The organism is Sphingomonas sp. H160509, assembly GCF_024124765.2.
In the GTDB taxonomy this organism is placed as follows: Bacteria; Pseudomonadota; Alphaproteobacteria; order Sphingomonadales; family Sphingomonadaceae; genus Sphingomonas.
In genome coordinates, this window is the sequence record NZ_JAMXSR020000002.1 from 2429044 (window position 1) to 2544386 (window position 115343).

General features: G+C 66.3%; 87 protein-coding genes, 3 tRNA genes and 31 pseudogenes (2 of these 121 only partly in view). 60 read left to right on the top strand and 61 right to left on the bottom strand.

From position 1 onward, the window contains the following. From NHF48_RS13585 to xseA, 3 genes and pseudogenes are all read right to left on the bottom strand, one after another. A pseudogene (locus NHF48_RS13585) lies at positions 1-207 on the bottom strand (M23 family metallopeptidase); it reaches 637 nt to the left of the window's first position. Then, the gene (locus NHF48_RS13590; RefSeq protein WP_253071407.1) at positions 204-404 is read right to left on the bottom strand and encodes a DUF2093 domain-containing protein; all 201 of its coding nucleotides are present in this window, start codon (positions 402-404) and stop codon (positions 204-206) included. The pseudogene NHF48_RS13585 and the gene NHF48_RS13590 overlap by 4 nt, the downstream one beginning before the upstream one ends. Positions 405-417: 13 nt before the next feature. Continuing rightward, on the bottom strand, positions 418-1845 hold the full coding sequence (xseA, locus tag NHF48_RS13595) for an exodeoxyribonuclease VII large subunit (protein ID WP_253071408.1): 1428 nt from the start codon (positions 1843-1845) through the stop codon (positions 418-420). Between xseA and purD the strand changes: the two genes are divergently transcribed. From purD to NHF48_RS13610, 3 genes are all read left to right on the top strand, one after another. After that, positions 1844-3106 carry a phosphoribosylamine--glycine ligase gene (gene purD, locus NHF48_RS13600; RefSeq protein ID WP_253071409.1) on the top strand — a complete coding sequence of 421 codons (1263 nt, stop codon included), beginning with the start codon at positions 1844-1846 and terminating at the stop codon, positions 3104-3106. The genes xseA and purD overlap by 2 nt on opposite strands. A 197-nt stretch (positions 3107-3303) precedes the next feature. Continuing rightward, positions 3304-4071, top strand: coding sequence for a hypothetical protein (locus NHF48_RS13605; RefSeq protein ID WP_253072529.1), 768 nt, complete (start codon positions 3304-3306; stop codon positions 4069-4071). A gap of 170 nt (positions 4072-4241) precedes the next feature. Then, positions 4242-5345, top strand: coding sequence for an MlaA family lipoprotein (locus NHF48_RS13610; RefSeq protein ID WP_253071410.1), 1104 nt, complete (start codon positions 4242-4244; stop codon positions 5343-5345). A gap of 398 nt (positions 5346-5743) precedes the next feature. Here the strand turns inward: NHF48_RS13610 and NHF48_RS13615 are convergent, their stop codons facing one another. Next, the gene (locus NHF48_RS13615) at positions 5744-7045 is read right to left on the bottom strand and encodes a hemolysin family protein (protein ID WP_253071411.1); all 1302 of its coding nucleotides are present in this window, start codon (positions 7043-7045) and stop codon (positions 5744-5746) included. A 195-nt stretch (positions 7046-7240) separates the two neighbouring features. Between NHF48_RS13615 and NHF48_RS13625 the strand changes: the two genes are divergently transcribed. After that, on the top strand, positions 7241-7915 hold the full coding sequence (locus NHF48_RS13625; protein ID WP_120300741.1) for an OmpA family protein: 675 nt from the start codon (positions 7241-7243) through the stop codon (positions 7913-7915). A gap of 138 nt (positions 7916-8053) precedes the next feature. Here the strand turns inward: NHF48_RS13625 and NHF48_RS13630 are convergent, their stop codons facing one another. From NHF48_RS13630 to NHF48_RS13655, 6 genes and pseudogenes are all read right to left on the bottom strand, one after another. Next, a complete protein-coding gene (locus tag NHF48_RS13630) occupies positions 8054-8401 on the bottom strand; it encodes a tRNA-binding protein (protein WP_253071412.1) in 348 nt (115 codons plus the stop codon). Then, positions 8388-9062, bottom strand: a complete 675-nt coding sequence (locus NHF48_RS13635; protein WP_056054264.1) for a glutathione S-transferase family protein — start codon at positions 9060-9062, stop codon at positions 8388-8390. Before NHF48_RS13635 ends, NHF48_RS13630 begins: the two co-directional genes overlap by 14 nt. A gap of 242 nt (positions 9063-9304) precedes the next feature. Next, a pseudogene (gene gltB / locus NHF48_RS13640) lies at positions 9305-13810 on the bottom strand (glutamate synthase large subunit). Between the two features lie 20 nt (positions 13811-13830). After that, positions 13831-15274, bottom strand: a pseudogene (locus NHF48_RS13645) (NAD(P)-dependent oxidoreductase). A 151-nt stretch (positions 15275-15425) separates the two neighbouring features. Next, positions 15426-16235, bottom strand: coding sequence for an undecaprenyl-diphosphate phosphatase (locus NHF48_RS13650; RefSeq protein ID WP_253071413.1), 810 nt, complete (start codon positions 16233-16235; stop codon positions 15426-15428). 59 nt (positions 16236-16294) lie between these two features. Next, positions 16295-17248 (bottom strand): complex I NDUFA9 subunit family protein, encoded by a 954-nt coding sequence (locus tag NHF48_RS13655; RefSeq protein ID WP_253071414.1) that lies wholly within the window; start codon positions 17246-17248, stop codon positions 16295-16297. Between the two features lie 112 nt (positions 17249-17360). Here NHF48_RS13655 and NHF48_RS13660 point away from each other — a divergent pair. From NHF48_RS13660 to NHF48_RS13670, 3 genes are all read left to right on the top strand, one after another. Next, positions 17361-17447 (top strand) — tRNA-Leu (locus tag NHF48_RS13660). Between the two features lie 806 nt (positions 17448-18253). Next, the gene (locus tag NHF48_RS13665) at positions 18254-18658 is read left to right on the top strand and encodes a hypothetical protein (protein ID WP_253071416.1); all 405 of its coding nucleotides are present in this window, start codon (positions 18254-18256) and stop codon (positions 18656-18658) included. Beyond that, positions 18655-18966, top strand: a complete 312-nt coding sequence (locus tag NHF48_RS13670) for a hypothetical protein (protein ID WP_253071417.1) — start codon at positions 18655-18657, stop codon at positions 18964-18966. The genes NHF48_RS13665 and NHF48_RS13670 overlap by 4 nt, the downstream gene beginning before the upstream one ends. Positions 18967-19309: 343 nt before the next feature. On the opposite strand, the gene NHF48_RS13675 is transcribed toward NHF48_RS13670, so the two are convergent. Next, positions 19310-19383, bottom strand: a tRNA-Gln gene (locus tag NHF48_RS13675). 185 nt (positions 19384-19568) lie between these two features. On the opposite strand from NHF48_RS13675, the gene NHF48_RS13680 reads away from it, so the two are divergent. Together NHF48_RS13680 and NHF48_RS13685 are read left to right on the top strand one after the other, a co-directional pair. After that, positions 19569-20612, top strand: a complete 1044-nt coding sequence (locus NHF48_RS13680; RefSeq protein WP_253071418.1) for a Ppx/GppA phosphatase family protein — start codon at positions 19569-19571, stop codon at positions 20610-20612. Beyond that, a pseudogene (locus NHF48_RS13685) lies at positions 20609-21282 on the top strand (RlmE family RNA methyltransferase). Before NHF48_RS13680 ends, NHF48_RS13685 begins: the two are co-directional and overlap by 4 nt. A 408-nt stretch (positions 21283-21690) precedes the next feature. Here NHF48_RS13685 and rpoZ read toward each other — a convergent pair. Beyond that, complete coding sequence (rpoZ, locus tag NHF48_RS13690) at positions 21691-22035, bottom strand: DNA-directed RNA polymerase subunit omega (protein WP_055882033.1); 345 nt, start codon at positions 22033-22035, stop codon at positions 21691-21693. 118 nt (positions 22036-22153) lie between these two features. Here rpoZ and NHF48_RS13695 point away from each other — a divergent pair. After that, a pseudogene (locus NHF48_RS13695) lies at positions 22154-23315 on the top strand (phospholipase D-like domain-containing protein). Between the two features lie 210 nt (positions 23316-23525). Here NHF48_RS13695 and NHF48_RS13700 read toward each other — a convergent pair. Continuing rightward, the gene (locus NHF48_RS13700) at positions 23526-24140 is read right to left on the bottom strand and encodes a class I SAM-dependent methyltransferase (protein WP_136188766.1); all 615 of its coding nucleotides are present in this window, start codon (positions 24138-24140) and stop codon (positions 23526-23528) included. 181 nt (positions 24141-24321) lie between these two features. Between NHF48_RS13700 and NHF48_RS13705 the strand changes: the two genes are divergently transcribed. Beyond that, complete coding sequence (locus NHF48_RS13705; RefSeq protein ID WP_253071419.1) at positions 24322-24645, top strand: antibiotic biosynthesis monooxygenase; 324 nt, start codon at positions 24322-24324, stop codon at positions 24643-24645. Then, positions 24642-25953 (top strand): annotated as a pseudogene (locus NHF48_RS13710) (MFS transporter). Before NHF48_RS13705 ends, NHF48_RS13710 begins: the two are co-directional and overlap by 4 nt. A 100-nt stretch (positions 25954-26053) precedes the next feature. Here the strand turns inward: NHF48_RS13710 and NHF48_RS13715 are convergent. The 3 genes and pseudogenes from NHF48_RS13715 to NHF48_RS13725 all read right to left on the bottom strand — a co-directional run bounded on the left by NHF48_RS13715 (position 26054) and on the right by NHF48_RS13725 (position 29424). Next, positions 26054-26617 (bottom strand): TetR/AcrR family transcriptional regulator, encoded by a 564-nt coding sequence (locus tag NHF48_RS13715; protein WP_253071420.1) that lies wholly within the window; start codon positions 26615-26617, stop codon positions 26054-26056. Next, positions 26560-27024 (bottom strand): nuclear transport factor 2 family protein, encoded by a 465-nt coding sequence (locus NHF48_RS13720; RefSeq protein WP_253071421.1) that lies wholly within the window; start codon positions 27022-27024, stop codon positions 26560-26562. The genes NHF48_RS13715 and NHF48_RS13720 overlap by 58 nt, the downstream gene beginning before the upstream one ends. Positions 27025-27151: 127 nt before the next feature. Beyond that, a pseudogene (locus NHF48_RS13725) lies at positions 27152-29424 on the bottom strand (CDC48 family AAA ATPase). A 266-nt stretch (positions 29425-29690) separates the two neighbouring features. Between NHF48_RS13725 and NHF48_RS13730 the strand changes: the two are divergent. Further along, the gene (locus tag NHF48_RS13730; protein WP_253071422.1) at positions 29691-30575 is read left to right on the top strand and encodes a LysR substrate-binding domain-containing protein; all 885 of its coding nucleotides are present in this window, start codon (positions 29691-29693) and stop codon (positions 30573-30575) included. Positions 30576-30695: 120 nt separating this feature from the next. Here NHF48_RS13730 and NHF48_RS13735 read toward each other — a convergent pair whose 3' ends face one another. Beyond that, positions 30696-31154 (bottom strand): peptidylprolyl isomerase, encoded by a 459-nt coding sequence (locus NHF48_RS13735; protein WP_253071423.1) that lies wholly within the window; start codon positions 31152-31154, stop codon positions 30696-30698. A gap of 109 nt (positions 31155-31263) precedes the next feature. Here NHF48_RS13735 and mgtE point away from each other — a divergent pair, with 109 nt between their 5' ends. After that, entirely contained in the window at positions 31264-32673 is a 1410-nt protein-coding gene (gene mgtE, locus NHF48_RS13740; RefSeq protein ID WP_253071424.1) for a magnesium transporter, read from the top strand. Between the two features lie 31 nt (positions 32674-32704). Next, positions 32705-33109, top strand: a complete 405-nt coding sequence (locus NHF48_RS13745) for a DUF1489 family protein (protein WP_253071425.1) — start codon at positions 32705-32707, stop codon at positions 33107-33109. A gap of 264 nt (positions 33110-33373) precedes the next feature. Here the strand turns inward: NHF48_RS13745 and NHF48_RS13750 are convergent, their stop codons facing one another. From NHF48_RS13750 to NHF48_RS13775, 6 genes and pseudogenes are all read right to left on the bottom strand, one after another. Then, positions 33374-33913, bottom strand: coding sequence for a GIN domain-containing protein (locus NHF48_RS13750; RefSeq protein WP_253071426.1), 540 nt, complete (start codon positions 33911-33913; stop codon positions 33374-33376). A gap of 304 nt (positions 33914-34217) precedes the next feature. Continuing rightward, positions 34218-34877, bottom strand: coding sequence for a head GIN domain-containing protein (locus tag NHF48_RS13755; RefSeq protein WP_253071427.1), 660 nt, complete (start codon positions 34875-34877; stop codon positions 34218-34220). 170 nt (positions 34878-35047) lie between these two features. Then, positions 35048-35581, bottom strand: coding sequence for a CarD family transcriptional regulator (locus NHF48_RS13760; RefSeq protein WP_056053923.1), 534 nt, complete (start codon positions 35579-35581; stop codon positions 35048-35050). Positions 35582-35784: 203 nt separating this feature from the next. Then, on the bottom strand, positions 35785-36126 hold the full coding sequence (fdxA, locus tag NHF48_RS13765) for a ferredoxin FdxA (RefSeq protein WP_031393648.1): 342 nt from the start codon (positions 36124-36126) through the stop codon (positions 35785-35787). Between the two features lie 144 nt (positions 36127-36270). Continuing rightward, complete coding sequence (locus NHF48_RS13770; RefSeq protein ID WP_253072432.1) at positions 36271-36579, bottom strand: RNA-binding S4 domain-containing protein; 309 nt, start codon at positions 36577-36579, stop codon at positions 36271-36273. Beyond that, positions 36572-39072: pseudogene (locus NHF48_RS13775) on the bottom strand (helicase-related protein). Before NHF48_RS13775 ends, NHF48_RS13770 begins: the two are co-directional and overlap by 8 nt. A gap of 451 nt (positions 39073-39523) precedes the next feature. On the opposite strand from NHF48_RS13775, the gene NHF48_RS13780 reads away from it, so the two are divergent. Continuing rightward, positions 39524-41011: a M23 family metallopeptidase gene (locus tag NHF48_RS13780; protein ID WP_253071428.1), complete on the top strand. Its 1488-nt coding sequence runs from the start codon at positions 39524-39526 to the stop codon at positions 41009-41011. 155 nt (positions 41012-41166) lie between these two features. Beyond that, a complete protein-coding gene (locus tag NHF48_RS13785) occupies positions 41167-41481 on the top strand; it encodes a YdeI/OmpD-associated family protein (protein ID WP_136188774.1) in 315 nt (104 codons plus the stop codon). A gap of 86 nt (positions 41482-41567) precedes the next feature. Here NHF48_RS13785 and NHF48_RS13790 read toward each other — a convergent pair. The 6 genes and pseudogenes from NHF48_RS13790 to NHF48_RS13815 all read right to left on the bottom strand — a co-directional run bounded on the left by NHF48_RS13790 (position 41568) and on the right by NHF48_RS13815 (position 48264). Next, positions 41568-43239: pseudogene (locus tag NHF48_RS13790) on the bottom strand (ATP-binding protein). A 114-nt stretch (positions 43240-43353) separates the two neighbouring features. Further along, on the bottom strand, positions 43354-44073 hold the full coding sequence (locus tag NHF48_RS13795) for a TIGR02186 family protein (protein WP_056064071.1): 720 nt from the start codon (positions 44071-44073) through the stop codon (positions 43354-43356). Positions 44074-44108: 35 nt separating this feature from the next. Next, a complete protein-coding gene (locus tag NHF48_RS13800) occupies positions 44109-45023 on the bottom strand; it encodes a sulfite exporter TauE/SafE family protein (protein WP_253071429.1) in 915 nt (304 codons plus the stop codon). A 48-nt stretch (positions 45024-45071) separates the two neighbouring features. Beyond that, entirely contained in the window at positions 45072-45725 is a 654-nt protein-coding gene (locus NHF48_RS13805; RefSeq protein WP_253071430.1) for a hypothetical protein, read from the bottom strand. A gap of 338 nt (positions 45726-46063) precedes the next feature. Further along, entirely contained in the window at positions 46064-47506 is a 1443-nt protein-coding gene (locus NHF48_RS13810; protein WP_253071431.1) for a glycosyl transferase family protein, read from the bottom strand. A 251-nt stretch (positions 47507-47757) separates the two neighbouring features. Beyond that, entirely contained in the window at positions 47758-48264 is a 507-nt protein-coding gene (locus NHF48_RS13815) for an outer membrane protein assembly factor BamE (RefSeq protein WP_253071432.1), read from the bottom strand. Positions 48265-48398: 134 nt separating this feature from the next. Between NHF48_RS13815 and NHF48_RS13820 the strand changes: the two genes are divergently transcribed. Further along, positions 48399-48905, top strand: coding sequence for a ubiquinol-cytochrome C chaperone family protein (locus NHF48_RS13820; RefSeq protein ID WP_253071433.1), 507 nt, complete (start codon positions 48399-48401; stop codon positions 48903-48905). Next, positions 48902-49426: a YceD family protein gene (locus NHF48_RS13825; protein ID WP_253071434.1), complete on the top strand. Its 525-nt coding sequence runs from the start codon at positions 48902-48904 to the stop codon at positions 49424-49426. The genes NHF48_RS13820 and NHF48_RS13825 overlap by 4 nt, the downstream gene beginning before the upstream one ends. 241 nt (positions 49427-49667) lie before the next feature. Here NHF48_RS13825 and NHF48_RS13830 read toward each other — a convergent pair. Beyond that, positions 49668-50205 (bottom strand): annotated as a pseudogene (locus NHF48_RS13830) (SixA phosphatase family protein). An 8-nt stretch (positions 50206-50213) separates the two neighbouring features. Further along, positions 50214-52915, bottom strand: a pseudogene (locus NHF48_RS13835) (ATP-dependent DNA helicase). Between the two features lie 262 nt (positions 52916-53177). Between NHF48_RS13835 and NHF48_RS13840 the strand changes: the two are divergent. Continuing rightward, on the top strand, positions 53178-53483 hold the full coding sequence (locus NHF48_RS13840; RefSeq protein WP_056053958.1) for a hypothetical protein: 306 nt from the start codon (positions 53178-53180) through the stop codon (positions 53481-53483). A 58-nt stretch (positions 53484-53541) separates the two neighbouring features. Then, positions 53542-55107, top strand: a complete 1566-nt coding sequence (locus NHF48_RS13845) for a lysine--tRNA ligase (protein ID WP_253071435.1) — start codon at positions 53542-53544, stop codon at positions 55105-55107. 172 nt (positions 55108-55279) lie between these two features. Here NHF48_RS13845 and NHF48_RS13850 read toward each other — a convergent pair whose 3' ends face one another. After that, complete coding sequence (locus tag NHF48_RS13850) at positions 55280-55804, bottom strand: hypothetical protein (protein ID WP_253071436.1); 525 nt, start codon at positions 55802-55804, stop codon at positions 55280-55282. 299 nt (positions 55805-56103) lie between these two features. Here NHF48_RS13850 and NHF48_RS25175 point away from each other — a divergent pair. The 4 genes and pseudogenes from NHF48_RS25175 to NHF48_RS13865 form a co-directional block, all read left to right on the top strand. Next, a pseudogene (locus tag NHF48_RS25175) lies at positions 56104-56682 on the top strand (histone deacetylase family protein); the annotation flags it as partial. An 85-nt stretch (positions 56683-56767) separates the two neighbouring features. Then, complete coding sequence (locus NHF48_RS25180; RefSeq protein ID WP_342454751.1) at positions 56768-57025, top strand: hypothetical protein; 258 nt, start codon at positions 56768-56770, stop codon at positions 57023-57025. A 49-nt stretch (positions 57026-57074) separates the two neighbouring features. Continuing rightward, positions 57075-57671: pseudogene (locus tag NHF48_RS13860) on the top strand (MFS transporter); the annotation flags it as partial. Positions 57672-57750: 79 nt separating this feature from the next. Beyond that, positions 57751-58263, top strand: coding sequence for an MFS transporter (locus tag NHF48_RS13865; RefSeq protein ID WP_253072433.1), 513 nt, complete (start codon positions 57751-57753; stop codon positions 58261-58263). 163 nt (positions 58264-58426) lie between these two features. Here the strand turns inward: NHF48_RS13865 and NHF48_RS13870 are convergent, their stop codons facing one another. After that, a complete protein-coding gene (locus tag NHF48_RS13870) occupies positions 58427-59839 on the bottom strand; it encodes a dipeptidase (protein ID WP_342454656.1) in 1413 nt (470 codons plus the stop codon). On the opposite strand from NHF48_RS13870, the pseudogene NHF48_RS13875 reads away from it, so the two are divergent. Together NHF48_RS13875 and NHF48_RS13880 are read left to right on the top strand one after the other, a co-directional pair. Further along, positions 59838-60047 (top strand): annotated as a pseudogene (locus tag NHF48_RS13875) (acyltransferase family protein); the annotation flags it as partial. The gene NHF48_RS13870 and the pseudogene NHF48_RS13875 overlap by 2 nt on opposite strands. A 40-nt stretch (positions 60048-60087) precedes the next feature. Then, entirely contained in the window at positions 60088-60870 is a 783-nt protein-coding gene (locus NHF48_RS13880; protein ID WP_263817051.1) for a hypothetical protein, read from the top strand. Here NHF48_RS13880 and NHF48_RS13885 read toward each other — a convergent pair. From NHF48_RS13885 to sucC, 4 genes and pseudogenes are all read right to left on the bottom strand, one after another. Beyond that, positions 60856-61614 (bottom strand): energy transducer TonB, encoded by a 759-nt coding sequence (locus NHF48_RS13885; RefSeq protein WP_263817039.1) that lies wholly within the window; start codon positions 61612-61614, stop codon positions 60856-60858. The genes NHF48_RS13880 and NHF48_RS13885 overlap by 15 nt on opposite strands. A 429-nt stretch (positions 61615-62043) precedes the next feature. Next, entirely contained in the window at positions 62044-62973 is a 930-nt protein-coding gene (locus NHF48_RS13890; RefSeq protein ID WP_253071438.1) for an electron transfer flavoprotein subunit alpha/FixB family protein, read from the bottom strand. Then, entirely contained in the window at positions 62970-63716 is a 747-nt protein-coding gene (locus NHF48_RS13895; RefSeq protein WP_056064107.1) for an electron transfer flavoprotein subunit beta/FixA family protein, read from the bottom strand. Before NHF48_RS13895 ends, NHF48_RS13890 begins: the two co-directional genes overlap by 4 nt. Positions 63717-63961: 245 nt before the next feature. Beyond that, positions 63962-65165, bottom strand: a pseudogene (sucC, locus tag NHF48_RS13900) (ADP-forming succinate--CoA ligase subunit beta). A gap of 340 nt (positions 65166-65505) precedes the next feature. Between sucC and NHF48_RS13905 the strand changes: the two are divergent. After that, a complete protein-coding gene (locus NHF48_RS13905) occupies positions 65506-65835 on the top strand; it encodes a PilZ domain-containing protein (protein ID WP_056487867.1) in 330 nt (109 codons plus the stop codon). 200 nt (positions 65836-66035) lie between these two features. Here the strand turns inward: NHF48_RS13905 and NHF48_RS13910 are convergent, their stop codons facing one another. Beyond that, on the bottom strand, positions 66036-66974 hold the full coding sequence (locus NHF48_RS13910; protein WP_056064113.1) for a ribose-phosphate pyrophosphokinase: 939 nt from the start codon (positions 66972-66974) through the stop codon (positions 66036-66038). Positions 66975-67071: 97 nt separating this feature from the next. On the opposite strand from NHF48_RS13910, the gene gltX reads away from it, so the two are divergent. The 12 genes and pseudogenes from gltX (at position 67072) to NHF48_RS13965 (ending at position 75754) form a co-directional block, all read left to right on the top strand. Further along, complete coding sequence (gene gltX / locus NHF48_RS13915; RefSeq protein ID WP_253071439.1) at positions 67072-68397, top strand: glutamate--tRNA ligase; 1326 nt, start codon at positions 67072-67074, stop codon at positions 68395-68397. 937 nt (positions 68398-69334) lie between these two features. Beyond that, positions 69335-69592 (top strand): TonB family protein, encoded by a 258-nt coding sequence (locus NHF48_RS13920; RefSeq protein WP_253071440.1) that lies wholly within the window; start codon positions 69335-69337, stop codon positions 69590-69592. 56 nt (positions 69593-69648) lie between these two features. After that, positions 69649-69996, top strand: coding sequence for a hypothetical protein (locus NHF48_RS13925; RefSeq protein WP_253071441.1), 348 nt, complete (start codon positions 69649-69651; stop codon positions 69994-69996). Between the two features lie 20 nt (positions 69997-70016). Further along, positions 70017-70977, top strand: a pseudogene (gene ribD / locus NHF48_RS13930) (bifunctional diaminohydroxyphosphoribosylaminopyrimidine deaminase/5-amino-6-(5-phosphoribosylamino)uracil reductase RibD). Further along, positions 70977-71588, top strand: a complete 612-nt coding sequence (locus NHF48_RS13935) for a riboflavin synthase (RefSeq protein ID WP_253071442.1) — start codon at positions 70977-70979, stop codon at positions 71586-71588. The pseudogene ribD and the gene NHF48_RS13935 overlap by 1 nt, the downstream one beginning before the upstream one ends. Then, entirely contained in the window at positions 71572-72726 is a 1155-nt protein-coding gene (ribB, locus tag NHF48_RS13940; protein ID WP_253071443.1) for a 3,4-dihydroxy-2-butanone-4-phosphate synthase, read from the top strand. The genes NHF48_RS13935 and ribB overlap by 17 nt, the downstream gene beginning before the upstream one ends. Further along, a complete protein-coding gene (gene ribH / locus NHF48_RS13945; protein WP_056064133.1) occupies positions 72726-73148 on the top strand; it encodes a 6,7-dimethyl-8-ribityllumazine synthase in 423 nt (140 codons plus the stop codon). Before ribB ends, ribH begins: the two co-directional genes overlap by 1 nt. Next, a complete protein-coding gene (locus NHF48_RS13950) occupies positions 73145-73690 on the top strand; it encodes a GNAT family N-acetyltransferase (RefSeq protein ID WP_253071444.1) in 546 nt (181 codons plus the stop codon). The genes ribH and NHF48_RS13950 overlap by 4 nt, the downstream gene beginning before the upstream one ends. Then, a complete protein-coding gene (locus NHF48_RS26005) occupies positions 73635-74129 on the top strand; it encodes a DUF4169 family protein (protein WP_446741157.1) in 495 nt (164 codons plus the stop codon). The genes NHF48_RS13950 and NHF48_RS26005 overlap by 56 nt, the downstream gene beginning before the upstream one ends. A gap of 269 nt (positions 74130-74398) precedes the next feature. Then, a pseudogene (locus NHF48_RS26010) lies at positions 74399-74893 on the top strand (DUF1206 domain-containing protein); the annotation flags it as partial. 58 nt (positions 74894-74951) lie between these two features. Further along, positions 74952-75215 (top strand): DUF1206 domain-containing protein, encoded by a 264-nt coding sequence (locus NHF48_RS26015; RefSeq protein ID WP_446741214.1) that lies wholly within the window; start codon positions 74952-74954, stop codon positions 75213-75215. Between the two features lie 164 nt (positions 75216-75379). Then, positions 75380-75754 (top strand): hypothetical protein, encoded by a 375-nt coding sequence (locus NHF48_RS13965; protein ID WP_107954246.1) that lies wholly within the window; start codon positions 75380-75382, stop codon positions 75752-75754. 3 nt (positions 75755-75757) lie between these two features. Here NHF48_RS13965 and NHF48_RS13970 read toward each other — a convergent pair whose 3' ends face one another. After that, positions 75758-76207 carry a hypothetical protein gene (locus tag NHF48_RS13970; protein WP_253071447.1) on the bottom strand — a complete coding sequence of 150 codons (450 nt, stop codon included), beginning with the start codon at positions 76205-76207 and terminating at the stop codon, positions 75758-75760. Between the two features lie 286 nt (positions 76208-76493). Further along, positions 76494-77582 (bottom strand): alkene reductase, encoded by a 1089-nt coding sequence (locus NHF48_RS13975; RefSeq protein ID WP_253071448.1) that lies wholly within the window; start codon positions 77580-77582, stop codon positions 76494-76496. A gap of 51 nt (positions 77583-77633) precedes the next feature. Here NHF48_RS13975 and NHF48_RS13980 point away from each other — a divergent pair. The 6 genes and pseudogenes from NHF48_RS13980 to NHF48_RS14010 all read left to right on the top strand — a co-directional run bounded on the left by NHF48_RS13980 (position 77634) and on the right by NHF48_RS14010 (position 83709). Beyond that, positions 77634-78582 (top strand): annotated as a pseudogene (locus tag NHF48_RS13980) (DMT family transporter). A 42-nt stretch (positions 78583-78624) separates the two neighbouring features. Continuing rightward, positions 78625-79278 carry a COQ9 family protein gene (locus tag NHF48_RS13985; protein WP_253071449.1) on the top strand — a complete coding sequence of 218 codons (654 nt, stop codon included), beginning with the start codon at positions 78625-78627 and terminating at the stop codon, positions 79276-79278. 128 nt (positions 79279-79406) lie between these two features. Beyond that, on the top strand, positions 79407-79682 hold the full coding sequence (locus tag NHF48_RS13990; RefSeq protein ID WP_253071450.1) for a FeoA family protein: 276 nt from the start codon (positions 79407-79409) through the stop codon (positions 79680-79682). A gap of 9 nt (positions 79683-79691) precedes the next feature. Further along, positions 79692-81566 carry a ferrous iron transporter B gene (gene feoB, locus NHF48_RS13995; protein ID WP_253071451.1) on the top strand — a complete coding sequence of 625 codons (1875 nt, stop codon included), beginning with the start codon at positions 79692-79694 and terminating at the stop codon, positions 81564-81566. A gap of 8 nt (positions 81567-81574) precedes the next feature. Beyond that, positions 81575-82170, top strand: a pseudogene (gene ssb, locus NHF48_RS24335) (single-stranded DNA-binding protein). Next, positions 82170-83709: pseudogene (locus NHF48_RS14010) on the top strand (sensor histidine kinase). The pseudogenes ssb and NHF48_RS14010 overlap by 1 nt, the downstream one beginning before the upstream one ends. Here NHF48_RS14010 and NHF48_RS14015 read toward each other — a convergent pair. The 4 genes and pseudogenes from NHF48_RS14015 to metX all read right to left on the bottom strand — a co-directional run bounded on the left by NHF48_RS14015 (position 83699) and on the right by metX (position 86354). After that, a pseudogene (locus NHF48_RS14015) lies at positions 83699-84083 on the bottom strand (response regulator). The pseudogenes NHF48_RS14010 and NHF48_RS14015 overlap by 11 nt on opposite strands. A gap of 103 nt (positions 84084-84186) precedes the next feature. Beyond that, positions 84187-84774, bottom strand: a complete 588-nt coding sequence (gene metW, locus NHF48_RS14020) for a methionine biosynthesis protein MetW (protein ID WP_253071452.1) — start codon at positions 84772-84774, stop codon at positions 84187-84189. Continuing rightward, positions 84771-85206, bottom strand: a pseudogene (locus NHF48_RS14025) (GNAT family N-acetyltransferase). The gene metW and the pseudogene NHF48_RS14025 overlap by 4 nt, the downstream one beginning before the upstream one ends. Next, positions 85203-86354: a homoserine O-acetyltransferase MetX gene (metX, locus tag NHF48_RS14030; protein ID WP_253071453.1), complete on the bottom strand. Its 1152-nt coding sequence runs from the start codon at positions 86352-86354 to the stop codon at positions 85203-85205. The pseudogene NHF48_RS14025 and the gene metX overlap by 4 nt, the downstream one beginning before the upstream one ends. Positions 86355-86598: 244 nt before the next feature. Between metX and hisC the strand changes: the two are divergent. Next, positions 86599-87709 (top strand): annotated as a pseudogene (gene hisC / locus NHF48_RS14035) (histidinol-phosphate transaminase). Beyond that, positions 87709-88617: a prephenate/arogenate dehydrogenase family protein gene (locus NHF48_RS14040; RefSeq protein WP_253071454.1), complete on the top strand. Its 909-nt coding sequence runs from the start codon at positions 87709-87711 to the stop codon at positions 88615-88617. Before hisC ends, NHF48_RS14040 begins: the two are co-directional and overlap by 1 nt. Positions 88618-88765: 148 nt before the next feature. Here NHF48_RS14040 and NHF48_RS14045 read toward each other — a convergent pair. From NHF48_RS14045 to ftsE, 4 genes and pseudogenes are all read right to left on the bottom strand, one after another. Next, a pseudogene (locus NHF48_RS14045) lies at positions 88766-89447 on the bottom strand (lysophospholipid acyltransferase family protein). Further along, a pseudogene (locus tag NHF48_RS14050) lies at positions 89444-89981 on the bottom strand (YdcF family protein). The pseudogenes NHF48_RS14045 and NHF48_RS14050 overlap by 4 nt, the downstream one beginning before the upstream one ends. Further along, on the bottom strand, positions 89978-90871 hold the full coding sequence (locus tag NHF48_RS14055) for a cell division protein FtsX (RefSeq protein ID WP_253071455.1): 894 nt from the start codon (positions 90869-90871) through the stop codon (positions 89978-89980). Before NHF48_RS14055 ends, NHF48_RS14050 begins: the two are co-directional and overlap by 4 nt. Next, positions 90871-91588: pseudogene (gene ftsE / locus NHF48_RS14060) on the bottom strand (cell division ATP-binding protein FtsE). Before ftsE ends, NHF48_RS14055 begins: the two are co-directional and overlap by 1 nt. A 165-nt stretch (positions 91589-91753) precedes the next feature. On the opposite strand from ftsE, the gene NHF48_RS14065 reads away from it, so the two are divergent. The 3 genes from NHF48_RS14065 (at position 91754) to NHF48_RS14075 (ending at position 93006) form a co-directional block, all read left to right on the top strand. After that, positions 91754-92521, top strand: a complete 768-nt coding sequence (locus tag NHF48_RS14065; protein ID WP_253071456.1) for an MJ0042-type zinc finger domain-containing protein — start codon at positions 91754-91756, stop codon at positions 92519-92521. 168 nt (positions 92522-92689) lie between these two features. Continuing rightward, a tRNA-Leu gene (locus NHF48_RS14070) sits at positions 92690-92776 on the top strand. A 77-nt stretch (positions 92777-92853) separates the two neighbouring features. Then, a complete protein-coding gene (locus NHF48_RS14075) occupies positions 92854-93006 on the top strand; it encodes a hypothetical protein (RefSeq protein ID WP_253071457.1) in 153 nt (50 codons plus the stop codon). A 118-nt stretch (positions 93007-93124) separates the two neighbouring features. Here NHF48_RS14075 and NHF48_RS14080 read toward each other — a convergent pair whose 3' ends face one another. The 7 genes from NHF48_RS14080 to NHF48_RS14110 all read right to left on the bottom strand — a co-directional run bounded on the left by NHF48_RS14080 (position 93125) and on the right by NHF48_RS14110 (position 101993). Further along, entirely contained in the window at positions 93125-93376 is a 252-nt protein-coding gene (locus NHF48_RS14080) for a hypothetical protein (protein WP_056064202.1), read from the bottom strand. Positions 93377-93394: 18 nt separating this feature from the next. Continuing rightward, on the bottom strand, positions 93395-96697 hold the full coding sequence (locus NHF48_RS14085) for a hypothetical protein (RefSeq protein ID WP_253071458.1): 3303 nt from the start codon (positions 96695-96697) through the stop codon (positions 93395-93397). Next, the gene (locus NHF48_RS14090) at positions 96616-98427 is read right to left on the bottom strand and encodes a DUF11 domain-containing protein (RefSeq protein ID WP_253071459.1); all 1812 of its coding nucleotides are present in this window, start codon (positions 98425-98427) and stop codon (positions 96616-96618) included. The genes NHF48_RS14085 and NHF48_RS14090 overlap by 82 nt, the downstream gene beginning before the upstream one ends. Before the next feature lie 83 nt (positions 98428-98510). After that, positions 98511-99602: a hypothetical protein gene (locus NHF48_RS14095; protein ID WP_263816897.1), complete on the bottom strand. Its 1092-nt coding sequence runs from the start codon at positions 99600-99602 to the stop codon at positions 98511-98513. A gap of 119 nt (positions 99603-99721) precedes the next feature. After that, positions 99722-100195, bottom strand: a complete 474-nt coding sequence (locus tag NHF48_RS14100; protein WP_253071461.1) for a hypothetical protein — start codon at positions 100193-100195, stop codon at positions 99722-99724. An 11-nt stretch (positions 100196-100206) separates the two neighbouring features. Next, complete coding sequence (locus NHF48_RS14105) at positions 100207-101139, bottom strand: hypothetical protein (protein ID WP_253071462.1); 933 nt, start codon at positions 101137-101139, stop codon at positions 100207-100209. A gap of 392 nt (positions 101140-101531) precedes the next feature. Further along, positions 101532-101993, bottom strand: coding sequence for a hypothetical protein (locus tag NHF48_RS14110; protein ID WP_056488335.1), 462 nt, complete (start codon positions 101991-101993; stop codon positions 101532-101534). 468 nt (positions 101994-102461) lie between these two features. On the opposite strand from NHF48_RS14110, the gene NHF48_RS14115 reads away from it, so the two are divergent. The 6 genes and pseudogenes from NHF48_RS14115 (at position 102462) to NHF48_RS14140 (ending at position 107931) form a co-directional block, all read left to right on the top strand. After that, entirely contained in the window at positions 102462-103526 is a 1065-nt protein-coding gene (locus tag NHF48_RS14115) for a type III polyketide synthase (protein WP_253071463.1), read from the top strand. Beyond that, the gene (locus NHF48_RS14120; protein WP_253071464.1) at positions 103523-104203 is read left to right on the top strand and encodes a methyltransferase domain-containing protein; all 681 of its coding nucleotides are present in this window, start codon (positions 103523-103525) and stop codon (positions 104201-104203) included. The genes NHF48_RS14115 and NHF48_RS14120 overlap by 4 nt, the downstream gene beginning before the upstream one ends. Further along, positions 104182-104325, top strand: coding sequence for an FAD-dependent monooxygenase (locus tag NHF48_RS14125; protein WP_253071465.1), 144 nt, complete (start codon positions 104182-104184; stop codon positions 104323-104325). The genes NHF48_RS14120 and NHF48_RS14125 overlap by 22 nt, the downstream gene beginning before the upstream one ends. Next, a complete protein-coding gene (locus NHF48_RS14130) occupies positions 104300-105271 on the top strand; it encodes an NAD(P)/FAD-dependent oxidoreductase (protein ID WP_253071466.1) in 972 nt (323 codons plus the stop codon). Before NHF48_RS14125 ends, NHF48_RS14130 begins: the two co-directional genes overlap by 26 nt. 31 nt (positions 105272-105302) lie before the next feature. Continuing rightward, positions 105303-105713, top strand: a complete 411-nt coding sequence (gene msrB, locus NHF48_RS14135; RefSeq protein WP_253071467.1) for a peptide-methionine (R)-S-oxide reductase MsrB — start codon at positions 105303-105305, stop codon at positions 105711-105713. 44 nt (positions 105714-105757) lie between these two features. Then, positions 105758-107931 (top strand): annotated as a pseudogene (locus NHF48_RS14140) (PBP1A family penicillin-binding protein). Here the strand turns inward: NHF48_RS14140 and NHF48_RS26020 are convergent. From NHF48_RS26020 to NHF48_RS14155, 3 genes and pseudogenes are all read right to left on the bottom strand, one after another. Further along, positions 107907-108582 (bottom strand): annotated as a pseudogene (locus NHF48_RS26020) (M48 family metallopeptidase). The pseudogenes NHF48_RS14140 and NHF48_RS26020 overlap by 25 nt on opposite strands. 3 nt (positions 108583-108585) lie before the next feature. Continuing rightward, complete coding sequence (locus NHF48_RS14150; RefSeq protein WP_133020171.1) at positions 108586-109020, bottom strand: YcgN family cysteine cluster protein; 435 nt, start codon at positions 109018-109020, stop codon at positions 108586-108588. Beyond that, positions 109017-109568 (bottom strand): SCO family protein, encoded by a 552-nt coding sequence (locus NHF48_RS14155; RefSeq protein WP_253071468.1) that lies wholly within the window; start codon positions 109566-109568, stop codon positions 109017-109019. Before NHF48_RS14155 ends, NHF48_RS14150 begins: the two co-directional genes overlap by 4 nt. 121 nt (positions 109569-109689) lie before the next feature. Here NHF48_RS14155 and NHF48_RS26025 point away from each other — a divergent pair, with 121 nt between their 5' ends. Beyond that, positions 109690-110400, top strand: coding sequence for an ankyrin repeat domain-containing protein (locus NHF48_RS26025; RefSeq protein ID WP_446741158.1), 711 nt, complete (start codon positions 109690-109692; stop codon positions 110398-110400). A gap of 70 nt (positions 110401-110470) precedes the next feature. On the opposite strand, the gene NHF48_RS14165 is transcribed toward NHF48_RS26025, so the two are convergent. From NHF48_RS14165 to tsaD, 3 genes and pseudogenes are all read right to left on the bottom strand, one after another. Further along, positions 110471-110920 carry an MmcB family DNA repair protein gene (locus NHF48_RS14165; RefSeq protein WP_253072435.1) on the bottom strand — a complete coding sequence of 150 codons (450 nt, stop codon included), beginning with the start codon at positions 110918-110920 and terminating at the stop codon, positions 110471-110473. Positions 110921-111038: 118 nt separating this feature from the next. Continuing rightward, positions 111039-112017 (bottom strand): annotated as a pseudogene (locus tag NHF48_RS14170) (NAD(P)H-dependent glycerol-3-phosphate dehydrogenase). Between the two features lie 9 nt (positions 112018-112026). Further along, positions 112027-113042 (bottom strand): annotated as a pseudogene (tsaD, locus tag NHF48_RS14175) (tRNA (adenosine(37)-N6)-threonylcarbamoyltransferase complex transferase subunit TsaD); the annotation flags it as partial. A 64-nt stretch (positions 113043-113106) separates the two neighbouring features. Between tsaD and hemC the strand changes: the two are divergent. Together hemC and NHF48_RS14185 are read left to right on the top strand one after the other, a co-directional pair. Beyond that, positions 113107-114014 (top strand): annotated as a pseudogene (gene hemC, locus NHF48_RS14180) (hydroxymethylbilane synthase). Next, positions 114011-115343, top strand: the 5' portion of a protein-coding gene (locus NHF48_RS14185; RefSeq protein WP_253071469.1) for a uroporphyrinogen-III synthase. It continues 293 nt past the right edge of the window; 1333 of the gene's 1626 nt are visible here — the first part of the coding sequence; the start codon lies at positions 114011-114013; the stop codon falls past the right edge of the window. The pseudogene hemC and the gene NHF48_RS14185 overlap by 4 nt, the downstream one beginning before the upstream one ends.

The window sequence follows — 115343 nt, forward strand, 5'->3', positions numbered from 1 at the left end:
AAGCGGCCATCGGGGGGATAGCGCGACCGGCTTGCCGTCGAGCATGAGCGTGCGCGTACCAGCAGGGGCGGTGCCTAGGATCAGTCCGCCTTGGCTGAGCGTGCCGGTCCAGCGGAAGGCGGACTGGAGCGCGGTATTCGAGGACGGTGTTTGCTGGGCGGCGGCACCGGATCCAGCCAGCAGGACGAGCACCGCCGCGCGGATCATCGTGGCGCCATCGCTTCGCTGGCGCCGGCGGCGGTGGCGTAGGCTTCCTGGCGCGCGACGCTCCAATAGCGCAGGTCTTCGAGCGCGATGCGGTGGCCGGTGGCGGCGCAGGCGACGTGATCGCCGGGGCTGAGCACGCGGAAACCGTTGGCCATATAGTGCAGCCGCGCGGCGCGGTCGGAGTTGGACATCAGCATTGCGGGTCTTCTTTTATAGCAAGGTGGGCTGGCGTGGCGGCGCGTCGGGCGCGGGCTTCGCCTTGGGGGCAGCATAGGTTTTGGCGGCGGGGCGCTCAAGGCCGGTGTCCGTCACCGCGTCGACCACACCGTCGCGGAAGTGGAGCGTGAGCGTCCCCGCGTCGCGCGCCGACTTGGCCGAGGCGAGCGTCTCGCCGCCGGGCCGGGCGGTAACGCGGGCATAGCCGCGGTCGAGGATCGCGTCGGGGTTGAGCGACTGGACCAGACGCCACGTCGCATCGAGCTGCGCGCGCTTGGCTTCGAGTTTGCGCTCCAAAGTGGCAGGTCGGAGCGCTGCGCCCGAACGATCGAGACTGCCGCGCGCTAGCGTCAAGCGGCGCTCAAGGCCGCGGTCGAGCCGCTGGCCGAAGTCGTCGGCGCGCTGGCGTTGAGGTCCAAGCAACTGGTCGCGCTTCGGGAGCAGACGCGCCAGTGCGTCGAGCCGCTCGCGCCCGCGCTCGACATGACGCCGCGCACACCGCTCGGTGCGGTTGCGGTGGCTGTCGATCGTCAGACGCAGGTCGGCGAGTACCGGCACCGCGATTTCGGCGGCGGCGGTCGGCGTCGGCGCGCGCAGGTCGGCGGCGAAATCGCACAAGGTGGTGTCGGTCTCGTGCCCGACCGCGGAGATGATCGGGATCGTGCAGGCGGCGACCGCGCGGACGACGATTTCCTCGTTGAACGACCACAAATCCTCGACCGAACCGCCGCCGCGCGCGACGATGACAAGGTCGGGGCGCGGCACCGGGCCGCCGGGGACTATCGCGTCGAACCTGCGGACGGCGGCGGCGATTTCGGCGGCGGAACCCTCGCCCTGCACCTTCACCGGCCAGACGATCACGTGCGTCGGGCAGCGATCCTCCAGGCGGTGCAGGATGTCGCGGATCACCGCGCCGGTGCCCGAGGTGACGACGCCGATCACCTTCGGCATGAACGGCAGGCGCTTCTTCCGCGTGCCGTCGAACAGCCCCTCGCTGGCGAGCTTCGCCTTCAGTTTCTCGAGCAGCGCCATCAAGGCGCCCGCGCCCGCCAGCTCCATGCGCTCGATGACGATCTGGTATTTCGAGCGGCCGGGATAGGTGGTGAGCTTGCCGGTCGCGATCACCTCGATGCCGTCCTGCGGCACGAAGGCGAGGCTCGACGCATTGCCCTTCCAGATGACGCCGTCGATCACCGCCTGATCGTCCTTGAGCGACATGTAGCAATGCCCGGAGGCGACGCGTTTCCAGCCCGAGATCTCGCCGCGCAGGCGGACATGGCCGAATTCGCCCTCGACCATCCGCTTAAGCTTGAACGCGAGTTCGCCGACCGACATGGCGAGTGCGTTGTCGCCGGCGACCGGCTCGGCTACCAGCCGCCCCATGTCACTGGATACGACGTCATCGGAAAAGGGATCGGGCATGAACGTCCTGCTGCTGGGCTCGGGGGGTCGCGAACATGCGCTCGCGTGGAAGCTGGTGCAATCTCGCGGCCTCGATACGCTGTATGCCGCGCCGGGCAACCCCGGGATCGCGCGCGTTGCGACGCTCGTGCCGCTCGATGCGACGGATCATAGCGCGGTGGTGGCGTTCGTCCGCGAGCATGAGGTCGGGCTGGTCGTGATCGGACCCGAGGCGCCGCTGGTCGACGGACTGGCGGACAGTTGCCGCGCGGCGGACATCCCCGTGTTCGGGCCGTCGAAGGCGGCGGCGCAGTTGGAGGGGTCGAAGGGCTTCACCAAGGATCTGTGCCTGCGCGCCGGCATCCCGACCGCGGGCTATGTCCGCGTGAAGAGCCGCGAAGAGGCGGATATCGCGCTTGCCCGCACCTTCTCGCTGCCGGTGGTCATCAAGGCGGACGGGCTCGCCGCGGGCAAGGGCGTCGTCATCGCGTTCAGCGCGGCCGAAGCCGATGCCGCGCTCGACGCGCTGTTCGCCGACGGGGAAGCCGAGGCGGTGATCGAGGAATTCCTGGAGGGTGAAGAGGCGAGCCTCTTCGTGCTGACCGACGGCGTGTCGCTGATGCCGTTCGGCTCCGCGCAGGATCACAAGCGCGTCGGCGAGGGCGATACCGGGCCGAATACCGGCGGGATGGGCGCGTACAGCCCTGCCCTCGTCCTCACGCCTGCGCTGGAGAAGCGCGCGATCGATGAGATCGTCGCGCCGACCGTGGCGGCCATGGCGGCGGAGGGCATGCCGTTCTCGGGCGTGCTGTACGCCGGACTGATGCTGACGCCGCAGGGGCCGAAGCTGATCGAGTATAATGCGCGGTTCGGCGATCCCGAGACGCAGGTGCTGATGATGCGCTTCCAGGGGGACCTGCTCGCGACGATGCTGGCGACCGCAGAGGGGCGGCTCGGCGAGATGCCTGCGGCGCAGTTCAGCGACGAAACCGCGCTGACAGTGGTAATGGCGGCGGAGGGGTATCCGGGAACGCCCAAGGCTGGCGGCGCGATCGTCGGGCTGGATTCCGCACGGGCCGCGGGCGGCACGGTGTTCCAGGCAGGCACGCGGCTTGAGGACGGTGGGTTAGTCGCGTCCGGCGGGCGCGTTCTTGCGGTGACGGCGACCGGCGATACCGTCGCAACGGCGCAGGCGAACGCGTATCGCGCGGTCGAGGCGATCGATTTCGCGGAAGGCTTTTACCGTCGCGACATCGGCTGGCGGGAAATCGCGCGCGGGTGATGCACGCCTGATCCTCCCCCGCCAGGGGGAGGTGGCTGGCTCTTGCCAGACGGAGGGGGAGGTGGGCGACAACCGCTGTTCCGTGTCCTCCCCCTCCGTCACCTGCGGCGACACCTCCCCTGACGGGGGAGGATCAGACAAGTCAACCTGGCCAATTAGGTCTCGCCGCCTTTCGCGCGCATCGCTACGGTATGGGAATGAACGAAACTTCCGCGACCTCCACTTCCGGCCTGAGCCTGTTGCCCGATGGCATCGCCACGCTGACGGCGATCCACTTCACGATCATCGCCGTCGTCGCGATCCTGGTCCTGATCGGGCTGATCTGGGGTATCAGGGCGAAACGCAGCCGCACGAAGGCGACGCGCGACGTGATCGCACACGCCAAGGAGGCCGGTGTTACCCCTGAGCCTATCGCGGAAGAACGTAACGACGAAAAGCGCCGTAGTGAGCAGTCCCAGTCGCAAACGCGGACCGTTACGCCCGCACCTGCCCCGGTGGCGCCTGCTCCAACACCCGAACCGAAGCCCGTCGCGGCGCCGGTCGAGCCTGCGCCAAACCCGATTGCGTCCCCACCGGCGGTCGCACCGCTCGCCCCCCAGGTCGATAGCGCGAGCACTTCCGACCGGTTGAACGACGAACCGATCGCCGCCGCATCGCCGATGGAGGCGAGCCCGGCGGCCGAGGCGATGGCGCCGGTCGAACCGTCTGCGCCCGCGCCGTCCTATGCCGACGGGCCCGTGACGCAATTGAAGGGGCTCGGGCCGAAGGTCGCGGCGCAGCTTGGCGCGCTCGGCGTCTCGACGGTCGGCGAGATGGCGGCGCTGTCGGATAGCGAGGCGCAGCGCATCGACGCGCAGCTCGGCAACTTCACCGGCCGGATGGGCCGCGATCGCTGGATCGAGCAGGCGCGGTTGCTCGCGGCTGGCGACAAGGCCGGCTTCGAGGCGGTGTTCGGCAAGCTCTGAGCGACGCCTTCGCGCGAGACGTCTCAGGCCGGGATCGCGGTGCGATCGGTTAACCGCGATCCGCACGCGTAGATGACGATTGGCTCTATGCTCCACGCGCGCCGACGGGCATGTCAGGCGCGTCGCATCTCGATGTAGGAGAGCGGCCGATAACAGGGCGATGAGTGCACATGCTGGTAACGATGAGCGCAATGCTGTTGACGGCTGCCCCCGTTCACGTGACGGCCGCGCCGATAGCGTTGCCCGGCGTCAGTGCGAGCGTGGCGCTGCCCGGCGCGGTAGTCTCGCCGTTCGCCGGTGATTTCCAGCCAGTTACGGCGATGGCGGTTTCGCCGATTGCTCTGGCCGCATCGCTTCCGGCGATCGAGATTTTCGCCCAGGGGCTCCCGACGCAGGACATTCCGCCGGTCGGTCCCGCCCCGCTGGGGACTCCGCCCGTCCAGCGGACGCCCAACGACATAATCGTCACTGGCCGCAAGGAAACCGCGGGCGATCCGCTGCGCGCGGTCAACGCCGAATCGTTCGCGGTGACGCAGAAGGTCGACGACGCGGTGATCGGCCCGGTCGCGCGGACCTACAAGAAGACCGTGCCGAGTCCCATTCGACGCGGCATCCACAATTTCCTCTACAATCTGCGCGAGCCGATCGTCTTCCTGAACTTCCTGCTCCAGTTCAAGCCGGGCAAGGCAGCGGAGACGGTCGGACGGTTCGCGATCAACACGACGATCGGCGTGGCGGGCGTGCTCGACGTCGCCAAGAAGAAGCCGTTCCACCTGCCGCGGCGGTCGAACGGCTTCGCCAACACGCTTGGCTATTACGGAGTCAAGAACGGTGCGTTCCTGTTCCTGCCGCTGGTAGGGCCGACGACGATCCGCGATCTGCTCGGCGGTGTGATCGATCGCCTGATCCTGCCGGTCGCCATTGGCCATCCATTCACCAGCACGTCATACACGGTGCCGGCGGGGATCCTCGGGGCGCTCGATCACCGGTCGGAATTCGACCAGACGCTGAAGGACCTGCACGACAACTCGCCGGATCCGTATGCGGCGACGCGATCGTTCTATCTCAACCGGCGGCAGGCGGAGATCGACCACCTCCACGGGCGGGTCGAGGGCGATCCGGCGGGGATGTCGGGGCCACCGCCGAGCGTGGTGCCGTTCGTGCCGAGCGATCTGGAGCCTGGGGCTAGGCCGGTTTCGGATGTGCCGATGGAGGCTCCGGTGGTCGCGACGCCGGCGGTTGATGCGACGCCCGCGGCCGAAACCGGTCAGTAGAAGGGACGGAGCCGAATCCTCGCCCGTCGCCCTCCCCTCCCCGCGACCTCTTCGTTCGTGCTGAGTAGAGACCGAGTAGCTCCGTCAGGAGCGTATCGAGGGCTCGTATCGAAGCATGGGTCCCGCGCGCCACCCTGTCCTTCGATACGCCGCTTCGACAAGCTCAGCAGCTACTCGGGACGAACGGATTGCGGGGTCAGCGGGCCTTCCGTAAGCGAGGCAAGCAAGCAACTTAACCCCGAGTACCACCCCGGCGGAGGCCGGGGCCCAATTGGGGGGACATCGTAAACTAGGGTAGCGCTTCGTTACTGCGGCCTTGCCAATTGGGCCCCGGCCTTCGCCGGGGTGGTGCAGAACGGAGACGCCTTGTTCGACCTTACGCGCGCCACCGCAAGCGCTCAGACTTGGCTCACCAACAACTTGTCGATGCGGCGGCCGTCGAGGTCGACGATCTCGAACTTCCAGCCCTGCTCGACGAAGCTCTCGCCCTCGCCCGGCAGGTGGCGGAACACCGACAGTGCGAGGCCGGCGACCGTCGCGTAATCCCGGTCCTCGGGTAGGTCGATACCGAGGCGATCGGCAAGCGAGTCCGCCGCCATCGTCCCTGCCACGAGCAGTGAACCGTCGTCGCGCACCACGACAGACGGCGCATCGTCCGGATCGGAGTCCGACTTGAACTCGCCGGCAATCGCCGCGAGCAGATCGGCCGGCGTAACGATGCCCTCGAAATGACCGTATTCGTCGTGGATCAGCGCCATCGGCACTTCGGCTTCGCGGAGCGCCAGCAGCGCGTCCATCGCGTCGATCTGGTCGATCACCACCGGCGCTTTCCGCATCAGCGCGCGCAGGTCGATCGGCTCGCCGCGGAACAGGGCCGCGGCGATGTCGCGCGCCTGGACGACGCCCTTGACCGCGTCGATCGAGCCTTCGCCGACCGGCAGGCGAGTGTGCTGCGATGCAAGCAGCGTCTCGCGGATCTCGTCGGGGCCCCAGTCGCAGTCGAGCCAGTCGATCTCGGTACGCGGCGTCATCACTTCGCGCACCGGGCGATCCGCGAGGCGGACGACGCCCGAGATGATCGAGCGCTCATGCTCTTCGATGATCCCCGACTTCGACGCCTCGGCGACGATCATGTGGAGCTCTTCGGCGGTGACGTGCTCTTCCGATTCGCGGTTCAGGCGAAGCGCGCGGAAGATCAGCGCGCTGGTCGAATCGAGCACCCAGACGATCGGTGCGGTGCCGATCGCGAGCCAGCGCATCACCGGCGCCATGAACGACGCGATCGCCTCGGGCGCACGCAGCGCGAACTGCTTGGGGACGAGTTCGCCGATGATCAGCGACGCGTAGGTGGTGAGACCGATGACAATCGCGAACCCGGCGGTTTCCGCGGTCGAGGCGGACAGGCCCCAGGCCTGCAACCGCGCGGCGGTCGGCATGCCGAGGCTGGAGCCCGAATAGGCACCCGCGAGGATGCCGATCAGCGTGATGCCGATCTGGACGGTCGAGAGGAACTTGCCCGGGTCGGCGGCGAGCACGAGTGCGGCGCGCGCGCCCTTCTTGCCCGAGCGCGCCATCGCCTCGAGCCGCGCTTTCCGCGCGGAGACGATCGCGAGTTCGCTCATCGCGAACACGCCGTTCAACGCGACGAGCGCGAGGATGATCGCAACGTCGATCCAGGGGAAGGGGGGAAGCGGTGCCATTGGCTCGGCGTCTCTTTGCAGGACAACGGTCCGTCGCACAACCGTCCTTACGTACTGGCTTGCGCATACTCGACATCGGAACGCGAAGATGGTCAGGCTCGGTTCAGTGCGCAGGCGGAACAATCGTCGCGACACCGGGTTATCGGGCGTATCGGGCACGAAGCCGTCATTCGTCATGCCTCAGGGAGATTATCTATGAAAACCAAGATGTTCGCAGGCGCTGCAATCGCCGCACTGATCGCCACCAGCGGCTGCACCACCGATCCGGAGACAGGTCGCCAGACGATTTCGAAGACCGCATTGGGCGGTATCGGCGGCGCGCTGGGTGGCTATCTGCTCGGCGACGTGGTCGGTGGTCGTCACGACCGGACCGAGAAGCTGCTCGGCGCGGGCATCGGCGGTCTCGCGGGTGCGGGCATCGGCGCGTACATGGACAAGCAGGAGCGCGATCTGCGCGCGCGTACCGCGGGCACTGATGTGCAGGTGATCCGTCAGGGCGACGATCTGGTGCTCAACATCCCGTCGGGCATCACCTTCGCGTATGACAGCGCCAACGTGCAGCCGCAGTTCCAGCGGACCCTGGACCAAGTCGCGGATACGCTGTCGCAGTACAACCAGACGTACATCGACGTGTACGGCCATACAGATTCGACCGGCAGCGATGCGTACAACCAGACGCTGTCGGAGCGTCGTGCGCGGTCGGTCGCGGATTATCTGGCAGGCCACGGCGTGCAGACTGCGCGTATCGGTACGCGCGGCTACGGCGAAACGCAGCCGATCGCGTCAAACGATACCGATGCGGGCCGGGCGGCGAACCGTCGCGTCGAGGTGAAGATCGTGCCGATCACGCAGAACGACCTGCGCCAGTAAGCTGGGCCTATCGAGGGTATTCTCCCCTCGCCTACCGTTCCCCCGCGAAAGCGGGGGTCCAGGAGCCAAGAGCGTTACGACTGGTACCCTGGGCTCCCGCCTTCGCGGGAGAACGGAGTTAGGCGGTGACCGGACGGTTCAAAACAGCCTCCCGCCGTTCGGGACGTGTCCGGTCGGCGAGATCAGCACCACTTTCCCATCCGCATCGGGAAAGCCGAGCGTCAGGACTTCGGACATCATCGGACCGATCTGACGCGGCGGGAAGTTGACGACTGCCGCAACCTGCCGCCCAACGAGCGTCTCCGGCGTATAATGCTCGGTGATCTGCGCGGACGAGCGCTTCACGCCGATCTCCGCACCAAAATCGATCCGCAGCTTGATCGCGGGTTTGCGTGCTTCGAGAAACGGTTCCGCTTCGACGATCGTGCCGACGCGGATGTCGACCTTCTCGAAGTCCGCGAACGTGATCACCTCAGAAATCGACATTGTCGTAGTGCGCCGGAGGTGAGATCAGCTCCATCCGTTCGGACAGCAGCGGGCGGAAGCTCGGGCGGCTCTTGAACCCGCGATACCAGCGTGCGGTCTGGTCGTGGCCCTTCCAGTCGATCCCGCCGAGATAATCGGTCACCGAGATCTGCGCCGCCGCCGCGAGATCGGCGAGGCTCATCGTCGCGCCGCCGAGCCAGTTCCGGTGATCGAGCAGGTAATCCATGTAATCGAGATGCCCGACCGCGGCCTTCATCGCCTCGCGCAGGCCCTTCGCGTCGGGCGCGGTGCGGTGCGCGAGGCGCTTGACCATGCGTTCGTGGAGCAGCGGCCCGGTGACGTCGCGGTAGAAATGGGTGTCGAACCACGTGACCAGCCGGCGGATCTCGGCGCGGTTGGTCGCGGTACCGTTGATCATCGCCGCCTTCTCGACGGTCTCCTCGAAGAATTCGCAGATCGCCATCGAATCGATCAGCGGGGCGACGCCGCGCGACGCGTCGACCATCACCGGCGTCTGGCCGGCGGGGTTCATGTCCATGAACTCGTCGCGGCGATCCCAGGGCGATTCGCGGACCAGTTCGTAGCCGACCCCCTTCTCGCCCAGCAGCAGGCGCACCTTTCGCGAGAAGGGACACAGGGGGAATTGATAAAGCTGCCACATGCCATCCGTTTAGGCGGTGGGGGGCGGCTGTGTCACTAGCGCGGGTTGGCGCCGCGAAGATTTGGTTCACGCGGAGGCGCGGAGACGCGGAGGTGTTGCGTTCGCAGCGAGCGAAGCTCCTCTCTCATCGATCGCAATCGGAGAAAAGCGGAGCGAATTTTAGCTCCGCGTCTCCGCGTCTCCGCGTGAACCCCTCTAACTTGCACCCCCGGCGGGCGCCGGGGTGGTGCGAGGGCTTGGGCTTATTCCGCTGCGACCAGTTCTGCGCTGTCGTCCAGTGGGTGCGACAAGCGCGTCAGCATTTCCTTCGGCACGATCTGCCAGAAATGGGAAGCCACGCGGTCCCAATCTTCCAGCAGTCCCTTCGACCATTTGCTGTCGGTGTGGTCAGCATGATCGCGGACCAGGTCGAGCAGCACGTCGGCCCAGTGGAGCGACTTCACGCGGTCCCAGGTGATGTTCTCCGGGTTCGCGCGCTTCGCGAACACGCCGTCGGGGTCGTAGACGAACGCCATTCCGCCGGTCATGCCCGCGCCGAAGTTCGCGCCGACCGCGCCGAGCACGACTGCGATGCCGTTGGTCATGTACTCGCACCCGTTCGCGCCGCAGCCTTCGACGACGACGATCGCGCCCGAGTTGCGGACCGCGAAACGCTCGCCCGCCTGCCCCGCCGCGAACAGCCGGCCCGAGGTCGCGCCGTAGAGCACGGTGTTGCCGATGATCGTGTTGTCCTGCGACGCCAGTGGCGAACTCACCGCCGGCCGGACGATGATCGTGCCGCCCGAGAGCCCCTTGCCGACGTAATCGTTCAGAATCGCCGAACACTTCGAGCGTGATGCCCTTGCACAGAAATGCGCCGAGCGACTGGCCCGCCGACCCGCGCAGACGGATCGTCACGTGGTTGTCCGCCAGCGTCGACATCCCGAACTTCCGCGTGATCTCGCTCGACAACCGCGTCCCGACCGCGCGGTGCGTGTTGCGCACCGAATAGGTCAGCTGCATCTTCTCGCCGCGCGAGAACACCGCGGACGCATCCTTGATGATCTGCGCGTCGAGGCTGTCGGGGACTTCGTTGCGGAAGGTCGAGAGCGAGAACCGGCGCTGCGAATCGTCAGCATCGACCTTCGCCAGGATCGGGTTGAGATCGAGATCGTCGAGATGCTCCGCGCCGCGGCTGACCTGCCGCAGCAGCTCGGTGCGGCCGATCACGTCGTCGAGGCTCTTCATGCCGAGCCGCGCGAGGATGTCGCGGACTTCCTCGGCGATGAACGTCATCAGGTTGATCACCTTCTCGGGCGTGCCGACGAACTTCTGGCGGAGCGCATCGTTCTGCGTGCAGATGCCGACCGGACACGTGTTCGAATGGCATTGCCGCACCATGATGCAGCCCATCGCGACCAGCGACAGCGTGCCGATCCCGAACTCCTCCGCCCCCCAGGATCGCGGCGATGACGATGTCGCGCCCGGTCTTCAGCCCGCCATCGGTGCGCAACCGCACGCGACCGCGCAGGCCGTTGAGCGTCAGCACTTGGTTGACCTCCGACAGGCCCATTTCCCACGGCGTGCCGGCATATTTGATCGAGGTCTGCGGCGACGCGCCAGTGCCGCCGACATGGCCGGCGATCAGGATCACGTCGGCATGCGCCTTCGCCACACCCGCCGCGACCGTGCCGATACCCGCGGACGAGACGAGCTTCACGCACACGCGGGCGCGCGGATTGATCTGCTTCAGGTCGTAGATAAGCTGCGCCAGATCCTCGATCGAGTAGATGTCGTGATGCGGCGGCGGCGAGATCAGCGTCACGCCGGGCGTCGCATGCCGCAGCTTGGCGATGAACTCGGTGACCTTGAAGCCGGGCAACTGGCCGCCCTCGCCGGGCTTGGCCCCCTGCGCGACCTTGACCTCGATCTCCTCGCACGCGTTCAGATATTCCGCCGTCACGCCGAAGCGCCCGCTCGCGACCTGCTTGATCGACGAGTTGGCATTGTCGCCGTTCGCGTACGGCACGAAGCGAGACTTGTCCTCGCCGCCCTCGCCCGAGACGGCCTTGGCGCCGATCCGGTTCATGGCGATCGCAAGCGTCTCGTGTGCTTCCGGCGACAATGCACCGAGCGACATGCCGGGGGTGACGAAGCGTTTGCGGATCTCGGTGATCGCCTCGACCTGGTCGACCGGAACGCCTTCCGCGGGGAAGTTGAACTGGAGCAGATCGCGCAGATACACCGGCGGCAGGTCGGACACGCCGCGCGAGAATTGCAGGTAGCTCGTATAGCTGTCGGTCGCGACCGCGGTCTGGAGCAGATGCATCAGTTGCGCGGAATAGGCGTGCGTCTCGCCGGTGTGGCGCTGGCGATAGAAGCCGCCGATCGGCAGCGTCGCGACGGCCGGGTCGAATGCGGCTTCGTGTCGGTCGGTCGCGTTGACGTGGAGCGAGGCATAGCCCTCGCCGCTGATCTTGGCGGGCATGCCGGGGAACAGGTCATTCACGAGACTGCGCGACAGGCCGACCGCCTCGAAATTATAGCCGCCGCGGTAGGACGAGATGACCGCGATGCCCATCTTCGACATGATCTTGAGCAGCCCCTCCTCGACCGCGACGCGGTGGCGGCGGAGGCATTCGGCGAGGTCGAGATCACCGAACAACCCGCGCGACTGGCGATCGACGATCGCGGCTTCGGCGAGATAGGCGTTCACGGTGGTCGCGCCGACGCCGATCAGCACGGCGTAATAATGCGTGTCGAGGCATTCGGCGGTGCGGACGTTGATCGACGCGTAGGAGCGAAGCCCACGGCGGACCAGATGCGTGTGGACGGCAGCTACGGCCAAAACGCCAGCGATGCCGACACGGTCTTCGCTGATCGCCTCGTCGGTGAGGAAGATCTCGCTCTTGCCCTGGCGCACCGCCTGTTCGGCTTCGTTGCGGATCCGCTGAATCGCCGCGCGCAGCTTTTCCGGGCCGCCGCCGACGTCGAACGTGCAGTCGATCTCGGCAACCGCATTGCCGAAATGCGCCTTCAACCGCGACCAATGTTCGCCCGTCAGCACCGGCGAGATCGAGCACGAGGACGCGCTCGCGCTGGTCGCGGACGTCGAGGATGTTGGCGAGATTGCCGAACCGCGTCTTCAGCGACATCACGTGCCGCTCGCGCAATGGATCGATCGGCGGGTTCGTCACCTGCGAGAAGTTCTGGCGGAAGAACTGGCTGATCAGCCGCGGCTTGTCCGAGATGACCGCGAGCGGCGTATCGTCTCCCATCGACCCGATCGCTTCCTTCGCGGATTCGACCATCGGCGACAGGATCAGCTCCATGTCCTCCATCGTCTGGCCCGCGGCGACCTGACGGCGCGCCAGTTCGGGACGGTCGTAACGCACTACCGCGTCCTCGACCGAGGGCAGGTCGGCGAGCGTGTGGAATTCGCCGATCATCGCGGCGTAATCCGCCTCGCCCGAGATGCGATCCTTCACTTCGCGGTCCTGGAGCAGGCGACCTTCGTCTAGGTCGACCGCGATCATCTCGCCCGGCCCGAGCCGGCCCTTGGCGACGATCGTCGACTCGGGGACGATGACCATACCGCTCTCGGAGCCGACGATCAGCAGACCGTCCGAGGTCAGCGTATAGCGGAGCGGACGCAGCGCGTTGCGGTCCATGCCCGCGACCGCCCAGCGGCCATCGGTCATCGCCAGCGCGGCGGGGCCGTCCCATGGCTCCATTACGCTCGCGAGATACTGGTACATCGCGGTATGCTCGGGCGGCATGTCCGGACTCGCGGCTTCGGGGACCAGCATCAGCTTAGCGGTCGGGGCGTCGCGGCCCGAGCGGCAGATCGCCTCGAACACGGCGTCGAGCGCGGCGGTGTCGGACGCGCCGGCGGGGATCACCGGCTTGATATCCTCCGAATTGTCGCCGAACGCGAGGCTCGCCATGCGGATCTCGTGTGACAACATCCAGTTCTTGTTGCCGCGGATCGTGTTGATCTCGCCGTTATGCGCGAGGCAGCGGAACGGTTGCGCCAGCCACCATTGTGGGAAGGTGTTGGTCGAATAGCGCTGATGGAAGATCGCGACGCGGCTTTCGAAGCGCTGGTCGCACAGGTCCGGGTAGAAGACCGACAGCGATTCGGCGAGGAACAGCCCCTTGTAGATGATCGAGCGGCACGACAGCGAACAGATGTAGAAGCCCTGGATCTGCGCCGCGATCACCCGCTTCTCGATCCGGCGGCGAACGAGGTACAGCGTCTTCTCGAACTCGGCGGCGTCCTGCTCTTCGGGCAAGGGCCCGGCGATCATGATCTGCTCGATCTCGGGGCGCGTCGCCTGCGCCTTCTGGCCGATCACCGACACGTCGACCGGCACCTGGCGCCAGCCATAGATGGTGTACCCCGCCTCGATGATCGCGCTCTCGACGATTGTCCGGCAATCTTCCTGCGCGCCAAGATCGGTGCGCGGGAGGAAGATCATGCCGACCGCGAGACGGTTCGGCCGGACCTTGTGCCCCGAAGCTGCGACCGCGTCGTCGAAGAAGCGCAGCGGCAGGTCGATGTGAAGACCTGCGCCATCACCGGTCTTGCCGTCCGCGTCGACCGCGCCACGGTGCCACACCGCTTTCAACGCATCGACCGCGGACTGCACGACGCGTCGCGACGCGCGGCCATCGGTGGCGGCGACGAGGCCCACGCCGCACGCATCGCCCTCAAATTCGGGGCGGTACATGCCGTGCTCGGCGAGACGGGCGCGTTGATCGATCATCGGGGAACCCTGTTCGTTGCTCATGCCGCCACCTTCGCGTTGGCCGCCTTGGTCTTCAGCCATTTGTGCATCGTCGCCGCGACGTCACGACCGTCGCGGATCGCCCAGACGACGAGGCTGGCGCCGCGGACGATGTCGCCTGCGGCGAACACGCCGTCGAGCGAGGTCATCAACGTCTTGCCGTCGACCAGCACGGTGCCCCAGCGGCTTACGCCGAGTTCCGGAGTCGCGAACAAGGTCGGCAGGTCCTCGGCGTCGAAGCCGAGCGCCTTGATCACGAGATCGGCGTTCACCGAATAGTCGCCGGCGGGATCGGGTTCGGGTGCACGGCGGCCGCTCGCATCGGGAGCGCCGAGACGCATTTTCCGGACCTTGACGCTCGACACCATTTCACCGCCGTCGAAGCTCTGCGGGCCGGAGAGCCAGACGAACTCGACGCCTTCTTCCTCGGCGTTGGCGACTTCGCGCTGCGATCCGGGCATGTTCGCGCGGTCGCGGCGGTAGAGGCACTTTACCGACTTTGCCCCCTGGCGGATCGCGGTGCGGACGCAGTCCATCGCGGTGTCGCCGCCACCGATCACGACGACGTCCTTGCCCTCGGCATTGAGGCTGCCGTCGTCGAACGCCGGGACCGCGTCGCCGAAGCCCTTACGGTTCGACGCGACGAGGAAGTCGAGTGCCGCGACCACGCCGTTCGATCCGCCACCCGGCAGGTCCATCGCGCGCGCCTTGTAGACGCCGGTCGCGATCAGGATCGCGTCGTGGCGCTGGCGCAGATCGTCGAGGCTCGCGTTGTCGCCGACCGCGAAGCCTTCGTGGAAGACGATGCCGGCGGCCTTGAGCCGCTCTACACGGCGCATGACGATCGGTTTTTCGAGCTTGAAGCCGGGGATGCCGTACGTGAGCAACCCGCCCGCGCGGTCGTAGCGATCATAGACGTGGACGTCATAGCCATGCCCGCGCAGATATTCCGCCGCGGTGAGCCCTGCCGGTCCCGCACCGATCACGCCGACCGACTGGCCGCGCGACTTGCCTGGTACCAGCGGTTCGACCCAGCCATTCTCCCAGGCGGTGTCGGTGATGAACTTCTCGACCGATCCGATCGTGACCGCGCCGTGGCCGGTGAATTCGATGACGCAATTGCCTTCGCACAGCCGGTCCTGCGGGCAGATCCGGCCGCAGATCTCGGGCATGGTCGAGGTCGCGTTGCTCAGCTCGTACGCCTCGCGCAGGCGCCCCCTCCGCGGTCAGCCGGAGCCAGTCGGGGATGTGGTTGTGCAGCGGGCAATGGACCGAGCAATAGGGCACGCCGCACTGCGAGCAGCGTCCGGCCTGTTCCTCGGCGGGCTGGACCGCGTATCGCTGCGCGATCTCACGGAAATCCTCCTGCCGCTCATCCGCGGTGCGCTTTGCCGGATAGGATTGCTCCCGCCCGACAAACTTTAGCATCGAATCGTTCGCCATACATGCCTCCGACAGCCGCGTTATTGCGCCATCGGAAGCTTGTCACGGTGAAATCAACCAGTAAGTCAGCATAGCTGTCGTATTAATCGACCAAATCAACCAAAATACGTAAGAACAATTCTCAACAAGACTTATTGATCCCGAAACGGTCCTATTTGCTAAGCAACCAGACCAGTGCGGCGGAGCCGGCAGCTACCCGGTACCAGGCGAACGGCACGAACCCGTGCTTGGTGACGATGCCGACGAACCACTTCACCACCAGCAGCGCGACGACGAACGACACCGCAGCGCCGATCGCGATCGCGCCAAGCCCGACCCCGCCGCCGCTCGCGATCGCATCGCGGTTCTTCAGCAGTTCGAGCGCGCTTGCCCCCAACATCGTCGGGATGGCGAGAAAGAAGCTGAACTCGGCCGCAGTGCGCCGATCGACGCCCAGCGCCAACGCACCGAGAATCGTCGCACCAGAGCGGCTGACGCCGGGGACCATCGCAAGGCACTGGAGGAAGCCGATGCCGATTACCGTCTTCAGGGGGATGTCCGCCACGCCGCTGATGTCGCTGCGCGGCGCGAACCGCTCGACCGCGAGGATCGCGAAGCCGCCGACGATCAGCGCGATCGCAACGACCTCGGCGTTCCCAAGTAGCGCCTCGATATGCTTGTGCAGCGCAAGACCGATCACCGCCGCAGGAATGAACGCGACCACCAGGTTGCGCAGGAACAGCCACGACTTCGGCTCGCGCTTCAACAGCCCCATGCCGACCGCCCAGAACGTTCGCCAGTACAGCACGACGATCGCGAGGATCGCGCCGAGCTGGATGACAACGTTGAACACCTCCCAGCGCCCCGCGTCATAGCCGAGCAACCGCGTCGCGAGGATCAGATGCCCGGTGGAAGAGACGGGCAGGAATTCGGTGATCCCCTCGACGATGCCGAGGAGGATGACGGTGAGAAGTTCGGTCAAGCGGGAGCTCCGGCGCGGTAGGTCAGGGCAATCTCAAAGAGTAGGTAGCACGCGCAGGATCAGGCGACATGGACTTCCGCATGCGTCTCGGCGCGACGGCCGAACCGTCCGGCCTTGCGAAAGCGCACCAACCAGCCCGGTGCGACCGTCGACAGCGGCGTCGCCTCGATCCCGAACGCGGCGAGGCCATCGGTGCCAGTGACGATATTGTCGGTCTGCAGCATCGTCCACTGGTCCTTGGTGATCGGCGCGCCCGGCAGGAAACCGCCCTTTGCGATCAGCGCCCCGGCAAAGTCCGGCAACTCGACGATCGAAGGGTTGCGACCGATCGTCTTGGCGATCCAGCGGATGAGATTGCCCATCGTGATGATGTCGGGCCCGCCGAGCTCGAAGGTCTTGCCGCCGAACGTCTCGGGATCGGAGGCCGCTGCGACTACGGCGTCCGCCACGTTGCCGACGAACACCGGCTGGAACTTCGCGCCTGCGCGCAGCACCGGCACCACCGGCGCCTTGGCGATCATCCCGGCGAAGCGGTTCACGAACTGGTCTTCCTGGCCGAACACGATCGACGGTCGCAGGATCGTCGCATTGGGGAAGGCCTCGAGCACGGCGACCTCGCCCTGCCCCTTCGACTTGCCGTACGCCGACGCGGACTCCGGATCCGCTCCGATCGCCGAAACATGCACGAGCGCGCCCACGCCGGCCTTCGCCGCAGCCTGTGCCACCGTCTGCGCGCCAAGAGCCTGGACGCGCTGAAAATCGCCCGCGAGCACGCCGACCAGGTTCACCACCACATCCGAGCCGTGCACGGCGTGTGCGATCGTCTCGGGCTTGGTGACGTCGGCACCGACGAACTGCGTCTGGCCGAGCCCGCCGAGCGGCTTCAGGAAGAACGCCTGACGCGGATCGCGCTGCGCGATGCGGACGCGTGCACCCGTCGCCAGCAGCGCCTGTGCGACATAGCGGCCGACGAAACCGCCACCCCCGATCAGTGTCACCAGTTTGTCGTTCATCGCGCGTCCGTCCACTTTGTTTTGCCTGCCAATCACGAATAACCCCTTGCCCCAGCAAGAGGCGTGTTGACAAGCATCGCGACCCTCCCCTAGAGGCGCCCTCCTACCCCGTGCCCGGATGGCGGAATTGGTAGACGCACCAGCTTCAGGTGCTGGCGATCGCAAGGTCGTGGAGGTTCGAGTCCTCTTCCGGGCACCACACTATAAGCATCGCGCCTTATAGACGATCAAGCTGCGCACCACTGTGTGCCGCGCTTGACTTGTAGGACAATGTTGCTCAGATGTTCTCACCGCAAAGACAGCGGGGGATGGTATGGTCCAGGCATCAGGCAGTAGCGAGCGGAACGCGTTCTCGCGGTGGTTGCGGACGGGCAAGGTGCCATCGGCGCTGGGTCCTGACGGTCTCGAACTCAAATATAATCCATGGCATGATTTGGCGGACGGCCAGTTTACCTTCGCAGGCGCGGGACGCCATGATGGATCGAGCAACGGCGATACGACTAACGCCGGGAACGGTCGCACGTCCTCCCATGTCGGTCGCGCTCCAAGAATCGGGTCGCGGACTGCGGCGCACCCGAAAGCCAAAGTGCCGGAGGCGAGACCGCTAGCGGGAGTTGGCCAGAGATCATTAGAGCACGGGTCGGTCGGAATACCGCCCGCGCGCGCTCCGGTAACGCCGCCAAGTAGTCAGTCGAGCCCTGTTGCCGAATTCGTCGGTGGAGTCGGTCAGGGGCTTTACGATGTCAGCGCGGGAACGGTGACTGGCGTGCGCGCTGCGCTGACGACAAATCCGGTCACCACCGTTCGCAACGCCGGCCGCGGGATAGCGGACATGATCGACACTGCGATCGCTGCCGAAGATACGCCAGCTCGTGTCCAGCTTACGCGCGCGGCAGCCGCGGTTGACAACGCCTCGGCCCGCGAGATCGGTCGCGCCACGGGATCAGTCGCTGGAAACATTGCGCTGGCGGTCGCACCTGGGGCGGTGCTCTCAAGGTTTCGGCGATGCGCAGCCTGCGCATGGCGAGGCCGCGCACGATCTACGATCCGCCACAGATTGGCTGGGTGAAGGAGACTCTCAAGCGCGACGAACCTTGGAGAGCGTATAATGATTCGGCGACCGGTGCGCGTACTGGGCAGGCGCCGACGCTGATGCGAACAATGCCGAACGGCTCGAAGCGACCCGTAAAGTTCGATGGCATACAAGCCGAATACGTTATCGATCGAAAGTGGGGCGTAAGGGACGCACCGCATGCGCGAGCCCAAATATTGCGACAATCGCAGGTGTTGGCGCAACATCGACTTATCGGCACGTGGGAGGTTCCCAACCCTGTCCAGAAATCCAAAGCGCTAAAGCTGCTGAAGAAAATGAACGTTACCAACATAAAAGTCAGGGTGGTGAAGCCGTGATAGCCGTACAGGTCGCCCGTATAGTCGCTCGGTTTGTGGTTTTTGCAGATCTCACAGATGGAGAACTGCTCGACGCCGATGTCGCTGTCGAGATGATGGAAGCGCTGGGCTCCGACCTTGAAGCGCTAGAAAAGGGTTTTCTACGCGAACTAGTCGATGCCTTCGCCGTAATTGCCGAGGAATATAGCGGCGAGGCGCGGCGGGTGGTGCGAGATATAGCGCACAGCTTTTATCTCGAAGAGGTGCTAGCAGCCGACGATCCGGTGAGACTGGTTCAGTTGGAAGCGCTGCGCGACGCAAGGGAATGAACGCCAGGATATCAGCGCCCCAAGCATGTGAAAGTAACGACGTCGAACAGTGGATACAGCCCTATCGGTGACGTTGGCTGAGAGCGTTTCAACCGATCTAAGCGCCTAGCTTTGGCCCCCGTGGGCAAATTTCTTATCGCTAAGGCGGCGTGGAGCATCGCGACTGCGTCTTGCATCGTGACCGGCGGATTGATGTCCCGAGGCGAATTCGGGCAAGCGGCTTCCGTGTCGCCTAACTCGACCGAGTGGCCGGTCGACGTACGCAGAGATCATCAAGCGCCAAGGTGCTCGTTGAACTCGTCGTTAGTTTTGGGATTGCCTCGACCGCTCAGGCGGGAAGCGCTGGATGCCCCGTGAGGATTCGAACCTCAATAGGCGGTATCAGAAACCGCAGTCTTACCATTAGACGACGGGGCATCAGCGAGGGCGGGCTCTACGGGTGGCCGCCGAGGCTGTCAACGCCAAGATGATGCCGTTCCGCCACTTCGCTTGCGTAATTGCGCCGCCGCGCTACATTCGTGTCCAAGCACCGGGCGGGTATTTTCCCGCGGCGGCAGACATAGATAGCGAGTTTTACGGCGATGGGGGATGTTTCCGCCCGAATGCCGTTCCGGCAGGATGGTCCTGCCCGTCCGGCGGCGACCCGGCCCTCTCGTGGGCGGTGGGCCGATGCGCAGGCGTTTGCCGCGCTGGATCTCGGCACCAACAATTGCAGATTGCTGATCGCGCGACCGCAGGCTGGCGGCTTCGCGGTGATCGATGCGTTTTCGCGTATCGTCCGGCTGGGCGAGGGATTGGCTTCGACCGGCAAGCTGAGCGATGCGGCGATCGAGCGGACGATCTCGGCTTTGCGCGTCTGTTCAGATAAGTTGCAGCGGCGCAACGTGACCTTGGCGCGGTCGGTCGCGACGGAAGCATGTCGGCAGGCGTCGAACGGCCCCGCCTTCATCGCCCGCGCGCTCGCCGAGACGGGAATCCACCTCGACATTATTTCCGCCGAGGAAGAGGCGCGGCTGGCGGTGCTCGGCTGCCATGCGCTGATCGAGCCCGGGGAGGATCCCGCGCTTGTGTTCGACATCGGCGGCGGATCGACCGAGCTCGTGCTGGTCGATACCTCGACGCCGATCCCGACCGTGCTCGACTGGCATTCGGCGCCGTGGGGCGTGGTGTCGCTGACCGAGCATGCCGGTGGCGGTGAGGGCGAAGGCGGCCGTCGTGCCGCGTATGCGAAGATGCGTCAGGTCGTTGCCGACAGTTTCGCGGGGTTTGCTAGCCGTCTACCCCGGCATATCGAGCGGCCGCGTTTGCTCGGCACCAGCGGCACGGTGACGACGCTGGGCAGCGTGCATCTCGGGCTCAGCCATTACGACCGCTCGGTGGTCGATGGGCTGATCGTGCCCGCCTCGGCGATGCGCAAGATCAGCGCCGACCTTTCCCATATGTCGATCACGGAGCGCGCCAAGCTGCCGTGCATCGGCAACGAGCGCGCCGACCTGGTGGTCGCGGGCTGTGCCATTCTGGAGACGATCATGGATTTGTGGCCCGCCGAACGGCTCGGCATCGCCGACCGCGGTATTCGCGAGGGTATCCTGCGCGGCCTGATGGGTTCGCCGAAGCCCGGCAAAGCCACCGGAGCGGTGGCATGAGCCGCGGCGGCTCCGGCGGGCATGTCCGCGTGCTCACCGCGCGGAAGCGGACCGCGCAGTCGACGCGCTGGCTCGAGCGGCAGCTGAACGATCCGTATGTGAAGCGTGCCAAGGCTGACGGCTATCGCAGCCGGGCGGCCTACAAGCTGATCGAGCTCGACGAGCGGTTCGAGCTGATCCGCGGGTCAAAGCGCGTGGTCGATCTCGGCCTCGCGCCGGGCGGCTGGGCGCAGGTGATCCGGCGGCGGATACCCAAGGCGACTGTCGTCGGGATCGATCTGCTCCCGGTCGATCCGATCGAGGGGCGTGACGATCTTTGAGATGGATTTCCTCGACGATGCGGCGCCTGGCAAGCTGATCGAAGCGCTGGGCGGCGCCCCGGACCTGGTGCTGTCGGACATGGCGGCGAACACGGTCGGGCATCCGCAGACCGACGCGTTGCGAACGATGGCGCTGGTCGAGACCGCGCTGCACTTTGCGTGCGAGGTGCTGGAGCCGGGCGGGACGTTCGTGTCGAAAGTGTTCGCGGGCGGCGCTGATTCCGAGCTGGTCGCGGAGATGAAGCGAAACTTCAAGACGGTGAAGCACGCCAAGCCGCCGGCTAGCCGCAAGGGGGTCGGTGGAGTGGTTCGTGGTGGCGCAGGGGTTTAAGGGTCGGTCAGCGGATTAGCGTGGCTAATCCGCGTCGCGGACCGACCCCGGCCAGCGTTGCGCAGCAACGACTGACGACGCGGCTTTGCCGTGGCGCCCTGTCTTAGGGTGGTCACAAGCAATGCGGCCGGAATGAATCATAAGCGTGCTTCGCCGCGAAGGCGGGGATCCAGACTGGGCTCCCGCCTTCGCGGGAGAACGAGGAGGCGGGGTCACACTACTACGTGCCCTCACCCTTCCCACGGCAAGTGCCGCGGGCCCCTTCCCTCTCCCCTTCAGGGAGAGGGTATAGAAAAAGCCCGCGGACCTCTTGGGTCTGCGGGCTTTTCTATTTCACGCCACGGCAAAGCCGCGGCGTCGGCTGGGCTATGCCCGCCGGCCGGGGTTTCGGCCAAGCCGCGGATTAGCCGTAGCTAATCCTGCTGCCTCAACCCTCGTAATCAGCCCCGAGATTCTGGTTCCGCGGCGGCGCAGCAGCGGTAAGCCGCAACGCCTCAGCCGATGCGGCCAGGCTGCCGACGGCATCGACCTCGTCGTCGTCGTCGACGCGAACCTTCTGCAGGCCCTGGATGACCTGTTCCTTGAGATGCGCCGGCTTGACGTTCTCGTCTGCGATCTCGCGCAGCGCGACGACCGGGTTCTTGTCGCGGTCGCGGTCGAGCGTCAGTTCGGCACCGCCCGAAATCTGGCGCGCACGCTGGGCCGCGAACAACACCAGGTCGAACCGGTTGGGGATCTTGTCGACACAATCCTCGACGGTAACGCGCGCCATGCGGCTTCCTTCGTAACAACGATAGAATGAGAATGCGTCGCCTACGGGCGATGGCCCGCAAAGTCAAGAAATGCGCCTTGGCTTGCCTCCGGTGCCTGCCATGTCCATCAGGCTGCCCATGGAAGATCCAGCAGACCAGCCGACTTTCAGCGTCGACGGCAACCAGATGACGCTGCTCGACACCGGCCCCCGCCGCCTCGACGCGGTGCTCGCGCTGATCGACGGCGCCGAGCGAACCCTGCGCATCCTCTATTACATCTACGCCGACGACGAGTCCGGAAAGCGCGTCAACGCCGCGCTCATCGCCGCCGCCAAGCGCGGGGTCGAGGTCGCGCTGATCGTCGACGGATTCGGTAGCGACGATGCGCCACACACCTTCTTCGAGCCGCTCGAAGCCGCCAACGTGTCGGTATGCCGGTTCTCCGCACGGTTCGGCCGCCGCTATTTGCTCCGCAACCACCAGAAGCTCGCGCTTGCCGACGAGACGCGGATCATCATCGGCGGCTTCAACATCGAGGACGATTATTTCGGCACTGCCGCCGAGCAGGCGTGGCGTGACCTGGGATTGCTGGTCGAGGGTCCGGCGGCGGGACGGCTGGCCGGCTATTTCGATGCGCTGAAGGACTGGATTCATGAACCCAAGGGGAAGCTGCGTCATCTGAACGCTGCGCTATCGCACTGGAGCGAGACCAAGGGCGCGACGCGGTGGCTTATCGGTGGACCGACGCGGAAGCTGTCGCCCTGGGCACGTGCGGTGCGCGACGACATGCGACGCGGGCGGCGGATCGACATCATCGCCGGGTATTTCACGCCTAGTCCCGCGCTGCTGCGTCGGCTCGATAAGGCCGGGCGGCGGCAGGCCGAGGTCCGGGTCGTCACGGCCAGCAAATCGGACAACAATGCGACGATCGCCGCCGCGCGCTTTACCTATGCCGGCCTGTTGCGAAAAGGCGTGCGGCTGTTCGAATACCAGCCGACCAAGCTGCATACGAAGCTCTACGTGATCGACGACGCCGTCCATATCGGCTCGGCGAACTTCGACATGCGCAGCCTGTTCATCAATCTCGAACTGATGCTGCGAATCGAGGATGCGGCGTTCGCAGCGCATGTCCGGGGGGTATATCGATGGCGAAGTGGCGAAGTCGGTCGAGGTGACCAAGGAACTGTACCAGGCGAACACCGGTTGGATGCAGCGGCTCAAGCAGCTTGGCGCGTATTTCGTGGTGGCGGTGGTGGACCCGAGCTTGTCGCGTGGGCTGAACTTCGGGATCGACGAATAGTCCTCCCCATTCGTCCTGAGTAGCCATCGAGTAGGTGCGAAGCACCGTATCGAGCTGGCGTATCGAAGGACAAGTTGGGATGAGTTACACCAGCGCCGACGGCAAAGCCGCCGTCGGACGGGTTCGGCTAGTTCTAGCCGACCCGCCGTCCGGGCCTGAAGCTGCGCGGCGCTTTGCTTGCGCATCGGCGCGGGCGTGGCCGCGCCTGCTTCAGTCCTTCCACGCCCAGTACAACTGCGCCGGCGGGACATTCCACCACTCCATGTCGTGGTCGATCGATTCAAAATGCGGGGTCAGGAAGTCCTTCACCTTGGGCGAGAACTGATAGACCAGAAACGCGCCACCGGTCCGCAGCACCGAGTGCGTCGCGGTCGCGATCGCTGGGCCGACGCCGGGGGGCAGCGTCGAGAACGGCAGGCCCGACAGGACGTAATCGGCCTTTTCGAACCCGTGGTCGGCGACGATCGTCTCAACCTCGTCCGCCGACCCCAATACCGCGAAAAACCGCGGATCAGTGATCGTGTGGCGCAGATACTGGATGAATTCGGGGTTGGTATCGATGACCACCAGCTTGGCGTCGGACGCCATCCGGTCGAGGATCGGGCGGCAGAACGTGCCGACGCCTGGGCCGTATTCGACGAACAGCTTGCAGTTCGCCCAGTCCACCGGACCCAGCATCTTGCGGATCAGCTTGTCCGACGACGGCACGATCGACCCGACCATCACCGGGTGTTTCAGGAACCCTGAAAAGAACATCTGCCACGGGGACGGCACGCCGGCTGGTCGGCTGCGTGCACGCCGGGTGGCGGTGGTCGAACTGGGCATCGCGTTCCTTACGGTCAGGGGTCCCGCACGCTGGCGAGGCTTTGGCCCTCCCGTCGCACGAATTCCGAACGCGTTTCAAGGGCCGCAGGTTGCATCGGGCGACGAACCGAAGCGGAAGTCGTGCTGCGCCAAGTGGTTCTGGCAGCTTTGCCAAGCGTACGGCATCGCTTAAGCACGGATCATGAACGACGATCGGGCAGGACAGATTGCGGTTATTTTCGTGTCGATCCGTAACGACGCGGACGCCGCCGGCTATGGCGAGGCCGCCATGGCTATGGACGCGCTAGCCGCGGCTCAGCCTGGCTATCGCGGCGTCGACAGCGCCCGCGAAGCGGGCGGCATGGGGATCACCGTCAGCTATTGGGCGGACGACGCCGCGGCGATCGCGTGGCGCCACCATCCCGAGCACACCGCGATTCGCGAACGCGGGCGGGCGAACTGGTACGATAGCTATTCGGTCAACGTCGCGCGGATCGAGCGCGCCTATCACTGGACACGAGCATGACCGGTGCATCGACGGACGGCCCGAAGATCGACCGCCGCTTCGCGCTGATGTTCCTCGTGATGCTGACGATCGCCGCGGGGAATACAGCACTGCAATCGGTCCTGCCGGCACTCGGGCGGTCGCTCGGGGTTGCCGACAGCGCGGTCGCGGCGGCGTTCTCGGTGTCGGCGTTGCTGTGGGTGATCGCAGCGCCGTTCTGGGCGAACCGGTCTGACAAGCACGGCCGGCGCGCGATGATCCTGCTCGGCGTCGGCGGGTTCAGCGTTTCGCTGACCTTGTGCGGCGTGTTCCTGCTGGCCGGGATCAACGCCTGGATCGGCGGCACGACCGCGTTCCTGTGCTTCATTGGTGGCCGACTGATCTACGGCACTTTCGGCGCGGCGGCCCCGCCGGCGGTGCAGGCGCTCGTGGCTGGCGAGACGACACGCGAGGAGCGGACCAAAGCGCTGACATTGCTCGCCTCCGCGTTCGGGCTCGGCACCATCCTGGGGCCGGCGATTGCGCCATACCTGATCCTCGGCTCGATCGGCGGGGTCGAGATCGGGCTCGCCGGCCCCGCGTTCCTGTTCGCGGTGTTCGGGGTGGCGGTGTGGATCACGGTGCGGCGAATGCTGCCCGACGACAAGATCGTCGCCCCGCACGAGACGCACGGCGCGAGTTCGGCCTACCCGTCAATCGGCGGTGCGCCGACCGGGGCCTCGGTCGCCGCCGCGACCGGATCGCATGTCGAGCATGTCGGCTACACCGATCCCCGTATCCGCGCGTGGATGATCGCCGGGCTGGTGATGGGCCACGCGCAGGCGATGACGGGGCAGGCGATCGGCTTCCTCGTGATCGACCGCCTTCACCTCGCCCCCTGCCCTCGCGCTCGAGCCGACCGGAATCGTCCTGATGATGGGCGCAGGCGCCGCGCTGCTCGCGCAATGGGGCATCATCCCGCGGCTGAACATGACCCCGCGACAACTCGTGCTGACCGGTCTCGTACTCGCGGCCGTCGGCACAGCGCTAACCGGCATCGCCACGTCGCTCTACACGATCGCCACGGCCTATGCGCTGGCAAGCCTCGGCTTCGGCTTCACCCGACCGGGGTTCACGGCGGGCTCTTCGCTGGCGGTCGGCGCCAACGCGCAAGGCTCGGTCGCGGGCAAGGTGACGTCGATCAACGGCGCGAGCTTTGTGCTCGGGCCATCGATCGGCGTCGGCCTGTACGAAGCGCAACATTCGCTGCCCTATCTGGTTGCGGGCGCGGCCTGCGTCGTGATGATCGCCTATGCCTGGGTTTCGCTGCGTGATGCGAAGGACGTTTAGGCTGGGTCAGGCCGGTTGCGCATCAGATCTGCCATGACATGCCACTGCGTCGAGCAAAATCCCTTCCAACCGACGGACGATGCGCACGAATGCGGTCTCCTCACCCAACGCGCGCGCCAGGACGATCGCGCCCCTGAATTCCGGCGACCGTGTCTTCGGCGAGACGCAGGGCCAGCGGTGACGGGATAGCGCTTGCTTCGAGGCTGTGGGCCAAGGCCGATATCCAGCGGGAGAAATACCCGCTGATCCGGACTGCGAAAACATCGCCCGAGGCGCCCAGACCGAGCCAGCCGACGAGGCAGACCCTGCCCCCGGACTGGAAATACGCCGATACGTCCTCGATCATGTCGGCGATCGCCGAGGCCGGGTCGCTCGCCCGCTCCAGCGGCACAAAGATCGTCGTGACGAACCAATGGTCTATCTCGGCGAGGACGGCGTCCATCATCTCCGCCTTCCCGCCGGGAAAGAAGTTGTAGAGGCTGCCCTTGCCGAGCCCGGTTGCCTTCGAGAGCGTCGACAGGCTGGCGCCCTCGAAGCCATGTTCGCGGAATGCCTCGGCCAGTGCCGGCAGGGCGTCGGCGCGATCGGTCAGGACGCGCTTCGCGGTCAGAGGCCGAGATCGCTTAGCGAGGGATGGTCGTCGGGGCGACGGCCGAGCGGCCAATGGAACTTGCGGTCTTCGTCCGCGATCGCGCAGTCGTTGATCGAGGCGATGCGGCGCGCCATCAGCCCGGCGTCGTCGAACTCCCAATTCTCGTTGCCGTAGGAGCGGAACCAGTCGCCGGCGTCGTTGCGCCATTCATAGGCGAACCGCACCGCGATCCTGTTGCCGTCATGCGCCCAGACTTCCTTGATGAGGCGATAATCGAGTTCCGCTGCCCATTTGCGCGTCAGGATGACGACGATCGCGTCGCGGCCGGTCAGGAATTCGGCCCGGTTCCGCCAGACGCTGTCGGGCGTGTAGGCCAGCGACACCTTGTCGGGATCGCGGCTGTTCCACGCATCCTCCGCCATGCGCGCCTTCTGCGCTGCGGTCTCATGGGTGAATGGAGGCAGTGGCGGTCGGGACATGGCGGCACCTATCGATCAACTTGTACCGAATGGTACAACATGGCCATGCCGCGTGCAACAATGATCCCGGCGGCAAACTCGCTACGCCCATCTTCCCACCCGGCAGGAACCGGGTGGGAAGCGCAGGTCAGTCGTCCGCCTTGCTGGGGAACGCGAAGCCGAGCGGCTGGATGGCCGTCGCGTCCTGCTTCAGGCGGGCGGCCATCTGTTCGTATTCGCGTTCCGTCTCTGGCGTGACGCTGGCGCGCGACTCCTTCAGCGCGCCTTCGAAGTCGGCCATCGTCACGTCGGTCGAGTCGATGGAGCGGCGCAACGCCACCAGGCCCGCGCGGCGGACGACGTCCTCCAGGTCTGCACCTGAGAAACGGTCGGTGCGGTCCGCGAGGCGATCGAGATCGACGTCCGACGCCAGCGGCATCTTCTCGGTCTGGATGCCGAGGATGCGACGACGTCCGGCCTTGTCCGGTACGCCGACATAGACGAGTTCGTCGAACCGGCCGGGACGCAGCAACGCGGGGTCGATCAGGTTGGGCCGGTTGGTCGCGCCGATCACGACGACCGATTGCAACTCCTCCAGCCCGTCCATCTCTGCGAGGATCGTGTTGACGACACGCTCGGTCACCTGCGGCTCGCCGGCGCCGCTGCCCCGTGCGGGCACCAGCGAGTCGAGTTCGTCGATGAAGATCACGCACGGCGCGACCTGGCGTGCACGCTGGAACAGGCGGGCGATCTGCTGCTCGCTTTCGCCGTACCATTTGCTCAACAGGTCGGACGATTTGGTGGCGATGAAGTTCGCCTCCGCCTCGCGCGCGACCGCTTTGGCGAGCAACGTCTTGCCGGTCCCGGGGGGCCGTAGAGCAGGAAGCCCTTGGCCGGGCGGATACCGAGACGGCGGAACGCGTCTGGGTTCTTGAGCGGGAGTTCGACGCCCTCTTTCAGCCGCATCTGCGCATCGTCGAGACCGCCGACATCGGCCCAGCGCACGGTCGGCGCCTGCACCATGACTTCGCGCATCGCCGACGGCTGGACGCGCTTGAGCGCCCCCAGGAAATCCTCGCGCGTGACCGACAATTCGTCGAGCACCTCGGGCGGGATCGTCCGCTCCTCGAGGTTGAGCTTGGGCATGATCCGGCGGACCGCCTCGATCGCCGCCTCGCGGGTCAGCGCGGCAAGATCGGCGCCGACGAAGCCATAGGTGGTACGCGACAGCTCATCGAGATCGACGCGGTCCCCCAGCGGCATGCCGCGCGTATGGATGCCGAGGATCTCGCGACGACCGCGTTCGTCGGGCACGCCGACGACGATCTCGCGGTCGAACCGGCCCGGCCGGCGAAGCGCTTCATCGATCGCCTCCGGCCGGTTGGTAGCGGCGATCACGACGAGGTTGGCGCGCGACTCGATACCGTCCATCAACGTCAGCAACTGCGCGACGAGACGTTTTTCCGCCTCGCCCGAAACCTGTCCACGCTTGGGTGCGATCGAATCGATCTCGTCAATGAAGACGATCGACGGCGCTGCCTTCGCGGCTTCCTCGAAGACCTCGCGGAGGCGCGACTCGGACTCGCCATACGCCGAGCCCATGATCTCGGGGCCGTTGATCAGGAAGAACTGCGCGTCGGATTCGTTGGCGACGGCGCGCGCGAGGCGCGTCTTGCCGGTGCCGGGAGGACCGTGCAGCAATACGCCCTTGGGTGGATCGACGCCGAGCCGCTGGAACAGTTCGGGGTAGCGGAGCGGCAGTTCGACCATCTCGCGCAACTGGTCGATCGTCTGCGCCATGCCGCCGATATCGTCGTAGGTGACGTCGGCGCGGCGTGCGGCCTGCGGCTCCTCGTATTCGGAGCGGAGTTCGATCTCGGTATTCTCGTCGATATGCACCACGCCCTTGGGACTGGCGGCGATCACCGCGAGGCGGATCTCCTGGAGCGCGTACGCCGGCGCATTCATGAACTGCTGGACGCCCGGCGGCATGTTGCCGACGCGCTGATGCCCCGCGGTCGCGACGATATCGCCCTGGCAGATCGGCCGGCCGAGGAAGGTGCGCTTGAGTGCGTTGGTCGAACCCTGGAGGCGAAGGTTCTGCTGCGCTGGCGCGAAGACGACGCGAGTCGCCGGCTTCGACTCGGCCTTGCGCACCTCGACGAAATCGCCCGAACCGACACCGGCGTTCGCCCGCTGGAGGCCATCGAGGCGGAGGATGTCGAGACCCTCGTCCTCCGGATACGGGCCGACGGCGCGCGCAGGCGTGTTCTGCTTGCCGAGAATCTCGATGACGTCGCCTTCGCCGATGCCGAGCGTCGCCATCAATGCACGCGGTAGGTGGGCCAAGCCGCGGCCGCTGTCTTCGGGGCGCGCGTTGGCGACCTGAATTTTGCGCGTGGGGATTTCGCTATCGGCCATGTCGACTCCATTTGATCTCGTAGCGTCCGAGATAGGGGGCCGGTTCCAGCCTTGTCAGGGGGTTGAAAACACAAAAAAAGGGCCGGCCAATGAAGGCCAGCCCGTGAAAGTTTTTAGGAGAGGATGCCTGAAAGGCGAGGTCTTTTTGCGTCGAGACGGTTCGTGTTGCAAGTGCGAAGGGATCAGCTACGATTGCGCTAACTGCAATCGCATGCATGAATGCGTCCAGCGGTCATTGTCACACTCGTAGAGTCGAAAGAGGAATCATGCGCAGGCTGCCGCCATTGGGCGCTATCGAGGCGTTCGTGCAGGTCGCTCGGCTGGGGTCGATCAAGGCCGCCGCCGAGGATCTGGCACTGTCCGCACCTGCGCTCAGCCGGCGTGTGCAAAGCCTTGAGCGGTTCATCGCCAAGCCGCTGTTCGCGCGGCGGCATCAGGCGATGGTGCTGAATGCGGATGGCGAACGGCTGCTCGCGCAGATCGCACCGGTGCTCGACTCGCTGTCGGACGCGGTCGAATCGCTGACCAGCACGACCGAAGTGTTGCGGCTGCGTCTCGGAATCCTGCCGCTCTATGCGTCTCATAAGCTGTTCCCTCGGTTGGGCGAGCTACGGACGTCGCATCCCGAACTGCATCTCGATATCGATACCGCGGCGCATCTGGTGTCGCGGCTCGGCGATGGGCTCGACGCGGTAATCGCCCTGTCGCGCGAGATCGACCCGGCGTTCTACGCGCGGCGACTCGATCGGAACTCGGTATATGTGATTGGCGCGCGGAGCCTGCTTGAGCGCGCGGACCCGGTCACGCGACCCGAACAGCTGTCGACGCTGACAGCGCTGGTGCACCGCGACATGACGGATACGTTCACGGCATGGCGGACGGCGGCGGGGCTGGACGATATCGAGCCGCTGGCGATCGATCATTTCGATTCGGGCGCGCTGATGCTGGAGGCCGCCGCGCAAGGCCTCGGCGTCGCGTTCATGCACGCGAGCCATTTCGAGGACGCGAACGATCCGCGACTGGTGCGCCTGTTCGATATCGAGGTGGAGAGCCCGTACAGCTATTGGTTCGTCTGCCGCCCGCGGGCGCTGCAGACCAAGCCGGTGAAGCTGTTCCACGACTGGCTGATACGGACGGTCGCGGAAGTATGACCGCTACTCCCCTCCCGGTTGCGGGAGGGGTCGGGGAGGGGGCGCGCCTCACGCGCCGGACGCCGGTACGTACGTCGCGCCCTCCCTAGCCCCCTCCCGCAAGCGGGAGGGGAATTGAGCTTACGCAGCGCGTGCCTTGACGATCTTGCCCGGCGCACGCGGGGGCTCGCCCTTGGGCAGCGCGTCGATCAGGTCCATGCCGTCGGTGACTTCGCCCCAGACGGTGTACTGCTTGTCGAGGAAGCGTGCGTCGTCGAACACGATGAAGAACTGCGAGTTCGCCGTGTCGGGCTGGTTGGTGCGCGCCATCGAGCACACGCCGCGAACGTGCGGCTCAACCGAGAATTCCGCCTTGAGGTTGGGCTTGCTCGACCCGCCGGTGCCGTCGCCGCGACCGCCGTCGCCGCCCTGCGCCATGAAGCCCGGGATCACGCGATGGAAGGGAACGCCGTCGTAGAAGCCTTCGTTCGCCAGCTCGACGATCCGCTCGACGTGCTTGGGCGCCAGATCGGGGCGCAACTTGATCGTGACGTCGCCGCCATCGAGGGTCAGCGTCAGCGTTTCGGGGGTGTCAGCCATTCATGTTCTCCTGAATTGATGCGCGGCAGATAGGGAGCCGCACTCCGACTGGCAAATGCGCGCCGGCCGCGTTAGGGGCCCAACCGCGCATCTTTTAAGGGAGGCAGCCATGAGCGAACTCGAGCTTCCCGAGGTCGAAACCGACACCCAGCCCGAAAACCAGCTCGATCGCGACGACCATCTGCGGCCGGAATTCGTGCGGGCGGTGCTCGATGCGGTGGAGGACGGCGACGACGAGGCAGCGCGTACGCTGGTCGAGCCGTTGCACCCCGCCGACATTGCCGATCTGTTCGAGCTGACCCCGCAACAGGATCGCGCCGCGCTGGCGCGGGCTGTCACCGACCTGCTCGACGGCGACGTGTTCGCCGAGATGAACGATTACGTCCGCGAGGACCTGATCGATGCGCTCGAGCCGCACCAGGTCGCCGATCTCGCCTCCGAACTCGATACCGACGATGCCGTCGCGATCATCGAGGACATGGACGAGGACGAGCAGCGCGCGGTGCTGCGCGCACTCGATCCCGACGATCGCGCCGCGATCGAGGAGGCGCTGAGCTACGCCGAGGAATCCGCCGGTCGCCTGATGCAGCGAGAGCTGATCGCGGTGCCCGAGCATTGGACCGTCGGCGACGCGATCGACTATTTGCGCGGGCACGAGGAGCTGACGACCGATTTCTGGGAAATCTTCGTCGTCGATCCGGCGCACAAGCCGATCGGCACGTGCCAGCTCTCGTGGATGCTGCGCACCCCGCGCGGGATCGCGATCGCCGACGTGATGAAGCGCGAGCAGACGCTGATCCCGGTCGACATGGACCAGGAGGAAGTCGCGCTGCGCTTCCAGAAATACGCGCTGATCTCGGCGGCGGTGGTCGATCATGGCGGCCGGTTGGTCGGGATGATCACGGTCGACGACATCGTCCACATCATCTCCGAAGAGGCGGGCGAGGATACGCTGCGTCTGGCAGGCGCCGGCGACGGCGACATCAACGAGCCGATCCGGCTGACGGTACGGACTCGGTTCACCTGGCTGGTGGTCAATCTCGGCACCGCGATGGTCGCGTCGTCGGTCGTCGGGCTGTTCCAGGGGACGATCGCGAGCTTTGCATTGCTCGCGGTGCTGATGCCGATCGTCTCGGGGATGGGCGGCAATGCCGGCACGCAGACGCTGGCGGTGGTGGTGCGCGCGCTGGCGACCAACCAGCTGACGAGTTCGAACACCGCGCGGATGATCGGCCGCGAGTTCCGCATCGCGGCGGCGAATGGCGTCATGCTCGGGGCGTTGATCGGACTCGGGACCTATCTGATCTTCCACAACCAGAATCTGTCGATCGTGATCGCGGCGGCGATGCTGACCAACAACATCGTCGCGGGCTTAAGCGGCGTGCTGGTGCCGGTGACGCTCGACAAGTTCCGGATCGATCCCGCTGTGTCGTCCGCGGTGTTCGTGACCACGATGACCGACACGATGGGGTTCTTCTCGTTCCTCGGGCTCGCGTCTTTGTGGGGCCTGCACGGTTGATCGTCCGGTATTAACGCCCATTTCCAACGCTATGCCGCTCCACCTCACCAAAGTCGCGTTCGGCGCGGAAAGCGTCGATCACCTCGCCGAGCGGCTTCGGCTGCGCGGCGAGGAAGGGCCGGTGTTTCTTACCACGCGCTACCTGCCCAAGCGGCATGAGGAGGTCGCTGGTCAGGGTTCGATGTTCTGGATCCTCAAGCACCAGCTGATCGCCCGCTCGCCGATTTTCGGGTTCGGCGAAGCCGAGGAAGGTCGCGTCGCGATCCACATCGATCCGAAGCTGGTGCTGGTGCAGGCGCGGCCAAAGCGTGCGCATCAGGGGTGGCGGTATCTGGAAGGGGCGGATGCGCCGCTCGATCTCGGCGGCGACGCGACCGGGCTGGACGTGATGCCGCCGGCTTTGATGACGAAACTGGCGGAGTTGGCGCTCATTTAAGGGGCAGGGCCCAGACCTCGTCGAGGTTCATCCCACCCGACGATAAACTCCATCGTCATCCCCGCGCAGGCGGGGATTCATATCCTCAGAGGATAGCGATCTCAGTGTGAGGTCAGCCAGTATGATTTCCCGCCGCCGCGGGAATGACGATACGCGTTCGGAAGGTATGAGGGGCCGATACGGATAGGGTAACTGGCTCGATCCAGATGCGGATTTCGCCGGGGAGAGGTCGCTGTGGATGTGGCAGCAGCACACCATCCTCTTCTACGGAGCAGAGACTCCCGCCCCCGGCTTTCCACACACCACCGGACCACCGGCCGCTGCATCGACGCGGCATTTCGCGTTGCCGGTGATCGTGACCGTTCCCAGCCCGCTGTTCGTCACCTGCGCCGTGTAGCGCGCCGCCGCCTTCGTCTCGCCGACGCCGTCGAGGTGGACGGTCAGGTCATTGACCGCCAGGCCCGATGCGTCAATCGCGCCCGGCCCGCTCGTCACGAGGCGCGCGCGCGCCGCGCGGCCGGCGAGCGTCATCTGACCGGTACCGATCAGCGTCGCGTTCAGCTGATCGGTATCGGCCGCCGCGAGGGCCAAGCTCCCGTTCCCGCTGACCGTCACGTCGACGCGCATCCCGCGCATCTTCGCGATCGTCAGCCGCCCGCCGGCAGCGACGCTGGCCGAGGTCAGCTCGGGTGTCGAGAGCGTCACGACGGTCGGCCCCGCCCCGCCGCCGCCACGCGTCTGCTCGCCCCAGCCGCCGGTGCCCTTGCGCACCGACAGCGTGGTACCATCGACCCGGACGGCCACATCGTCCCCCTGCCCGGGCCGGTGATGGTCGCACGCGGAGAGCCGATCGTGACGCGGACCTCGAACGGCCCCTCGACCCGCACGCGATCGAAGCTGCCGACCGAGACCGTCCGGCTCGTCGCGGAAGACTGGGCGAATGTCGGCGAGGACAGGAGCAGCGACGCGGCGAGCAGATATCTCATGCCCGCGAACGTCGCCGGTTATGTGCCCTCGCGCAAGTGCGGCGGCGGCTTACCGCCCGCAGCGAACCCGCCCCGAGCCCATCTTGGAGATCGTACAGCGGGATTGCGGCCCGAGATCGACGTCAACCCGAGCCCAACATGGCGACCTTGGCAGCGCCGTTCACTACCGCGCGCACGCTTCCCGAACCGGCGATCTCAACCGTCGCCGATTGCGCCTCAAACCGCGTGCCGTCGACATCACCCGAGCCTGCGATGTCCACCTTCAGATCGCGTGCCGTGCCGCTCGCATGCGCGGTACCCGATCCGGCGATCGAGAATTTCGCAACGTCGACCTTGATTGCGGCGATGTCGAGATTGCCCGATCCGGCGATTCCGCCCTCGAACCCACCGCCCTCGACACGGTCCACGGCCATATTGCCCGATCCCGAGACACTCGCGTCGGTCAGCCGTGGCAGGGTGACGTACACCTTCACCTTGGCGCCCTTGCTCCAGCCCAAGCTTGCCCCGTTCTTGCGACCGATATTGAGCGTATCGCCGTCACGCTCGATGCGCAGGCGATCGAGTTGTTCGCTCGGCCCCTCAGCGCGAACCGAAAAGCCGGTGCCGACGCTGACGTCGACATCGTCCGAGCCACGAAGGTCGATCCCGTTGAAACCGGCGACCTGGAAGGTCCGGGTGGTCCCCGAACCGGCCGCCGCAGCCCCCGAGCCTTCAGTGTCGCCGTTCCAGCTGAACGAGCAGGCCGCGAGAGGAATGATCAGTCCGAGCGCAAGAAAGTTCATCGCATCCTCCTGTGTATTATTAATACAATACACCCGCTACGGAACGGCGCAATGAGAAACTTGTCTGGCACTAGCTCGCTGCACGGCCCTCACCTTGAAGAAGGACGCAGCAGAACGAAAAAGGGCGGCCCCGCAGGACCGCCCTTTTCGTCGCGTCAAAGAACCAAGCGTTACGCTGGCACCTTGTCCTTGTTATAGATCGCAGCCGCGGCGCGGAGGATGTCGAGGATCTTCTCCTGCGCCTTGGGCTCGTCCAGCTCTTCCATCGCGGCCAGTTCGCGCGCGAGGCGGCTGGTCGCGCCTTCGAAGATCTGGCGCTCGGAATAGCTCTGCTCGGGCTGGTCGTCGGCACGGAACAGATCGCGGACCACTTCGGCGATCGACACGAGGTCGCCCGAGTTGATCTTCGCTTCATATTCCTGCGCGCGGCGCGACCACATGGTGCGCTTGACCTTGGGCTTGCCCTTGAGCGTGTCCATCGCCTCGCGCATCGTCTTGTCAGACGACAGCTTGCGCATGCCCACGCTTTCGGCCTTGTTGGTCGGCACGCGGAGCGTCATGCGCTCCTTCTCGAACCGGAGGACGTAGAGTTCCAGTGTCATGCCGGCGATTTCCGAGCGCTGGAGCTCGATCACACGGCCGACTCCGTGCTTGGGATAAACGACGAAATCACCGACATCGAAGGACAGTGCCTTGGCAGCCATTTGGGGCCTTTCCGGATCAGGCCTCGCCGCGACGCCTCGACGAAGGACTCGTCGCTGCTGCATCGGGGGAGGGGATAGGTCTGTACGTCAAGCGGATGACGTGAATCATCGCGCCCGTCGCGGACCCATCTAGCAGCTTTGCAACAAAATTACCAGCCGAACGTGGCAGGCGGCTTGCCCTTTTCGGGATTCGCCGCCTCTTCTCAGTCACCTGCGCCGGGTTCGGGCGAGAAATACTTGTCGAACTTGCCCTCGACACCCTTCATCGCGTCGGCATCCGGCGGCGTCTGGTTGTCGTTGCGCGTGACGTTGGGCCATTGCGCCGAGAAGGTGGTGTTCAGCTCGAGCCACTGCTCCAGCCCGCTCTCGGTGTCGGGCAGGATCGCTTCGGCGGGGCATTCGGGCTCGCACACGCCGCAGTCGATGCACTCGCTGGGATTGATCACCAGCATGTTCTCGCCTTCGTAGAAGCAGTCGACCGGGCACACTTCCACGCAGTCCATGTACTTGCAGCGGATGCAGGCATCGGTGACGACGTAGGTCATTGCAGAACTCCTGGGCCGGATTCCTTTCCGGCGACGAACGCGCCAGCGACTATGCGCGCAGGTCGGTCGCGTCAATCATAGCAAGCCTTCTGCGAGACGTTATCAGGCTTTCAGCGCGTGTGATCCTCCCTTGCAGGGGGAGGACTATTCCGAGGCAGGATCGCGGACGGTACCGGCCGGCGTCTTCCCCGCAATCAGGTCCTGGTAGCATCCTTGCGCCTCGGGCGCCGGCCCCCGCCGCGTGGGCAGCGCCTCGATCCGGATGACGCGGACTTGGTCGTTGGCGGCGAAAGTGAGGACGTTGCCAACCCGTACCGGGCAGTGCGCGCGGTCGATCGGGCGGCCGTCGATGCGCAGGTGCCCCTTCTCGGCGATCGCCTGCGCGGCGCTGCGCGTCTTCGCGAGCCGCACGAACCACAGGAACCGATCGATCCGCATCGCGCCTTCAACCATGGCGAACCAGTGCGGCCAGCCCGGCAAAGGCGTTCTGCCGCGACGGATCGATCGGCGTCGGAGCCACAGCCACAGCCCGCGCCGGCGGCCGACCACGCCAAACCCAGCGCGGCGTGTCCCCCGCCAGCGCCTTGAACCCGAGTTCGGCCATCAACCGCTCCAGCGACGCCGCATCGACACCGATCGAGGTCGCCAGCGCCGGATCGGGCGCGAACGGCGTGCGGCCCCTGCCGCGAATCGTGCGCGGCCCGCGCGATGCGCTCGATCAGGTCGATCCGGACCGCCTGGAGTCCGAGCGGGCGGAATCCTGCCTCCAGCACCGCGCCCTCGCTGCCACGCGTAAGCACGGTCGCCCCATCGCGCGGGGCGATAATCGTCGTACCGCGAGCGGCCGCGAGGATGCGCCGCCAGCGCGCCGACTCGGGCTTGAGCAGCCGCGCATCGAACAGGTCGAGCGCGCCTACCGTGATGCCGACCTTGCGCAACCGCTTGCGTTCCTCGGGATCGATCGCGTCGAGCGCGACCCGCATTGGCAACCGCGGCAGGATCCCGCCAGCCTCCTCGATCGCACTCGCGACAGCACGCAACGCCGGCGTGGCATTCGGATCACGGCTCACCTCGGCGAGGTGGACCAGCACGGCGATCCGTCGCTTGAGCATCGCCCCGAGCCACAGCGCCAGCCGCGCCTCGATCCGATCTCGCGCGGGCTTGTCGAGGCAGTCGAGCGAGCGATCGAGGATCAGCTTCGGCCGCGCGAACGACGGCCCTGCGCCCAGCTTGGCGACCGGATGCCCGGCCCAGATGATCTGCGCCGCATCGTCGAGTGCGATATCGGCGTCCGGCGCATCGACCAGCGACTGCCCGCGCCGCGATCGCTCGCCGGTCAGCCGCTTTTCCGCCGCCGCGAGCAGGAGCCGCTTGTCGCTCGCCCGCGCATCCGCCGCGACGGTGAAGCGGAATCCGTCGAGCCGACCGATCTGATGATCCTCGACCATCACCTCGCCCTCGGGCCCGATCACCACCGGTAGCGCGCCCGCATCGGCACCGATCTGGCGCATCAGCGCGGTCGTGCGCTTGTCAACGAACCGCTGCGTCAGGCTCGCATGCAGTGCATCCGACAGGCGCTCTTCGAGCGCGGCGGTACGCGCGGCCCAGAGCGTCGGCTCGGCCAGCCAGTCCGCCCGTTGGGCAATATACGCCCAGATACGCGTCGCCGCGATGCGCCCGGCGATCACCGGGACGTCACCCGCCACCGTATCGAGCCGCGCGATTTCGTCCGCGAACCATTGGTGCGGGATATGCCCCCCGCCCCTCGCTCAGATGCCCGAACACCCGCGACACGAACCGCGCATGCGGATCGAGGCCGACTTTGCGGAAATCGGGCAACCCGCATGCAGCCCACAGTCGCGCGACCATCGCCGGATGCCGCGCCCGCTCGCGGACCCAGCCCTCCTCGGCCAACCGCTTCAATACCCCGAGGTCGAGCGCTTGCGGCGCGGCACGCAAAACGCCGGCAGGCGGGCGCGCCTCCAGACTGGCGATCAGCGCGTCGATACTGGAAAAATCAGGCTCGCCCTGCCGCCAATAAAGGTTTTCGAGACGTGGAAACCGGTGCTCCTCGATCGCCAGCACTTCCTCGGGCAGGAACGCGCCGGGGCCGTCGTCGGACAGCGCGCCGAACGTGCCATCGCGCTGATGCCGCCCAGCGCGACCCGCGATCTGCGCCATCTCGGCCACCGTGAGGCGACGCTGGCGCTTGCCGTCGAACTTATTGAGGCTGGCGAACGCGACGTGCGCGACATCCATGTTGAGCCCCATCCCGATCGCATCGGTCGCGACCAGGTAATCGACTTCGCCCGCCTGGAACATCGCGACCTGCGCGTTGCGGGTGCGCGGCGACAGTGCCCCCATGACGACGGCCGCACCACCGCGAAGGCGCCGAAGCATCTCGGCGACCGCGTACACTTCCTCCGCGGAGAACGCGACGATCGCCGAGCGCTTGGGCAACCGGCTGATCTTATTCGCGCCCGCGTAGGTCAGCGTCGAGAAGCGCGGCCGGTTGACGATCTCCGCACCTGGGACGAGCTTCTTGATCATCGGCCGCAGCGCTTCGGAGCCGAGGATCATCGTCTCCTCGCGCCCCCGCGCGCGCAGCAGCCGGTCGGTGAAGACGTGGCCGCGCTCAGGATCGGCACCGAGTTGCGCTTCGTCGATTCCGACGAAAGCGACGTCGCGGTCGGGCATCGACTCGGCGGTACACAGGAACCAGCGCGCGTCGGGCGGGACGATCTTCTCTTCGCCCGTGACAAGTGCGACTCGGTTCGCACCCTTGATGGCGACGACGCGGTCATAGACCTCGCGCGCGAGCAGACGCAGCGGGAAACCGATCATGCCGCTGGAATGCGCGCACATCCGCTCGATCGCGAGGTGCGTCTTCCCCGTGTTGGTCGGGCCGAGAACCGCGGTCACGCCAGCGGAGACTTCGTCGCTCATGGCGGGCAACATCGGGGGTAAAGTGGGCTGGCGCAATGACCTGGGTGGAATTGCGCGGTGTCGGCGGGGTGAATGTTGGGTTCGCTCGATTGCTGTACCAGCGGGCGGAGAGGACGCGTTCACTTATATCCAACACCACCCCGGCGAGGCCGGGGCCCAGTTGGGCAGGCCAAGGTGACGAAGCGTGGCCCTATGTTAATCCTGTTTCCCAACCGGGCCCCGGCCTTCGCCGGGTTGGTAGAAAGGTTTGGACGGTCTTCGAACCGGACAGTCAAAAGTCAGGGCATCCTTCTCCAAATCTCGTCCGCCCCGACCCGAGCACGCCCCGCCGCCGCCAAAGCCCACAATCACCCCGGTTAATTTGACTTTAGCATGTTCCCGCCACAACCCGACGACTGCGCCGGGGATGAAACGGCGCACGAGAATTCGGACGATTTCGGGGCGGGCACGCGTGTATTTGCAGAAGGATCAGGCGCTGGAACTGGCGGGCGGCGGAGCACGCGGATTTGGTCGTGCGCTCGATCGGCAACCGGATATCGCGCCAGAGGCTGCGCCTTCGCGGATCGACTGGGTGCCCGATCTCGGCGCACGGATCGGTAGTCGCGACTGGTGGCGCGGGCTCGCGACCTGCACCGTGCTGTGTGCCGCGACCGTCATGCTAGCGCCGGGGTTCAAGCCGCTGGTCGGTGTAGTGCCGTCGCCGCTAGCCGGCGCCGAGTGGGAGGAGACGCGGGCGCAAGGCATCGCGCCGCTCGGCCAGGGCGCGACTACCGGGCGGCGGATGGCGGCCAACGATCTCGTTGCCCCGCTCGCCAATGCCCCCGAACGTCCGACGCTCGAACTGTCGGCAACGCTCGGCCAGGGCGATGCGTTCGACCGGGCGCTGATGCGCGCTGGCGTCGGTCGGAACGATGCCGAAGCCGCGGCGGCGCTGGTCGCGCAGTCGGTCGATCCGAAGGCCATCCCGGCGGGCACGCGGATCGCGCTTACGCTCGGGCGGCGGCCGGATCGCACCGTCGCGCGGCCACTGGAGCAGCTCGATTTCCGCGCGCGGTTCGATCTGGCGCTGTCGCTGACGCGTGGTGCGGGCGGGCTGACCGTGAACCGCAAGCCGATCGCAATCGACTCGACCCCGCTGCGGATCCAGGGCCTCGTCGGCTCCAGCCTGTACCGATCCGCGCGTGCCGCCGGTGTTCCTGGAAAGGCCGTGGAGTCGTTCATCAAGGCGATCTCGACGCGACTTTCGATCGGCCGCGACGTGACGGCGGCGGACACCTTCGACGTCATCGTGGAGCGTGAGCGTGCCGCAACCGGTGAGACCCGGATCGGCGAGCTGCTGTTCGCCGGGATCGATCAGGGACGACGCAAGGTGCAGCTCGTGCGGTTCGCACCCGATGCGACGAACGTCGATACCGATGACGAGTCGAGTCGCGGCGGTTGGTTCGATGCGAACGGCCAGACCGAACGCCGCGCCGTTTCTGGCATGCCGGTCACCGGCCGGATCACGTCGAACTACGGCATGCGGTTCCACCCGCTGCTGGGCTTCACGCGCATGCACAAGGGCCTCGACATCGGCGCACCGTACGGATCGCCGATCCACGCGATGACCGACGGCATCGTCGCGTTCGCGGGGCGGACCGGCGGCTATGGCAACTTCGTCAAGCTTGTCCACGGTGGCGGGATGGCGAGCGGATACGGCCATATGAGCCGGATCGCGGTGTCATCGGGTACGCGGGTCCAGCAGGGCCAAGTGATCGGCTATGTCGGATCGACCGGCATGTCGACCGGCCCCCATCTCCATTGGGAAGTGTGGAAGAACGGCGCAGCGATCAACCCGCGCTCGGTCTCGTTTGCGAGCGTGGCGCAGTTGTCGGGGGAGAAACTGCGCGCGTTCAAGGCAAGGGTCGCTCAGCTGCTGGCAATACGGGTCGGCGCCTAACCATCTGATGAACGTCGACGCGGTGTGCGACGGCGGCATCGGCGGAATTTGTTGTTGGTTGCCCACTGTGAACCGTGCGCTCGTCATCAACGTGAGGAACGGCTATTCTTCGTGCGAATGGCCCATTGCATTGGGCGACATTGCTCGGAGGATGCGTGGCGAACTCTTTTCTTCACGGCACTGTCCATACCGCCAGCGACGATCTCCAGTCGGCGATCTGCTCCGATCCAAGCCTGTTCGCACTATGGCAGACGCTGACGCCGCTCGGCCGGAACGAGTTCATCTGCTGGATAGAGGACGCGAAACAGCCGAAAACGCGACAGCGCCGCATAGAGCGTACGGGTCAGGAGCTGTTCGAGGGCAAGAAGCGCCCCTGTTGCTGGGCGGGCTGCATTCACCGTACCGACAAGGCCCCGAGCCGATGGCAGCAGGCCGTCCTGATCGACCGAAAAACAAAGAACGGCATGTGATCACGTCCACGATCAGATCCCCTCTTTTACCGGAATATGGCTAGCGACGGATTATGCTTGCCGATCCCTGCACTGACCGATCGGACCTACTTCCCCTGTGCTCGCCAGCGCTGGATCGTGCGGCCGATGATCTGGTCCTCCCCCGCCGACGTCGCGCCACAGTTCGGAGAACAGCGGATCGCCCGAGGCGGGGCGTTTCTCCTCCTCCAATCCGTCGAAGCTTACACGGATCGGGATCGTCACGCCTTCGCCGCAGATGATGCATTCGCGATTACGTAGTGCGGGGATCGAATCGAGGAAGCCGCGCGCACCCTCGGGCATCGCCGCGCGGACGAAGGCCTGGTCGCGGTCGTTGTTGAGGCGCATTGCTATGATCGTGCCGCATTGCGACAGCACACCCTCCGCGAGATCCGACGGACGCTGCGTGATCAGGCCCAGCGACACGCCATATTTGCGCCCTTCCTTGGCGATTCGGCCGAGGATGCGCCCGACCGAACTGTTCGCCTCCTGCCCCGCCGGGATGTAGCGATGCGCCTCCTCGCAAACGAGCAGGATCGGGCGCTGCGGTTCGTTGCGCGACCAGATCGCGAAGTCGAACGTCATCCGCGCGAGCACTGCAACCACCACCGACGTAATATCCGACGGTACGCCCGACACGTCGATGATCGAGATCGGCTTGCCGTCGCCGGGCAGGCGAAAGATGCGCGCGAGGAAGCTCGCCATCGTGTCCGCCACCAGCATGCCGGAGAACATGAAGCCGTAGCGCGGGTCCGCTTTGATCTCGTCGATCTTGGACTTAAGCCGAAGATGGGGCGCGGTGTCGCCAGCGCGGTCCATCTTGCCCATCTCGGCGCTGATGATCGTCGTCAGGTCGCTGAGCATATAGGGTATCGGCGCGTCGACGGTGAGCTTTGCGATCTCCTGTCCGAGGCGGCTTTTCGCCTTCGCCGCGAGCAGGCATTTGGCGAGGATGTCGGCATCGAACTGCCGCGCGGAGCCGCTGCTGGTCAGGAAGACCTCGCAATGCTCCTCGAAGTTCATCAGCCAATACGGCATCTGCAGGTTCGACACGTCGTAGATCGCCCCGTTCGACTTGAACGCCGCGGCGTATTCGCCATGCGGGTCGATCATCACGATATGACCCTGCGGCGCGAGTTCGCAGATGCGGTGCAAGATCAGCGCGGCACTGGTCGACTTGCCCGTGCCGGTCGATCCGACGAGCGCGAAATGCTTGCCGAGCATCGCGTCGACGTACAGCGCGGCGGGGATGTCTGCTGTCGGATAGACCGTACCGATCGTGATGTTCGCACGGTCGTCGGCGGCATAGACCTGCTGCAAGTCGGCCGTGGTAATCGGGAACACCTCGCAGCCGGGCATCGGGTAGCGCGTGACGCCGCGGCGGAATCGATAGAGCTTGCCGGTAATCTTGTCCTCATCGCCTTCGCCGAGATAGTCGATCTCCGCCGCGACGCAGGTCCCGGCGGCATCCTCCAGCTTGAGCGAGCGGATATTGGCGACCAGCCACGTCGCGCCGACGCGCATCTTGATCTGGCTGCCGACCTGTCCGGCCGCTGCCACGACGGGATCGGAATCGTCGTGCAGCACCGCGATCGCGGCGCGATCGAGCAGGATACGGCTGCTCGATCCGGCGATCGCGAAGACGACGCCGACAGGTGCCGCCGCAGCGCTGGCGCCAGCGAATCCGCCCGTCAGGGGTGCCGCGCGCAAGAATGCGCCAGGTCCCGGCATGTCGCTCATCGCCGCAAAGTCTCCAGTCATTTCGAACCGACCCTGCCGCGATAATTGTAAATATCCGATGACGACGGTGTTGAACTTGCTGAGAAAACCACCGCGTTTAGTCGCCGTGACGCGCTAGACCCTGCGCGCGATCCAGCCTGCCGCCCAGCCGAGGAACACCGACAGCGCGACCGCCACCAGCCCGTAGGTCACCGAAGAACGATCCGCGGCGCGCGCGACGAATCGCTCGAAGCCCGATTTGCGGATGTCGATATCGCGAACCGCGGCCGCCAGGACCCGTCCGTCGCGAATCAGGAACGTCTCCGCGGTGAATCGGCCGACGGGCACGCGGGCGGGGATCGACACGCGCGCACGGTAGAGCACGCCGTCGGTGATCTCGACCGCACGCGGCGCCTCGTAATACAGGCCGGCACGGCGCTTGAGGTCGACGAGCCCCTTCTGGAAACGGTCCTGGATCGGCGCCGGTGCGCTCGACGCCGGCGACAATTGCAGGCTGTCGAGGCCGAGTTCGTAGATCGCGCGCGTCCGGTCGTCGACGAGACGGTCGATCGGTTTGGACGAGGCGATCGCGTAGAAACTGGGGGCGGAGCGGTATCGCAGGCGCGCGGCGTTGACCCAGATGCCGGCGACCTTCTCCTTCTCGCGCATCAGGATCGACTGGGTCGGGCCCTTGACGACGACGACGATGTCGGTGGGTTGCTCACCGGTCGGCAGGCGCCCGCCGGGATAGAGGATCGCACCGAACAGCAGCAGTTCGGCACCGGTGAAGCTGTAGGCGATCTCGATATTGCGCTGCGACACATCAGGGACGAGCACGGGCTTTGCCTGCGCCATCAACAATGGCGCGAGCAGAACTAGCCAGCCCGGCTTCACGACAGCGCGACCGAGAAGATCTCCTCGGGGCGCCAGACCAAGCCCAGCAGGATGCGTGCTCCGACCAGCAGCACCATGACCGCGAGTCCGAGACGGAGATATTCAGGGCGGAACTTGGTCGCGAACCGCGCGCCGACCTGCGCCCCCACCACCGAGCCGAGCAGGAGCAGTGCCGCCAGCACGATGTCGACGGCCTTGGTGGTGGTCGCGTGGACCATCGTTGCCACCGCCGTCACGAACAGCGTCTGGAACAACGACGTGCCCACCACGACCGACGTCGCCATGCCGAGCAGGTAGATCATCGCTGGGACGAGGATGAAGCCACCGCCGATGCCAAGCAGGATCGTGAGGATGCCGGTGAAGAACCCCAGCAACAGCGGCGCGAGCGGCGAGATGTAGAGCCCCGACGCGTAGAAGCGCGTCCTGAGCGGGAGCGCGGCGATGAGCGGGTGATGGCGGCGTTTGCGCGCCTTCGGAGGCCGGCCGGTCCGCGCGCGGCCGATCGTGCCGATCGATTCCTTCGCCATCAGGCCACCGATCGATCCGAGCATGACGACATAGACGATTGCGATCACCGTATCGATCTGGCCGCTCTGCTGGAGCAGACGGAACAGCCACGCACCGAAGAACGAACCCAAGATACCGCCCGCGACAAGAACGCCGCCCATCTTGGTATCGACGCCCTTGCGCCGGAAATGCGCGAACACGCCGGAGACGCTCGCGCCGGTTACCTGGCTCGCGGACGAGGCTGCGGCAACGGTTGGCGGGATGCCGTAAACGATCAGCAGCGGCGTCGTCAGGAAACCGCCGCCGACGCCGAACATCCCCGACAACAGCCCGACGCCCCCGCCGAGCAGGATGATGACGAGCGCGTTGACCGACAGGTTGGCGACGGGGAGATATAGATCCACGGCCGCAGCGTTACACCGGATTGCGCGGGCGGGGCTAGGCTCGACCGCTCAGAAGTCGCTACCGATCGACAGGGCCGGTCCGGAGCCCGGACGCGCGCCGCCGGCGATGCGTTCGCGCCAGTCGAGCGTCAGGCGGATCGTCTTGCGTGCGACCGGTAGCGCGGCGACGATCGAGGGTCCGATATCGAAGCGTTCGGCGTCGCGTTGTGCGCTTGCCCACGCACCGACGCCGATGTCGACGCTGGCCCCAGCAAGCGTCCCAAGCGGATGCGTCAAGCGTGCCGAGACATCGACAAAGCCTTCGATCCCGTCTCGCCCGATTGCGCCGGCTTGCCCGTACGCTTCCAGACGGAGACCGGGTGCGACGTCGGCCGGACCATAGCCGGCAATCACGCCGATCGTCGGTCCGCCACGTCCACCATCGAGCGCGAACCGTTGCTCGGCGACGAGGCGGATCGGCAGCCGCGTCGGTTGCCATTCGATCCCGAACGCCGCCTCCCGTCCGGCGCCTTTGAGCGGCGTGGCGACGCGCGCCACCAGCGCGACCTTACGCTGGCTGCCGAGCGCATAGGCTAGTCGCAAACCGCCCTGCGATGCGCCCAGCTGCCCGCCCGACACCGTACCGGCGGGACCACCACGCGCGAGCAGCCATGCGCTTCCGCTGAGACGACTCGGCGCCTTAGCGACTGAGGGCGGCGCCACCGGCGACGGAATTGCGTATGTCTGGGGCTCTACGACGGCGGCCAGATCAGGATGATCAGGCGATACCGTTAGTGGCGACATAGATGTTTGCGCTTGCCATGGCCGCGGCTTGGCGAACATCGGCGGTGCGACAACGACGCGTGTCATGGTCACCACCCGCGGAGGCACGCGGGGTCGCCCGAGAATCGCTGCGGCGACTTTCGGCACGAGCACTTCGATAACCCTTGGGATTATCTCCGTGGGTGGAAGTGAGGCGACTTCCGGCAACAGCAACGCCACGCGGACCATGACCCATCCGCCTAATGCCAATGCGAGAAAGCGCAGCGGGCGCCCGACACTCATCGTGCGGCGGCGGCGAGGCCTGAATCGTTGGCGGTGACGACATCGTAGGGCGGCAGGTCCGGAAACTCATGCCGCGTCTTGTCCCAGACCGGCGCGGCACCCCGCAGCATGCCGATATAGACGATCACCGCGCGCGGTGCGGCGATCAGCGAGACGAGGTTGCCGACTAGGAATCGCGGCAGCGCCCAGATCGCCTCGCGCATGCCATAACTGCGTCCCGTGAATATCATCCGCACGATCAACCGCCACGCCAGCAACCCGCCATTGGCGACGAGCAGCCAGAACGCGATCGGGTAGGCGCCGTTCGCGTAGGGTGACGCCCCGCCGGCTTGGCCATGCGCCAGCAGCGACAACACCCATATCGGCACCGCCAGATAGCCCACCGCGAGGATCACGACGGCCAGCGGCGCGCGCCGATCGCGCATTCGCATCCAGTGATCGGCGATCGCGCGGGGCTGCCCCCAGCCGGTACGATCCCAGCCCGCGAGTGCAATACCCATCATCCACCGCGTTTTCTGGCGGACCGAGCCGCCGAGCGTGCATGGGAAATACGCGCGTACCGCGACCACCGTCCCAGCGTCGTCCGCCGCAACGCGCGCGAAAATGCCGCGTGCACCTAGCTCTGCAAGTCGCAAGCCCAACTCGTAATCCTCGGTCAGACTGGTGGCGTCGAACGGATCGCCGCCCCGTGCCTGCCCAATCATCGCAAGGACGGCGGGTGCGATCGCACAGCCCGTGCCGGCGAGCGGCATCGCGGCGCCCAAAGCCGTCCGGACGACGATCTGCTTGGCGTGGGATTCGGCGAACTCGTCGGCATAATGCCCCGACACTAGCCGCGCACCGCGGTGGACTAGCGGCAGGACGGGAAGCTGGATGACGTCATACTGCTCGATCAGACTGTCGAAGACGCGCAACTCCTGCGCGTGCACGACGTCTTCGGCATCATGGAGCACGACCGCCTTGGTCGGTCGATCCGTCCCTGCCCCCTCGCGCAGATCGTCGCGACGCAGCGCGTGCCAAAGGGTGTTGAGGCAGTCGGCCTTGGTCGTCGGTCCGTCGCGTGGCCCGATCACGAGCCGGATCCGCAAGTCGCGCTCGGCGACCGCGGCAATCGCATCGATCGTTCCCCGGTCGTTCGGATAGGCGCCGACATAGATGCGGTAATTATCGTGATCGTAGCGATCGAGCGCGGTCGTCAGCATCCCGCCGATCACCGCAACCTCGTCCCACGCCGCGACGAACACAGCGATCCGTCCTGCAATGCGCGGCGACGGCAGAGTGGCGAGAGTCAGGCGAGCCCGGCCGCCGTGCCTGATCCGGTGACCGATATAGACCAGATCGACCAGCAGATCATCGATACCACCGAGTAGCAGTCCGACGCCCGCAAACAGCAGCATCTCGCGCGCGGACGCGTCGATGATCCACAGCGACTCGCCCAAGCCACACCCCCGGACGGAGGGTACCGCAAGTCACCGTCGTAACGGATATAGTCTTATCGAGAACGGATGTTTGTCGTTTTCTCGAATTACGGCGGCACATGGCGAACCATCGCGTCGAACGTGCGTTACGACGATGATCCCTTTCCCCCCTTTCGGGATCGGCGCCGATGATGCCCGGCCCGGCCGCACCGCTGCTCAGGCACGCGGTGCGGCCTAACCGGCCTCCGGACTGTCCAGCGGATGCCTAGCCTTTACGGCTGATTGCGGCCACCGCCACCAGTGTTGCTGCCATTGCCCTGACCGCCGCCAGCCCCAGCCGCGCCGACCGTGCCGATATTGCCGAACAGATCCTGGAAGAATCCGCGCTCGCGACCCAGCGTCGGCGTCTTCTTGCCATAAGGTGCGATCGACGCGACCTGCTCGAGCCCGCCGCGGCGGATCGCGGTGACGGTGCCCTTTTGGTCAAAGCTGATCTGCAACGTGATCTGCGCATTCGCGCGCGGGTTGCGGAAGGCGAGATTGCGGCTGTCGCGCGCGAGATAATACCAGTCGCCCTGGTCGAACTGCCCGGCCAGCGTCGGCTTGCCCAGCGTGGCGAGCACCGACTGGCGGTTGTCGACACCCGGCTGGACCGAGTTCACGAGGTCGGTATCGACGACATAGCCCTGGTGCGACCGCAACTGGGTGCAGCCCCCACTGGCCAATGCAGCGACCGCAAGTGCGACGGCGAGACCCGTACGGGCGGAAAACACGCTCATATAAACTCCCAACCGGGGCACGCGAAAACACGTGACGGGTCCCACGCGATTGCATCGGCCGCCGATCGCCTCGATATGCGAGGATGCGCGGGCAAACAAGCCGAAGCGCGGCTTCGTGGCGAGGACGATAGATTTTGAGCTGGTTGGGAAGACTGCTCGGCGAGAAGCCCGACGAGGCGCTGCCGCTGTACAACGCCGTCATCGGCCGTGCCCGCGCCGAACATTGGTACCGGGAGGGCGCGGTGCCGGACACCGTCGACGGCCGGTTCGACATGATCGCGACCTTGCTGGCGATCGTCATGCTGCGGCTGGAGACGGAGCCCGCTGGCGGCGAACCCGCCGCGCGGCTGGCGGAACGCTTCGTCGACGACATGGACGGGCAGCTCCGCGAGATCGGGATCGGCGACATCATCGTCGGCAAGCATATCGGCAAGATGATGAGCATGCTTGGCGGGCGGCTTGGTGCCTACCGCGACGGGCTGGCGGCGGGCGATATCGCGCCGGCGTTGGTACGAAACCTGTACCGGGGCGCGGCGCCGGATGATGCCGCGCTGACGCATGTACGTGAGGCGGTGATGGCGTTTCATGCGGGGCTGGCTGCGACGCCACTCCCGAATCTGTTATCTGGAGAATTGCCGTGAAGCCCGAGTTCAGCCGTCCCGAACGCCTCGACACGATCGGCGAGCGCGAACGGATCGTCGAGATCGTCGCGACCGAGGACGAGCGCGCAGCGATGGCGAAGCGGTTCGCGCTGCTGTCGATCACGCGACTCGACGCTCGACTCGGGATCAAGCGCACCGACAGCGGCATCGTCGTGAAGGGGCGCGTGACTGGCGCGGCGGTGCAGGCGTGTTCGGTGACCGACGAGCCGCTCGATACGCAGATCGACGAGCCGGTTGCGTTGCTGTTCGTCGATCAGCTCGTTTCGGAGGGCGACGAGGTCGAACTGTCCGACGATGCGCTCGATACGGTCGCGATCGAGGGCGGGACGATCGATCTTGGCGAAGCGGCGGCGGATACGCTGGCACTGGCGATCGACCCGTTTCCAAGGGGCCCGAATGCGGCGGCGGCGCTGGCCGCGGCGGGCGTAATCAGCGAGGACGAGTTCCGGCCGGCGAATGCGTTCTCGGATCTGAAGGCGAGGATGGCTGAGAAGAGCTGAGTATCTTCCGCGTCTTAATCTTGTTGAGAGTGAGCTTACTCCAACCACCTGCACCACCCCGGCGAAGGCCGGGGCCCAGTTGGAAAGGTGGTCGTAACGAAACGTTGCCCTTCGTTAGCGACGTCCCCGACTGGGCCCCGGCCTCCGCCGGGGTGGTAGGCGTTTGGGGAATCTACCGCCCCTTGTTCTCCCGCGAAGGCGGGAGCCCAGTCTGGGTCCCCGCCTTCGCGGGGAAAGAACTTTAGTCAGCGTCGGGCCCTAAAGTCGGATCGAGATCGCGGGGGGCGGATGAAGCGGGTCAGGCGGGCGGTGCCGGTTGCGATGCTCGCCCAGTCCCCCTCGAACTGAAGCTCCGCAATACTGGCCGTCGGATATTTGTCCTCGACAGCATCGCGCAACGGGTCAGCCCCATCCGCGACCAGCATCAGGACGAGATCCTCCAACCCCGGATTGTGCCCGACCAGCAACGCGCTCTCCGCCTCGGCCGGAAACCCGTGGACCACATCGAGCAACGTCGCAGCCGAAGCCAGGTACACCCGCCGATCCAGGTCCGGCGCGATCGTCCGCCCATAGCCCGATTCGATCTGCGCCAAAGTCTCCGAAACCCGCACCGCCGGCGAGGCGATCGCATGATCGAATGCCAATCCCAACGACCGCATGTGCCGACCGACCATCGCCGCGGCGCGCTTGCCCTTGGCATTGAGCGGACGGTCGAAATCGCGCGCGACCGGATCGTCCCAGCCGGACTTGGCGTGGCGCAACAGCGTCAACGTCTTCATGGCAATCCTCAAGCCGGTTCGCGGCGTTCATGCCCTACCGGCGCTCGCGAGGAAAGCCGGCTTGCGACTCGGGCTACCGCTTCTTCGAGCGTCACGCGGGCGATCGGCACGCCCGGCGGGAACGCGCTGAGCAGTCGCGACGGCATCGCGGCGGACAGCATCACAAACACGCCCGGATCGTCGGCGCGGCGGATCAACCGGCCGAATGCCTGCGCGAGCCGAGCCCGAACGAGCCGGTCGTCATACGCCGAACCACCGCCCGCGAGCCTGCGTGCGGCGTGCAGAACCGAGGGTTTGGCCCAGGGTACGCCCTCCATAACAACGAGCCGCAGCGACTCACCAGGTACATCGACGCCGTCTCGGAGCGCATCTGTACCAAGCAGCGACGCCCCCGGATCATCGCGGAAAATGTCTACCAACGTACCGGTGTCGATCGGATCGACGTGCTGCGCGTGGAGCGGCAGGCCTTCGCGCGCGAGTCGATCGGCGATGCGGCCATGCACGCCGCGCAGTCGCCGGATCGCGGTGAACAGCCCGAGCGTTCCGCCGCGACTGGCAACGATCAGCTGCGCATAGGCGTTGGCGAGCGCGCCGATGTCGCCGCGCTTTACGTCAGTGACGATCAGCACTTCGGCTTGGCGCGTATAGTCGAACGGGCTCTTCGCCTCGAACCGTGCGGCGGGGCGCAGAAGATGCGGCGCGCCGGTGCGGGCTTCGGCGACTTCCCAATCGCCGCCGCCGGTTAGCGTCGCCGAGGTGACCAGTGCACCGTGCGCGGGCTTCAGGACAATCTCGGCGAACGGGCGGGTCGGGTCGAGCCAGTGGCGGTGGAGGCCGATATCGAACTCGCGGCCTTCGATCCGGTCGACCGCGAGCCAGTCGACGAAATCGCCATCGACCGGCCCGCCGACGCGCGCGAGCAGCGACAGCCACGACGCCACCGTCTCCGCCCGCCAGCCGATCGAGGCGATCGCGCCTTCGACTCGTGCGCGGGCGGGCGCGTCCATCCAGTCGGGGGCTTCGGCTAGCACGGCTTCGAGGCGACGACCGAGCGTTACGAGCGGGCGGACGAGTGCGTCGAGCGCGGCGGCGGCGGGCGCGGCGGCCTCGATCAGCGTCGCGTCGGGTTCGGCGAGTTCGGTCTCCAGGCCGTATCCCGCGTCGCCCGGCTGTTCGGCCCGCGCGTAGGTGAGCCCACGGACGGCAGCGAGCAGCGTCTCGATCGGCCCGAACGGCGCACCCTCGCCGAGCCGTTGCAGCCAGCCGTCGGACGCCAGCGCCCCCCGCCGCGGTCACCGCATCACTGATCGCCCGCGCACCCTGCTCGTCGTAGCTGGCGAGATCGGACAGGCGTGCGGCGAGCCCCCGCCGCCGCCCGCGACCGCTCGATTCGGGGCCGAGGATCCAGCGGCGCAGTTCGATCGTCTCCGCACCGGTCAGCGCTGTCGCGAACATCGAATCGGCGGCGTCGAAGATGTGATGGCCTTCGTCGAACACGTACCGCGTCGGTCGGGTCGCGAGTTCGCGGCCCCGCGCCGCGTTGACCATCACCAGCGCGTGGTTGGCGATGACGATGTCGGCGTCGGACGAAGCGCGGGCGGCGCGCTCGATGAAGCATTTCCGGTAGTGCGGGCAGCCGGCATACACGCACTCGCCGCGCCGGTCGGTCAGGGCGGTCGAGCCGTTGCGGCGGAACAGCGTCGGCAGCCAGCCGGGCAGGTCGCCGCCGACCATGTCGCCATCTGCGCTATATGCGGCCCAGCGCGCGACGAGGTGCGCGAGAATTGCAGCGCGGCCTGCGAACCCGCCCTGCAACGCGTCCTCCAGGTTTAGCAGGCAGAGGTAGTTCTCGCGCCCCCTTCCGCGTAACGACCTTGGCCTTCCGGATCGCGGCGTCGGGATAGAGCCGCGCGGTTTCCTGGCCGAGCTGGCGTTGCAGCGTCTTGGTGTAGGTCGAGATCCACACCGCACCGCCGGCCTTCTCCGCCCAGAGGGAGGCAGGAGCAAGATAGCCGAGCGTCTTGCCAATCCCGGTGCCGGCCTCGGCGAGGACGAGGTTCGGCGTATCGCGCATCGCCCGTGGCGCGAACGCGGCAGTGGCGGCGCCGGCATAGGCACGCTGGCCGGGACGTTCCTCGGCGCCGTGGCCGGTGAGATCAACGAGCCGCGCCTCGGCATCGCCCGGCTCGATCGTCACGGTACGCGGAGCGGGTCGCGGTGCGTGCTCCTCCCATTCGGGCAGCGACGAGAACAGCCAGCGTTCGTTGACCGCCGGCTTCTTCAGCCGCTCGGCAACGACCGGCGCCCAAGGCCAACGCAGCCGAAACAGCGATTGCGCCGCGGTCCACGCGCCCTCGCGCTCGGGCCAGTCGCCATCGGTGAGCGCCAGCATCGCTTCGGCCGCGCGGAGGAGGAACGGCGCAACTTCCCCGTCCTCGGTCGGCACGTCGAGGCCGGTGACCCGCGCAATCCCCTTCGGCGTCGGCACCGCGAACTGCGCGGGGCGGAGGAACGCGTAGAGTTCGAGCAGGTCGAGCCCCGACAGATCGGGATATCCGAGTCGCTGCCCGACCAGCGGCGCATTGAGCATGATGACCGGCGTATCGGCCGCGATCCGGAACGCCTCGCCCCGCCCGATCGGACGCGCGCCGTCCACATTCGCGATCCAGATGCCGGCGTGGCTGGCGTGGAGGGCAGGATAGCGAAGCACCGAGAGACCTTGCTGCAATGAGAACGAAAGGGCAACCTCTCGCTGCTTGTTCTTCCGCGAAGGCGGGAGCCCAGTCTGGATCCCCGCCTTCGCGGAGAAACACGCTGTCGTCGGTTTCAGCCTGAAGTGCTGCACCCCTCGCGGTTGTGCAAACCTCCACCAACAAACTCACCCATATCGGCCGTTACGCAACCGGCACGGTTCACGTGCGTTGCGCACTCATCGATACCGAACTTTATCTACATCAACAGGGATGATCATCATGCGGAAGTTTCTCATGGCGCTGAGCGCGCTCTCGCTCGCAATCCCGGCCGCCGCCGTCATCCCCACGGGCAAGGCCGAAGCACGCTCGAAGCGCGAATATCGCGGTCATGACCGTCGTTACCGCGCCAAGCGCTGCCGGCATTCGAGCGGCACGACCGGTCTCGTCGCAGGCGGCGTCGGCGGCGCGGTGCTCGGCAATGCGGTAGGCGGCGGGCTGCTCGGCACGCTGGCCGGCGGTGCAGCGGGCGCGCTCGGCGGCCGTGCGGTCGACCGGACGATCACCGCAAAGGATCGTTGCCGCTAAGACGCCTGCGGCGGTGGGGGGTGACGGACACGAATGCACGCGCTAGTCGCGCTGTATCATGACCGACGAACTCCGCACCGCCGCCCTCGAGTCCAAAGCCTGGCCGTACGAGGAGGCGCGCAAACTCCTCAAGCGGTATCCGAACGGCAAGTCGGGCGACCCGGTGCTGTTCGAGACGGGCTATGGACCGTCGGGCCTGCCGCATATCGGCACGTTCAACGAGGTGTTGCGTACGACGATGGTGCGCAACGCCTTCCACGCGCTGAGCGATACGCCGACGCGGCTGATCGCGTTCTCGGACGACATGGACGGCCTGCGCAAGGTTCCGGACAATGTCCCAAATGGCGACATGCTGCGCGAACATCTCGGCAAGCCGCTGACGCAGATCCCCGATCCGTTTGGCACGCATTCGAGCTTCGCTGCGCATAACAACGCGATTCTGCGCGAATTCCTCGACCGCTACGGCTTCGACTACGAGTTCGCCTCGTCGACCGAATATTACACGTCTGGGCGGTTCGACGAGGCGCTGAAGGGCGTGCTTCGTCACTTCCAGGGCATCCAGGACGTGATGCTGCCGACGCTGCGGACAGAGCGTCGCGCGACCTATTCGCCGGTGCTGCCGATCTCGCCGACCAGCGGTATTGTGCTGCAGGTGCCGATCGAGGTGATCGATGCCGAAGCGGGCTTGATTGCGTTCGAGGATGAAGGCCAGCGGATCGAGCAGTCGGTGCTCGGCGGCAAGGCGAAGCTGCAGTGGAAGGTCGACTGGGCGATGCGCTGGGTCGCGCTCGGCGTCGATTACGAGATGGCGGGCAAGGACCTCATCGATTCGGTCACCCAGTCGTCGAAGATCGCACGCGTGCTGGGCGGGCGCCCGCCAGAGGGCTTCAACTACGAGATGTTCCTCGACGAGAACGGCGAGAAGATCTCGAAGTCGAAGGGCAATGGGCTGAGCTTGGAGCAGTGGCTGACCTACGGCCCCGAGGAATCGCTGGCCTTCTACGCGTATCGCGAGCCGAAGAAGGCGAAGTCGTTGCACATGGGCGTGATCCCGCGCGCTGTGGACGAATATTGGCAGTTCCGCGGCAATTACGCGGGCCAGGATCTGAAGCAGCAGCTCGGCAATCCGGTCCATCACATCCATGACGGCAAGCTGCCGACCGGCGAGCTGCCGGTGACATTCGGACTGTTGCTCAATCTCGTCGGCGTGATGGGCGATGCGAGCAAGGAGCAGGTCTGGGGCTATCTTGCCAACTATGTGCCGGATGCGTCGGCGGCCAAATACCCCGAGCTCGACCGGCTGATCGGCTACGCGCTGGCCTATAGCCGCGATTTGGTCGCTCCGACGTTGAAGCGGCGTGCGCCCGAGGGTGTCGAGGTCGCGGCGCTGGAGCGGCTGGATGCGGAACTCGCCGCGTTGCCGGATGGGGCGAGTGCGGAGGATATCCAGAACATCGTCTACGAAATCGGCAAGACCGGCGGGTTCGAGAACCTGCGCGACTGGTTCAAGGCGCTGTACGAGACGTTGCTGGGCTCGGAGCAGGGTCCGCGCATGGGGAGCTTCATCGCGCTGTACGGGGTGGCGAACTCGCGGAAGCTGATCGCGGAAGCGTTGGCGCGATAAGCGACCGGCGTTACCCTTATCCTTCCCTATCCCGTGGGCATGAGGAACAGCCAAACGCGACGAAGGGCTGTCAGGCTGACCGCCCCACGACTACGGGGAGACCATGTTCAAAACCTGTTCCGACGCTGCATTGGCCGCTTACGCTCGGAAGCAGCTATCTCGTGCCTTCGAGCTATCTTCGTGGTTCAGCTCGGACGCTGCCATCGGGGCACCGCACTTTCCACCGCAACGGCATAAGCAAACGCGCAGCACCGTTCGGAGCGCGCTCGATCAGAAGTGTCACGCAGTCTTGCAACGGCTGTATGCGGGCGAAGGTCGCTTCGTCGATACGTAGCGTCACCCGGTGTGCGTCGAACGGGTTGATCACGCGCGCTTCGTAGAACACCCGACCGCTGCGACTGGTCCGTGTGTCCTTTTCCGCAACGAGAACAGTCGTCTCCTCTTCCATACCTCCTCGACCGAAGCTGATGGCCTCTTGGACTCGGTCGCCAAGGGCTACCAGATCAAAGCCAAGGAGTAGCGGCAGCATAATCCACAGCGCGACGCGACTCAGCTTTTTGGTCGACACATAGGTAAGGCCAGTGATACGGTAAGCCGACCACAGGCCCATCGCGACGCCGGCCAGCCCCAACGGCCAATCGAGATCGGGGCTTGGCTCAACCAGAAGCGGGGTGCCGTCGAACAGCAGCCCCGCCAAGACGAATCCAGCTAGCGCGATCACGAATGCACCAGCAGTCTGCAGGGAGTTCGCGCGCTGATTCACAAGGAGACGGTACGACGGAAGTTCGCGTGCAACCAGTTTCAAACGTTCCTTTGCGCGTCGAACTGCGGCATGCGTACCTATCGGTTCGCGGACCCTCAAGGTGACCCGTGGGTTCTGTCATCATGACGCATGCGCAAGGGAAAATAGAGATGCGGCTGTTCTTCGAAGACGGCCAGCGAACCCACGCCCCTGCGCGCGAACTCCATAACGGCGCATTCACCGCCTATGCCGAAATGCCCGCGCGCATCGACGCTATCCTCCGCGCGATCGGTCCGGTCGAGACGCCGCAGGATCGTGGCGAGACGCCGATCCTCGCCGTTCACTCACCCGCCTATGTCGCGTTCCTGAAGGAAGTCGCGCGACTGTGGCGCGAGGCGGGGCGAGAGGGCGATGCGATCCCCTACACCTTCCCGATCCGCGGCCGCCGTCCGCTCGATCTCACCCGGATCGACGCACTGATCGGCGCACACAGCTTCGACGCGACCACGCCGATCACGCCCGAGGCCTGGGCCGCCTCCTATGGCAGCGCGCAGTCCGCGCTCGCCGCGACGCACGCCGTGCTCGACGGCGACCGTGCGGCGTTCGCGCTGTGCCGCCCGCCCGGCCATCATGCCGGCGCGGATTATTGCGGCGGATATTGCCACCTCAACACCGCCGCGATCGCCGCGCAGGCCGCGCGCGACGCCGGTGTCGCCCGCGTTGCGATCCTCGACATCGACTATCACCACGGCAACGGCACGCAGGACATCTTCTACGCCCGCAGCGACGTGTTCTACGCCTCGGTCCACGCGGATCCGAAGACCGACTACCCATTCTACTGGGGCCATGCCGACGAGACGGGCGAAGGTGAAGGGCTCGGCACAACCCTGAACCTGCCCCCTCCCCCATGGCACACGGATCGAGGCTTTCCGCACCGCGCAGACCACCGCGCTCGACGCGATCGCCACGTTCGACCCCGGCCTGCTCGTCGTCAGTTTCGGCGCGGACACGTGGGAGGGCGATCCGATTTCGCACTTCAAGCTGACCACGCCCGACTATACGGTCCTCGCGCGCGATATCGCCGGGCGTGGCTGGCCGACCGCGATCGTCATGGAAGGCGGCTACGCGGTCGACGCACTCGGCCACAACGTCGCGAGCTTCCTGAGTGGCTTCTGAAGCGCCTATCGCTCTCGGCACGCCGGCCTACCGCCGCCTTACGCTGGCGATGCTGTTCGCGGGGTTCTCGACCTTCTCGCTGCTCTATTCGGTGCAGCCGTTGCTGCCACTGTTCGCCGCGCAGTTCGGGCTGACCGCGGAGGGCGCATCGCTGGCGGTGTCGCTGGCGACGGGGCCACTGGCGATCGGCATCCTGTTCGCGGGGTTCGTCTCGGACCGGGTCGGCCGGCGTCCGTTGATGATCGCGGCGATGTTCGCGGCTGGTGCGCTGACCTTGGCGGCGGCGGTCGTGCCGGGGTGGAGCGGCTTGCTCGTGCTGCGATTCCTGACCGGGGTCGCGCTGGCGGGCGTGCCGGCGGTGGCGATGGCCTATGTCGCCGAAGAGGTCGACGCAGGCTCGGTCGGCGCGGCAATGGGGCTGTATATCGCCGGCAGCGCACTCGGCGGCATGGCGGGGCGACTGGTCGTGAGCGTCGTCGCCGATCTTGAAGGCTGGCGCTGGGCACTAGCCGCAGTCGGCGTCGCAGGCCTCGCAATGGCGGAGGCATTCCGTCGGCTCGCGCCGCTCTCGCGCAATTTCACGCCGAGCGTTGGGCGGCCTGGCGCATTGTTACGGAGTGCTGGGTCGTTGTTCACCGACCGCGCGATGCCGCTGCTGTATCTCGAGGCGTTCCTCCTGATGGGCGTGTTCGTCACGATCTATAATTATGCTGGCTTCCGGTTTGATGAGCCCGCCCTACGGCCTCAGCCAGGCGGCGGTCGGCGGGGTGTTCCTGCTGTACGTGCTGGGGTCGGTGAGTTCGGCGAAGTTCGGCACGCTCGCGGGGCGGCTCGGGCGGCGGAAGGTCTTCTGGATACCGGTCGTGCTGCTGATCGCCGGGGTCGCGCTGACCGCAATGACGCCGCTGGTGCTGGTGATCGCCGGGATCGCAGTGGTGACGATTGGATTCTTCGGCGCGCATTCGATCGCCAGCGCCTGGGTTGGCCGCCGCGCGCAGGTTGCAGGCGGCGGCGGCTCGCGCGGGCAGGCAGCGGCGTTCTACCTGTTCTTCTATTACATGGGGTCGAGCGTGCTGGGGTCCGCCGGCGGGTTCGCCTGGACACACGCCGGCTGGCCGGGGGTAACGGCGTTCTGCCTTTTGCTCGGTGTGGCCGCGCTGGTGATCGGGCTGGTGTTGCGCACGGTGCCTCCGCTGGTGGTAGAGCCGCCGGCGGCGCAGCGGATGCCGGATCCTTGAAGGGTAGATTCTCCCCTCCCTGGAAGGGAGGGGTTGGGGTGGGTTGGCCAGTTTGAGCCACCAGCGCGGGAATTTGCGGAACCCGACCCACACCCCGCCCCCTCCCTTCCAGGGAGGGGAGAAGAAGTCCGGCTTCACTCAGACTTGGGAACGGGAACCCGCTCTACCGCGACGCCACATCCGTCGCGTCGAACGGCGGCATACCCGCCATCCCCTTCGCGACGGCTTCGACCCGCTCCATGACGCGGAGGACGTTGCCTCCGGACAGCTTCGCCAGATCGCCATCGCTCCACCCCCGGCGTGCCAGTTCGGCGAACAGCAGCGGATACCCGTCGACCCCCTTTAGGCCGATCGGCCCGGTCCCCTGGATGCCGTCGAAATCGCCGCCGATCCCGACATGATCCCGACCGGCGATCTTCGCGGTATGCTCGACGTGATCGGCGACCGTCGCGGCGGTGACCCGTGGCTCCGGGTGCGCCGCGTCCCACGCCACCAGCGGCGCAGGCGATTTAGCGCCATAGACGTTCGCGGGCACGCCGACGCTCTTCGCATAGGCCGAACGCGCGACGTCCCAGGCGCGCCACTCGCTCGACAGGAACGACGGATAGAAGTTCACCATCACCACGCCGCCGTTCGCGCCGATCGCCCGAAGCAGGTCGTCGGAAATGTTGCGCGGCGCATCGGCGATCGCCCGCGCGCTGGAGTGCGAGGCGATCACCGGTGCCTTGGTCGCAGCCAGCGCAGCGGCCATCGTCGCATCGGAGACATGCGACACGTCGACGATCATGCCGATCCGGTTCATCTCGGCGACCACCTGCCGCCCGAAATCGCTCAGCCCGTTGGTACGTGGTGCGTCGGTCGAGCTGTCCGCCCAGTTCAGGCTCTTGCCGTGCGTCAGGGTCATGTACGCCACGCCGAGCGCGCGATATTGGCGCAACACCGACAGCCGCCCATCGATCTGATGCCCGCCCTCGACGCCGATCAGCGAGGCGATCCGCCCGCTCTTCTCGATCCGCCGGATGTCTGCGGCAGTGGTGGCGAGTTCGAATGCCGCCGGGTTGGCGGCGACTAGGCGCCGAACGATGTCGATCTCTTCCAGCGTCATCTCGACCGCGCGCGGTGCGTCAGCGGGGATGTAGACCGACCAGAACTGGCCGCCGACATGGCCCTTCCGCAGCCGAGGAATGTCGGTCTGCAGCGGGTTCGGCAGCCGCGCGGTGTCGACGGAAAGATCGACCGCCTCGACCTTCGCGTCGTGCAGCTCGCGAATCTCCCAGGCGAGATCGTTATGCCCGTCGATCACCGGACTGCGTTCCAGCACGCGCTCGACACGGCGCGATAGGGCCGCGTCGGGGCTCGCCTGCGCGGCCAGCAGCAGGAATGCGGCGATCATGTCTTGGTCCCCCATGGCGTCCACTCCATCCTGAAGGAGGTGTTCGCGCACGACAAGCCGGGTAAGGCGCTCGCCGAACGTGAGAAGAGGTTCGGAATTGTACACGGGAATGGCCGAACCGGCGCGTGAGGCGGATGGCCGGCTCTCCACCGCGATCGCGATCGCGCGGCTGATCGGGATCATGGGGATCGTCTACGTCCACGCCTGGACCGGACGCACTGCTGAGGAATTGGCGGCGGTGGCGTTCAGTTGGCAGGCGGTGCTGCGAACGGTGCTGAGCGAAGTGTTCGGGCGCAGCGCGGTGCCGGTGCTCGGGATGATATCCGGCTGGCTGGTCGTCTCGACCGCGACGCGCCAGGGCTACGGCCCATTTCTGCTCGGCAAGGCGCGGACGATCCTGCTGCCGATGCTGCTGTGGAATGCGATCGCGATTGTGCTGGTGGGGGGCGGCGGCGACGTTCGGCGACCTGAAAGCGCCGACGCCGTCGAGCATCGGCTGGACGCTCAACGAACTGGCGCCGCTCGTCCGTGCGAACGACGTCAACGTGCAGATGCCGTTCCTGCGCGACCTGTTCGTCTGCATGATGCTCGCCCCGGTTCTGGTCCGTGCGTCGACAGCGTGGCTGGCGCTGATCGTATCGATCGTGGTCGTGTGGAGCGTATCCGGGGTGCACGTCCCGCTGTTGCTGCGACCGCAGATCCTGGTCTTCTTTATCGCTGGAATGGCCGCGCGGCGATTTGGCGTGGCGGAGCGGGTGGCGAGGTGGCCCGTAGTCCTATGCGCGCTGCCATTCGTCGCACTGATCGCGCCGCGGCTGTGGACCGCGTTGCTCGGGAACGCGTTCTTCGACGCACATCCGTATATGATGGCGGCATTCGACATGGTGTTTCGACTGGCCTCGGCGGTGCTGTTCTGGCGGCTGGCCTGGGGCTTGGCGGGGAGCAACGTCGCGGACCGGTTGCGCGGAATCGAGCGCTATGGGTTTCTCGCATTCTGCGATCACTTGGTGCTGCTGTGGCTATTCGGGCCGGTGATCGGATTGGCGACCGGCGCGCTGGGTGCGGCGCTATATCCCGCGTATCTGCTGGTCCAGCCGCTGCTGGTGTTCGGCGTCACGATCGTGCTGGGGCAGGTGCTGATGGCGCTATCGCCGTCAGTCGCGCGGGTGCTCAGTGGCGGCCGGCTGGGGCGGTCGGCTTCAGTTACCGCGTGACGGCGGCCCTAACTGGTTCACCCATTCCTGGTTGTGGACGACGGTCGAGCGGACCGGTCGACCGGCGGCGTCGAGCCAGGGACGATAGCGGAAGCGCAGTTCGATCAGGCGGCAGGTGATCGCGTCGAGCACCGCGTTGCCGCTGGAGCGCGTGATCATGCAGTGCGTGACGCTGCCGTCGGTCTCGACGGTGTAGCGCACGCCGACGATCCCGCCCGCACCGATTACCGCCTCGGCATTGGGGAAATCCTTGTTCTTGAAGCGGCCTTTGATGAGGCGGGGCGGAGTCTCGTCGCCACCGTCGCCGTCGCCATTTCCGGAGCGCCCGCTACCGGTGCCGTTCCCTTCGCCGCCTGCTCCGGTCCCTGGGCCAGGAACGGGCGCGGCGCCGCTAGTGGCGTCGCTACCGGGGCCCGGTTTCAGTGTAGCGATGACCGGGGGCGGTGGAACGATCGGGGGGATGATCGGCTTGGGAACGACGACTTCGGTCGCCTTCGAGCGCAGGTTGGCGGGGGAAGCCGCGCCTTCGGGGCGGTGGCTTTTCGCTGGGCGGGGGATGATCTTTTCAGGCGGCGGTGGAGGGGGATTCGGGCCAACCGAAAAGGTCTTCAGCGCATCGGGGATAGCGGTGGGAATGCTGACGCCAAGCCCGAGGATCAGCGCGTAGCCGATGACGGCGCAGAGTATCGCCGCGCTGGCCGCGGATATCAGGCGGTCGCGCGGGTTCGAGTGGACGCCGTACATGCTGGTCAATTGGGGGAGGCGTGCGGTGGGAGGCAACTGCGCACGAGGAAGCGAGAACGATCTCGTACTCTGGACGTATTCGGTACTTATCCCGCTTCGAAAGATGCACCTCCCCGGCGCAGGCCGAGGTCCAAGTGGAAAGGGCGATGTAACGGAGGCCCGTCCGTCGTCACCTTCGTTTCCCAATCGGGCCCCAGCCTTCGCCGGGGAGGTGGTTACTTTGTCAGATAGACCGCGTTTGTAAGCGTATCGGTTCGACGCCGGCCGACGTGCATGTTCGGCAGACACAATAGCGGGCGGCGTGACCAAAGTCACACCGCCCGTTCGTGGCACGCGACGCGGAGTAAATCCCGCGTCGTCGGTCGGCGCTGAGGCGCCGCCGGCCGGGCTAGCTGTTGCGCTAGGCTTCGCCTTGCGCAGCGGCTTCGCCTACAGCTTCGCCGTCAATTCCGGCACGATCTTGAACAGGTCGCCGACTAGGCCGATGTCCGCGACCTGGAAGATCGGTGCGTCCTCGTCCTTGTTGATCGCGATGATGACCTTCGAGTCCTTCATGCCCGCGAGATGCTGGATCGCCCCCGAGATGCCGACCGCGACATACACTTCCGGCGCGACGATCTTGCCGGTCTGGCCGACCTGATAGTCGTTCGGCGCATAGCCTGCATCGACCGCGGCGCGCGAGGCACCAACGCCGGCACCGAGCTTGTCCGCCAGCGGATCGATCAGCGCGTGGAACTGATCGCTCGAGGCAAGCGCGCGGCCGCCCGAGACGATGATTTTAGCGCTGGTAAGTTCGGGACGCTCGTTCTTGGCGATTTCCGAGCCGGCGAATGTCGACAGACCCTTGTCACCCGTGGACGCGACCGCCTCGATCTCGCCCGAACCACCCTCGGTCGCGGCCTTGGCGAACGCCGTGCCGCGGACTGTGATGACCTTCTTCGCGTCGGTCGACTGCACCGTCGCGATAGCGTTGCCTGCGTAGATCGGCCGCGTGAACGTGTCTTCGCTCTCGACCGACAGGATGTCGCTGATCTGCATGACGTCAAGCAGAGCTGCGACGCGCGGCGCGATGTTCTTGCCGTGCGTCGTTGACGGCGCGACGAACGCATCGTGGCTGCCCATCAGCTCGACGATCAACGGCGCGACGTTCTCGGCCAACGCATGCGCGAACGCTGCATCGTCGGCGACGTGCACCTTGCCGACGCCCGCGATCTTAGCGGCTTCGGCCGCGACGCCGTCGACGCCCTGGCCGACGACCAGCAGATGGACTTCGCCGAGCTGCGATGCGGCCGTGACCGCCGACAGCGTGGCATCCTTGACGGCCTGACCGTCATGTTCGACCCAGACGAGCGTCTTCACTTGGCGACTCCCATTTCCTTGAGCTTGCCGACCAGCGCGTCGACATCGGCGACCTTGATCCCGGCTGAGCGCTTGGCGGGCTCGACGACCTTCAGCGTGGTCAGGCGCGGCGTCACGTCGACGCCGAAATCGGCCGGCGTCTTCTGCGCCATCGGCTTCGACTTCGCCTTCATGATGTTCGGCAACGAGGCGTAGCGCGGCTCGTTGAGGCGAAGATCGGTGGTGATGATCGCGGGCAGCTTCAGCGTGTCGGTCTCGGCACCGCCATCGACCTCGCGCGTCACGTTGACCGAACCGTCGGCTATCTCGACTTTCGACGCGAACGTACCCTGGCCCCAGTTCAGGAGGCCGGCGAGCATCTGCCCGGTCTGGTTGTTGTCGTCGTCGATTGCCTGCTTGCCGAGAATCACGAGGTCGGGCTTTTCCTCCTCGACGATCTTGGCGAGGATCTTGGCGACGCCCAACGGCTCGACCTTGGTCTCGCTGACGACGAGGATCGCGCGGTCGGCGCCCATTGCGAGCGCGGTGCGGAGCGTTTCTTGGCTCTTCTGCTCGCCGATCGAGACGACGACGATCTCGGTCACGCCCTTGTCCTTGAGACGGATCGCTTCTTCGACCGCGATCTCGTCGAACGGGTTCATGCTCATCTTGACGTTCGCCAGATCGACGCCCGTTCCGTCCGCCTTCACGCGGGGCTTCACGTTGTAGTCAAGCACGCGCTTGACCGGCACCAGCACCTTCATCGGGGTTCCTTCCAAGGTGAATCTATTCGTTTCGCCCGCTGGTTACCCGGCGGCGTTGGCCGGACAGATGGCGGTTTCGCGTCGTTTTCGCAAGTCCGGTATGGAAACATCGCTATGCCGTAGCGTCACGGCGAGATGCCGATCGGACCACCTGCCAAACAGTGTGCGACATCAACGAAAAAGGGCCCGGGCGTTTCCGTCCGAGCCCCTCTTTTCGCAGAATCAGTATGCGAGGTCGAAGGCGGTCAGGCCGCGACCTTCTGCACCTCCGCGACGATCTTCTTGGCAGCATCGCCAAGGTCGTTCGCCGGGACGATCGCGAGGCCGGAGTTCGCGAGGATCTCCTTGCCCTTCTCGACATTCGTGCCCTCGAGGCGGACGACGAGCGGCACCGACAGGTTCACTTCCTTCGCAGCGGCGACGATGCCGTCGGCGATGATGTCGCACTTCATGATGCCGCCGAAGATGTTGACGAGAATGCCCTTAACGTTCGGATCCGCGAGGATGATCTTGAACGCCGCGGTCACCTTCTCCTTGTTGGCGCCGCCGCCGACGTCGAGGAAGTTGGCGGGGAACATGCCGTTGAGCTTGATGATGTCCATCGTCGCCATCGCGAGGCCAGCGCCGTTGACCATGCAGCCGATGTCGCCATCGAGCTTGATGTAGGCGAGGTCGTACTTCGACGCCTCGAGCTCGGCGGGATCTTCCTCAGTCTCGTCGCGCAGTTCGAGCAGGTCCTTGTGGCGGAACAGCGCGTTGCCGTCGAACGCGACCTTCGCGTCGAGCACCATCAGCTTGCCGTCGTTGGTGACTGCGAGCGGGTTGATCTCGATCTGCTCGGCATCGGTGCCCATGAACGCGTCATACAGCTTCGATGCGGTGTTCGCGGCCTGCTTGGCGAGATCGCCGGTGAGCTTCAGCGCAGCAGCGACGGCACGGCCATGATGCGGCATGAAGCCGGTTGCCTGGTCGATGTCGATCGACTGGATCTTCTCGGGCGTGTCGTGTGCGACCGCCTCGATGTCCATCCCGCCTTCGGTCGAGACGACCATCATCACCCGGCCGGTGGTGCGGTTGAGCGTCAGCGCGAGGTAGAATTCCTTGTCGATGTCGACGCCGTCGGTGACGTACAGGCGATTGACCTGCTTGCCCGCGTCACCCGTCTGGATGGTGACGAGCGTGTTGCCGAGCATGTCGGTCGCGGCTGCGCGAACCTCGTCCTCGGTCTTGGCGAGGCGGACGCCGCCCTTCGCATCGGGGCCGAGCTCGACGAACTTGCCCTTGCCGCGGCCGCCGGCGTGGATCTGCGCCTTGACGACATAGAGCGGTCCGGGAAGCTTCTTCGAGGCTTCGACGGCCTCCCTCGACAGTCAGTGCCGCGAAACCGGCAGGCACGGGGACGCCGAACTTGGCCAGCAGTTCCTTGGCCTGGTATTCATGGATGTTCATCGGGAAGGCTCCACGCAATTTTTAGGAAACTCGGGAATTGGTTGGCCGTAAAGCACAGGGCGGCCAGCAAATCCACCCTTTAGGCATTTGCGGTTGCGTGTCGTTATCATTAGATCGATTTTACGACCGCGAGTGGCCTGATCTAAGGCAATTCCTTTGCGTCGCGCTCCGCCGCCTCTACAGCAGGACCATGGCGATCCGACTTCGCATCATTGCGTTCCGAACCTACTTTGCCTGTGCCAATGGTGCATTCGCCCAGCCACGCGCGGCCAAACCTCAAGCGGCCGAATCGTAAGGCGTTTGGAGATTAGTAACCACTTGGGGGAGCAGTGTTCCGGACATGACACAGCCCGTCCCCATCCCCCCCGCCGAACCGAAAGGCGAGGAGCTCCGTCAGGCGCTACGCAAGGCCGTCAAGATGCGCGCGCATTTGCGCGATCGGGGCCAGACGCGATTCGAGATCGAGGTGACGGATTTGTCGCTCTCGGGATTTCGTGCGGAGACGAGCTTTACGTTGTGGCCGGGGACGGTGGTGTGGCTGACGTTGCCGGGTCTCGCTGCGCTCGAGGCGGTGGTCGCCTGGCGCGACAAGTTCAAATACGGCTGCGCATTCGCCAAGCCGCTGCATCCGGCGGTGTTCGAGCATATTGTAGCATTAAGCCAGCGATAGGCGCGGCTACGTCCGCGCCGATGCGCGAGCGTAGCGATGCGCAATCGCAGGCTCGGCCGGTGGATCGCCCAAGCGAACCCATCCGACGGCGGCTTTGCCGACCGTAACTTGCCTTAAATGTGTTCTCCGGCGAAGGCGGGAGCCCAGTCTGGGTCCCGCCTTCGCGGGGAAACAAGCCACCTTCGCCCTGAGAAACAGGGTTAGTCGAACAGACTCGACACGCTGGTCTCGTCCGCAATCCGCTTGATCGCTTCACCCAGCAGCGGTGCGATTTGGAGATGGCGGATCTTGCCGTGCGCGTCCTTGATGACTTCGTGATTCCCGATCGAATCGGTGATCACCAGCTCACGCAGTTCCGAGCCCTCGACTCGCGCTACCGCGCCACCCGACAGCACGCCGTGCGTGACATAGGCGACCACGTCTTCGGCGCCGGCTTCCTTCAATGCCGCCGCCGCGTTGCACAGCGTCCCGGCCGAATCGACGATGTCGTCGACCAGGATGCAGAACCGCCCCTCGACTTCGCCGATGATGTTCATCACCTCCGATTCGCCCGCGCGCTCGCGTCGCTTGTCGACGATCGCGAGCGGAGCGTTGTCGAGTCGCTTGGCGAGCACGCGTGCACGGACGACGCCGCCGACGTCCGGCGACACGACCATCAGGTTCTTGCCCTTGAACCGTGCAAGGATGTCCGCCGACATGACAGGCGCCGCATAAAGATTGTCGGTCGGGATATCGAAGAAACCCTGGATCTGGCCGGCATGCAGGTCGACCGACAGAACGCGGTTCGCGCCCGCGACCGTGATCAAATTGGCGACAAGCTTGGCCGAGATCGGCGTGCGCGGGCCCGGCTTCCGGTCCTGCCGAGCGTACCCCATGTACGGGATCACCGCGGTGATGCGGCGCGCCGACGCACGCTTCAGCGCGTCGATCATGATCAGCAATTCCATGAGATTATCGTTGGCGGGATAGCCGGTCGACTGGATCACGAACACGTCCTCGCCGCGGACGTTCTCGTTGATCTCGACGAAGACCTCCTCGTCCGCGAACCGCCGCACGCTGACGTCGGTCAGCGGGATCTCGAGATAGGCGGAGATTTCCTGCGCCAGCGGCAGGTTCGAATTGCCGGTCATCAGTTTCATGAAGCTATTTCCCGCTCGATATTCCGCACCCCTTAGGCGCAGCTTCCCGTTGGTGGAAGGGTTTGCCCGCCGCCGCGCCGCTCCGTACAGCGGCGGGATGACCGTAATCACTCGTTTCGCCCCCTCGCCCACCGGCCGGCTGCATGTCGGCAACATCCGCACCGCGCTCCACAATTGGATGTTCGCGCGCGCGAATGGAGGGAAGTTCGTGCTGCGGATCGACGATACCGATCCAGAACGCAGCGAAGAGCGCTTCGTCGACGCGATCCGTGCCGATCTCGACTGGCTCGGGATGACGCCGGATGCGGAGGAGCGGCAGTCGGCGCGGTTCGCTTTGTACGAGGCGCGGTTCGCAGCCCTGGTCGCGAGCGGGCACGTGTATCCCGCGTATGAGACGACGCAGGAACTCGACCTGAAGCGGAAGATCCAGGCCGGGCGCGGGTTGCCGCCGATCTACGACCGCGCGGCGCTGGCGTTGGACGACGATGCGCGGGCGAAGCTGGAGGCGGACGGCGTGAAGCCGCATTGGCGGTTCAAGCTCGATCACGACTCGGCGATCGCGTGGGACGACCTGATCCGCGGCGTGGCGCATTTCGAGGCGAAGACGATGAGCGATCCTGTGATCCGGCGTGCGGATGGGTCATGGCTTTATATGCTGCCGTCGGCGATCGACGATGCCGAGATGGGCGTGACGCATGTCGTGCGCGGCGAGGATCATGTGTCGAACACCGCGCTGCAATTGCAGATGTTTGCCGCGCTTGGTGTCACGCCGCCGCGGTTTGCGCACGAGGCGTTGCTGACGGGGGCAGAGGGGAAACTGTCGAAGCGACTTGGGTCGCTCGGCGTCGATCATTTCCGCGAGGTCGGGATCGAGCCACAGGCAGTGCGTGCACTCTTGGCGCGGATCGGGACGAGCGATCCGGTCGAGCCGATCGCCGACGCCGCGCCGCTGATCGCGGGGTTCGACTTTGCGCGGTTCGGGCGCGCGCCGGCGCGGTTCGACGAGGCGGAACTGGCGGCGTTGAACGCGCGGATTTTGCATGCGCTGCCGTATGAGGCGGTGGCCGAGCGGTTGCCGGAGGGCATGCATGTGGCGGCGTGGGAGGCGGTGCGGCCGAACCTCGTGACGCTGGCGGATGCGGCGGACTGGTGGGGCGTGATCGCGGGGCCGGTTGTCGTCGCGGGCGATATCGATACGGCGTATCTCGATCAGGCGCTGGCGGCGGCTGGGGAGATCGACTGGTCGAGCGATCCCTGGCACGCGCTGACGGCTCGGTTGAAGGCGGAGACGGGCCGTAAGGGGAAGGCGTTGTTCCTGCCTCTGCGGCTGGCGCTTACGGGGCGCGATCACGGGCCGGACATGGCGGCATTGCTGCCGTTGATCGGGCGGGAGCGGGCGTTGGAGCGGTTGGCGGTGCGGTGATCAAGCGTCCCCCCAAGTGCGGTCTTTCGGAAAGCTTGTTCTCCCGCGAAGGCGGGAGTCCAGTCTGGGCTCCCGCCTTCGCGGGAGAACAAGGAGGGGCGGGCCGGCGGTGGAATTGATCGCAACGGACTATACCTTTGCCGGTGGCCACTTTGCCCGCGGTCGAAGAAGCCCACCCTACCGAATGCCGCCACCCCGGCGAAGGCCGGGGCCCAGTTGGAAAGGTCGCGGTAACTAGCGCCGGCTTTAGTTAGCAATGTCCCCCAACTGGACCCCGGCCTTCGCCGGCGCGGCGGCGTGGGAGGATGGGAATGCTGAAAACTGGTCCGATTGGTGCGTCGAACCATTCCGGCCGGTCGAGCAAATCGCGATCGTATTCGATGCCGACGAAACGTCGATAAATAGCGCCAAAGACATTCCCCCCCCCCCCCTCTCCAAACCCCTTGCCCCCAAAATGTAATGATGTACCATCCCAACCGGCGGCACCTATCTCGCCGCCATCCTCGAGGAGAAGCGAAGGAGACGGTAATGTACGCGGATCGACTGAACCGGACGGGCGGATTCAATCCCGGGAGCCTCGGCGTCGCGCTGGCCATCAACTGCGCGGTGATCGGAGCCTTGTTCTTCGCGGCGCCCAACGTGCTGCCGTTCGTGCCCGACAAGCCGCTCGTGACCTATGTGCCGTACACCCCGCCGCCGCCGCCCGAGCCGGTGCCGCCCGCCGATCCGCTGGTCCGTCAGCAGCCGCGCCCCGCCCCGCGCCCAGATGCTCCGATTCCGTTGGTACCGACGATCACCGACAACGGATTCACGGTTGTCCCCGATCCGGTCCCCTACACGCCGCCGGTCGGAGTCGAAGGCACCGGAACGGGCACCGTCGCGGTCGATCCGCCGAAAGCCGCACCGGTATTCGTCCAGCCCGGCATCGACCCGCGCTATGCCGCCGATTTTCAGCCGAGCTACCCCCTCCCAGGAACGCCGCGCCGAACGCGAAGGTCGCGTCGTGGTCCGCGTGCTGGTCGGGACCGACGGTCGCGTGAAGCAGGTCGAGCGGGTCAGCGCGACCACCGACGCGTTCTACCGCGCGACGCTCGACCGCGCGCTGGCGAAGTGGCGGTTCAAGCCGGCGACGCGCGACGGCGTTCCGGTCGAGGCGTGGCGATCGATGGCGCTGACGTTTGTCCTCCAGAACTAAAGCTTGAGGCGTGCGGGGCTGGCCTAGCCGGCTCCCCCCCCCCTATCTTGGCGCGCATGGGCTTTTTCAGTCGTTTCTCGCCGATCGCGGCATATCAGGACCTGCGGCTCTTCTTCAGCCAGCGCCGGCCATACGAGCTGTTTTTTCTCGTGGCCGCGCTCGGCGTCACCAGCTTCCTGATCTACGCGTTTATGAAGGATTCGTACGTCGAGAAGGAATACCGCCCGAAGATCATCTACGTCGAGCAATGGCCGGCTGATCGCACCGATGCGCAGATCGTCGCGCAGCAGAAGATCGACGCACCGATCAAGGCCAAGGCGGTCGCCGAGCAGAAGGCCCGTGAGGACGCGCAGCGCGAGTCGTTCAAGCGGCTGGACGACAAGCTGAAGGCCATGGGGATCTGACCCAGTCCGACACGCGCTGGATGGGCGCCGCGCTGGCACTCGCCGAGCGCGGCCGAGGGCGTACCGCGCCCAATCCCAACGTCGGCTGCGTGATCGTGCGCGACGGCCGCGTCGTTGGGCGCGGCTGGACGCAGGCGGGCGGGCGACCGCATGCCGAGGCGATGGCGTTGACCGAGGCTGGCACGAACGCTCGGGGGGGCTACGGCTTACGTGACGCTGGAGCCGTGCGCGCATCGGTCTCCGCGCGGGCCCGCGTGTAGCGACCTGCTGATCGAAGCAGGCGTTGCGCGCGTGGTTTCAGCTCTCGAAGATCCCGATAAGCGAACGGCTGGCCAAGGTTTTGCCCGGCTGGAGGCCGCTGGCATCGCCGTGACGCGCGGCGTTCGCGCGAACGAATCCAGGCGTTCGATGGCCGGCTTTCTCACCCGCCAAGCGCTCGATCGCCCGCACGTCACCCTGAAGGTCGCGACCTCACTCGATGGCTGCATCGCGATGCCGGACGGCTCGAGTCGCTGGATCACCGGCCCGCAAGCCCGCGCCCACGCGCATCTCGAGCGGAGTCGGCACGAAGCGATCCTCGTCGGGCGCGGCACGTATGACGCCGATGCGCCGCGACTCGACGTGCGGCTGCCGGGGCTGGAAGCTCGCGGTCCGATGCGGGTGCTTTTATCTTCGACCGCCGAAGACGTGCCCGGTTGGACCGTCATCGCCGCTCCGCGCGACATCGCCACCCTCACCGGTGTCGACCACATCCTCGTCGAAGGCGGCGCGGCCGTAGCGTCGGCGTTCCTCGCGGCAGATCTGGTCGACCGCATCCTTCTCTACCGTGCGCCGATCCTGATCGGTGGCGGCAAGCCCGCACTCCGCGACATCGGCCTCACCGACCTGACCAAAGCACATGGTCGCTGGACGATCGTCGATGCGCGGCAACTTGGCATGGACCGGCTCGAGGTCTACGAGCGCGAACGAAACGAGGCGTAATGTTCACCGGAATCGTCACCGACATCGGCACTGTCGCGAGCGTGGAGTCGCCAGGCGACACGCGCGTCGTCGTCAGCACCGCCTATGATACCGCCACCGTCGATCTCGGCGCGTCGATCTCCTGCTCGGGCGTCTGCCTGACCGTGGTCGACAAGGGCCCGAACTGGTTCGCGGTCGATGTCTCCGGCGAGACGATCAGCCGCACCGCCAAGGACCAGTGGACCGAGGGCCGAAAGTTCAACCTCGAACGCGCGATGAAGCTCGGCGACGAACTCGGCGGCCATATCGTTACGGGCCATGTCGATGGGCTCGGCACCGTCGTCGCGCTCGCGGAGGAAGGCGGATCGCACCGCGTCACCATCCGCGCGGGTTCAGACATCGCGCCGTTCATCGCGGCCAAGGGTTCGGTGACGGTCGACGGCGTCTCACTCACGGTAAACAGCGTTCAAGACGTCGACGGGGAGGTCGAATTCGGCCTCAACATCATCCCGCATACCTGGGCGGTCACCACGCTCGGGACGATCCAGATGGGGCAGTCGGTCAATATCGAGATCGACGTCCTCGCCCGCTATCTCCAACGCATGGAGCATTACCGTGTCAAAGCCAGCTGAATTAGCCCGTCTCAAGCACGGCTATCTGTCGAGCCCGGAAGAGATCATCGATGAGGCGCGCAACGGCCGGATGTTCATCTTGGTCGACGACGAGGATCGCGAGAACGAGGGCGACCTCGTCATCCCCGCGCAGATGGCGACGCCCGAGAAGATCAACTTCATGGCGAAGTTCGGCCGTGGCCTGATCTGCCTCGCGCTGACGAAGGATCGCACCGAGGAGCTCGGGCTCGAGCTGATGAGCCGCAACAACGGGACGCGGCACGAGACCGCGTTCACCGTGTCGATCGAGGCGCTCGAAGGCGTCACCACCGGAATCTCCGCAGCGGATCGCGCGCGCACCATCGCGGTCGCGGTCGATGCGACCAAGGGCAAGCCCGACATCGTCACCCCCGGCCACGTCTTCCCGCTGGTCGCACGCGACGGCGGTGTGCTGATCCGCGCCGGCCATACCGAGGCGGCAGTCGACGTCGCGCGGCTTGCCGGGCTCAATCCTTCGGGCGTGATCTGCGAGATCATGAACGAGGACGGCACGATGGCGCGGATGGACGACCTCGTCACCTTCGCGCAGTTCCACAACGTCAAGATCGGCACGATCCGCGACCTGATCGCGTATCGCCGCCGCCACGATCACCTCGTCGAGAAGCGCGCCGAGGCCAAGTTCACCTCCGAATGGGGCGGCGACTGGAGCGCGCTGACGTTCTGGAACAAGGCGACCGGCACCGAGCAGGTCGCGCTGGTGAAGGGCAAGATCGACCCCGCCAAGCCGACGCTGGTCCGCATGCACGCGCTGTCGCCGTTCGCGGATATCTTCGGCGAATCGGGCGATCGCGGCCGGATCCTCGCGCGCTCGATGCAGATGATCGCGGATGAGGGCGCCGGCGTGATCGTCGTGATCAACCGGCCGCGCAGCAACACCTTCACCTCGGCGGTGATGAAGAAGGCCGGCGCGGAGATCACCCCGGATATGGAGGAACTGCGCGACTACGGCGTCGGCGCGATGATCCTGACCGAACTCGGCGTGCACGACATGGTGCTGATCACCAACACGCATCACACGCTGGTCGGCCTCGACGGCTACGGCCTGTCGATCGTCGGCGAGCGCCCGATCGCGTCCCTGAACACGGAAAAGAGCAACTGATGGCGCATCTCCTCATCGTCGAAGCCCGGTTCTACGATCACCTCAACGACCTCTTGGTCGAGGGTGCAAAGGCCGCGATCGAAGCCGCCGGCCACACCCACGAGACGATCACCGTGCCCGGCGCGCTCGAAGTCCCCGGCGCGATCGCGCTGGCCGCCGAGAGCGAAACGTTCGACGCGTATGTCGCGCTGGGCGTGGTGATCCGCGGCGAGACTTATCATTTCGAGATCGTCGCGGGCGAGAGCGCACGCGGGATCATGCAGCTAACGATGGACGGCCTGCCGATCGGCAACGGCATCCTGACCACCGAGAACGAGGCGCAGGCGCTCACGCGTGCCAAGCCCACCGAGGGCGACAAGGGCGGTGGCGCGGCCAATGCGGCGCTGGCGATGCTGGCGCTCAAGGACCGCTTCATCGCATGACCGCGCCGGTGCTCCTGACGGAGCGCCTGCTGCTCCGGCCCTTGGGACCGGAGGATGCCGAAGATTGGTATGCGTTCCATGCCGATCCCGTCACGATGCGCCATCTCGGCGGCGTGCAATCGCGCAGCGTCGCCTGGCGCGGTCTGTGCGCGATGGCGGGCGCGTGGAGCATCCGCGGCTTCTCGATGTTTGCGGTGACATTGCGCGATACCGGCGCATGGATCGGCCGCGTCGGTCCGTGGCAGCCCGAAGACTGGCCGGGGAGGGAGATCGGCTGGGGACTGGCATCGCGGTTCGCCGGACGCGGGTTCGCGCGCGAGGCGGCGACGGCGACGATCGCCTATGCGGTGGAAATGCTCGGCTGGACCGACATCATTCACACCATCGCACCCGACAACGCCGAGTCGATCGCGCTCGCGGGGCGGCTCGGGTCGACTAATCGCGGCCCAACGAGACTTCCCCCGCCGCTCGAATTGCTGCCGGTGGATGACTGGGGTCAGAGTGCTGCCGACTGGCGGGCGCGGGGAGCAGGGCGTGGGTGACGTGATCAACCTGCGGCTCGTCCGGAAACAGCGGGCTCGTGACGAGGCTTCGTCGAAGGCGGATCGGAACCGGCGGGTATTCGGGACGGACGGTGGCGGAGAAGGCGGCGGACGCTGCTGCGAAGACTCGGATCGAGAAGACGCTGGATGGCGCGAAGCTAGATTCCACGTCCGACACGCTCCAGGAATAATCTTACCCTCAGCCTTTCGACGGTTGGTACGTGTCCCTTCCCCTGCGAGCGCCGGACCGAACCAACGTCCGGCCGTAATCCTCCCCCGCCAGGGGGAGGTGGCAGGCGTTAGCCTGACGGAGGGGGAGGTAAGGGTAACCGCTGCTCCGTGTCCGCCCCCCTCCGTCGCCTATGGCGCCACCTCCCCCTGGCGGGGGAGGATCGATCACGTCTGCTCCCTAAGACGGCTAAAATGGTGGCAGCTCTAGCCGAACCGGATGGCACCTTGGCTCTCAAACCCTTTTCCGCCGCCCCTCGACTGCAACGGTGTTTGTCTCCTTGAGCAAGTACGCGCGGGCAGTTCCACGGCACGACCCCTTGTTCTCCCGCGAATGCGGGAGCCCAGACTGGATCCCCGCCTTCGCGGGGAAACAAATCTTGCTCGGAAGAGATAGCCGCCCCCAACCGTCCTCAACTGCATCACCACAGGAACGTCACGCGCGTCGCGCCGTTATGCCTCCGTAACAAAGGGGCTGTCATGATTTCGGATGCGAATGCGACGTTGCTCGCCAAACTCGGCTTCGCCGCGCGCGGGGTGGTGTATATTCTCGTCGGCTGGTTCGCGGTCGACGCGGCGTTGCGCGGTGGCAAGATAGCAGACAACCAGGGCGCGATCGGGTCGATGGCGGACGAGGCGTTCGGCCCGGTACTGCTCGCGATCGTCGCCGCCGGCCTGCTCGGCTACGCGGTCTGGCGACTGACGGAGGCCGCAGCGAACCCCGAGCAGATCGGCAGCGACGTCAAGGGCAGCCTCAAGCGGATCGGCCACGTCGTCAGCGGCATCGCGCACCTGATCCTCGCCTGGACCGCCGCCAAGCTCGCCATGAGGACGGGATCGCGCGATGCCGCCGTCTCGCCCGGCGACGAGAGCGCGCGCGACTGGACCGCGTTGCTACTCGACCAACCGGCGGGACGGGTTCTGGTCGGCGCCGTCGCAGTCGGCGTGCTCGTCGCTGCGCTCCAGCAGGCGCAGAAGGCTTGGCGCGGCGACTTCATCCACGACCTGCGCGGCGACGCTCCTGCGCCCGGCTATGTCTGCACGATGGGTCGAGATCGGCTACGGCGCGCGGGCGCTCGTGTTCCTGATCGTCGCCGGGCTGTTCGGATTGGCTGCATGGACCGCACATGCCAGCGACGCGGGCGGCGTGGCAGAGGCACTGGAACGGCTGCAATCGCAACCGGGCGGCAAGTGGCTGCTGGCGCTGACCGGGATCGGGCTGGCGCTGTTCGGTGCGTACAGCCTGGTCGAGGCGCGCTTCCGCCGGATCCATGTCGACCTGCCGGGTACCGATTAGAGCTTTCTTCTCTCCCATGTCCCCTCCCCGCTAAGGCGCGGGGTTCAGCGATGGCGTTCGTGACCTTTGCTCCCGCGCTCGTGGAAGAACGAGAATGATAGCCAGCGGCAAAAATCACATGGTCATCAGCGTATCGTTAAGCCGCGGACGTTACGGAGATCGTCATGTACACGATCAGCTTCGACGTCCCGACCAAGACACTCAACATCGTCACCGAGGGGTTCTGGTCGGTCGCGACGACGGCGGCGTTCTCAGCGGAACTGCTCGCCCGGGGATCGGCAGCGCGGCTGTATCACGGCCGGTTCGTCGTGCTCGCCGACCTGCGCAAGGCCGCGATCCAGCCGTTGAAGGTCGTCGATGCGCTCGAAGCGATGATGCCCAAGGCGCTGAAGGTGACGTCGGCACCGATCGCCGCGGTGGTCGCGTCGCATCTGGCGAAGCTCCAGACCGAACGCTATCTGAAGGCCGAGAACTGCCGGACGTTCCTCGATATCGACGAGGCTAAGGCGTGGCTGGCCGGGGATCGTACCGCCACCTAACTCCTAGTCTTGCGGGGCCGTTTCCAGCAAAGCCGCCTCGACCTCTTCGATCGTGATGCCGAACGCGCCGGCAAGCCCTGCCACCGACGCGCCGCGATCGGCGAGCGTGCGAATACGCGCGGTGTCGACGATGGTCTTGTAGCTACGCGTGTCGCGGTCAGTCTTCGATTCTTCGCCGCTGCGCGCGAGCGCGCCCGAACGGCGGCGTTTGGAGATCTTCAACGCCTCGACATCGTTGGTCGGCGGCGCATCGAGCCGCGCCTTGATCCGCTGATCCTCTTCGATACGCCGGCTTTCGCGGGCGCGTTCGCGTTCCTGGGACTGGAGATCGCGTTGTGCGGCACGCAATTCGGATCGCTGTTCGGACGCGGCAAGCCGTTCCTTCGCGCGCTGCTCGCGGCCATTGGCGCGCTCTTCCGCCCGTTTCGCGGCACGGTCGGCGGCGCCGGGCATGAGCGGCCCCGTTCCCCCTGCCGCCGCTCGGCCAGCCGTCGGTCATGTCTAATCCTGTCGTCACCGGCGCGCCGTACGACGCGGAGGCGCGCTGCTAGGCGATGGTGGCACCGGTGGCTAGGGGCAGTCGTCCTTCTTGATCCTCTCCCGCAAGGGGGAGGTGTCGCCGCAGGTGACGGAGGGGGAGGACACGGGGCGCACGTGGCGAGTGCCTCCCCCTCCGTCAGGCTGGCGCCTGCCACCTCCCCCTGGCGGGGGAGGATCGAGCGTCAGCCTCATTCACCACTTACGCGTTCGCAGTCTCGAGCGCGGGGTAGTCGATGTAGCCCTCGGGGCCTTGGCTATACCACGTCTTCGCATCGTCCTTCGCGAGCGGTGCGCCGGTGCGCAGGCGCTCGGGCAGGTCCGGGTTGGCGATGAACGTGCGGCCGAAGGTGATCGCGTCGGCATTGCCCGAATCGAGCTCGGCCTGCGCCTCTTCGACGGTCGTGTAGTCCGAGTTGACGATCAGCACGCCGTTGAACACCTTGCGGATCGCCGGGCTGAGCTTGGGCACGTCGGTCTTGCCGAACGTGCCGTCGGGGCCAGGCTCGCGCAGTTCGAGGAACGCAATGCCGAGGTCGGACAGCGCCTTGGCAGCGGCGGTGAACAGCGCCTCGGGGTTGCTGTCGTCGACACCCTGCGAATCACCGTTGGGCGACAGGCGGACGCTGACGCGGTCGGCGCCGGCGACCGAGATCACGCGCTCGGCGACTTCGCGGAGCAAGCGGACGCGGTTCTCGATTCCGCCGCCATATTCGTCGGTACGGAAATTGGCGTTGTCGCGCAGGAACTGGTCGATCAGATAACCATTGGCCGCGTGAATCTGCACGCCGTCAAAGCCTGCCGCGAGCGCGTTCTTAGTCGCCAGCTCATAGTCGTTCAGCAGGCGCGGAATCTCGTTGGTCTCGAGCGGACGCGCGACCTCGAAATCCTTCTTGCCCTCGAAGGTGTGCGCCTGGCCTTCGGTCGCGGTTGCCGACGACGACACGGGCTGCGTCTCGTACACCGACGAATGGCCCTGGCGGCCCATGTGCCAGAGCTGCGCGACGATCCGGCCACCAGCGGCATGGACCGAGTCGGTGACCGGCTTCCAGGCGGCAACCTGCGCGTCGGTCCACAGACCCGGCGCGAACGGCCAGCCGAGACCTTCGCGGCTGATGCCGGTGGCTTCCGAGATGATCAGGCCGGCACTCGCACGCTGCGTGTAATATTCGACCATGATGTCGGTCGGCACCGCATCCCTGTCGGCACGCCCGCGGGTGAGCGGCGCCATGATGATGCGGTTCGGCGCTTCGACGGCACCAAGGGTAATCGGATCGAAAAGGCTAGGCATGGGGGCTCCTTATTGGCCTGACGGGCGGAAGATAGGAGGCTACAGGGCGGCATGCATCGCCCCGACCCGCAAAGATTATCTAGCGTGCCCGATACGCCGCACAGTTTGACGCCGGTTGCGGAAAGTGTTGCCGCGCCGGGACTTATCGCCTTCGCCGCGCTGGTGGTGGCGAACGTCGCGCTGGCGTTCGGCCCATGGTTCGTCCGCGCGACCGAGGTCGGGCCGGTGGCAGCGGGATTCTGGCGCCTCACGCTGGCGGTGCCGTTCCTGATCGCACTGGCGGTCCAGCAGGGCGCGCGGCCGACCCGGTTGAGCCGCGGCGTATGGATCGGATTGATCGTCGGCGGCGTGTGTTTCGCGGCCGATCTCGGCGCGTGGCATCTCGGCATTCGGCGCACGACGCTCGCCAATGCGACGTTGTTCGGCAACGCGGCGACGCTGATCTTCCCGATCTACGGCTTCCTGGTCGCGAAGACGTGGCCGACGCGTACTCAGGGATGGGCGCTGGTACTCGCGGCAACGGGCGCTGCGCTGTTGCTCGGGCGCTCGTATCAGCTCGATGCGAAGAACCTTGTCGGCGACCTGCTCTGCATCCTCGCGGGGCTGCTTTACACGGTCTATTTCATCCTCATGGCGCGCGCGCGGGCGACGTTGGCGCCGCTCTCCGCACTGACTTTGTCGACGCTGGCGGGGATTGTGCCGCTGCTCGTGTTCGCGCTGGCGATGGGCGAGCGGGTGATGCCGACGCACTGGGGGGCCGCTGATCGGGCTCGCTCTGTGCAGCCAGGTGCTCGGGCAAGGCCTGATGATCTATGCGCTCGGCCGCTTCTCGCCGCTGGTGATCGGGATCGCGTTGCTGATCCAGCCGGTGGTCGCCGGCGTGGTGGGCTGGCTGGTGTATGGCGAGCGGCTCGGCGCGGCGGACCTGGTCGGCGTCGTGATGGTGGCGGTCGCGCTGGTCCTCGTCCGCCGGGGCCCCTCCCCCGGAAGTCCCCCTTGAAGACACGCTTGATACGCCTGATTTTGAACGGCAGGAGACGGTATGACCCAGGACCTTACGCTCGACGAAATTCGCGCCCTGCTGGCGCCCGGCATCGCCGCCAATGCTGCGTTCGACGGCTGGAGCGACGCCGCGCGCGACATGGCCGCGCAGGCCGAGGGGATCGACACCGACATCGCCGCGCTCGCGTTCAAGGACGGTCCAGTCGACATGATCGACGCGTGGTTCGCGCACATCGATGGCGTGATGCTGGCCGCGGTGCCGCCCGAGCGGCTCGCGCTGATGAAGATCCGTGAGAAGATCACCGCGCTGGTCGAGGCGCGGCTCGACGCGACGTCGATCGATCGCGAATCGCTGCGGCGGGCGCTGGCGATCCTCGCGCTCCCGCAGAACCTGGCGAAGGCGACACGGCTTGGCTGGCGGACGGTCGACACGATCTGGCGCGCGGCCGGCGACGTCGCGACCGACTACAACTACTATACCAAGCGGACGATCCTGCTCGGCGTGTACGCGTCGACGATCACGGTCTTCCTCGACGACGAAAGCGAAGGTCTGGCCGAAACGCGCGCGTTCCTTGGTCGCCGGATCAATGGGATCATGCAGTTCGAGAAGGCCAAGGCCGGGTTCCTCAAGCGCACCGAACACGGTTTCAGCCTGTCGCGATTCGTCGGCCGCCTGCGCTATCCGACTGCCTGAAGCCACCAACGCTCGGCTAAGTGTCTCTGTATTCTGACTTTCATCCGGATGGCGAGGCGTCGAGGCGGTCGTAACCAACGACGGTTAGGGCTTCCCTTCCCCGGGCGTTACTGATAATCAGTCGCATCATGGAAACTCGCCCCGATCGTTCCGTCAGCCTCGAAACGCTGCCTCGCAAGCAGCATGGCATCGTTGCCGCGATCGAATGGGCGCGACTTGCCGATCCCGAAGCGCGCCGGTTGCGGGAACTCGGCTTCGACGAGGGTGTCGATGTCGAAGTCCTGCATCGCGCGACGCTCGGCCAAGGCCCGATCGCCTGCCGTATCGGCCGGATGACGGTTGCGCTTCGCCGTGCGGTTGCTGGCACGATCCACGTCTCGCCAATGCCTGCCGCGGCTGAATAATCCTTTAGAATGAACGCAGCACCGCTGGTTGCGCTGGTCGGCAATCCCAATGCCGGCAAGAGCGCGCTGTTCAACGCGCTCACGGGTGCGCGCCAGAAGGTCGGCAATTATCCCGGCGTCACTGTCGAGCGGAAGGTCGGGCGGCTGATGCTCGACGACGGGCGGCCAATCGAGTTGGTGGACCTCCCCGGCGCGTACAGCCTCGAACCCTCCTCCCCCGACGAGCGGGTCACCCGCGACGTCGTCACCGGCACGCAGGACGGCGAGCGCCTGCCCGATGCGCTGGTCGTCGTCGTCGATGCCGCCAATCTCGACAACCATCTCCGCTTCACGCTCCAGCTGATCGCGCTCGGCCTGCCGGTCGTCGTCGCGCTCAACATGGTCGATCTCGCCGAGCGCGACGGCCTGAAGCTCGACCCCAAGGTGCTCGAGCGCGAACTCGGCGTGCCGGTGATCCCGACCGTCGCGGTGCGCAAGCGTGGCCTCGACGAGTTGAAGGCGGCACTGTCCGGCATCGTCGTCAACGGCCCGATGCGCCTCCGTAAGTCCGACGGCAGCGTGCAGGACGACATCGTCACGCTCCAGCGCCGCGCGCGCCAGATCGCCACGTCCGCGACCGTATCCGAGACGCAGGTCCGCCGCTGGACGCACATGCTCGACGCGGTCGCGCTGCACCCGGTCGCCGGCCCGATCCTGCTGCTCGCGATCATGTTCCTGATGTTCCAGGCGGTGTTCAGCTGGGCACAGCCGTTCATGGACGCGATCGATGCGGGCTTCACCGCGTTGCAGGGCTTCCTGACCGCCGAACTGCCCGATTCGCTGCTGCGGTCGCTGCTGGTCGACGGCGTGATCGCTGGCGTCGGCGCGGTGATCGTGTTCCTGCCGCAGATCCTGATCCTGTTCCTCTTCATCCTCGTGCTCGAGGCGAGCGGCTACATGGTCCGCGCGGCGTTCCTGATGGACCGGGTGATGGCGAGCGTCGGGCTGTCCGGCCGTGCGTTCATCCCGCTACTGTCGAGCTTCGCCTGCGCGATCCCCGGCATCATGGCGACGCGGACGATCGACGACGAGAAGGACCGCCTGACGACGATCCTGATCGCGCCGCTGATGACGTGCTCCGCGCGGCTGCCGGTCTACACGCTGATAATCGGCGCGTTCATCCCCAACACGCAGGTGCTGCCGTTCGTCGGGCTTCAGGGCCTCGTCATGCTCGGCCTGTACGTGATGGGCATCGTCGGTGCGTTCGTCGCGGCGCTGGTGCTGCGCCGGACGGTGACCAAGGGCGTGTCGTCGGGCTTCATGATGGAGATGCCGAAATACCAGTGGCCGCAGTGGCGCGACGTCGGCATCGGCCTGTGGAGTCGCGCGCAGATCTTCCTGAAGCGCGCCGGCGGCATCATCCTGACCTCGACGATCATCCTGTGGGTGCTGCTGAGCTTCCCCAAGCCGCCCGAACAGCCCGCCGGCGCGCCGAAGATCTCCGCGGTCGATTATTCTGTCGCCGGCCGCATCGCTAACGGCATCGCGCCGGTGTTCGCGCCGATCGGCTTCAACCGCGACATCGTCCTCGCGCTGATCCCGGCGATGGCCGCGCGCGAAGTCGCAGTGGCGGCGATCGGCACCGTCTATGCGATCGACGATCCCGCCAGCAACCAGGGCGGCAAGGCGATGATCGAGAACCTCCGCGGCCGCTGGAGCCTTCCCACCGCGCTCGCCTTCCTGATGTGGTTCGTGTTCGCACCGCAGTGCATTTCGACGATCGCCGTCACCCGCCGCGAGACCAATGGGTGGAAATGGCCCGCCTTCATGGTTGGCTATTTGTTCGCCGCCGCCTACATCATGGCTGGCATTACATACTGGCTGGCGGTGTTCGCCGGCCTCTGAGGGGCATCATGGCAGGCAGCGTCAACAAGGTCATCATCGTCGGCAATCTGGGTCGCGACCCGGAGAGCAAGGCGTTCCAGAACGGCGGCAAGGTCGTCAATCTGCGCATCGCGACATCCGAGACCTGGAAGGACAAGATGTCGGGCGAGCGCAAGGGAAAAGACCGAATGGCATTCGGTCGCGATCTTCAACGAAGGTCTGGCGAACGTCGCCGAAAAGTATCTCCGCAAAGGCTCGAAGGTCTATATCGAGGGGCGCGCTCCAGACCCGGAAGTGGCAGGACGCGCAGGGCCAGGACAAATATTCGACCGAGATCGTGTTGCAGGGCTTCAACAGCGTCCTGACGATGCTCGACGGTCCTAACGGCGGCTCAGGCGGTGGTGCAGGCGGCGGCGGTGGTAGCCGCGGCGGTGGCGACGACTGGGCCGGCGGTGGCGGCGGCAACGACTTCGGCGGTGGTTCGTCGGGCGGTGGCGGCGGTTACGGCGGCGGCGGCGGTGGTCGTGGCGGCAGCGCGCCTTCCGGTGGTGGCGGCGCACGCGGTGGCAGCTTCGGCCAGACCGGCGGCTTCTCGGACGATCTCGACGACGACGTGCCGTTCTGATTGCCGTGACGACGCTGTATTCCGTTCCCAATACCGCCACGTTCGACGAGGCCGTGCGCTCGCGCGTGATCTCGGCCTACGACGTTGCCGGTGCGCGCGCGAAGGGCCAGCTCGACGACATCGTGGCGTTCGCAGCCGAGCTGTGCGGCGCCCCGGTCGCGTTGCTGAGCCTGGTCGAGGAGGAATATCAGCGTTTCCTGGCGCGGACCGGGTTCGACCTGGAGCAGACGCCGCGCAGCATGTCGTTCTGCGCGCACGCGATGCACCATCACGAGGTGATGGAAGTGCCCGACGCGCAGGCCGATCCGCGCTTCGTCGACAACCCGCTGGTGACGGGCGAGCCCTACGTGCGCTTCTACGCCGGCGCGCCCCCTGGTCTCCAGCGAGGGTGTGCCGCTGGGCGCACTCTGCGTGCTTGCGAACGAGCCTCGCGAAGGCCTGACCCGGTTCCAGCGCGACGGCCTCACGCTGTTGGCCAAGGCGGCAATGGGCCGGCTCGACGACCGCCGCACCGCACGCGAGCAGGCGATGGCCGAGGCCGAAGCCCGCCGCACGCTGGAAGCGAGCGACCTGAAATTCCGCACGCTCGCCGACACCATGCCACAGATGGTGTGGTCGACGCTGCCCGACGGCTTCCACGATTACTTCAACGCGCGCTGGTACGAGTTCACCGGCACGCCCGTCGGGACGACCGATGGCGAAGGCTGGAACGACATGTTCCACCCCGACGATCAGGATCGCGCCTGGGCGATCTGGCGCCAGTCGCTCGACACCGGTGAGCCCTACAACATCGAATACCGGCTGCGGCATTTCGACGGCACGTATCGCTGGGTGCTCGGCCGTGCGTTGCCGGTGCGCGACGAAAACGGCGCAATCACGCGCTGGTTCGGGACGTGCACCGACATCCACGAACAGAAGCTCGCCTACGAAGAGCGCGAGGTCATCAGCCAGGAGCTGAGCCACCGCATCAAGAACATCTTCGCGGTGATCGCCGGACTCATCGCGTTCTCGGCGAGGGGAAAGCCGGAGTTCGCCGGGATCGCGACGGACTTGCGCCACCGGATCAACGCGCTGGGTCGCGCGCATGATTTCGTCCGCCCGCATAGCGCCAACTCACGACCATCGATGGCGCAGAATAGCCTACATGGCTTGCTGCACGAATTGTTCGAGCCGTATCAGCGAATCGATGGCGCCCGTGTCAGCGTCGTGGGCGACGATGTGACGATCGATGATCGTTCCGCGACTCCGCTCGCGCTGATGTTTCACGAACTTGCGACCAACGCGACCAAATACGGTGCGCTCGCGACCGAACTCGGCACGGTGCGAGTCACCGTCGCGGCCAATACCGATACGGTGACATTGCACTGGCGAGAGGTGGGAGGCCCGTCCGTCACCAAGCCTACGACGCTACCGGGTTTTGGCACGCAGTTGATCGAAATGAGCGCGGTGCGTCAGTTAGGCGGTAGCGTTAACCGGACGTGGAACGACGACGGCCTGATCGTCGCCCTGACTATTCCGAAGACCGCGTTCAGCCGCTGACGCGAATGACGTCGTCGTGCGCGCTTGTGTCGTCGTTGCACGCCAAAGCGGCAGCGGCGAGGATGGCCGAGATCGCTGAACGGCTTGCGAATATAGCCTAGGCAATCCGCATCGCCGATCTGGGCGGGGTTTGCAGTCACGAACACGACCTTTACGCCGTAGTCCTGCGCCATCCGCCTGGCGATCTCAGGCCCGGTCGGACCGTCGCGCAGGTTGATGTCGACGAATGCGAAACTGCACCCCGGTGCGGCGGCGATCGCGCTGTCGCGATCGGCCGCAATTCCCGCGACTCCGTAGCCGGCGTCCATCAGGATTCTCTCGAGATCGAGCGCGACGAAGATTTCGTCTTCGACAATGAGGGCGGTCTTGGTCATCGGCGAAGTAACCAGTCGCCCGCTAATCGGTTCCGCCAAATCGGTGATTTAGATCAACCGCTTGTCCCGATCTGGCCAGATCGTCGCCGATTGTCGCAAACGATTACCGTCGCAGCAGGAATACCGCGTGCTCGGCAAGCAGGTTGGCACCGCCCACGCCGGTGCGCTTGTCGCCCGACAGGAACCAAGCGTCCTCGACGGTGATCCCGCGCGCTTTCACGAAGGCGCGGAAATCGTCGATCGTGACGTGGTGGATGTTCGGCGTGTCGTACCAGCTCTCGGGCAATTGCCGCGTCACCGGCATTCGTCCGCCCCAGAGCAGCGACAGCCGCACGCGCCAGTGCGCGAAATTCGGGAAGCTGACGAAGGCGCGCCGGCCGATCCGCAGCAGGTGATCGAGCACGAGATCGGGCGCGCGTGCGGTCTGCAGCGTCTGGCTGAGGATCGCGTAGTCGAAGCTTGCGTCGGGATAGCCGGCGAGGTCGATATCCGCATCGCCCTGGATCACCGACAGGCCGCGCGCGACCGCCGACGCCACGTTGTCCGCGTCGATCTCCAGCCCTCGTGCATCGACGTCTCGGGTATCGCGGAGTGCGGCCATGAGCGCCCCGTCCCCGCAGCCAATGTCGAGCACCCGACTGCCCTGCGCGACGTTCTCGGCGATTACGGCAAGGTCGGTACGTAAGTTCATGGTGCGGTCCGGAGTTGCTCGGCTAAGCCCGGAGCAAGGCGTTCCATGTAGCGATCGGCGCGGACCAGCGGATGGAAACCGAGGTCAGCGTACACGCCGTGCGCGTCGGCGGTGACGAGCCCGAACCTGCGCAACCCGGCAAACGACGGATGCTCTAGGAACCAGGTCACCATCCGCCGCCCGAGCCCCCTGCCCGCGCACGGACTCGTCGATCCAGACGTCCGCCAGCCACGCAAACGTCGCGTGATCCGTAATCATTCGCGCGAACCCGATCTGCTGCTCGTTCTCGTACGCGCCGAGACAATGCGACCCGGCGATCGCCCGTTCGACCAGACCGCGCTCGATCCCTGGCGACCAGTAGCTGCTCGCAAGCCACCTGTGGATGCGGTCGACCTGCAACTTGCTGGCGTCGTCGGACAGGGTGATGGTCATCGGCCGGCCCTCAGGAAGCCGTCGACCACCCGGTTGAGATCTGGCGCCTCCAGCAGGAACGCATCATGGCCATACGGGCTCGACAGCTCGACGAAGCTGACCGGCGCGCCCGCTGCGTTGAGCGCCTGTACGATCGCGCGTGATTCGGCGGTCGGGTAGAGCCAGTCGGTGTCGAAGCTGACGAGGCAGAACCGCGACTTGGTCGCGCGAAACGCGTTGGCGAGCAGTCCGCCATGCTCCTCGGCGAGATCGAAATAATCCATCGCCCGCGTGATGTAGAGGTAGGAGTTCGCATCGAACCGATCGGTGAACGCGAGCCCCTGGTGGCGCAGATAGCTCTCGACCTGAAAATCGGCGTCGAACCCGAACGATTTCGCGTCGCGCGCCTGGAGCCGACGCCCGAACTTCTCGGTCAGCCCGGCTTCGGACAGATACGTGATGTGCGCCGCCATCCGCGCGACCGCGAGCCCGGCAGTCGGTGCCGCATCGTCATGATACTCGCCGCCGCGCCAGTTCGGATCGGCCATCACCGCTTGCCGCCCGACCTCGTGGAACGCGATGTTCTGCGCGGTATGGCGCGCGGTCGAAGCGATCACGACGCACGCCTTCACACGATCGGGGAAGGTCGCGGGCCAGCTCAGTGCTTGCATTCCGCCCATCGATCCGCCGACCACGGCGTGGAGCACGCCGACGCCGAGATGATCGAGCAGCATCGCCTGCGCGCGCACCATGTCGCGGATCGTGATGACCGGGAAGCCCATCGCCCACGGCCGCCCGGTCGCCGGGTTTATCGTCGCAGGGCCCGATGTCCCCATGCAGCTGCCGAGCACGTTGGCGCAGACGACAAAGTGCCGCGCGGGGTCGATCGGCTTGCCCTCGCCGACCATGCGCGTCCACCAGCCGGGTTTGCCGGTGCGGGGGTGATGCGAGGCGACGTGCTGGTCGCCGGTCAGCGCGTGACAGATCAGGATGGCGTTCGACGCATCGGCGTTGAGCGTCCCGTAGGTCTCGTACGCGATATCGACCGGCGACAGCAGCACGCCGCCGTCCAGCCGCAGCGGCCCCGGCAAGGTTATGCGCCGCGCAAGACCAAAACGCTGGTCGGTGTCATGGCCGGTCCCGGGGTCGATGGCAGGCGTGTCGAGCATGCCGCGCGCTACCATAGGGGGCCACGGTCATGCCAGCGCCGCTTCCTCGATCCTCCCCCGCCAGGGGGAGGTGGCTGGCCCTCGCCAGACGGAGGGGGAGGACAGGAAAACCGCTGTTGCGTCGCCCTCCCCCCTCCGTCGCCTTCGGCGCCACCTCCCCCTGGCGGGGGAGGATCGTGAAGTCCCCCACCCACCGCGCACAAAGATTGCCACCGCGCCACCGCGCCCGCTATGTCCCGCGGCCATGACAAACATCACGCCCGCTCCTGCGCCGAAGCCCTGGATCCTGGGGATCGCGCCGTACACGCCCGGTCGCTCGACGACCGATGACGGCCGCATTGTGATCAAGCTGTCGTCGAACGAGAACCCGCTCGGCACCAGCCCCGCCGCGAAGGCGGCATTCGATGCCGCCGACCGCACGCTGGAACGCTATCCGGATGCGGGCGCGGTCGAACTGCGCGAGGCGCTGGCGGCGCATTACGACCTTGATCCGGCGCGCGTGATCTACGGCACCGGCTCCGACGAGATCCTCCATCTGGTCGCGGGCGCCTATGCGGGCCCCGGCGACGAGATCATCCACGTCCGCTACGGCTTCGCGGTGTATGAGATCGCCACGCGCCGCGTCGGCGCCGAGCCCGTCATCGTCGACGACCGCGACTATGCGACCGACGTCGACGCGATCCTCGCCGCCGTCACCGAGCGCACCCGCGTGGTGTTCGTCGCGAACCCGAACAATCCGACCGGCACGTTCACGCCGCGGGCGGAAATCGCGCGGCTGCATGCCGGGCTGCCGAAGTCGGTGCTGCTCGTGCTCGACCAGGCCTATGCCGAATATCTGTCGCCCGAGGAGGACGATGCGGGGCTCGCGCTGGCGATGACCGAGGCGAACGTGCTGGTGACGCGGACCTTCTCGAAGATTCACGGGCTGGCCGCCGAGCGGATCGGCTGGGGTTATGCCTGCGCGCCGATCATCGACGCGATGCACCGCATCCGCGCACCGTTCAACGTCACCACCGCGGGTCAGGCCGCCGCGGTCGCCGCGATCGGCGACACCGCGTTCGTCGACGCGACGCGCGCGCATAACGACACGTGGCGCGGCTGGTTCGTCGAGCAGATCGGGCAGATGGGCAACGCCGGGCTTCGCGCCGTACCGTCGAAGGCGAACTTCGTGCTCGTGCTGTTCGAGGGCAAGCTGACCGCCGATGCCGCGTATCATGGGCTGATGGACGCGGGCTACATCGTCCGCTGGCTGCCCGGCCAGGGGCCTGCCCAACGCGCTGCGCATCACGATCGGCACCGAAGAGGAAACGCGCGGCGTCACCGCGGCGCTGCGCAACCTGGTCGAAGCCGCCTGATGCTCCCGTTCGCGCGCGTCACGATCATCGGGCTGGGTCTGATCGGCTCGTCGGTCGCGCGCGCGGTGCAGGCGAAGATGCCGACGGTGCGCGTCACCGGCTACGACGCCGATGCGACCGTGCGCGAGACGGCGGACCGGTTGCAGTTCTGCGACGACGTTGCGGACTCGGCCGGCGCGGCGGTGATCGACGCCGACCTCGTGATCCTGTGCGTGCCCGTCGGGATCATGGGCGAGGTCGCCGCCGAGTTCGCGGCCGAACTGCCGGCGGATGCGATCGTTAGCGACGTCGGCAGCTGCAAGGCGGAGATCGTCCGCGCGCTGACCGAAGCGCTACCGAACGCGACCGTGATCCCCGCGCATCCGGTCGCGGGCACCGAGCGGAGCGGTCCAGAAGCGGGCTTCGCGACGCTGTTCCGGCACCGCTGGTGCATCGTCACGCCGCCCGAAGGCGCCGACCCGGTTGCGGTCGAGCGCGTTTCCGAATTCTGGCGTCGGCTCGGCGCGCAGGTCGAGACGATGGCGCCCGAGCATCACGACCGCGTCCTCGCCGTCACCAGCCATCTGCCGCATCTGATCGCCTATACGATCGTCGGCACCGCGGGCGATTTGGAAGAAGTGACGCAGTCTGAGGTCATCAAATATTCGGCAGGCGGGTTCCGCGATTTCACGCGGATCGCAGCGTCGGACCCGACGATGTGGCGCGATATCTTCCTCAACAACCGCGAGGCGGTGCTGGAGATGCTCCAGCGTTTTTCCGAGGATCTGAGCCATCTTCAGCGTGCGATCCGCTGGGGTGATGGGGATGCTTTGTTCGACCTGTTCACGCGGACTCGGGCGATCCGCCGGAGCATCGTCGAGCAGGGGCAGGACGACGACGTGCAGGATTTCGGGCGTACGCATGGGTAAGGGCTGACCCCACGCCGTACCTAAGAATGCCGCCACCTCGGCGGAGGCCGGGGCCCAATTGGGTAGGCCGGAGTAACAGTTCCCAACGCACATCATCGACGTCCCCCAATTGGGCCCCGGCCTTCGCCGGGGTGGAGGACTGCTTGACCTAATCCAGCGCGTTCATCGCGGCATGAACCCGCTGCTCAGCCTCCTCACGCGGCAAACCCGGCGGGACCACCTCGCCGAACCGGAAGGTGATCACACCCGGCAGCTTCGGGCCTTTCCGCGGCCACACCAACCCGCTGTCGCAGGCGATCGGCACCGTCGGCATCTTCAACGCGCGATACAGTCCGGCAAACCCCGGCTTCAGCGGCGGATGCTCGCCTGGCGAAACCCGCGTCCCCTCCGGAAAGATCAGGATCGAGCGCCCGGTCGCCTTCGCCGCGGTCGCCTCGCGCATCATGTTCCGCATCGCCTTCGCCGAAGCCTCGCGGTCGACGACGATCGCGCCGTAGCGCCGCGCCGCCCAGCCCCAGGCAGGGATATCCGCCAGTTCGCGCTTCAGAACGATCGCCGGGCCATCGAGCAGACGCTGTAGCTCCAGCGTCTCGAACATCGCCTGGTGCTTGCACGCGTAGAACGCCGGCTCGGTCGGCCGCGTCCCCTCGACCCGGATGTGCACGCCGAGGGATCACGCGTGCGCACCACCGATGGAAGCGCGTCCAGATCGTCGAATGCACAATCACCGCGCGTGATCCGAACAGCGCCGAGATCGGCACGGTCACGACGATCGGCACCGAGATCGTGTAGAAAACGAGCATGAACGCCCAGTTGCGCAACCAAATCATCCGCCAAATCCAATCCACAACGCGATCCGGCGAAGGATCAACTTGTTATATTCGTTGACCAAAGTCCCGAGCCGCGGCGTCCCCGGCACGCCGTCGCCGAGGATCACGACATTCTTGTCGAGGGCAGCGGCCAGCTCCATCCGTGCGCGCGCGACGTGCCAGTCCGAGGTCACCAGTCGCACAGAGCGGTATTTGTGCACGCGCACCCACTGCGCGGTTTCCTCCGCGTTCGAGCGCGTATCGACCGCGTCCGCGCCGAGATCGATGCAGCATGCGAACAACGCGGGCGACGTCCGATACTCCAGTGCGAGATCAATCGGCCGCACCCCCGGCGCGACGCCGGTTACGAGCATCCGCTTTGCCTGGTGATCGCGGAGCAGCGCGATACCGCGATCGATCCGCCCCTGCCCCACCGGTCGGCACGACGATAGCGTCGGACGTGAAACCGTCGAGCGGTTTCGGCAGCAGCAGCATGAACAGCGCGAACCCGAACGCCCAGGCGAGCGCCATGATGCCGAACAGCCGCACGATCACAGGATATGCCTCAGTGCACGGACGATCGTGACGCGGGCGGCGAGCGTGGCGAGGACGACGAACGCGATCGGCAGTATCGCCAGCGCCACCCGGTCGACTCCGCCCAGCGTCACCCCGCCGAGCAGTTCGGAGCCCAGTCCGTGCAACCGGATGCCGACGAACGCTACCACCAGCAACGCCGCGATACCGCCGCCGAGCCCGCCGATCGTCGCGTCGAGCGCGATCCGCCGCTGGAACAGCCGCGCGACCTGGAGATCGGTCGAGCCGAGCATGTGCATCACCGCGATCGTCTCGCGGTGCGTCTCCAGCCCTGCGCGCGCGGCCAGCACGACGACCGCGGCAGTCGCGCTCGCCATCAGCAGGACCAGCGCCAGGGCCAAGAACGTCAGCGAGCGCATCACGTCGTTGACCGGCGACATCCAGCTTTCGTGACGGTCGACGCGAATGATCGGGCTCAGGCGACGGACACTGGTCGCGACACGCGCCGCCGCCGACTCATCCTGATTGCCGAGGTCGACGTCGATTATCGCCGGCACCGGCAATTGCGGATCGGCGCCATCGGACCCGAGCCAGGGTTGCAGCAGCCGCGTGAGTTCGGCGCGATCGACCGGCGTCGCCGTCGCCACCGCCGGCATCGTCCGCAGCGCCGCCAGCACCCGCGCCGCAACCGCGTCACGACGGACCGGATCGCCATCGACGACCTGCACCGTCAACCGCCCCGCCAACTGCCGATCCAGCAACCGCGCCGCACCCGCCGTCGCCAAACCCAACGCCGCAGCGAGCATCGTCAGGAACAGCATGATCGCCATCACCCACGTCATCGCGCGCAGGCCGCCTGCCTCGTCGAGCACGCGGCGCTCGACCGATGATCGCGCCTTCGACACCCCCATCATTCGGGCCGAGTCGGCGGATAGCGCAGCGAACCGGTCGGATCGAGCAATCGCCCGCGATCGAGCCGCATCATCTGCGCCCCCCGGGATCCGCCCGAGCAGATGGAAGTCATGCGTCGCGACCACCACGGTCGTACCCAGCTTGTTGAGCGATTCGAACAGGTGCAGCAGTCGCTCGGCCATGTCGGGATCGACGTTGCCGGTCGGCTCGTCCGCGACCAGGATCTCAGGGCGCGCGATCACCGCGCGGGCGATCGCGACGCGCTGTTGCTCGCCGCCCGACAATGTTGCCGGCCGCGCATCCGCACGCTCGGTCAGCCCGACCCAGGCGAGCATCTCGCGCACCGGTTGCTCGATGTCCGCCTCTGGCATCCCCGCCACGCGCAACGGCAGCGCGATATTGTCCCAGGTCGACAGATGCGGGACAAGTCGGAAGTCCTGGAAGACCACGCCGATCCGCCGGCGGAATCCGGGCAACCGATCGCGCGACAACACCACCGCGTCCTCGCCGAACAGCCGGATCACGCCGCGCGTGGGCCGTTGCGCAAGATACAACAGCTTGAGCAGCGAAGTCTTCCCCGCCCCGCTTGCGCCGGTCAGGAAGTAGAACGCACCGCTGCGCAGCGTGAAGCTGAGGTCCGCCAGCGTCTCCGGCCCTGCGTCCGGACCCGTGCCGTAGCGAAGCCCGACATTTTCGAATTGGACGATATTCGCCATGACGTGGTTGCGCCCGCTCTCGCCCGCTTGATGTTCGTGCCAATGCCCGTATCGGCGCTTTGCCATGAAAGCGCGCGCCGCTTCAAGCTTGCCACATATGCGGGCCGCGTGCTTATTCGGCACGAGATACGGTCGCGCTCCGGCGGCCGCTGGTGAAGCGTACCCATGATCCTCCAATGTCCCGAGTGCAGCACGCGCTATCTGGTCCCCGACAGCGCGATCGGGACCGAGGGGCGCACCGTGCGCTGCGCCAATTGCAAGCATAGCTGGTTCCAGGCCGCCGCACCGGACGTCGAGGATGCACTGAAGATCCCGGAGCCGACCCCACTCGCGCCGGCACCGCCACCGCTGGCCCCGCTGGCGCGGCCGCCGATTGTCGAGCCGGCGGAACGGTTCGCGCCATTCGTCCCCGCCGCACCGATCGCCCCCGAGCCTGCGGTCTTGGCGCCCACATTCGTTCCGCCGGCAACGCCGCAGATCGAAAACCTGCCGGTTCGCCTGCGCCGCAACACCATGCGGCGTTGGACGATCGTCGCGGTACTTGCCGGGCTGCTAATGCTGATCGCGGCGGGAGCGATCGTGTATCTCGGTGCGCCCGGAGTCGCGGCGAGGCTAGGTCTCGGGATCGGCAGCGACGAGACGCCGCTGCGGCTGCGCGACAATCCGATCGAGCGGCGCGAACTCGACAACGGCTCGGAACTGTTCGCAGTCAGCGGCCAGGTCACCAACCCGTCGAACCAGCGCCAGCGTGTGCCCGACATCCGCGCCGAACTCCGCGATGCGCAGGGGCGGCTGGTCTATAGCTGGACGATCACGCCGCAGCAGCGGACTCTGGCGCCGGGCGGTGCGATCGATTTCAACTCCGCAACGCTGAACGTGCCCGCGAACTCCAAGCGGCTCGAGCTGAGCTTTGCCGGCGAGGCGACGCGCTGAGTCTACGATCGCCCCACGCCAGCGGAAAATCATCGCGTTGGCGCTGGAAAAAACGTGACGATCGGATTTGGATAGCGGCTTTTTCGCAAAGGGCGTTGCACGATGCAGAAACCCTTGCTAGTGGCGCTCGCCTACCAGATGCCGGGTCCGCCCGGTGATGTTTCATGGGCGGCCATGGCGGAACTGGTAGACGCGCAACGTTGAGGTCGTTGTGGGCGAAAGCCCGTGGAAGTTCGAGTCTTCTTGGCCGCACCATTTTTTCAGATCGAGTAAACACCCCCTTCGAGGGTCCCCCCTTCGCAGCTGTGCGTTGGGCTTGGCGGAGGCATTGCATGAGTTCGATCGACGACACGATCATCGATACGCCCGAGGGGCCGATGACGTTTGCGCAGTGGAAGAAGAAGAACCCGGTCCAGCTGCCTTCGCGCCGGACCAAGGGGAAGAAGCTGCCTAACAAGGTTAAGCTGACCACCGACGAGAGATAGCGGTGGCTATTCCCCTTCCGCTTGCGGGAGGGGTTAGGGGAGGGGCTGGACTATCGTAGGCCGAGGCGTTCGCGGCCATGCCCTCCCCCGACCCCTCCCGCAAGCGGGAGGGGAGACGTCAGTGCTTCCCCGAACTCCCTGACCCCTGCCTCGCCCGGATCATTCGCGCCTGGAACTTCACGCGCTGCCAGAACGTCGCGTCGTCGAGCCGCCATTGGCGGATCGCCTGCGTCGCCAGCGTCTCGATCAGCGCCTCGCTCGTCGCCGCGTCCTGCGCCGCGAACGCCCGTGCGAGATCCTCGACGCACGGACCGTGATCGGTAAAGTCGCGCGGCAGCGGCATGGGTGTGGGCTGGCTCGGCATCGGCATATATCTCTCTCCCTGTAATTAACGTCGACCACCGAACAGGGCGCGCGTGGCGCCACCGAGCGTCGTCTGGTCGAACTTCAGCCGCATCGTGACGTACGGCCCCTGCCGCGTGTAGCGGTCGTCTTCGAAATCGCGGTCGCGGTAGCCGGACACGTTGTAGCCGGCGCTGATCCACGTGTTCTGCGCGGGCGACACGCCGACCGACGGTCCGCCGCTCCACGACCACGCACCACGCTCCCACGCATGCTGGACCGAGCCGCTGACGCCGATGTCGAACCGCGTGCCGACATCCTGGCGCAATTCGAACCCGGTCACGTCGATATACCCGTCATAGGTATCGTCGGCGAAGCGCCCGGCGACGTATTTCGCGCCGTAATACAGCGTCGCCTCGGTGCCGTGGCCAAGCCCTTCCGGACCGGTGCGATAGTTGACCGCGAGGTTGTTGATGATCCGCGACGTCACCTGGTCGCCGCCGCCATAGGCCGGCACGCCGAGCGAATTGGTGTCGGTGAACCCGGCATCCGCGCTCTCGTGCCGCAGTTCGAGCCGTTCGAGCACCGACCAGCGGCTGTCGAGCGGACGCAACGCGAGCGCGACGTCGGCGGTGGCATAGGTCGCGACCGCACCGGTCTTGTCCTTGATCGTGTACCCCTTGATGCTCGACGCGAGTGTCTTGCCCTGCCCCAGCGTGCGCAGGAAGTTGGTGGTGATCCCCCAGCGATCGCCGCTGTCGGCATTGCGGTATTCGAGCCGCCCGTTCACCGACCAGCGGGCCTGGCGATAGGTCGCACCGAGCGTCACGGCGGCATAATCGCCATTGGTCTGGTCCTGCCCGACATAGCCACCCGAGGTGACCGGCTGGAACGCATTGACCACCGCGCCCTTGGGAATGCTGCCCTTCACCGTGTTGCTCGCGTCGAGCGTGCCGTCGATGGTCCAGTTTTTGCCGATCGGCAGCGATTGGTTGAGACCGTATTGCGCGTAGGTCCGCCCGCCATTCTCACCCATGGCCTGCTGGTTCAGCGTGCTCATCAGCTTGGCACCGGTCCACGGCGCGACGTCGAAGCCCAGTTGCTTGGTATGCGCTACATAGTCGTCGCCGTTCGCGATCTCGTAGCCGCCAATCAGGCGGATGCCGGGCGTGATCCGGTAGGCCAGCTGGATCTGGTGGCGGATCGGGAAGTCGACGCTGTCGCTCTGCCCGCCCGGTGCGAACTGGGTCTGTGCGGTGACGCTCAGCTTGCTGTCGAACAGCAGCTGCGTGCCGCCGACCGTGAGCAGGCGGCTGTCACGGTGCTTGCCGTCGATGCCGCGATCGGACGCATATTGCGCGCCGACGAAGATCGTGCCCGATTCACGGCGATATTCGAGGCGGGCGTCCGCCGCGGTGCGCGTTCCCGCGCTGTCGAGCTGCTGCTGATGCCAGGCAAGCCCCGTCAGGCTAAGCTTGTCGGTCAGGCGAACGCGACCGTCGAGCCCGAATTTCCGCGTGCCTGCCTCGACCAGGTTCTGCTGGCCAACGCCGAACGCGGTATCCTGCTGCCGAGCATAGGCGAGCAGGTCGAGCTTTGCACCGTGATGGTCGATCTCCGCTAGATAGCCGAGCCCCCGACCCAGGCCGCCACGACCGCCCTTGGCGATCTCGCCGCGGACTTCGGTGTCGGCGGTGACGCGTGCCTTGATGTCCGCACCGAGCACGGTGGCCTTGCCGTTGGTCTCGTCGCGGATCGCTGCGATGCCCACCTCGACACGACCGTTCGCGAGCTTGGTCGCGACGCGCGCGGCGGCGGCCAGCTTGGCGGATCGGCCGCTCTCGACCTCGTAATCTGCGACGATGAAGATCGGATTCAGGTTGCCGTCGCGGCTCAGAATAGGATTGCGGAAGCGCACCGTGCCCATCGACGTATCGATGTCGTAGTCGATATGCCGCGTGAGTTCGGTGGTCGAGACGATCAGTTCCGAGCGGAAGCGATCGCGCGTCTCGAGCCGCAGCTTGTCGCTGTTCGGGACGATGTTACGTCCCGACAGGCGGTAGGGACCGGACAGGCCGTTACCCTGGATTTCGTCGCGCGAATACAGCGTGTCGGTATGCGCCGCGAATCCGGTCGCGCGGATCCGTTTGCCCTCGTAGGCGGTTTTCACGCCGTTGAGTGTGCGGTTGTAGCGAGTCAGCTGCGTTTCGGTAAAGCCGGTCTCGAAATCGCCGAACAGCGCGTAGAACTCGCGACGCTCGAGCCGCAGGTACAGCTTCCGGCGGGTCGCCGCGTCATAGCCCTGGCGCGAGCCGTCGCCATAGACGGTGTAGTAGCGGTCAGGGTCGATCGTACCGAGCAGACCGCGATCGGGATCGTATTTGCGGTCGCTGTCATAGGCGATCGTCGCGAGCCACGAGCCCTTGACGCGACCCTTGGCGTAGAAAGCGAGCTGGCCGTCGGTGACGACGCTGTTGCGCTCCGACCGTGGCAGGCCCGACTGGCGCTTGCTGAGCATGTCGTAGCCGAGCGAGCCAGCGCCGAAGCCGACCACGACCCAGTCCTTGGCGGACGCGGCGAGCCAAGCGCGAACCTCGTTAGTGTGGACGACTTTCTCCTCGGTCAGCGCGACCGCGATGCGGACCGCGCCGGCTTGCGTGGTCGGCTGGAGCGCGAGGAAGGCGAGGCCATCGTCACCCACCACGAGCGCAGTGTTCGCCGAGCGTTCGCGACCAGCGAGCTGACGGCTCTGTTCGAGCGCGACTTCGACGGCGGCGGTATAGGGCTGATCGACCGTGAACGGCACGATCGTCCCCGCGCGAACCGGGCGACCGGTCTTGTCGGTCACGCGCACCGCGATCAGCGGGCGGGTAAGGCCATCCGCGACCAGCCGGCTGTTGGCGGCATCGAACACCGCACGGACCGGCAGGCCGGCATAATGCACGACCCGGTCGAGCGTCTTCACGACGCTGCCATCGGCGGCCAGCACGCGTGCCTGAAGGCGGTTGTCGCCGTTGATCAACGGGATGCCGGTCCAGCGCGAGACCGCGATGTCGGTGCCGTCGCGCGTATCGGTGCCGTCGAACGCGAGCGGTTCGACCTGCTTGCCATTAATCGTGAGCGCGACACGCTGGTTCGGCAGGTGCTTGATCACGGCGCGGACGACCGGCGCGCGTGGATTATGGTCTGCGAGCGGGAACAGCCAGTCTACACCCGCGGTCTGGCCGCTGGCGAGCCAGTCGCGGCTGCCCGCGGCGGTGGCGTCGTCTAGGGCCGTGATCGGCAGTCCGGCATCGACGGCCTTGCCCTTGCCGGTCGGCTTGAGCTGGAAGTCGACGCGCTTGAGCAACCCGCCATCACCCTCGACGAAGCGCGAGATCGGGCTGTTCGCCTGGCGCGTGTCGATGTCGCAGGCGACCGGCGCGTGCGTCGCGGGGATGCTCGTCGTGTCGATCTGGACGACGTGGCGACCGGCGCGGACGCCCCTCGAAGTGATACAGACCGTCGCGATCGGTAGCGACGAACGTGCCGTCCTCCATCAGCAGGCGGATTCCTGGCACGCCCTTGCGCTTGTCGACCGGATCGCCGCAATTCCCCTCGGTTACGCGGCCGATGATCGTCATCGCGTCGGTGAACAGCAGGGGGACGTAGGCGCACTGAGGCCGCAGCCTCGTTGCTGGTGACAGTGCCCTGGCCGACGACGCGGGCGCGGTTGAGCGCTTCGCCGGTCGGCGCACCGGGGGCGATGCTGACGACGTATTTCAACTCGGTCGAGGCACCGGCGGCGAGCACGGGAATCACGAAGTCGAGCGTGCGGCCGTCGGTCGACACGGTCGGCTCATCACCGCCGCGCGCGGAATTGCGCTCGTAGCGCAGGCCCCGAGGCAGCGTATCGGCGACGTGGAGTCCGCGCGCCGAGACCTTGTCGCGATTGGTGATTCGCAGCAGGTACTGGACGAATTCTCCCGGCGACGCCTCGCGCACCGATGCCGTCTTGGTCAGCAGCAGCGTGCCCGCGCCGGGGCTGTCGAGCGGAATGTCGGCAGAGAAGGGCTCGGGCGTCGACAGCGTCAGCGAACCGCCGAAGCTGGTATCGTTGAGGATGAACGGCGTGCCCTTAGGGTCCTTCAGCGTAGCCAGCGTCGCACGGTCGACGGTGGACGGCGCGGTATAGGTGCCGGGCGGCGCGACCTTCAGGAAATAGCGGCCGGGTGCGGTCAGCGGGAACCGATACCGGCCGGTCTCGCCCGGATACACGCGGCCGCTGGCGTCGGTGACCGGTTCGCCGGTGACGACGGTGGAGGGATAGCGGCTGACACCGTCGTCGCCGAACACGGTGGCCGGCTGGCCGGTCTCGTTGACCAGCGAGACGGTGGTGCCGTCGACCAGCGCGCCGGTCCGCGAATCGAAGGTGTAGCCGGCCGGATCGATCAGCAGCGACGCCATCGAGGCGAGGCTGTAGCCGTCCTCGACGAAGCTCAGCTTGATCGTCGCGCCGCGCATGTTGCGGATGTCGCAGGCGGCGAGTTCGGGATGCTTGCCCGTCGCGCTCGCAGGGATGCCGCCCGCGAAGATGCCGCTGTCGGCCGCGGTTTCGATGAGCGTCAGCGTCGTGTGGATCGTCCCTACATCGACCGCGATGACTGCCGTCTCGCGCACGTCCGGGTCATGGTTGCCGGCTTGGTTGTCGAGCACCAGGATCATGTCGGCATAGATGTCGATCGCCGCGACCCAGGGTGATTTGGCGAAGGTTGCCGCGTCGATCGGCGCGGGTGTGAATTGGAAGCTGGGGGTAGTCTGGCACGTCGCGCCGGTCAGTTCGTAATTGGGCGGCGGGAGGTGGAATGTGAGCGTGGTCGGGCGCTTGGCCCGGTTCACGTCGAGTGAAACCGTATTGGACGGCACCGCGCGTACGCCGGAATCGCTGGCCGCGTCGTCGAACGACAGCGTCGCGGTATTCTGGATACGCGTCGTCTGGACACCCGTCTGCGCGGCCGCCGGCAGGGTGCCGACGATCAGCCCGAGTAGGAGCGTCAGGAACAGGGCGCAAAGGCGCGAAAGGCGACGGAAGCTGGACATGAAGGGTCCTCTCCCGACGCGCGTCTCCACGCGCCGGGATCGGTCGTTCCTTTATCGAGGGATGGGGTTTACGAGTGGCGAGTTTAGTTGATCGTCACTCGGAACGCGGCCGCTACCGATGTTCCGCCAAGCAGCGTCGGGATCGTCGCAGTCACCTTCTTCGTCGCGCCGTTGTAAGAGCCCGTATAGAGAAGGAGAGGCACGGTGGTCGAACCGTCATCCGCCAACGCTACGCCATCAAGGATACCCGACAACACGCAGCTCGTGCCAAGCGCGATCGCCCCGATCTTTAGCGAATTCGGGACATAGGTGGTGTTGGCAGGAATGACGTCGGTCAAATTGACATTGGCCGCGGGCACCAATGCTGTCGCGTTGTTGACGACCAAGCAATATTGGACCGTCGCGCCGGGAATCGCCTTTGGCAGCGTTAGGCTGACGCCGTCCGAAATCACCATCGACGATTTGGTCACACTCAACGCAACGTTACGCGTTGCGATCGTATAGCCCGAAACCGCACGGCCATATCCGTTATTGGCGAGGTCGCCGAAACCGGAGTCACCGTCTGCGAAGACAACGTCGATGGCGTTGTCGCGGTTGGCGACAAGCGCGTTCGATACGAGGGCTGCGCCCTTCTGATTAACGGTACCGCCTTCGGCGATTTGCGCAATCAGCGTCACACTGGCAAGCGAAGCAGCTTGGTCTGCGGGAATATCGGCGACGATGAAGACCGTAGCCGTCTCATCAGCCTTAAGTTCGTCGATATAGTCCAGCTTGTCCTTGGTCGCATCGAATTTCTTGTCGCCGTCGTCGACGAAGATCCTGATGTTGTCCGCGAGGAAGTTTGCGCCCGCGAACAGGCCGCCCAGAAAGTTCCGATCATAAGTCAGCCGGAAGTCCTGGGTCCCGTTGGTGTTGTTCGTTACGGTGAACGCTACCACAGCATCCTTTTGGCCGATCGCAACCTCGGTATTACCGCCGATCGGCGCAACCGTTAGATTTGCCTTCAGATCGACTTGAAACGTCACGACGTTCGACGTCGCATTCTGCTGTACGCCGTTGACGGTATAACTCGCCTGCGCGGTATTGGTGATCACCGTCCCAGCGGCGGTGCCCGCCGGCCCCGGTGGCGTTCCGGCTTGCGCGGATGCAGTACCGGCCATTGTGCCGATCGACACGATGGCAGCCGTACCGGCCAGTAGCGTGCGTATTACCCCTGTTGCATGCATGTCTGATAATTCCTTGTCTTAATATTGTCAGGTTTGGAGAGAGTGTGTGTCAAAGGAGGCTGGCCGGATCATTTCAGGACAGCCTGGAACGCGAACTGGCCCTGCGAACCGGCCGCTAACGGGCTCGCGAGGCGCCACCGGACGCTGGTGACATCGTTGGGGCTCGCCGCATGCGTGCTGCCGTCGGGGCTGCGGACGCGGAGGGTGGCGAGCGAACCGAAAGTCTTGCCGTCGACCGAGACGTCGGGCGCGGGCGAACCGGGATTGGCAGATCGATAGGCGATCTGGCGCGGCAACGGGTTGTCGAGCACCACGTTCGCCAGCGGCTGCGCACCGGTGTTGCGATAGGCCAGGATGAAGATCACCTTGTCGCCCGGCGTCACCCGCGACGGCTTCACCAGCGTGACCCGCGTGGTGCCATCGGGCGCGGCACTGCGCGCCTCGACCATGATGCTGCTGGTCACCTGCAAGGGCCCTGCGGCGGCGGACGCAACGGCGGCAGTCGACGCCAGGATGGCGGCAATCATCGGACGTGAGATCATGGCTATGCTCCTCATTGGATCTTGGCTTTGAACTGGACGGTGTGGGCGGACGCCGCGGCGACATGGCCGAGCGCGACGGTGATGCTGGGGCCTTGCGTGCCGCTTGCATCGAAGCGGCCGGCATCGCCGTCCGCGCCGTCGCTGAGCGGTGCGCCGTCGAGGGTCAGGCTGCCGGGAACGAAGACGGTGCCCGCGGGAATCGGATCGGCGATCCGCGCACCGGTGACGGCATCGGTGAAGCGCGCCTCCAGCGTATAGGTGATGACCGCGTCGCGTACCGCGTTCTGCGACCCGTCGGCGGCGCGCACCGACTGGCTCTTGAGCAGTACCGGGCCGGTGGGGCCCGTGCCGATCGGAACCGAGACGGTGGCGAGTGCGCCGGTCGGTCCGACGACCGCATCGCCGCCGCCGTCACCCGCGCCGGGGTAGGAATTGCCGCTCGTCCCGGATCCCGTGGTCGAGCGCGCAGTAACCGTCAGCACTGCGTTCGTGGTGCCGCCGTCCGGCGTTGCTACCAGGATCGCGAGCAGCTTGATCGACTGGCCGGGTGCCAGGAGCGGCGTCTTGCTATCGGCCGGCGCGACGTCCTTGGCAGCGTCGTAGCGGCCGTCGCCGTCGGTATCGATCACCAGCGTGCGCAACGTCGCCATGCCGGGCGACATTGATGCGGCGAGCGTGAACGCTTCGGCGCCATTGTCGAGGTTGGTCAGCGTGAAGGGGATCGCGACGGGCTGCGTGGTGACGACGATCGCACCCTGCCCGTCGCGGACCAGCGCTACATCGAGCCGTTCGGCGACGATGATCGTGACGGTGTTGGAACTGGTCGACTGCGCCGTACCATCGGCATCGTACCGCAGGCCGGCGGTATTGACGATCGGCGTACCCGCTGGCGTGCCGATTGGCGTCGCTATCGTTGGCGTCTGGGCAAGCAACGGCTGCGGCAATCCCGCGCTCAGTATGCAGGACAGCAGGCAAGGTGCCGCAGCGCGTCGAAACCGCCCGCACTTTCCTCCATGCTGTGACATCAGACGAATCAATTTTCTTCCCTTCGATCGGGAACAAATTGTCCGAAGCCACTTAATCAAATACTACGAAATCATAATGGGATCATAAAGCCAAACTATGATAGTTAATGTGACAACATCCGTTTTCAGATGAACGACCGTTACATCGCACAGCAAAACGGTATCTTTCGTCATTGCCGTTCTATTGTGGAGCAATCCAGAACCGTAGTGGCTTTATTTATGCAGATACTGTCCAGACGCAAAAAGACCGGCCAGACGACGTCCCTGGAGAAGACGCGTCATGGCCGGCCGTGACAGGCGTAGTGTTCGAGTTAGTCGCGAAGAAGCGCGCGCAGATAAGCCTTCATCTGCTGGTCTCCGGTATAGCTCAGCGATATCTCGACGCGCCGCCGGTCGGTCGGGTCGGTGACGCGGTCGATCAGCTTCAGCTTGTGGAGATGTTCGATCCAGCGCTGCGATGTGGTGACGGGTGCGTCAGACATGCTGACCAGCGCCTTGATGTTCATCGGCATACGATCGTCGCGCGATGCGAACAGCGCGAGGAGCATATCCCAAGCCGGTTCATGGAACAGTTCGCCGGGCAGGAACTGCCGCCGTAATCGCCGTTGTTCTAGCACCGCATTCGCATGCTCGACGAGCGCGGCATCATTCGGTTCGTTCCCCGCCGGTACCGGTTCCGCGGCCTTGGCGACCCGTCCGTTGAATTCTTCGGCGACCGCCGACAATTTTGCAGTCAAATCCTTGATCAATTCCACGACGGTTTCGTTTTTCACCAAAGGCTCCCCATTGCCATCGACCTGTTACCATCGCCCCCCGATCGGAACCGCCATGCCCGCAACCTGTCGCTGCTATCGCACGTCAATCCTCGACCACCCCAGATACGGGCTGAGATACCCCGACCTTCGAACTAAACGCCAAAACTTCAGCGCCGTCCTGCTGATTTGTTAAATGCAGAAACGCACGTCAACAAATAGAACTATATCTAGGTATGATATTCAAACTTATTTTATATTAATCAAATCGTTATGGGTCTTATAAGCTCGCCAGCTGTCCATTTTGGGTTTGGATGAGAACCACGAACCGGTATATTTATAACAACGCGCAAGTTGGGGTTGAGGATGCTTTACGGCCAACATATCGCTTCGGACGCGAAGCCGATTTGCGACGAACAGATATAGCGTGCGTCCCATAGTCCGATCGAACGTGCCATGCGTTGGGCGTCGATCGCAGGAAAGGGTATCGTGTCCGCTTATCTCAATGCCGTAGGGTCCGCCGTTCCCGGTCACGATATCCACGCGGCGTTCATCGCCTGGGCGCGATCGCGGGTCGATGCCCGTGCCGAGCGCGTGTTCGACCGGATGGCGTCGCGGTCGGGGATCGGGCACCGGTGGTCGGTGTTGCCGCCGACCGCGGACGGTGGCTCACCGGTCGACGATTCCGGCTTCTACGCCGCCGAGCCGCATCCGGGGACAGCCGCGCGGATGGTCCTCTATGCCGAGCACGCACCCGACCTCGCGATCCGCGCGATCGAGGCGTTGCGCGAGAAGGTCGCGGTCGAGGGGATCACGCATCTGGTCGTGGCGAGCTGCACGGGCTTCGTCGCGCCGGGGATCGACCAGATCATCGCGCGTCGCCTCGGCCTATCGTCGAGCGTCGAGCGGCTGCTAATCGGTTTCATGGGGTGTTACGCGGCGATCGTCGCGTTGCGGAGTGCGCGGCATATCGTTCGCTCCGAGCCCCGCGCGCGCGTGCTGGTGGTGACGGTCGAGCTTTCCACGCTGCATCTGCAACCTGCCAACGACATCGAGGCCCTGCTGGCGATGCTGCAGTTCGGTGATGGGGCTGCGGCGGCGCTGGTGACGGCGGATGCGACCGGGTTCGCGCTCGAAGCGCCGTTCGCCGCGTCGTTGCCGGATAGCGAGATGTTGATCCGCTGGGACGTGACCGATGCGGGCTTTGCGATGCATTTGTCGGGCGAGGTGCCGGGGCGGATCGCCGCGGCGCTGTCCGACGAGGAGTTTCGCGCGATCGTGAGTGCGGGTCGGCCGCCCGAATCGATCGACGGTTGGGCTGTCCATGCCGGCGGGCGATCGATCCTCGATGCGGTCGAACATGCGATGCATCTGAGCCCGGATGCGCTGGCAGCGTCGCGGCAGGTGCTGGCGGACAATGGCAACATGTCGTCGGCGACGTTGATGTTCGTGTTCGAGCGACTGCTGGCCGGGTCGCCGGTCGCGCACGGCGTGGCACTCGCGTTCGGGCCGGGGCTCGCGGCAGAGGGCTTCGGATTCCGGAGCGCGGCATGAGCCTCGCGGTCCGCAGCCAGGCCGAAGAGTTGATGGACGCCGACGACCTCGACGCGGCGACCTATGCGGACGTCGTCGGCGATCTCGCGACGGTCAACACGGTGACGATGGCGCGCCGGCCGACGCTCGACTTTCTCGCGCGTGCGACTGCGGGGCGGAAAAGCTTCCGGTTGCTCGACGTTGGGTTCGGCGATGGTGACATGCTGCGCCGGATCGCACGCTGGGCGAAGGCGAAGGGTATCGAGGCCGAGCTGGTCGGAGTCGACCTCAACCCGCGCAGCGAACAGGCGGCACGGGCGCATGGCGGGGCAATCCGCTATGTCACGGGCGACTATGCCGACCTTGCCCATGAGCCGTGGGACGTGATCGTCAGCAGTCTCGTCGCGCATCACATGAGCCACGACCAGCTGATCGCGTTCCTCCGGTTCATGGATGGCCATGCGAGCGCGGGGTGGTTCGTCAACGACCTCCACCGGCATGGGTTTGCGCACTGGGGCTTCCCGGTTCTCGCGACGATCGCGCGCTGGCATCCGATCGTGCGCCATGACGGCACGTTGTCGATCGCCCGCAGCTATCGCCCCGACGAATGGCCACCGCTGCTGGCCGAGGCCGGCATCACCGAGGCGAAGGTCCGCCGCGTCTTTCCGTTCCGGTTATGCGTCGAACGCCTGCGCTGATCGTCGGCGGCGGGCTCGCCGGCGCCGCGACCGCTATCGGGTTGGCGCGTGCCAGCCTGCCGCATTTGCTGGTCGAGCGATCGCGCGAGACCGGTGATGCGATTTGCGGCGGGTTCCCTTAGCTGGCGGACGCTGGAAACACTCGGCGGGCTTGGGATCGATCCGGATACGCTCAACCCCGACCGTGTAACACGCGCGCGCATCTTCGCGGGCAATCGCCGAGCGGAGGCCGCCCTGCCCCATCCGGCGGTCTCGGTCACACGTCATCGGCTCGATACGGTCATGCTGGATGAAGCCGAACGGCTGGGTACGCCGGTCGAACGTGGCGTCACCGTGCGCGAGCTCGATGGGACGAGCGCGCGGCTCGCAGACGGTGCGACGATCGCGGCCGACGCGCTGTTTCTCGCGAGTGGCAAGCACGACGTTCGCGGGATGGCGCGCCCTGAGGATGCGCGCGGTGCCGACCCGACCTTGGGTATCCGGGTTCGGATTGCCCCCTCGCCTACGCTAGCCAAAGCGCTCGCGGGCGGCATCGAGCTTCACCTGTTCGACCGCGGCTATGCCGGCTTGGCGATGCAGGAGGATGGCACTGCGAACCTCTGCATGGCGGTTCACCGCTCGCGGTTTCAGGCGGCAGGTTCCCCCGCGCAACTACTCGAAGCGCTTGGTCGAGAGATGTCCGCGCTCGGCGAATGGGTCGCGCTGATCGACCCGAGCGCACAGATCGATGCGATCGCGAACGTCCCTTACGGCTGGCGCCAACGCACCGGCGCCGACGCGCTCTTCCGACTGGGCGATCAGGCCGGCGTGATCCCCTCTCTCGCCGGCGAAGGTATGGGCATCGCGCTCGCCAGCGGAGTCGCCGCCGCGCGCGCCTATAAGAACGGTGGCCCCGCCGCCGCAGCGTCATGGCAGGAAGATTTCGCCCGCCGCCTCGCTCGCCCGATCGGCATCGCCGGCATCGTCCGCCACATCGCCGAGAGCGAACGCGCCGCCTGGCTACTTCCTTTCCTGCGCCCCGGACTGATCCAGGTCATCGCCAACGCAACCAGAATGGGGCAATCTTGAAAACCGCCCCGTCAGCACGAGATGCATGTCCATGGACCAGCTCAATCTTTCCGAGGCCGAATGGCGCAAGCGGCTAACCCCCGAACAATATCATGTGCTGCGTGAAGGCGGCACCGAGCGCGCCTTTGCGGGCGTGCTGAACGACAACAAGGCCGACGGCATCTACCGGTGTGCCGCGTGCAGCAACGAACTGTTCGACAGCGCCGACAAGTATGATTCCGGCTCGGGGTGGCCGAGCTTCACCCAGCCGATCCGCCCCGATGCGGTCACCGATCACGCCGATCGCAGTCACGGCATGACCCGCATCGAGACGCGGTGCGCACGCTGCGACAGCCATATGGGGCACGTCTTCCCGGACGGTCCGCCGCCGACCGGGCAGCGTTATTGCATGAACTCGCTCTCGCTTGAATTCCGGCCGCGCAAAGCGAACGTCGCGGCCTGATGTCGCTTGTAGGGCGGGACCATCGCGCGTAATTCTGCGGCCACATGGCTCGTACGCGTTCTGCTCCCCCGTCCCGTCGGTCCCCAACTCCCCCGGCGTCACGCTGGCGGCGGCGGCTGGTCGTCTTTCTTCAGGTCATGGTCGGGATCGGCGTCCTCGCGCTCGGTGCGCTGGCGATCGCGGTGTATATCGCGATGTCGCAGCTTCCGAGTTTCGACAGCCTGAAGTCCTCTCCCAACGGCCAGATGATCCGCGTCCATGCCGCCGATGGCACCGTGATCGTGTCGATGGGGCCGAGCTTCGGCGAGTGGCTGCCTTACGGCCAGATCCCCAAGGTGATGCGCGACGCGACCGTCTCGGTCGAGGATCGCCGCTTCCGCTCGCATATCGGCGTCGATCCGGTCGGCATCGCGCGCTCCGTGAAGGTACGGTTCGATCGCGGCCACTGGACGCAAGGCGGCTCGACGATCACGCAGCAGCTGGCGCGTACCGTCTTCCTCAACAACCAGAAGAAGTTCGGCCGCAAATTCCGCGAGGGCATCCTGGCGTTCGCGCTCGAATGGAAGTTCACCAAGGACCAGATCCTCGAACTCTATCTGAACAAGGTTTATTATGGCGGCGGTGCCTACGGGATCGACGCCGCAAGCCGGAAGTTCTTCGGCCACGGCGCGGATCATCTGAGCCTCGCCGAGGCGGCGGTCATCGCCGGGCTGGTCAAGGCACCGTCCAACTACTCGCCGACCGCTGATGCCGAGGCCGCGATGGGCCGAGCCGGTGTCGTGCTGGAGACGATGCAGGAAACCGGTGCGATCACCGCGTCCGAGGCTGCCGATGCGGACGTGTCCGGGCTGAAACTCGCGCCCGAGCCCAAGCAGAACAGCGTCCGGTATTTCACCGACTGGGCACTGCCACAGCTCGATACGCTGATCGACGAGACGACCGAACCGCTTGAAGTCTGGACGACGCTCGACCTGACGATGCAGCGCCAAGCGGACGACGCGATCCGCGCAAATGCCCCACCCGGCGCACAGGGGCGCGCTGGTCGCGCTCGATCGTGGCGGTGAAGTGCGGGCGATGGTCGGCGGCAAGGATTACGTCTCGTCGATCTACAACCGTGCGACGCAGGCGGTTCGCCAGCCGGGCTCGTCGTTCAAGCTGTTCGTATACCTCGCCGCGCTGGAGGCGGGTCACAAGCCGGAGGATTCGATCGTCGACGAACCCGTCACGATCAACGGCTGGAGCCCGCGCAACGATTCGCGGCGCAACTCCGGCGCGATCTCGTTGCGCACCGCGTTCGCCTATTCGCTCAACACCGTCGCCGCCAAGCTCGGGCAGGAGGTCGGCTTCGCCACGGTCGCCGACATGGCGCGGCGGTTCGGCATCACCACGCCGGTCAACGTCCATCCGTCCATGGTGCTAGGCACGTCGGAAGTCCGCGTGATCGACATGACGCGCGCGTTCGCGTCGGTCGCGAGCAAGGGGTGTGGCGGTGACGCCGTACGGGATCACGCGCGTCACGGCGAATGGCCAGACGATCTACACGCATGAGGTCGACCGCAGCCATGTGCTGGTCGCGCCCTATGTTGCCGCCGAAATGACCGACCTGTTGCAGACCGCGGTCAACACCGGCACCGGTCGCGCGGCGCAGATCGGTCGGCCGGTCGCGGGCAAGACCGGCACCACCACCGCGTCGAAGGACGGCTGGTTCCTCGGCTTCTCCAGCGGGATCACCACCGGCGTGTGGATGGGGCGCGACGATGCCAAGCCGATCGCCGGCCTGCACGGCGGCACCGCGCCGGCAAAGGCTTGGGCGGCGTTCATGAAGCCGGCGACGGCCAACCGCCCGATCGAGCAGTTCGATACCAAGGTGACGCTACCCGAGTGGCAGCTCGAGCCAGACGAGGAGAGCTATTTCGGCCAGCCCGACAATGGCCAGATGGCGGTCGATGCGGACGGCAATCCGATCGAGCAGGGCCCGCCGCCGGTGCCTACCGACGCGCAGACCGGCGATACTATTCCGCGGCCCGATGCGGATCAGCCCGAAACGCCGGCGCCGCCCCAGCAGCAGATGAACCAGGACTGGATCGACCGCGTGATCGGGCGTGAGCGGCGCGAGCCGTCACCGGCTGGGCGGCAACCGCTCCAACGCGATGTGCCCCGCGATCAGGTGCAGACGCAGCGCTTCCAGAGCGATCAGGAAGAGCGTCCGAACCAGTGAAGGCCCGCGCCGTGCGTCCTTAGCCAGACGCGCGCGGGTGTGGGGTCTTCGCCGTAGAGTTGCTCGACCAGCGCGTGGAAGACCGGCGCGTGGTTCATGTGGACGCGGTGTGCGACTTCGTGCGCGACGGTGGCGCGGCGGACCCAGCTCGGCGCGAGGATTAGCCGCCAGCTGTAGCGGATGACGCCGCTCGCCGCGCAGCTGCCCCAGCGGCCCTTGGCATCGCCGACCGCGACCTGGGCGACACTGACCTTGGCCTTGGCGGCGTATTCGGTGGTCTCGGTCTCCAGTACGGCGAGCGCGGTGCGTTTGAGCCATGCCTCGACGCGGCGCGCGATCGTTTCGGGGGGGCCTGACAGCGACAGGACCGAGCCCCTCGCGAACCACGGTTCGGCGACTTCCGGGTGCCCACTCGATCGTCAGCGACTCGTCGGCGACGGTGAGGACCGCACCGGGCACGAACGGGCGGGGCGACGGAAGCAACGCGCGCTGTTCGGCGATCCAGCCCGCCTTGTCCTCGGCCCAGGCCAGCGCCTGCTTCAACGCCGCACGCTTGGGTAGGACCAGCCTAGCCCGGCCACTCGCGGGATCGATCGACAGGCGCGCGCGGCGTGCGCGCGGGTGACGGACGATCTCCAGGCCCTCGATCACCTCTTACAGCTCGCGATCGATCACGTGGTATTCGAGCTCGCCCGCCTCGTCCTCGCTGATCGTCCAGCCGCGCACCGATTGCTTGGCGCGGTGGACGGCCTCGCGGTCGCCGCAGACAAGGTAGTGCCATTCGGGCAGTTGCTCGCCGGCAGCGCGCAGGCGGTAGGCGCAGGTCGAGGGCAGCCAGTCGATCCCGCGGACGTTACCGGTCGTCAGCCGCACGCATTCGGGGACATAGGCGTGGCGGTGGCGGTAATCCGAGCATTGCCCGCTGCGGCGGTCGAGCAGGCGGCACGAGACGTTGGTGGCGACGAGTTCGCCGGTATCCTCGTCCTCGAGCTTGTGGATGCAGCATTTGCCGCAGCCGTCGCACAACGCTTCCCACTGGCCGCGGTCGAGCTGGTCGATCGGCGTATCTTCCCAGAAGCGCGCGCTCACCGGGCCCAGCGCTTGATTTCCGTCACCACTGCGTCGGGCCCTTGTTCCTGTGGCAGCAAAGCGAGAGGCTTGCCGTCAGGGTCCATCAGATAGGCCTGGCGCGAATGGTTTACGAGGTAGCCGCCGCCGGGGGAGGCGTCGCCCTTGCTGGAATAGACCGCGTACTCGGTCTTGATCTTGGCGATCTGCGCGTCGGTGCCGGTGAGGCCGACCATCCGCGGGTGGAAGGCGGAGACGAACTGCTTGAGTACCGCGGGCGTATCGCGTGCCGGATCGACGGTCACGAACACCGGCACGATCTTCGCGGCCAGCTCGGGATCGCTCGATTCGAGCTTTTTCACCGCAGCGCCGATCGCCTGGACATCCGTCGGACATACATCGGGACAGAAGGTGTAGCCGAAATACATGATCCGGTATTTGCCCGCGAACGCCTGTTCGGTGACGGTCTGCCCGTTCTGGTCCGTCAGGGTGAACGCGCCACCGATCCGCGCGCCTTCGAGCGGCGGCTTGGCGGGGGGCTGGGATGAGTTGCACGCGGACAGCGCCAAGCCGGGCAGTGCGAGCGCGCAAGAGGAGGAAACGGAGGGTCATGGTCCCGCCAGCCTTGATCTGTTCGCTACTGCGGCGCAAGCGTCACCGATATCCAGGACGAACCAAGGAAGTCTCTCGATGCGTATCCGCCTGATGCTCGCCGCTACCCTCCTGACGCCTGCGCTCGCCTGCGTCGCGGCGCCCGCGTTCGCGCAAGGCCAGTCGGAGGGCTACAAGTTCCTGTCCGCGGTGCGCGATGCGAAGAACAACGACGTGCTGGAGATGCTCGGTAAGCCCGGCAGCAACATCATCAACACTCGCGACGTGACTAGCGGGGAGGGCGCGCTGCACATCGTCATCAAGCGCAGCGACGAGGTGTATCTGCGGTTCCTGCTGCAGAAAGGCGCGGATGCGAACCTGCGCGACGGCAAGGGTAACACGCCGCTGCTGCTGGCCGTGACGCTGGGCCAGACGAACATGATCCCGATCCTGACCGCGGCGGGGGGCGAACCCGAACCTGGCCAATTCGGCAGGCGAGACACCGTTGATCCGCGCGGTGCAGCGCCGCGACGTGGGCATGATCCGGGTGCTGCTGGCCGAGAACGCCGACCCCGACCAGGCGGACATCATGGCGGGCATGTCCGCCCGCGCCTATGCCAAGCAGGATGGACGCAACCCGATCGTGAGCAAGCTGCTGGAAGATGCGCCGAAGAAGGTGCGCAAGGCGGTTTCGGGCCCGAAGTTCTAAGCTGGAGTTACGGTCGCCAACGCCGCCAGGACCACGACAGGCTCCCCTCTCTGGAAGGGAGGGGCTGGGGGTGGGTTGGCCCGCTTGTGACGCGACCGTAGCGCGATACGGAAACCGACCCACCCCCGACCCCTCCCTTCCAGGGAGGGGGGGAAGACAGACGCCCTGGACTCAGAACGCCAGCCCGTCCGCATCCGGGTCCATCTGCGCGATCAGCCGCCGTGCCGCGCGCCGGGCGAACGCGAGCGTACACCGCTTCCGCACATGCGCCGGCAGCGGCACGGTATGCGCCTCCCGCACGATCGCCGCATCATAGCGATCCGCCACGATGATCCCCGTCCGCTCCGGCAGGAACGCAGGCCCGTTCAGGGGCCCGACGTCGAATCCAGCCGGGACTGCCCAGAAATACCGGTCGCAATGGCCGAGATAATCCGGCCACTTCCCATCGCCTAGCAGATCGGCGCGCGACACCTTAATCTCGACGATCACGATCTGGCCACGCGCATCCACCGCCATCAGGTCGGCGCGGCGGCCCCCGTCTAGCGGCACTTCGGTCATCGCGGTGAGGTCGTGGCGCAGCAACATCCGGATCACGCCGCGCGCCACGTCGGCAGCGCACATTACCGCATCGGGAGGCGATCCAGGTTTGTCGATGCAGGAGTCCGGCGGCATGTCGAGCATGCGCCGGAAATAGAACAATCCGCGAACGAGGCAAGCCCATTCGCGGATTGCCTGCCGGTCAGCCCGCCTCGCCCTTCAGCGGCCGGGCGAGCAGGTCGCCGATGACGTCGCTCACCGGCGCGCCCTCCAGCAGACGGCAGACGGCTTCGGTGATCGGCATGTCGACGGGCGCGTCGCGTGCGGCTTCGCGGAGGACAGGCGCGGTAAAGGCGCCTTCCGCGACGGTCCGGCGGTCCGCCAGCAAGGTTGCCGCCGAATCGCCACGCCCGAGGCCGACCCCCCAGCGAGAAGTTGCGCGAACTCGTCGAGGAGCAGGTGAGCACGAGATCGCCCAGCCCGGAAAGCCCCGCCAGCGTCTCCGCCCGCGCGCCGCGTGCCAGGCCGAACCGCGTCATCTCGGCGAACCCGCGCGCTATCAAGGCCGCCCGCGCGTTCTGGCCGAGCCCTGCCCCCTCGACCACGCCGCAACCGATCGCGAGCACGTTCTTCACCGCGCCACCGATCTCCGCGCCAGCGACGTCGGTCGAGGCGTAGGTGCGGAAATGCCGCGCCGCGAGGCGTGTCGCGAGCCGCTCGCCGAGTTCCGCATCCTCGCAGGCAAGCGTCACCGCGGTCGGCAGTCCGGCAGCGACTTCGTACGCGAAGGTCGGCCCCGAGAGAACGGCGATCGGCGCGCGGGGGTGAACCGCGCGAGCGACTTCGCCAACGAGCCGCTTGCTCCCCGCCTCGATCCCCTTCGCACACAGGACGAGCGGTATGCGGCCGATCGGGGCGGCGGCGAGGACGCTGCCAACGTGCTGGGCCGGCGCGACGACGAGGATCGCATCCATGTCGGCCAGCGCGGCGAGGTCGTCGGTCGCGCGGATCGTCGGCGACAGCGAAACGCCTGCAAGGAAAAGCGTATTCTCATGGGCGGCGTTGATCGACTCGACCACCGCGCCCTCGCGCGCCCATAGAATCACGTCCCGGCCGCCATGCGCCGCGACTTGTGCCAGTGCAGTGCCCCACGCCCCGCCACCGATGACACCGATCTTCATGCCTTCACCCCCCGCACCACGCACCGCTTCGGCATTCGGATCGAGCGGCCAGCGCGGGCGGGCGGCGACGTCGAGCGGATCGGTAAGGCCGGCAGCAAAACGCTCGGCCCCCGCCCAGCCGATCATCGCGGCGTTGTCGGTGCACAGCCACAAGGGCGGCGCGACTAAACGGAGACCGTGGACGCTAGCGAGCCCTTGCAACGCAGTACGAACCGCGGTGTTGGCCGCGACTCCGCCGGCGACGACGAGCGCAGTAGCGCCGTGCGAGGTCCGTAGCGCCTTGGTCGTGCGGTCGATTAGGCAGTCGACCACCGCCGCCTGGAACGAGGCGGCGATATCCTCGGGCGAATATTGGCCGACCACGCGCGCGACCGCACTTTTCAAGCCGGCGAACGAGAAATGCGGTTCGGCCGAGCCCTTTAGGGGGGCGCGGCAGGGGGACGGCCTTGGGATCTCCCAACGCCGCGGCGCGCTCGACGGCAGGGGCCACCGGGGAAGCCCAAGCCCAAGAGCTTGGCGGTCTTGTCGAACGCCTCGCCCGCCGCGTCGTCGATCGTCGTGGCGAGGCGGCGATACGCTCCAACACCCTCGACCAGCAGCAACTGGCAATGCCCGCCCGATACGAGCAGCAGCAGATAGGGAAACTCCAGGTCCGGATCCGACAGCCGCGGCGACAGAGCGTGACCCTCGAGATGATTCACTGCGATCAAAGGCTTGCCCGCGGCGTGCGCGAGAGCCTTGCCGGTAACGAGCCCGACCATGACCCCGCCGATCAGCCCCGGCCCCGCGGTCGCGGCGATCGCATCGACGTCGGCCAGCGTCAGCTTCGCATCGGCCAGCGCCGCGACGATTAGCGGCTCCAGCGCCTCGACATGCGCGCGCGCGGCGATTTCGGGGACGACGCCGCCGAACGGTGCGTGCGCCGCTTCCTGCCCAAGCAGCCGGTGTGCGAGGACCTGCCGGTCGCCGGTGACGAGCGCGGCGGCGGTTTCGTCGCAGGAAGATTCGATGCCGAGAATGATCATCGCGTGTCTGTATAGGCCTGCGTGAAGCTTGTCGAAGGGGGCCCCTTTCTGCATGGCACCCAGCATGACAGTATTTCGGCTCGGTACGCGCGGTTCGCCGCTGGCGCTCACCCAGGCAGGCCTGGTCCGCGATGCCCTGTGCGCGGCGCATGGCTGGTCGCCCGACATGGTCGAGACGGTCGTGATCCGAACGACGGGCGACCGCGTGCAGGATCGCGCGCTCGCCGAGATCGGCGGCAAGGCACTGTGGACCAGGGAGCTCGATCGTGCGCTGCACGACGGCGACATAGACTGCGCGGTCCATTCGATGAAGGACGTCGAGACGATCCGGCCGCACACGCTGAGGATCGCCGCAATGCTGCCGCGCGCCGACGTGCGCGATCGACTGATCGGTGCGGAGACCTTCGCCGACCTCCGCCCGGGCGCCGTCGTCGGCACGAGTTCGCCGCGACGCCGCGCGCAGATGCTGCGGCTGCGGCCGGACCTGGAGATCGTGCTGATCCGCGGCAACGTCGATACGCGGCTCGGCCGGGTCGCGAGCGGCGAGATGGACGCCACGCTGCTCGCCGCCGCGGGGCTCGATCGCCTCGGGCGCGACGACGGCCATGCGATCCCGACCGACATCATGCTGCCCGCACCGGCGCAGGGCGCGGTCGGGATCGAGGTTCTCGACGGTAGTGCCGCGCACGCGATCGTCGCCGCGATCGACCATGCCGACACCAGCCTGTGCGTGCTGACCGAGCGCGCGTTGCTGGCCCGGCTCGGCGCGGATTGCCACTCGCCGGTCGCGGCGCTCGCGTCGCTGGCGGCGGCGAGACGCTGACGTTGCGCGCCGAGCTGATCGCCGAGGACGGGACGTGCGACGTCGCCGGATCGATCGAGGGCGGCGCGGGTGAAGACCTGGGTACGATGCTGGCGGTAGACCTTCTCACGCGCGCGCCAGCCAGCGTCCGTCGGTTGTTCGCGGCATGACATCACCTCACGCGGTCGTCGTCGTGCGGCCGGAGCCCGGCAATGCGCGGACTGCGGCGGCGCTGCGGGCGCTCGGGCTCGACGTACGGCAGGATCCGCTGTTCGCCGTAACGCCGGTCGACTGGAGCGTACCGGATCCGGCAGAGTTCGACGGGCTGTTGCTGACCAGCGCGAACGCGGTACGGCACGGCGGCACGGGACTGGACGCGTTGAAGCGCCTGCCGGTGGTCGCCGTCGGCGCAGCGACGGCGGCGGCGGCAACGGACGCGGGCTTTGCGGTCGCGGTGACGGGATCGGGCGATGCCCGCGACGCCGTTTCCGAGGCGCGCGATCGCGGTTTTGCGCGCCTGTTGCATTTGGCCGGGCGGGATCGTGCCCCGACCGGAGACGGGATCGAGGCCATTACGGTCTACGCGAGCGATGATGTGCCGATCGACGCTACGGTGGCGCAGTCGTTCGCCGATACCGTCGTGCTGCTGCACTCCGAACGCGCCGCGACCCGGTTGAAGGCTATGCTCGATACGGTGGGCATCGACCGGTCCGGAATCGAGATCGCCGCGATCAGTGCAGCCGTCGCCGAAGCGGCCGGAACTGGCTGGGCGACCGTCGCGATCGCCCCGCAACCGAGCGATCCCGCGCTCGTCGCGCTGGCTGCTGCTCGTGCGAACATACGCGCGATTGACCATCCGGTGCGCGGCGGGGATAAGCACGCCATGAGCGACCATGTGCCGACCGATCGCCCACGGGCACGCGGACCCAGAATGGGCGTTATCATCGCCCTCACCGCGCTCGCGTTTATCGCCGGGCTCGGGCTTATGGCTTATGCCGCGAGGAAGCTGCCCTGGTTCGGCGCCACGGCGTCGACCACCGCTGGCGCACCCGTCGCGGGCCAGAAAGCCGGCGCGAGCAATTCCGGATATATCCCGTCGCAACCGCTCGGTCCGGATGGCCAGCCCCAGGCGGCCGCGCCGGTCGACACCGCCGTGCTGGCAACCCGCGAGGCGACGCTGGCGGGCCAGTTGACCGCGCTCGAGGCACGCACCGCAGCGATCACCACCGACGCGGCGGCTGCCGGTGGGCAGGCGACGCGCGCCGAAGGCCTGCTGGTCGCGTTTCGCCGCGCGGCGGGCACTCGATCGTGGGGTCGGGCTTGGCTATCTGGAGGAGCAATTGCGCCTGCGGTTCGGGCAGGCCCAGCCGCGCGCGACGATGCTGCTGATCCAGGCGGCGCGCCAGCCGGTGACGCTCGAGGATTTGCGCCAGGGGCTCGATGCGATCGCGCCGGACATCACGAGTTCGACCGGCGAGAACTGGCTCGACACGATCCAG

Excerpts from the sequence above, each read along its gene's own strand:
- NHF48_RS13590 (WP_253071407.1), bottom strand. The coding sequence starts at position 404 with ATGCTGATGTCCAACTCCGACCGCGCCGCGCGGCTGCACTATATGGCC.
- purD (WP_253071409.1), top strand. The coding sequence starts at position 1,844 with ATGAACGTCCTGCTGCTGGGCTCGGGGGGTCGCGAACATGCGCTCGCG.
- xseA (WP_253071408.1), bottom strand. The coding sequence starts at position 1,845 with ATGCCCGATCCCTTTTCCGATGACGTCGTATCCAGTGACATGGGGCGG.
- NHF48_RS13605 (WP_253072529.1), top strand. The coding sequence starts at position 3,304 with ATGAACGAAACTTCCGCGACCTCCACTTCCGGCCTGAGCCTGTTGCCC.
- NHF48_RS13610 (WP_253071410.1), top strand. The coding sequence starts at position 4,242 with ATGCTGGTAACGATGAGCGCAATGCTGTTGACGGCTGCCCCCGTTCAC.
- NHF48_RS13615 (WP_253071411.1), bottom strand. The coding sequence starts at position 7,045 with ATGGCACCGCTTCCCCCCTTCCCCTGGATCGACGTTGCGATCATCCTC.
- NHF48_RS13625 (WP_120300741.1), top strand. The coding sequence starts at position 7,241 with ATGAAAACCAAGATGTTCGCAGGCGCTGCAATCGCCGCACTGATCGCC.
- NHF48_RS13630 (WP_253071412.1), bottom strand. The coding sequence starts at position 8,401 with ATGTCGATTTCTGAGGTGATCACGTTCGCGGACTTCGAGAAGGTCGAC.
- NHF48_RS13635 (WP_056054264.1), bottom strand. The coding sequence starts at position 9,062 with ATGTGGCAGCTTTATCAATTCCCCCTGTGTCCCTTCTCGCGAAAGGTG.
- NHF48_RS13655 (WP_253071414.1), bottom strand. The coding sequence starts at position 17,248 with ATGAACGACAAACTGGTGACACTGATCGGGGGTGGCGGTTTCGTCGGC.
- NHF48_RS13665 (WP_253071416.1), top strand. The coding sequence starts at position 18,254 with ATGCGCAGCCTGCGCATGGCGAGGCCGCGCACGATCTACGATCCGCCA.
- NHF48_RS13680 (WP_253071418.1), top strand. The coding sequence starts at position 19,569 with ATGCCGTTCCGGCAGGATGGTCCTGCCCGTCCGGCGGCGACCCGGCCC.
- rpoZ (WP_055882033.1), bottom strand. The coding sequence starts at position 22,035 with ATGGCGCGCGTTACCGTCGAGGATTGTGTCGACAAGATCCCCAACCGG.
- NHF48_RS13700 (WP_136188766.1), bottom strand. The coding sequence starts at position 24,140 with ATGCCCAGTTCGACCACCGCCACCCGGCGTGCACGCAGCCGACCAGCC.
- NHF48_RS13705 (WP_253071419.1), top strand. The coding sequence starts at position 24,322 with ATGAACGACGATCGGGCAGGACAGATTGCGGTTATTTTCGTGTCGATC.
- NHF48_RS13720 (WP_253071421.1), bottom strand. The coding sequence starts at position 27,024 with ATGTCCCGACCGCCACTGCCTCCATTCACCCATGAGACCGCAGCGCAG.
- NHF48_RS13730 (WP_253071422.1), top strand. The coding sequence starts at position 29,691 with ATGCGCAGGCTGCCGCCATTGGGCGCTATCGAGGCGTTCGTGCAGGTC.
- NHF48_RS13735 (WP_253071423.1), bottom strand. The coding sequence starts at position 31,154 with ATGGCTGACACCCCCGAAACGCTGACGCTGACCCTCGATGGCGGCGAC.
- mgtE (WP_253071424.1), top strand. The coding sequence starts at position 31,264 with ATGAGCGAACTCGAGCTTCCCGAGGTCGAAACCGACACCCAGCCCGAA.
- NHF48_RS13745 (WP_253071425.1), top strand. The coding sequence starts at position 32,705 with ATGCCGCTCCACCTCACCAAAGTCGCGTTCGGCGCGGAAAGCGTCGAT.
- NHF48_RS13755 (WP_253071427.1), bottom strand. The coding sequence starts at position 34,877 with ATGAACTTTCTTGCGCTCGGACTGATCATTCCTCTCGCGGCCTGCTCG.
- NHF48_RS13760 (WP_056053923.1), bottom strand. The coding sequence starts at position 35,581 with ATGGCTGCCAAGGCACTGTCCTTCGATGTCGGTGATTTCGTCGTTTAT.
- fdxA (WP_031393648.1), bottom strand. The coding sequence starts at position 36,126 with ATGACCTACGTCGTCACCGATGCCTGCATCCGCTGCAAGTACATGGAC.
- NHF48_RS13770 (WP_253072432.1), bottom strand. The coding sequence starts at position 36,579 with ATGGTTGAAGGCGCGATGCGGATCGATCGGTTCCTGTGGTTCGTGCGG.
- NHF48_RS13795 (WP_056064071.1), bottom strand. The coding sequence starts at position 44,073 with ATGGCGCAGGCAAAGCCCGTGCTCGTCCCTGATGTGTCGCAGCGCAAT.
- NHF48_RS13815 (WP_253071432.1), bottom strand. The coding sequence starts at position 48,264 with ATGAGCGTGTTTTCCGCCCGTACGGGTCTCGCCGTCGCACTTGCGGTC.
- NHF48_RS13840 (WP_056053958.1), top strand. The coding sequence starts at position 53,178 with ATGCGGAAGTTTCTCATGGCGCTGAGCGCGCTCTCGCTCGCAATCCCG.
- NHF48_RS13845 (WP_253071435.1), top strand. The coding sequence starts at position 53,542 with ATGACCGACGAACTCCGCACCGCCGCCCTCGAGTCCAAAGCCTGGCCG.
- NHF48_RS13865 (WP_253072433.1), top strand. The coding sequence starts at position 57,751 with ATGAGCCCGCCCTACGGCCTCAGCCAGGCGGCGGTCGGCGGGGTGTTC.
- NHF48_RS13870 (WP_342454656.1), bottom strand. The coding sequence starts at position 59,839 with ATGATCCCGATCAGCCGCGCGATCGCGATCGCGGTGGAGAGCCGGCCA.
- NHF48_RS13885 (WP_263817039.1), bottom strand. The coding sequence starts at position 61,614 with ATGTACGGCGTCCACTCGAACCCGCGCGACCGCCTGATATCCGCGGCC.
- NHF48_RS13895 (WP_056064107.1), bottom strand. The coding sequence starts at position 63,716 with ATGAAGGTGCTGGTGCCGGTCAAGCGCGTGCTTGACTACAACGTGAAG.
- NHF48_RS13905 (WP_056487867.1), top strand. The coding sequence starts at position 65,506 with ATGACACAGCCCGTCCCCATCCCCCCCGCCGAACCGAAAGGCGAGGAG.
- NHF48_RS13910 (WP_056064113.1), bottom strand. The coding sequence starts at position 66,974 with ATGAAACTGATGACCGGCAATTCGAACCTGCCGCTGGCGCAGGAAATC.
- gltX (WP_253071439.1), top strand. The coding sequence starts at position 67,072 with ATGACCGTAATCACTCGTTTCGCCCCCTCGCCCACCGGCCGGCTGCAT.
- NHF48_RS13920 (WP_253071440.1), top strand. The coding sequence starts at position 69,335 with ATGCCGCCGATTTTCAGCCGAGCTACCCCCTCCCAGGAACGCCGCGCC.
- NHF48_RS13925 (WP_253071441.1), top strand. The coding sequence starts at position 69,649 with ATGGGCTTTTTCAGTCGTTTCTCGCCGATCGCGGCATATCAGGACCTG.
- NHF48_RS13935 (WP_253071442.1), top strand. The coding sequence starts at position 70,977 with ATGTTCACCGGAATCGTCACCGACATCGGCACTGTCGCGAGCGTGGAG.
- ribH (WP_056064133.1), top strand. The coding sequence starts at position 72,726 with ATGGCGCATCTCCTCATCGTCGAAGCCCGGTTCTACGATCACCTCAAC.
- NHF48_RS13950 (WP_253071444.1), top strand. The coding sequence starts at position 73,145 with ATGACCGCGCCGGTGCTCCTGACGGAGCGCCTGCTGCTCCGGCCCTTG.
- NHF48_RS26005 (WP_446741157.1), top strand. The coding sequence starts at position 73,635 with ATGACTGGGGTCAGAGTGCTGCCGACTGGCGGGCGCGGGGAGCAGGGC.
- NHF48_RS26015 (WP_446741214.1), top strand. The coding sequence starts at position 74,952 with ATGTCTGCACGATGGGTCGAGATCGGCTACGGCGCGCGGGCGCTCGTG.
- NHF48_RS13965 (WP_107954246.1), top strand. The coding sequence starts at position 75,380 with ATGTACACGATCAGCTTCGACGTCCCGACCAAGACACTCAACATCGTC.
- NHF48_RS13970 (WP_253071447.1), bottom strand. The coding sequence starts at position 76,207 with ATGCCCGGCGCCGCCGACCGTGCCGCGAAACGGGCGGAAGAGCGCGCC.
- NHF48_RS13975 (WP_253071448.1), bottom strand. The coding sequence starts at position 77,582 with ATGCCTAGCCTTTTCGATCCGATTACCCTTGGTGCCGTCGAAGCGCCG.
- NHF48_RS13985 (WP_253071449.1), top strand. The coding sequence starts at position 78,625 with ATGACCCAGGACCTTACGCTCGACGAAATTCGCGCCCTGCTGGCGCCC.
- NHF48_RS13990 (WP_253071450.1), top strand. The coding sequence starts at position 79,407 with ATGGAAACTCGCCCCGATCGTTCCGTCAGCCTCGAAACGCTGCCTCGC.
- feoB (WP_253071451.1), top strand. The coding sequence starts at position 79,692 with ATGAACGCAGCACCGCTGGTTGCGCTGGTCGGCAATCCCAATGCCGGC.
- metW (WP_253071452.1), bottom strand. The coding sequence starts at position 84,774 with ATGAACTTACGTACCGACCTTGCCGTAATCGCCGAGAACGTCGCGCAG.
- metX (WP_253071453.1), bottom strand. The coding sequence starts at position 86,354 with ATGCTCGACACGCCTGCCATCGACCCCGGGACCGGCCATGACACCGAC.
- NHF48_RS14040 (WP_253071454.1), top strand. The coding sequence starts at position 87,709 with ATGCTCCCGTTCGCGCGCGTCACGATCATCGGGCTGGGTCTGATCGGC.
- NHF48_RS14055 (WP_253071455.1), bottom strand. The coding sequence starts at position 90,871 with ATGGGGGTGTCGAAGGCGCGATCATCGGTCGAGCGCCGCGTGCTCGAC.
- NHF48_RS14065 (WP_253071456.1), top strand. The coding sequence starts at position 91,754 with ATGATCCTCCAATGTCCCGAGTGCAGCACGCGCTATCTGGTCCCCGAC.
- NHF48_RS14075 (WP_253071457.1), top strand. The coding sequence starts at position 92,854 with ATGAGTTCGATCGACGACACGATCATCGATACGCCCGAGGGGCCGATG.
- NHF48_RS14080 (WP_056064202.1), bottom strand. The coding sequence starts at position 93,376 with ATGCCGATGCCGAGCCAGCCCACACCCATGCCGCTGCCGCGCGACTTT.
- NHF48_RS14090 (WP_253071459.1), bottom strand. The coding sequence starts at position 98,427 with ATGTCCAGCTTCCGTCGCCTTTCGCGCCTTTGCGCCCTGTTCCTGACG.
- NHF48_RS14100 (WP_253071461.1), bottom strand. The coding sequence starts at position 100,195 with ATGATCTCACGTCCGATGATTGCCGCCATCCTGGCGTCGACTGCCGCC.
- NHF48_RS14120 (WP_253071464.1), top strand. The coding sequence starts at position 103,523 with ATGAGCCTCGCGGTCCGCAGCCAGGCCGAAGAGTTGATGGACGCCGAC.
- NHF48_RS14125 (WP_253071465.1), top strand. The coding sequence starts at position 104,182 with ATGCGTCGAACGCCTGCGCTGATCGTCGGCGGCGGGCTCGCCGGCGCC.
- NHF48_RS14130 (WP_253071466.1), top strand. The coding sequence starts at position 104,300 with ATGCGATTTGCGGCGGGTTCCCTTAGCTGGCGGACGCTGGAAACACTC.
- msrB (WP_253071467.1), top strand. The coding sequence starts at position 105,303 with ATGGACCAGCTCAATCTTTCCGAGGCCGAATGGCGCAAGCGGCTAACC.
- NHF48_RS26025 (WP_446741158.1), top strand. The coding sequence starts at position 109,690 with ATGCGTATCCGCCTGATGCTCGCCGCTACCCTCCTGACGCCTGCGCTC.
- NHF48_RS14165 (WP_253072435.1), bottom strand. The coding sequence starts at position 110,920 with ATGTGCGCTGCCGACGTGGCGCGCGGCGTGATCCGGATGTTGCTGCGC.